Consider the following 83,113-nt stretch of genomic DNA (forward strand, 5'->3'; position numbering starts at 1 on the left):
ACACCTGGTCCAACTACTAGTGGTTTTTTGTGAAAATACTTTTGACACATAGATTCTAATGAAAACATAATTGGTGGTACAACCGAGGATATAATAATGCCAGTAATTTGTTCAAATGAAATGCCTGCATGATTAAAAAAAGCTAATACTTGCATTGCATATTCGTCTTCTGTTTTGTGAAGATCTGTTACCATTCGCCAATGGAAAGCTAGCTGGTCATTGGTATCATAGACTCCCAATACTATATTTGAATTTCCTGCATCCAAAACTAAAATCATGGACGATGCCTCCATATCAAATTCACCTTTATGCCATATGCTAATTTGCATTATTTGTGCAAACCTACCTACAATGACTAGTCGCCCCTACTTTATATTAAAAAGGCTCAGTAATGAACACTAAATAAAGTTTGAACACTTTAGAAAATGATACCACACTTTTAAGACAATGAAACAGCATTCCTACTCACGATAAAAGGAGCTACTCAACATTTTAGCAAGTAGCTCCTTAAACATTATTTAAAATTAAATTTTTCAGGATCTGGACCGCAACGCAAGCCGTCGTTCATAGCATCTAACTGTGCCATTTCCTCATCTGTTAAAGCAAAATCAAAAACATGTAAGTTCTCAGTCATACGTGCTGGAGTCATTGTTTTTGGTATTGTGACAACATCATGCTGAACATCATATCGCAAAACGATTTGCGCTGGTGTTTTACTGTATTTACTTGCTAACTGTTGAATCAACTCTTCCTCTAACAAAGAACCATTCATTAACGGAGACCATGCTTCCACTTGAATACCGTGCTCTTTACAGAAGTGGCGCACTTCTTCTTGCGTTAAATGGGGATGGAACTCAATTTGATTAATAACTGGAATAACCGTCGTTTCTTTTAACAAAAGTTCTAAGTGATGCACATGGAAATTACTTACGCCTATTGAACGAACTCGTCCGTCCTGATAGATTTTTTCAAGCGCTTTATATGAATCGATATAATTCGTATCTAAACCTGGCCAATGAATTAAATATAAATCTAAATAATCTAAACCTAATTTTTCTAAACTACTATCATATGCAGCAAGTGTCTCTTCATAAGAAAGTCCGTCATTCCAAACTTTAGAAGTGATGAAAAGCTCATCGCGGGAAACTAGCCCTTCTTCAATTGCGGCACGGATTCCTCGCCCGACACTTTCCTCATTACGGTACACTTGCGCAGTATCTATACTACGATAGCCTTTTGCAATAGCTGTTTTAACAGCCTCAGCCAAATCATCTCCATCTGGCACACGGAATACGCCATAACCTACTAAAGGCATTTCTAGACCATTGTTCAATGTTACATTACCCATATCCAACACTCCTATCCATTACGCAAATGCATAATATACTATTTATATCCTAATGCTTCAGGCCAAAAAAAGGCAAAGAAAAAGACTGCTTATGAAATTCATAAGCAGTCTTTAACGTGATTACTCACGCTTTTCGTCGATTCCTTTTGGCGCATCATTTTGTTCCGAACCTTCTTTTGGTAGATCCGCTGTTGTTGGTGTTGGCGCATCACTTAGCAATTCTTTTTCAAGAACTGGCTTCCCGACTTTTTCTAATGACGGTTGTGCTTCAGCTTTTGGCGCTTCGTCTTCAACATTTTCCACCGCTTCTGGTTCTGGTAGGACACCATGATCACGTAAATGCTCAATTTCTTGCGCATTTAATGTTTCTTTCTCCATTAATGTATTCGCAATTAAATCAAGTAAATGACGTTTTTCTGTAAGGATTCGTTTAGTACGTTCGTATTGCGTATCGATAATTTTTTGCATTTCTTTATCGATTTCATAAGCAACTGAATCAGAGTAGTTTTGATCTGAATTGAAGTCACGACCAAGGAATACATTGCCACCTTGACTTGACCCAAATTGCATTGCTCCAAGATTTTCACTCATGCCATATTCTGTAACCATAGCACGTGCAATACTTGTTACCTTTTGGAAGTCATTATGAGCTCCAGTCGATACTTCGCCTAACACAATTTCCTCTGCCACACGACCACCAAGTAGTCCTGCGATACGGTCTAAAAGCTCTTGTTTCGTAGTGAAGAAACGTTCTTCCTTCGGCAACATAATTGCATAACCGCCCGCTTGACCGCGTGGGACAATCGTTACTTTATGAACTGTATCCGCTTCATCAAGTTCAAGACCTACTACAACGTGACCAGCTTCATGGAAGGATACAAGCTTTTTCTCTTTTGCTGAGTAAACACGGCTAGCTTTTGCTGGACCTGCGATTACACGGTCAGACGCCTCATCGATATCTGCCATATTAATCGAACGTTTACTTTTACGAGCTGCTACAAGTGCTGCCTCGTTTAATAAGTTTTCTAAATCGGCACCAGAGAAGCCTGGTGTACGTTGTGCTACAGCTGCTAAATCGACTGAATCCGATAAAGGCTTATTGCGTGCATGCACTTTTAGAATTGCTTCACGTCCTTTTACATCAGGATGTCCTACTGTAATTTGACGGTCAAAACGACCTGGACGTAATAACGCTTTATCTAAGATGTCTGGACGGTTTGTTGCTGCGATAATAATAATACCTTCGTTTGCACCGAAGCCATCCATTTCAACTAATAATTGGTTCAATGTTTGCTCACGTTCATCGTGACCACCGCCAAGACCAGCGCCACGTTGACGACCAACAGCATCAATTTCATCAATGAAAATGATACATGGAGCATTTTTCTTCGCATTTTCAAATAAATCACGTACACGTGAAGCCCCTACGCCGACAAACATTTCTACGAAGTCAGAACCTGAAATCGAGAAGAATGGTACGCCAGCTTCACCAGCAACTGCACGAGCAAGCAATGTTTTACCTGTACCTGGAGGACCTACAAGTAAGATACCTTTTGGAATACGAGCGCCAATTTCAGTGAATTTACGGTGATCTTTTAAGAAATCTACGACCTCTACAAGCTCAGCCTTCTCTTCATCTGCACCCGCTACATCAGTAAAACGGACTTTTTTCTTTTGGTCATCATAAAGCTTAGCTTTACTTTTACCAAAGCTCATTACTTTATTGCCGCCACCTTGAGATTGACTCATTAGGAAGAAGAATAAGAAGATAATAATGATGAATGGAATAATACCTGTAAAGAACTGTACCCATCCACTCGTTTCTGGTGCTTTCAAGAAATCTATATTGCTATTCTTATCCTTAGCAGCTGCATCGATTCGATCCATCAATGATTGGTTATCGCGGGGAAGGTTTACTGTGAAACTTTCGCCTTTTTCATAACCTTTCATCGTACCTTCAACAATATATACTGATTTATCAGGTTGAATTTTTGCTTCTGTAATTTCATTCTTATCAAGAGCTTCTAAAAACTCTGGGTAAGTAATTTCTTTCGTCGGCGAATTACCACCGTTGAAAGTACCAAATATACCAATGATCACTAGGAAAATCAGTAAATAGAATATGGTATATCGAAATATTCGATTCATCTCCAGCCTCCTCATTACAAACAGAAAAATTATAAGTAAAATCTTAACATATCATGATTTCATCATACAACGAAAAGCCTTACTTAAAAAAAGTTTCGTTAGAATTTTGTCGAAATCTAAACATATTTATTCCTACTAATTACAATCCCAGCGTATTTACACTTGGTGATTCCTTTTGGGCACAGCCTTTTATGTGTCCGAATTGAATAGTATTTTAACAATTCATCACCTGTGCATCCACTGGAGGCTTAACGCTGTTTTCACTCGGAAAACCAAGTGGATATTTAAGCATTAAAACGAATAAACTTCCGGTTTTAAAATACCGATGTATGGTAAGTTGCGGTATTTTTCCGCGTAGTCTAAACCATATCCAACTACAAAGCCATCTGGAACTTTGAAGCCAACATAATCAGCAGCAAGATTTACTTTTCGTCCTGACGGTTTGTCTAAAAGCGTAACAATTTTAATTGATTTTGCTTTACGATACTTAAATAAATCTACTAGGTAGCTAAGCGTTAATCCGCTATCGATGATGTCCTCGATAATTAATACGTCACGCCCTTCCACACTTGTATTTAAATCCTTTAAAATCTTTACTTCCCCAGATGAAACAGTAGCATTACCATAGCTAGAAACATCCATAAAATCTAGCTCAATGAAAGAATCGAAACGTTTCATTAAGTCTGTCATGAATGGCATCGCACCTTTAAGTACGCCAACAGCCAATGGGAATGAATCTTTATATTCCTCTGTTAATTGGGCACCTAGCACGGCGATTCTTTCTTGCAGTTGTTCTTCTGTAATCATAATTTTTTCGATGTCATTTTGTAACATATCGATTCCTCCTCGTGTTGTTTCAAAAATTTTCAACCTGTATGTAGGTGAAATATTTTACAAAGACCATTAGTCTACGATGAGCACTGTATCATCGCTTGGCTGCGGGGTTGTTGAAAAGTAAATCCCCATACGCACACCAATTACCGCTACGACCTCGTCAGATTGAGAAATCAGTAACGGCCAGCTATTTCGCTCATTTAAAGGAATCTTTTCATCTATAAAAAGGCGAGATAAACGTTTCGGCTTATCCATTCCTTTTAACAGCATTCGGTCTCCTTCCTTACGTGCCCTAATATAGAGTGGAAGTGTAAGTTTGTTAGCGTTAAAGTAAAAAAGTTGTGCAGAATCCGTAAGCAAATCAGGTGCCAATTCAGACAGACGAACGACAGATAGACGAATACCATTTATCATTATCGCCTCTCCATTAGCAGTTAAAACAAATCCTTTTTCTGGATAAATCTCACTTTCTAATGAATTGCTTTTTTGAATCGTCAATTTGCCATAACGGCGAACTGCTATAAAACCTTCTGGCAAGTGAATTTCAGCATACCCAGATGTTGTTTCACAAAGCTTTGAAAGCGAAGTTAAAATAGCATAACTTTGTATCGTATTTGAATCTTTGTAAAGATAGTTTAATAGTATTAAAATGAGCCTCCTTTGTAAAGCAGGTGCTACCATTTCAAACGCTTCTATCTCCATACTATACATATTTCCATTGTATATTTTTACTGTTTTTGAAAATATGTCTTGTGCAAGGGTCATTAAGTACGCATCATCCTCTTGCAAATGCTTTGTAAAACGACTCGTCTGCTCAGCTACACGTGGGTTTTCCGCCTCCAATAGTGGTACTACGTGGTGTCTAAAGCGATTTCTTACGTAGGAATCTTTCGTATTGCTCGCGTCTTCACGATAATTCAAGCCTTGCTTCTGTAAATATTCCCTTATTTCAGACTTTGTAACCGTTAAAAACGGACGAATTAATGATTTTCCTTCAAAAAAACGCTGTGAGCGAATACCTTGCATACTATTCATCGTGGCATTTTTCGTCAAGGCCATTAATACTGACTCCAGTTGGTCGTCCGCATGATGTGCAGTTACAAGCTTGGTTGCCATCGTTGTATGTATGATTTCACCAAAATAACGATAACGTTCTCTACGGCAAATTAGCTGCGAGTTGCCATTTTCTGATGCTAAAATTTCTGGAATTGGAATCGCTGTTGAATGCAATGTAATGCCGTATTTATCACAATAATTTTGCACAAAAGCTCGATCCTCTGCTGAAGCCTCACCTCTTAACATATGATCGACATGCACTGCCTCGATTTCAATCCCCCATTGTTCTTTTGTTTTAATAAAGTAATGGAGTAGCGCCATAGAATCTACACCACCCGAAACGGCGATGAGAAGATGATCGTCTTGCTGTAGTAGTTGCTCTTCATCAATAAATTGTTTGACCTTTAATTCAAATGACAAACGCTTCTCCTCCCCTTTTCGTTCTCTTTTATGAAGACTGGCTCATGGAATATTGGACTGGTTTAAATACCGCCCATGTTGGTACGACGTGGGTAACTTCTAACATTAACACTGTACAGTCATCTTCTATTTCATAATACGATTGGAAGGACTGCATAATCGTTGTTAATTTATCTTGAATTGTTTTATTTGTGCTTGCTACCTGTTGTGCGAACGCTAAAAACGCTTCTTCCTGTTCATCCCAGTCGGCGACACTTGAAAACAGACCGTCTGAATGCATAAGAATGACATCGCCTGCCTTAAGCTTTCTTTTTTCAGCTTCTACTGCTGAGATCGACAAAAAGCCAACTGGTGCTGCGTTACTTTCTACTTTCAATACCTCTTTACCACGTAAAATATAGGTGGACATGCCTCCCGCCTTCCACGACCATAAGTCACCATGTTGTAAATCCACAAGAGCAAAATCAAGCGTTGCGTACATATCGTCTTGTTGCTTTAGTGACATCACATAATGCAAAGTATGCATAGCCGTCTCAGGATTCATATTGAAATTCAAGCATTCCCGCATTAAATGAATCAATTTTCTACTTTCATGCTGTGCTTCTTTACTCTGTCCCATACCATCGGACAATAATATCGCAAATAGCCCTGGATGCAATTGGAACAGTGCGTGTGAGTCACCAGAATACAATGTTGCATCTTTTGACATGCTATATATATCATACTCTACTTCAAAGCTAATAGCTGACCTAAAGCTTACTTGTATGTGACGAAATGGTACATCGCACTCGACTACCTTTTCAATTTCGAATGGCTCATCAAAAGTATCATATAAAATCGGTAAAATCATACGCTCCGCCAGTGTCGTGTCCTCTTCCCAGTCGACACGTGCAGGTGCTAATGCACATACGATTTTTCGTGCTCCCGCCTTATTGCTTAGCACATCAAGTTGAAAACATTCTATATGGGCATCTTTTAATCGTTGAACAATATCCTTCTCCACACTAACAAATGAAATTGTTTCTTCTTTCATCTCAGCGATAAGCTGATTAAGATGATTACTCATATCACGTAGTTGTAATGCAATCATTTTTTTACCGTGAAAATACTGGCCATTTATTCGTTCTCTATAAAGCTCCGTATCCAGCTCCTCGAATATTTTCGTTGATTTAACGCATTTATAACGTATTTGTTCTTCCACTCGATGGATAGCAGACTCTTTCCCTACGCCTTTCATATGAAACCAATCCGTCATTAGCTTGTCCATGCCGTTATTTTGTGCTCCCCAGCATCGATCATGACGGAAACAGCTTAAACAAGTATTCATAGGGGAAACTTCTTCCTTCACCGCTACAGGAGCCGTCATAAAGCGTTCAAAGACTAATTCTTTCATGAAATGAACGAAGTGTTGAAAGTGCTCTAGCTTAAATGTAACATGCTCTGTCAACCAATGCTGCCTTGCTAATAAAACTTCTTCTCGTTGTGGAAAAAGCTTATGCCGTACTTTATCTGAATAGCTTTTAGGAATAACTAAAAAAGCAATACTGCCTAAAGCTATGGAAGTGAAATACACACTATCTAAAGGTAATGTTGCATCATAAAATAGAAAAAACACACTTGGCAAAATACTACCAATCGCCACGCCAAATCTTCCTGCACGTGCTGCCATACCTGCACAAAGACCTGTTAAGGTAATGACCGATAGCATGCCTGTAAATGATAGCTTAGCCACTCCGATAAGCGTTCCAAGTATCGCTCCTATAACTGTTGCTAGTGGCACACTTCCTACAAATGCACCGAAGCAAATTAGAACTTGCAATAAAAAAATCGGCAACGAGAAATAGCTAATGACGACCGCTTGCATCCCCGTTAGCATGGCAGCAAATACAACTAACGCCGAACCTAGCCGCTCATATGTCCAATTACTTGTAAACCATTCATAAGAGTTGATGAAGAGCACTTGCATAAATAACGTCATAATAAGCGCTAAAGCTACCTCACAACCTACATAAAATTGTACAAGCACTGGCGGAAGACCTTGATACATTATGCCCTGCCACAGCACTTGTACGCTTAGTACAGCAAGGGATACGGCAATGCTTTGGGGGAGTCGCCAATATCGGAAACGCATTATACACTCGTACATGCCTATTTGTAATGCTAGAATGAGGACTTGTCCAAAACCTAGGAAATAGCAGCCTATTAAACCGCCAAATAATACGAATTTCGCATACTCTTTATATTTACTGCGAATAATCGCCCAAAAAGGGACAGAGAAAGGTACAGCTGCTTCAAACACAACAGATTGAGCTAAAAAAAAGGCTGTTAAAAAAAATAGGGAACCTATAAACAATTGCCTTTTTCTCGCCCCCGATTTTTGGTCGTCTACATTCACTGTTTCATACCATTCAACACTCGTCATTTCATAATCCCCTTTCTACACTTTTTCGTTATTATAAGAAATTATGTGTGGAAAGATTGTCTGACGATGGCAAAAAAAAATATAAACATTTCGACGAATACATATGCATAAATACGATAATTGTCAGTAACTACTAAAAAAATGGGTAGCTGCGCATATTTGCAGTAAATATTTTTCGCAATATTCCAACATTAACTGTATTTATGGTACTAATGTCAATATTCGCGTACAAATAATTCCTTTCTTTGTCTATTCATTAAGCTAATACACGTTTTTTCAACTTTATTAGATTTTTATTAAACTTTTTTCATAAAGATATTGACACTTTGTTTAATGGATTGTATTATTTAACTTGTCCTTTAAAAAGACATGCGGAAGTAGTTCAGTGGTAGAACACCACCTTGCCAAGGTGGGGGTCGCGAGTTCGAACCTCGTCTTCCGCTCCAATAAAGTTTGGCGGCCTAGCTCAGCTGGCTAGAGCGTACGGTTCATACCCGTAAGGTCGGGGGTTCGATCCCCTCGGCCGCCACCATATTTGGCCCCTTGGTCAAGCGGTTAAGACACCGCCCTTTCACGGCGGTAACACGGGTTCGAATCCCGTAGGGGTCATACATATAAAAACGTCTCAGAAGCACTTCTGAGACGTTTTTTCTTGTTTTAAACCTAATACGTCAGCATTTTAGTATGCCTACCTTCTCATCTTATGGCATACTAATTATAAAATGCACGTGTTACTAGGAGGTTCACTTTCTTTGGGTTCATTAACTAAAGCTGCTTTAACATGCGGGAGTGGCTCAATGATCATTCTCGTATCAATACTTATTAACTTACCCTTCGTCATTCAAATTTTCTTACTTTTTGCAGGCCTCATTATAAGCGTATATGGTGTGTACTTACTCGTAAAAATGGTCACTAATCCTGTGGAGAAGACGCCTGAAACACCACCAGAGAAGCCTGTATCAGCTCCGAAAAAGAAAAAAGGGCCCACTTCAACTTTATAGGTATACTCTCTCCATTCTCGGACTTTGTAGAGTGTAAACACCCCGTCGATTAGCGTTCCATTCGCTCCATTTGTACAGGTACGGCACTTTTCTGGTGACTACTAGACAAAGCCATTTGCTGCTTGCGCTATTCTCGCAGAAATGTCGCACCTACCCAAAGGAAGAGGAAAGACATATTTGGCGTCGCGCGTCGCCAATTAAATACTTTAGGTCAATCACACGTAATTTCTACTACATGAAATTACGTTTTTTAATGTCATAATACTTATGCCCTCAGCAACCGTATACCATTTTTGCTTCCAAATAAAAAAAGATTAGCCTTTGTCATAAACAAAAGCTAATCCCCGTTCTATTTAATACACTTTTTCTACGATTAAAACAGTCAGCAAACTACCCTCTTCTAGCCCCGCGACCACCACGTTTTGACTCTGTAGCACGTTTTAATGTTGCTAGACGTTCATCACTATCTTTTAAGAAACGTGCCATTTTTTGCTCAAAGTTTTCCTTCGGCTGATGGCGTTCGTTACGATCATTAGAACGATTGTCACGACGCGGACGTTGAGGACGCTCTGGTCTCTCAGCTTGAGGCTTTGCTTTACGAATCGAAAGACCAATCTTTCCATCCGCTTCAACATTCATCACTTTTACTTCAACTTCATCTCCAACTTTTAGATGCTCATTGATATCTTTTACATAATTGTCAGCAACTTCACTGATGTGTACTAAGCCTGTTTTGCCGTCTGGCAGCTCAACGAATGCTCCAAAATTTGTGATTCCTGTTACTTTACCTTGTACCTTGCTGCCTACTTCAATTGACATAAAAAAAATGCTCCTCCTTAAAAATTAAGCGACTCTTTTGAGCCATGTAATCAATTTAATCAAACTTTTTACTTCAATAAGTTTCTCTTTTCATTATATATAACTAAAAAAGAGTGTCAACAATACATAGCTTATCAGTCGTCTTTTTTATCTTCCTTCTCAGGAATAATGAAAATAATTTCACCTTCCTCAGATAAGAAGTACTCTTTGCGTAATAACTTTGCAATATACTCATCATCTTCTAATTGTTTGATTTTAAGATTTAGTGAATCCTGCTCATCTTTTACCTTTACCAAATGCTGAGTTGCCTCTTGTTTTTTCTGTTCTTTTTCAGCTAGCGTCTCCGATTGATGGACTAGAACATTTATGAGGAAGGCGATAATGACGACCGGCACAACCGCAAAAAAGACAATTCGGCGCAATTTTCGTTTACGCGATTGCATTTTACGATTCATAGCTTTATCCGTGTTACGGACATAGTCATTATCAAGCTTGGTGTAGTTTTGTTGTTCATTTTTTGATGAATGACGTTTAGTCATGCCCGCACCTCCGAAGTTATTGTTGTCTTTTATTATACTTGATATATCGAAATTTTTTAAATAAAGTGTAGGACAAATACGAATAAATTTTGACAAAAGGTCTTAAGACGAATGCACCAATTTTCATAAATATGTGTAGGATTTGTCGAATAATAGCGATTATTAAACGTACGATAAACCAAAATGGTTTCCATGTTATATTCACTATTATACGCGCAACGAAACGTAAGAAGCTTTGAAAAAAGGTCTGATATAAAAATATACCCGCAATCTGCGCAAGCGGGTCGTATGCCCGCCATGCGCCATCTTTTAGCCAAAATAATAAATAATACGTTAACCCTCCTAGTAGAATCCAAGTCAATAATTCTAAAACCATCATCCACTTTCGGAGGCTTGACCTTTTGGGAGTTGAAAAAACAATGAGCCTTACACTATCAATAATAAATCCAACTGCGATACCGCTCACAACCATGACTAATAGCTGAACGAATTGCTGGCTAACAATCATCCAAACAATTTATGAAGGAAACCTTTCGAGAAGCCACTTTCCTCCTCGTCATACTGCAAGGTTTTTACAGTTCCTTCAAGTGTCAATAACCCTTTGTCAACATCTAAGTGAACGATATGCAGTTCCTCTCCACGAATCAATAAATGCCCTTGGGACGTCTTAATAAAAAACTCTTCCTGATCAAAGCGTTCAATTGATTTTACAGAAGTCATGTCCATTCTTTTACGATTACGAATCGTTAAAATATGTTCTCCAGATGGAATTGTGTAACGATTACTTTCTTGATGTAGCGTCATTTTTTTCCTCCTTTAGTCGTCCTAGCTTCTGTTCACTTTATGCGGACAACCTTAAAAGCATGACAAACTTTATGAAAGTTGCCTTACTTTTATTAGGAAAAATTTATAACATTACTATCGAGCACGCTTAAATTCAGAGACCTCTAAATTAATCCTCGTCATCAATAAATTCAGGCTCCACCTTTTCAAGACGCTCTTCTTTTAAAATTGTGAACATCTTTGCTGCATCTTCTTTTTTAACAGTGTCACGTAATTCTTCTACACGAGCTGTTACAATTTTTTGGCCAAAACGAATAGCTAGCTCGTCACCAGCCTTTACACTACTACTAGCCTTTGCTACTTTGCTATTAATTGTGATACGTCCTTGGTCAGCGACTTCTTTTGCTAACGTACGTCGTTTTATTAATCTTGAAACTTTTAAATATTTATCTAATCGCATTTTATTACTCCTTCTCAAGTTGCTTTGCTTCAAGCCAAAAAGCATCTAATTGTTCTAGTGTATAATCTGAAAATGGCTTACCGCTAGCCTTTACTTTCGCTTCTACATAGCCAAAGCGTCTTGCAAATTTCTCATTTGCATGTAACATGGCCTCTTCTGGTGATAGCTTATAAAAACGAGCTAAATTCACGAGTGTAAATAACACATCTCCAAATTCATCGAGGCGCGTCATATTAGACCCTTTCGCCACTTCATGTCGGAATTCCTGCCACTCTTCTGCGAACTTATCCCATGCACCATCTACATCAGGCCAATCAAAACCAACTTTAGCCGCCCTTTTTTGATAATTGTACGCTGTTTGCAATGCAGATGAAGCACGGTATTCCTCTTTTAATAACGGCTTGTCACTAATACCTTTTTCTTCAGCCTTTATCGCTTCCCAATTAGCAACAACACCGTCTGCATCTTCAACTGACACATCTCCAAATACATGTGGATGACGACGAATCATCTTTTCACTAACGGAAGCCAACACGTCCTCTAACGTGAAATAGCCTTGATCTTCTCCGATTTGCGCATGTAGAAATACTTGTAATAACACATCCCCAAGCTCTTCAATCATTGCAAAATCATCCTCTGCATCTACAGCGGCTAAATATTCATGTGCTTCCTCTAGTAAATATTTCTTTAATGATTCATGTGTTTGCTTTTGATCCCAAGGACAGCCATTTGGTCCACGCAAAGTAGCAATAATTTGACGGAAAGTTGTCCAATCACGTAACGCTTCCTCCTGTGAAGTCACTGGTGGCACATATACTGTTGTTAAATTATTTACTTCAACGCTTTGGTCAAGCTCATATAGCGGAACTGTCACTAGCTTCTCTTGTGAGGAACCTGCTGCTGTAACGACCGTTACTGGATATTCATCATCATATTTCTCCATTAATGTCAGCTTCACTTCCGACGCACTGAATGTATCATATACTTGCGCAATTAAAATGTGCTGGCGCATATTAATGTCATGCATAGAAAAGCTCGTACCATCCAGTAATTGAAAGCCCTCAATTGGATCAATTTTTAATGCACCAAAAATCGGGTCTAAGAAGCTCTGACCACCTTCTATTACTACATTGACCTGACCTTCTTCCGCCGCTTGAATAAGTAGCTGCACAGTTTGCTCTGCAACTAGCGGATGACCAGGTACAGCATACATTACATCGCCCATTGAAGTGGCCTCGATTAATCTTTGTGCAATTTCTTCATATACTGGCTGGAATGTACCATGCTTTTCATATACAGCATCAAAGCTTTCAAATTGTAAGCCTTCGTTCGCTAACTCCTCTAGTACAGGGTGATCGACCGTCCGAACAAACAATTTATTTGCCGCTTTTAATTTTTTATAAACACCCATTTGCAGTTGATTGAAATCACCCGCACCAAGGCCAATTATCGTTAATGTATTCAATAACTCCACCTACTTCTTTCTATTTAACCATAGTTGATAAACAGCCATTCTACGACCAAAAGGCAGTAGATACCATTCCTTTTCAACAAGTACTCGTAGCTTTGCGATGCAAGTAATCATCACAACGGCGCCAATACAAACCGCACTAAAGCCAGCTCCCACTGCGACAAGGCGTTCAGATAAAAAGCCTTGTAACAAAGTAGGGACAAATCGTAGCCACACTATTACGACCACTGCCATACATAATGAGGCAACACTAATTTTTTGATAAAAGCTTGCTGGTGCCAATTGAATACCTGTTATTTTCTTTAAATACAGTACGAGCGCTAATGCTGTCAACAAAAGACCCACATTATTAGCAACAGCAGCTCCGAGAACACCCATCGGTTCAATTGTAAACACATTTAGCACTACTTTTAATAAAAAGCCTATTAATAAAAATACAGCTGGTATTTTTAATTTTCCATAACCTTGCAAAATCGCTGTAAATGTCAAAATAATTGACAATGGTACAATTTGTAGGACATATAGCATGAGTACTTCTGACAGTGCATCTGTTTTAAATAGCATGGCATTAATATAAGGCATAACAAGTATTAGCCCTAGGGAAGCTGCCCAGCCAAACAATACCGATGCTCTATACGTAAGCTGTATAAACGGCATTGCGCTTCGGCCATTTTGCTTGTTAGACATATGTGCAACAAGGGGCACAATGGCAAGCGATAACGAGGAAGCAATAACAACCCCTAGCTGTACCAATGGTTGTCCTCGATCATAAATGCCTTTTGTTTCCTTTGCTATTGTCTCATCCATCCCACTATCTATTAGTAGTGAAAAAATAGTAAATGAATCGACAAGCTGATAGCCTAGCAATAATAAACTACTCATACTTACACTTAAACTAAGTAATGTTACTTCTTTTAACACAGGCAAGCTTGCAAGTCGTTGTTGTTGTTTGCCAATAAATGAACCAAAGCGTTTTCTAAAAAGAAACGCAATTAATAATAAGCCAACTACTTCTCCAACGACGGTTCCAATAATAGCCATTTGCCCTGCCCCATAAAGGGATTTTGTTGTTGACATTATGATAAACGTTCCAGCTAAAATGACAGAAACTCTTACCGTTTGCTCCAATACTTGTGCATAAGCAATAGGCTCCATAATTCCTCTCGATTGGAAGCCCCCCTTAAAAACAGCAAGTGCTGGCATTACTAATACAATAAAAGATCCTGTTCGTAGTAATGGCGCAAGGCTGGTATCACCCATCATTGTTGCTAAAACATCTGCTCCAACAAATAAAATACCAAAAAATATAAAAGATAAAACTGTTAAATAGCGGAAAATAATCCGCATTATACTTCGTCTTTTCTGTGTACGTTCTTCCTCATTTACTATACAATCATTATCTGCAAGCATTTTTGAAATGGCTACAGCAAAACCACTTGACGTCCATACTACAAAGATAGATATGACAGGATACACTTGTTGGTAAATGTAAAATCCCTCGTCACCAACTAGATTTTGAAAAGGTACACGATAAATTGCGCTTAACACTTTCACAATAAGGGCAGCAATGGTTAATAATGCCGCTCCCTTCATGTAACTTTTCATACCAAATCGTTCCGACATAAATTGTCCTCTTTCCTTCATTTAACAATGCCAATAGTATAGCATACCTCAAAAGTATGACGCTCACGTTAACACTGTTTCCGCTATCGGCACAGTATTATGTATACAAAAAAAGTTATTGTTCACCCTAAAAGAGTCATGACAATAACTTTCGATGTTCATCAATTATTCATTTGTTTAGATAAGAAATTAGCAGCTGTTTCCACTACTTTTACTTCTACTTCGCCTACAAAATGGACTTTAGATAAAACAATGATACAACCAATTGGATCACCATTTACCATGATTGGTGTTGCACAATATGATTTTACTTGCTCATATTGTCCAGGAACAATCTCAATAGTTGTTTCCATTTTCTCAATTTTTGTTGAACGCTCGTCCATAAAACCTTCTGCAAAAGAGGTAATACGGCGATTAATATATTCTTTCTTGCCAATCCCTGCAACAGCGATTACTTCGTCTCTGTCTGTTACAAACGCTGGAGTGCCTAGCGTTTCATACAATGTTTCTACATACTCACGTGCGAATTCTCCTAAATCATTAATTGGAGAATACTTTTTCAAAATGATTTCACCTTCACGGTCCGTATAAATTTCTAACGGGTCACCTTCACGAATACGTAGCGTTCTACGAATTTCCTTCGGTATTACCACACGTCCTAAATCATCTATACGACGAACAATTCCTGTTGCTTTCATGCTAAACTGCCTCGCTTTCGTATTCATTAAAATTTTTCTACAACAATAGTATGGTTTTTCTTAAGACAATCTATGCAAAAAATGAACGAAAAGGATTTTGAATCCAACATTATTTTTTTTAATAAAAATTTGTCTTTTCATACAATAAGGCTGAACTTGCCAATTTGTCAACAAGTTCAGCCTTTTTTCACATATTTTTTTTCGAATTTGCAATAATCTGCATTATTTCTTCTAATATATCAAAATGATGGTATTTATTGCATTTACGCTCATCAATTGTCAATATCAATTGCATACTATCCATTCCGAAGCCAACAGCTCGCTCAAATTTCATCGTTTCCGTTACAATTTTACTGCCATCTATTTTTGCAGAGCCTTCTTCAGAGATCAAAATAGAAATAATCTTTTGCTTTTCTTTAATAGATGTAACGCCCATTTCTAGTCCCCAAATTTTCATCCGAGCAATACGAAGTAACCGTTCTGTTTCAATCGGTAAATCACCGAAACGGTCTTGTAATTCTTCAACAATCTCTTCGTATTCATCGACTTGGTCCATCGCTTTAATGCGCTTATACATTTGAATTTTTTGATAACCATCTGGAATATACGCATCTGGAATATATGCATCAATATTGAGTAAAATTTCTATCTCTGGCTTCTCCTCTTTTTTCACGCCAGTTTGTCGCTCCGCAATGGCCTCTTCGAGCATTTGTGAATACAAGTCAAAGCCGACAGAATCAATAAAGCCATGTTGCTGGGCACCCAATAAATTACCAGCTCCACGAATAGATAAATCTCGCATCGCAATTTTAAAACCAGATCCGAGCTCCGTAAACTCTTTAATAGCCTGTAGACGTTGCTCTGCCACATCTGTAAGTACTTTATCACGCTGATACATAAAATAGGCATATGCTACACGGTTTGATCGACCTACGCGACCTCGTAACTGATACAATTGTGCTAAACCCATTCGATCTGCGTCATGAACAATAAGTGTGTTGACATTAGGAATATCAACACCAGTCTCGATAATAGTAGTCGTTACTAGGACATCATAATCCCCTTCAATAAAGGCTAAGATGACAGATTCTAATTGTGATTCAGTCATTTTACCGTGTGCATGTCCAATACGTGCCTCAGGGACAAGCATCTGAATCTCGTCCACCTTCCGTGCCATATCCTCTACTCGATTGTATAAGTAAAATACTTGGCCACCACGTGCCATTTCTCGCTCAATGGCTTCTCGTACAAGTGCGCCACTATGCTCCATCACATAAGTTTGCACGGGGAAACGGTTAGCAGGGGGCGTTTCAATAACCGATAAATCTCGCACACCTACCATAGACATATGCAACGTTCTTGGAATAGGCGTTGCAGTTAAAGTTAATACGTCCACATTCGTCTTCAGTTGTTTAATTTTTTCCTTATGTGTAACACCAAAGCGTTGTTCCTCATCTACAATGAGTAGGCCAAGATCTTGGAATGTTAAATCTTTAGATAATATTCGATGAGTTCCTATTACAATATCAACTTGCCCATCTTTTAATCCCTTTAATGTCGCTGCTTGCTCTTTTTTCGTACGGAAACGAGATAAGAGTCCAACATTAATGGCAAAGTCCTGGAATCGATCACGGATTGTCTCGTAGTGCTGCTGCGCTAAAATCGTCGTAGGCACTAGGAAAGCAACTTGTTTTCCGTCTTGAATGGCTTTAAATGCCGCACGAATGGCTACCTCTGTTTTGCCATACCCCACATCACCACATACAAGTCGATCCATTGGACGTTCACGTTCCATATCACGTTTTACTTCAATAATTGAACGCAGTTGGTCTTCTGTTTCTTCATAAGGGAATGATGTCTCAAAATTTCGCTGATCATCATTATCAGGCGCAAAAGCATGCCCTTTTTCTGCTTCTCGCTTGGCGTAGAGCTTAATTAAATCATCTGCAATATCTTGAACAGCAGAGGAAACCTTCGCTTTGGCTTTTTTCCACTCCGCTCCACCTAATTTATGTAGCTTCGGCTCTCGATCTTCAGATGCCACATATTTTTGAATTAAATCGATTTGCTCCACAGGCACATATAACTTATCATCTGCGCGATATCGTATATGCAAATAATCTTTATGTGTACCATTGACTACTAGCGTTTCTACACCGATATATTTCCCTATCCCATGATGTACGTGCACAACATAGTCGCCAGGCTTAATTTCTGTATAGCTTTTAATACGTTCTGCATTGGTCATTTTTTGAGGTCGTGATTTTTTCTTCGCCTGCTGTTTAAATAATTCATCCTCTGTTACAACAGCCAAACGCTGCAAAGGCAGTTCAAATCCGCTTGATAATCCACCTTCTATAATATACAGGCCAGCATCATTCGGCTCCCCAATTGTTGCATGAATGTCATATTCCTCAAGCATTTGCTGTACACGTTTCACACGGCTTTTATCCCTAGCTACGATAAGCACCGTGAATTTACCGAGCTGCCATCGCTCAATTTCACTTTGTAATAATGCCATTTGTCCGTGGAATTGCTGCATCGGCTTGCATGAAAAATTAGTTGTCTTATTGAACGTAATGCCAGCAAACGTACGTGAAAATAATGAGAAATATAGCTTCTGCTGTGTTAGCATTGCTAAAATCTCCTTCAAAGAAAAGGCTGGCTTTACCTCATGTACCATTTTCCCTTCTTCAATCAATGATAAAAACCACTCTTCTTCTTCACGCTCCCACGCATCCATTACTTCTTGAATACGACCAAGCTCGTCAAATAATACGATGCCATCCTGTGCAAAATAATCACCTAAATAAGCCGTTTTATCATATAACAAGGAGCCGTATTTATTAACGAAATCTGGTAGGTTTCCTTGTTGCAACAGTTCAATATCGTATTGAATATGTTGATAAAGAAGCTCTTTCGTCTCCTGTTTTTTCACCTTTTTCAAGCTTGTCGCCAAAGCACTTTCTAAGCGCCCTGCTAAAGCTATTCGCTCTTCCTTTGTCAAAATGACTTCTGACGCAGGTAAAATACGAACTTTTTGTAATTTATCTATTGAACGCTGATCATCTGCAGAAAATGTACGAATCGAGTCTACTTCCGTATCAAATAACTCTATTCGAATAGGCGCTTCTAAATATGGAGGATAAATATCTAAAATGCCTCCACGCAACGCAAATTCACCAGGCGTAGTTACCATTGAATTGCGGACGTACCCCATCGCCACAAGCGTTTGGAGCCATTCCTCAATTTGTACTTCCTCGCCTACCGTCGTCTGTAAAAAATAATGTATCCAATGCTCTTTCGGAGGCATCATTTTTCGCAAGCCAGCAATAGGTATAATGTAAATGGCTTTTTCACCTCTCGCTAGACAGTCAAGCGTTGCGATACGCTCTGCTCGAAGCTCTGGAGAGGCTACTGATAAGTCTGCAGCAATAAACTCATCTGCTGGATAATAGTGGACATATTCCTCCCCTAATAAACCAACAAGCTCATCCGCCATTTTTTGTGCCTGCAATAAATTTGGCGACACTATATAAATAGGTTTTTGTACATGGTCAAATAACGCATCGACCATAATTGGCCGTGCGCTTCCTGTTAAACCTGTGATGAGCTGAGATGCTGTATTGCCGCTCTGAATCTCCTGTAAAAATGATGTGATATGTTTGTCCTGCGACACAATCTGTCGTAAAACTTCCACAGTCAAAAGCCCCTTTCAGCGCGAAAATTCTAATTATTTAATGTGTTTCATACTACCAATCTAGTACAATATTACACATTTCATTTGTCTAATTATCAAGTTCACCTTTGTGTAATTGTCCTAGCATTAAACTCTCGGTTTAGAATACATGATGTATTGATATTCATCATGTGAATTATCATCGCATTACTATTGTCAGTAATATCATATGCTACTTCAAAAATAAAAACGGAAAAAGCTTTGAACGCACGCAATGTGCGCCAAAGCATCCTTCCATTATTGAATCCATTTATTGAGTGCGTGATAATCTGGATATTGTCTAAGCGAATCCTCACATTGCTCACAAATGCAGTGTACAGTCGTTTGCCCATGTTGATCCTTCTCAACATAATCGTCTGCCTCACCTAATTCAAAAATATGCAACTTTCGAATTGTATCATCTGCATCAAATGGTAGTGTTCCTATTTCTACTTCACAATGCCTACAACGGTAGCGAATTGCCATCTCCAAATCATCCTCCTTTAAGCAACTTACTACTTAAAGTATAGACATTTTGGAAAAGGATTATGCACCGTTAAATTGGCTCATCACATCAAGAAATGGTTTTGAAAGAGACGCTTCTATTGCATTCACACTATTATTAATAGCATCTGCCATAACAATATTGTCTTCTTTAGAAAACTTCGATAGCACATAATCCGCTACCTTCATGCCTGTCGGTGGACGACTCACACCAATTCGAATTCGGTTAAATTCCTGTGTTCCTAAATGTTGAATCAAAGATTTAATGCCATTATGTCCACCCGCACTACCTTTTTGACGCAAACGTAATTTTCCTGTTTCTAAATCTAAATCATCATAGATAACAATTAAATCTTTTACATCAATATCAAAATAGTCCATAAGAGGTCTAACACATTCACCTGATAAGTTCATATATGTTAACGGCTTAACAAGTAGAACCTTTCCTTCAGGACGATGTACTGTTGCATACATGCCATTGAACTTTGAAGTAGCTAATGGCGCATCCCACTTTTTAGCTAATGCATCAATTACATCAAACCCAATATTATGTCTTGTATGCTCATACGGTTTACCTGGATTCCCTAAACCAACGATAATTTTCATAAGTACCTCACTTCTTTCAATCTAATAGTCATTATTTTACCATACTGAGCTATAAGAAAACATTTCGTTCAACCCAGTTATGAACAAATATACGAATGATAAAATTTTATTCCTAACTTATAAAATTTCATTTTTATTACAATAAAAAAAGCTATCAAGTCCGTCTTTTACGACTTCCTCGATAGCCTTCCCTTTAAGTAAACATTTAACCTTCTGACTCAACGCTTTCTTCAACTTCAGTTTCGTCGTCTGCAGAAGCTGTTGGCGCCATAACGGTTACTAAAATATGATCATCTTCATTCACAATTTCAAAATCCACATGATCGCGAATATCCGCTACCATAATCGTTTCACCAATTGCTAGTTTTGTAATATCAAGCTCTAATGTTTCTGGAATATCAGTAGGTTTTACTTTTATTTTAACTTCTAAGTTAGGCTGCATTAAAATGCCACCTTCACTTACACCAACTGATTCTCCAACAAGTGTTACCGCTACGTCTACTTCTAATTCTTCAGACATATTAATTGCTAAAAAATCAACATGATTCACTTCATCTTTCAGAGTACATTTTTGTACTTCTGATACAACGACATTTACCCTTTCACCATCTAACTCCACGGGAATAACACCATTACGTCCATTTTTTTGAACGAACTGTCTAAATTCTTTCGCTGAAATAGAAATTGGGGTTGAATCTAGTTTGTAGCCATAAATAACTGCAGGAATGGCTCCCCCTTTTCTAAGTTGGGTTAATGTTGAACGATGCCCAGCTTCGCGTTTATTTACACTTAAGACTGTACTCATACTTTCCTTCCCCTTCCAAGAAAATTATTTATGCCTTATCACGGATGCCGCATACTAATTACAGAATTCAATATGAAAATTGCTTTCTTCTGTTAAATGTCTATGACAATCACGAAAGGCTTTATAATATTTACATCTATTTTTCAAGAACGTAAATATTACACCGTAACAATTACTATTATACCCTTTAATTTGCACATTCACACATAACAGCTATGCAAAAAGGACAAATCTACTCATAAATGTAGATTTGTCCTTTTTTTGTCACACAATATGCTGTATCAATTATTTCTTTATTCTATATAAAATTAATCGAATAAAGTACTTACTGATTTATTTTCATATACACGAGAAATTGCATCTGCCATCAATTTAGCTACTGAAAGCTCTGTAATTTTTGGTGATTTTTTCTCATCAGAAAGTTGAATTGTATTTGTTACGACTAATTCTTTAATTGCAGAATTTTCAATACGCTCGATTGCTGGGCCAGATAGTACTGGGTGTGAGCAGCAAGCATACACTTCTTTTGCACCAGCAGCACGTAATGCGTCAGCGCCAATTGTAATTGTACCTGCAGTATCGATAATATCATCAATCAAGATTGCCACTTTACCATCAACATTACCAACGATATTCATTACTTCTGCAACATTTGGTTTTGGACGACGTTTGTCAATAATTGCAATCGGTGCTTTTAAACGTTCTGCCATTTTACGCGCACGAGTTACTCCACCGTGGTCAGGTGAAACAATTACGATTTCCTCAGAAGGAATACCTTTAGATTTGAAGTAATCAGAAAGTAAAGGTACTGCCATTAAGTGGTCAATTAAAATATCGAAGAAACCTTGGATTTGCGGTGCGTGTAAGTCTAATACGATAACACGTGTTGCCCCAGCCGTTTCAAGTAAGTTTGCCACTAATTTAGCTGTAATTGGCTCACGCGCTTTTGCTTTACGGTCTTGACGAGCATAACCATAATAAGGCATTACAACGTTAACTGTACGAGCAGATGCGCGTTTCACAGCATCTACCATAATTAAAAGCTCCATTAAATGTTCGTTTACAGGTGCAGAAGTTGACTGCACGATAAACACATCACAACCACGAATACTTTCTTCAATACTAATTTGAATCTCTCCATCGCTAAAGTGCTTAACTGAAGATTTCCCTAATTCAACTCCCATTTCTTGCGCAATTTCTTGGGCTAGTGGGTTATTAGAATTGAGTGAAAATATTTTTAATTGTGAGTTTGCATATTGATACGGCATGATGGCCTCCTGTTTATTTGATAATTATTTTGAATTTAATTTGCTTACATAATTCGGTTTGTTTTCTTGTCTTGCACGAGCAATTGCTAGTGCATCCTCAGGAACTTCTTTTGTAATTGTAGATCCTGCTGCAATAAATGAACCTTTTCCAACTTTCACTGGCGCTACCAAGTTAGTATTACATCCTACAAATACATCATCTTCAATAATTGTTTGGAACTTGTTTTTCCCATCATAGTTTACTGTAATTGAACCACAGCCAACATTGACGTTATTGCCTATTTCAGCATCTCCAATATAGCTTAAATGGGATACTTTCGTGTCGTTACCTAGTTTACTTTTCTTCACTTCTACAAAGTTACCGATTTTAACATGGCTACCGATATCAGAAAGTGGGCGAATATGTGCAAACGGTCCAATTGCTGTATCTTCCGCGACAGTGCTTTCGCGTACAACTGATGAATGCACAGAAGTACGGTCATCAATACGGCTATCGATAATTTGTGTATTTGGACCAATAATACAGTCTTCACCAATTACAGTTGCTCCTTCAATCATAGAGCCTGGTTGAATCACTGTATCACGACCAATTACTGCATCTGTGCTAATGTACGTAGCATTTGGATTAATAATCGTTACGCCATTACGCATATGATGTTCATTAATACGCGCACGCATTAACTCTTCTGCCTGTGACAAAGCCACACGGTCATTCACACCAAGTGTTTCTTCAAAATCATCCGTTACATACGCTTCAACGATATCGCCTTGCTTTTGTAAAATTTCAATGACATCAGGTAAATAATACTCACCCTGTGCATTATCATTTTTCACAAGTTTTAACGTTTCAAATAAAACTTTGTTATCGAAGCAATATGTCCCAGTATTAATTTCTTTTACTCGTTGCTGCTCTTCGTTTGCATCTTTTTGCTCAACAATTTGCTCCACCTGTCCACCATCGCCACGTAAAATACGACCATAGCCAGTTGGATTTTCAGCAACTGCTGTTAAAATTGTTGCTTTTGCACCTTTTGCTTGATGATGCTCAAATAAAGCTTTCATCGTTTCAGGGCGAATAAGAGGCGTATCACCGCAAACAACTAATGTTGTTCCTTCTTCACTACCTAAAATTGACTCTGCTTGTTGTACTGCATGTGCTGTACCTAATTGTTCAGCTTGTAAAACATACTCGCTCTTATCTCCAAGTTGTTGTTTTACTTTTTCTGCGCCATGTCCTACAACCGTTACGATGCGATTGACATCTAACGTTTGAATGTGATCCACTACATGTTGTACCATGGGTTTCCCACATACTGGATGGAGCACTTTATATAATTTGGACTTCATACGTGTACCTTGACCTGCAGCCAAAATGACAGCAAAAATATTGCTCATCAGTAAGTCCTCCAATACGCTCATTTTCTCTTATGACTATATAGCAAAATTCATCTATTTTCAAGGCATGTAGAATTGACTAAACGGTGAATTCCTAAATCAAACACACCTTATGCTCGAATGGTATGAGCTATACACTACAATTTGCTGTTTTTCTCTTTTTTGAAAAATAAAAAGAACTCCTCAATAAATAGAAGAGTTCTTTTTATTTTCTCCCGCCAAAAGGATACTTATTTGTAAATAACCTTTAAACGAGCATTTATTTTCATAAAACTATACGCCAATTCCTTCTAGTTCAGCTGCTTGCTCCGACTCTGGCACTTCGCTAGAGTTATGGTAAGCATTTAAAATAATTTCTTGAATTTTGTTACGTGTCGTTGAGTTGATAGGATGTGCAATATCTCTAAATTCGCCATCTGGTGTACGTTTACTCGGCATAGCGACGAATAAGCCTGTATTCCCATCAATAACGCGGATATCATGTACCACAAACTCATTGTCGAGTGTAATGGAAGCAATCGCACGCATGCGACCATCCGTTTGTACATGACGTAATCTTACATCAGTAACTTCCATTTTCTCACCACCTCTCATCTTAGATGCCTAAATGAAAATATTATATTTATATTGCCGAATATTTCCCTTTTTACAGTCTACCAAATTTTCTAAAAAATTTGAATACTTCATTTTTAATTCGTTCTAATATTTTCTCTAGTTTACGGTAAATTTGACAATTGTTTGTCAAATTTTCAAAAACGAGTTTATAACGATGCGAAATTGCATGGTTTAATCTTTTTAAAAAAGGCCACTCTTTAAATTTTTTTAGCCAGTAGCTTAATCCGTTAAAGCAAATTGATAGAGCTCTTTAAAAGAACTTTCTGACGGTTCCTAAAGCTATTAAGAAGTTCAACTCAATAACTTTTGTCATATGTATAAAATAGAATTCTACTAACGTTTTCGTTGATGGTGTGAGCGAGGCGGCATACGCTCCGAATATAACGTCACAATCTTCGCCTCAGCGAGGATTTGTTGCCCGTGTAAGGCAATCGCCCGCAACGACAAAGCCAGCTATATGTATCTATAATAAAAGCCCTTTAAAAGAGCTTCCGTTCTTTTAAAGGGCTACTAATTTTTATTTTACGATTGCGATAACTTCTATTTCTACTTTCACATCTTTTGGTAAACGTGCTACTTCCACTGCTGAACGAGCTGGTTTATGTTCTCCAAAATGACTAGCATATACATCATTCATTGCAACAAAGTCATTCATATCCTTCATAAAGACTGTTGTTTTGACTACATTGTCTAGTGATGAACCTGCTGCTTCTAACACTGCTTTTAAATTAGCAAATACTTGGTGTGTTTGAGCAACAATATCGCCCTCTACTAATTCGCCTGCTGCTGTTAAAGGAATTTGACCTGAACTATAAAACATCCCATTTACGATCATTCCTTGTGCATATGGTCCAATTGCTGCTGGTGCATTCGTTGTAGATACTACATTCATTTGTCATTTCTCCCTTTTTGTAAAATAATTGCCTTCACTTAATGCAATCGTACGATCTTTTTCATTGACCTCATGAAGCTTTACAAGTGAATAGTAATCATCTACTAAAGTTTCGTCTGCATGCTCTGCCTCAACTAGCACAGCGATGCCTGCTAATTGACAGTCGAACTCTTCTAATAGATTTTTCATGCCGTTCATCGTACCACCGACCTTCATAAAGTCATCGGTAATCAGTACACGCTGTCCACTCTTCATGCTTCTTTTAGATAATACCATTGTCTGAATTCTTCGAGAAGAACCAGATACATAGTTTATGCTGACTGTAGAGCCTTCTGTTACTTTACTATCTCTACGCACGACAACAACTGGAACATTTAAATGTCTTGCAATGGCATGGGCAATAGATATTCCCTTTGTTGCTACTGTCATAATAACATCAATTTGCTGGTCAGCAAATGCAGATGCAAAAACCTTTCCAACTCGATTAATTAAATCTGGATTGCCCAATAAATCCGTCATAAATAAATAGCCACCAGGTAACAAACGATCTGAATGTTCGAGCTCTGCTTTTAAATCCTGTATGACTAAACGAACTTCCTCTTGGGACATTTTAGGAATATACTTCACACCACCTGCAGCTCCTGGCACTGTTATCAATAACCCGATTCCTTTTTCTTCGAAAGTTTCTTTAACAATCGTTAAATCTTCACTAATCGAAGACTTTGCGGATTGATATAATTCTGAAAAATAAGTTAGCGGGATCAGCTGATGTGGATGTTCTAGTAAATAGTACGTCATATCAACTAGTCGTTCACTACGCTTCCATTTCATGCGACCCTCTCCTAAACACGAATATTTATAGGTAAAATTAACACAATTATGCGTTTTTAAGCAAGCGTATTTCGCTCCCCTAGTATGCGCACAGCATATACTTCCTCACAAAAACCTCGTAAGCCATTGTAAATTCGGCTCACACGGGCCTCACTATCCACAAGGCCAAAGACTGTTGGACCGCTTCCACTCATTAAAGTAGCATCAGCTCCAAAACGTTTCATCTGCTCTTTTAACATAATTACTTCTGGATGCAACTTAAATGTTACAGTTTCCAAAACATTACCTAACGATGCACATAGTAGCTCATAGTTATCCGTTTCAATTGCCTTAATCATTTGCTTTGTATTAGGATGCTCAAGTCCATCAACCTTTAAGCCACCATATACTTCTGCTGTTGACACCCCAATTTTAGGCTTAGCTAACACGACCCAACAGCTTGGCGGTGCAGGTAATTCCTGAATTTTCTCCCCTCGCCCTGTTGCTAATGCAGTACCTCCGTATACACAAAAAGAAACATCTGAACCGATTTTAGCACCAAGCTCCGCTAGCTCGTCTATTGAAAGCTTTAAATCCCATAGTTCATTTAAACCTTTGAGCGTCGCCGCAGCATCGCTACTGCCTCCTGCAAGCCCTGCTGCAATCGGTATTTCTTTTTCAATTGTAATGGATACACCTTGTCTAATGCCGTATGTATCTTTTATAAGACGCGCTGCTTGATAAGCAAAATTGCGGTGATCATTTGGTACGAAATTATCCGTTGAAATAATTTCAATTACTCCATCTTCACGAGATTCTAAGCTTATGCGATCTGCCAAATCGACAGTCGTCATGACCATCTCCACTTCGTGATAATTATCTGGTCGTTTATAAAGAACATCTAATGTTAAATTAATTTTTGCAGGCGCCTTTACATAAAGCATCTTACTTCCTCCCTCATAACTACACGCATAAACAGCCGTTCATTTTTCGCGCAAGATAATTCATTTTATTTTACCATAATGAGAAAGCAAACTGAAAAAAGAACCGTTTTAAAAACGGTTCTCTCTCGTCAGTTGTTTTGTTGTGTTCAGCATCGGTTCATTCCCTAGCTGATTGAAGTAAAAATGTCAGCAAGCAATTTTGTGCGAAGTATACTACTTACGCTCTTGCTCGCTGAGTTCTCTTTCCGCCATTTCAATGGCACGTTTCACCATATTACCAGCATCTCGAGCTTTAATTCCGCCCCAACCTTCTTTTTGCACAACATCATAAAATCCAAGCTCTTTGGCGATCTCTTCTTTTAAACGAGGTGACATGATTCCCTTTCTAGGCATGCAAACTCCTCCTTTAACAACTGACGATATTAGTATGTGCGATAAAACGAAAAACACTCATGTAGTTTTTAACATACATGAGTGCTTCAAAATATAGAAATAAGTACTAGAAACTATTTCGCGACAGCAGCCTGTGCTTCGTCTAAAAATGTAATCTCTACTGCCTCAGTTAAAATATCTGTGTAGCTATACGATACGCGCTTGCACGTATTGTCTTCTTGATCAAGTTCAACTACAAAAATTGCACGATATGTTTCACGCAATATCCCTGCACACTCGACCGTTTTCTTGCGACCTCCGTTTGCTTTTAACTGCAAACGTTTACCCAAATGACAATCCAACGACTTTTTAATGTCCGCTAAAGTTTTTGGCATTTTCGCTTACACCTCACTAATAACTAGTATAAGGGATACGCCCAAAAATGTCAACAAAATATAATATTTTATCAGCCCTCTATAAATGTTGTCAACTTATTTTTTTTGAAAAAATACGTTTTTTTTTCATTTCGAATGAAAATGTAACATATTTTTTACTTTGCAAACGTTGGATATAAGGCATCCGCTAACTTTCCAAACTCTTGAATGGAAAGTGTCTCACCTCGACGAGTTGGTTCTATATTTGCCGATTGTAAAGCTTCGATTATTTTTTCTTTATTCGCCTTACCGTTTGGTAGACCTGATTGTAAATTATTTAAAATTGTTTTACGACGCTGTACAAACGAAGCGCGCGTTACGACGAAAAGGAAATCCTCGTCTATAACTTTCACTGGCGGCTCATCATGTTTAATAAGGCGTATAACTGCTGAATCTACGTTTGGTTGTGGCATAAAAACCGTTTTCGGCACGGTCATAGCTATTTCAGCCTTCACATAATACTGAATGGCAATAGATAGCGAGCCATATTCTTTTGTTCCTGGTTTTGCTGTAATACGATCAGCAACCTCTTTCTGCATCATGACAACGAATCCGCGAATTGGTAAACGATCATTTAACAATTTCATCAAAATAGGCGTCGTAACATAATAAGGCAAATTAGCAACAACCATAATATCTTCAATGCCTGGCATTTCTTCTTCAATTACCTTCTCCACATCTGCCTTTAAAATATCAGAATGTACGATAGACACATTATTATATGGACTTAGTGTATCTGCTAGTACTGGTAATAAGCGCTGATCAATTTCAAACGATACGACCTTTTTCGCGCTGCGTGCTAAATGCTCTGTTAATGCACCAATTCCTGGACCTACTTCAATCGCGCCACTATTTTCGGTTAAATTCGCATGACTAACAATATTTCTTAAAATATTAGGATCAATTAAAAAATTTTGGCCTAAACTTTTTTTAAACGAAAAGCCATATTTTTTTAAAATTTCTTGTGTTCGAATCGGTGTTGCAATATCCTTATGCATTATTTTCCTCCTGATCTACCTGTGCGACAGCTGCGCCAAATTGCTGTTCTGTTATTTGAAACATTTTCAATCTTTTATGAAGTTGTTTACCATTTGTTGCACCAATATTTAAAATTTCTCCTAGACGATCTCTGCGTCTTTTCGCCGCTGGATGCCCAATTAAGCGAGCGGTCATTAAATCTTCTAGCGTAATATCATCAGCAATGGGCTCCGTACTATTTGGTGTATACACAAGACTCAATGCCTCACGAATATCCTCATCTGCCGCATGCTCAATACCTAATCCTTTACCATTTTTCGCAATTGTTTTGGATTTTGGTAAAAAGGCATGTTTCACACCTTGCACGTGCTGTTCAATAATTGCTCGAATTCGTCGTCCTGGATAATCGGGATCTGTAAAGACGATGACACCTCGTTTATCCTGTGCATGCTGAATACGTTTAAGCGTCTCTTCCGAAATAGCCGATCCATTTGTTTCTATAGTATCTGCCTGAACAGCTCGCTTAATTGCGGTTGTATCATCTTTTCCTTCAACGACAATCACTTCTTGTATTTGCAAAAAGGCTCCTCTTTTCTACCATATCTTCAGACCATTTTACAACTGCCCTGTATGATTGTACAGAAATACAAAGCTTATGTGTTGTTTACGTGAAAAAAGCTTTCCTGCCAGTCAATACAGGAAAGCCAATGCTTAGTGAAAACATTTTGTTATATTTTACAATTTTTTTAATTTAATACTTTAATGCGCACTTTCTTGCGTCCCCAATTACGAGCTTGTGCATCTGATTGTACTAGTATGTCGATCTTATTACCCTTAATTGAACCACCAGTATCCCCAGCAATCGCTGTTCCATAGCCTTCAACCCAAACTTTTGAGCCAAGTTTAATAACAGATGGATCTACTGCGATTACTTTTAAGCCTGAATCTGAACGTAAGTTAATACCAGTAGCTGATGTTCCTGAACAACCTTTACAGTAAGGTGTGTACGCTGTTGCAGTAACATAAAACTCTTTTCCACTAGATGGCTCCGCTGAACCACGAGACACAGTTGTAGTGCTGGCTACTAAATTTTTAGTACCAACAGCCACTACTTGTTTCTTTGGCTCATTTATGACTTTTTCAGATTGTAAATTTTTCGCGACAATTTTGCCGTTTTCTTTAACGACTTCATACGTTCGAGAAATTTTGCCCTTCTCGCCCGTAGTTACTACTTTTTGTTTTCCCTTTAGCAAAGAAGCATCCTGCTTCTTTTCAATTGCGAAATCTAATGAGTCTTCCACTACATCGATAACCTTTTCTACGCGAACTACTGCGATTTTACTCTCTGGAGTGATAACGTCCTCCAGGTTATTCTCGACACGATCGAATTCATTTAGCTGAATTCCCTGTTGTTTTAAAAAGTTAGCGACCGTAGTCGAAGTGGACCAAACTTGTCTATTTTCTAAGCCATCGACAAGCGTCACCTGAAACGCTTTTTGAATATCGATTTTGTTATCTGCTCCTACTTCTGTATCCAAGCTTTGCTTTAATGTATCATGCTCTGATACTTCAATATTTGCTTCCTTCAAAATGTTCTTCACTAGTTTTTCAGTTGTCCAAACTTTTGACTGATTTCCATCAACTGAAATTGTTACTTCTTTTGCCTGTTCCCAAGTAATTGCTAATCCATTAACAATTTTGGCATTCAGAGAGGGTGATATTTTATCATGCGCTGCTACGTCTATATTTTCATTTTGTAATAGTTCTTCTACAGTTTTTGCATGTGTTGCTACTTCATTTGCTTCCCCGTTAGCGCTAAGCGTTACGGTTTTTTTAGTACCTTGGTAAAGTACGAAAGAAATTACTGATACAAACAGGACAATTGAAACAATTCTTATCACTGTTTGCTTACTCCTCAATGATCCTAAGAACAAGTTTTTCATGGAATTATTTGACATGAAAAAACGCCTCCTTAATACAAAGTTGGATTATACGGACTAGAATTAGCACTGTCAACCCGATTGTATTTCAAAAAAATTTGACCATGCTATATTAGCCAACCGCAAACACTGTATTGGAGGCACTTTAGCTAGTTAAACGTCAATCCTAAAAAATTTTTTTGCATTCGCAGTCGTTACTTGTGCAACTTCTTCAATTGGTTTTTCTTTTAAACGTGCTATTTCCTCTGCAACTAATGGCACCCACGCTGGTTCGTTACGTTTACCGCGATATGGATGTGGCGCTAAATATGGGGCATCTGTTTCAATCATCAAGTGCTCTAAAGGTATCTCCGTCGCCACTTCTTTCGGCATACGGGCATTTTTAAACGTCACTGGTCCACCAAGACTAATCATGAAATTCATCTCAATGCATTGGCGGGCAGTTTCTACACTTCCGCTATAACAATGCATTACGCCTCCAACAGAAGCTGCGTTTTCTTCACGCAAAATGTTGACAACATCTGCGGTTGCCTCTCTGTTATGAATAATAATTGGTAAATTTACTTTTTGTGCTAAATGAATTTGCTTGCGAAATAGCGCTTGTTGAACATCTTTTGGGGATTTATCCCAATAGTAGTCTAAACCTGTTTCACCAATTCCAACAATTTTAGGATGTGATGCCAATTCTTCAATCCAGTGTAAATCCTCTTCTGTACAATCAATGGCATCTACTGGATGCCAACCAATAACACCATAAATAAAATCATATTGCTCTACTAATTCCATTGTTTTTTCAATCGTTTTACGATCAAATCCTACAACTACCATAGTTTCAACTTTTGCTTCAAGAGCTCGATCTATGACTTCTTGTAAGTCTTCTTGATACTGCTCCGCATTCAAATGTACATGTGTATCGATAAACATTGTCATTCTCCTAACATTGATTTTATTAAAAATTATTATTTCATATTTTGCATCTGTATTACAAATTTGTTACAAACAATTTAGTATTGTGACAATACACTTATATATATTCGTCATAACTATTACCATATACCTAAAATTCGTCAATTTACGCATTGCATAAATTATCTCAAAATAATAAAATAGCCATTTTAAGGCTAAATTTACAATGGCCCGCTGAATATTTTCTACTCAGCAGGCCATTCTTAGTTTTTTATTTTACCTTTGCACCATTTTCCAATTTTGGATCAACAGTTGCTAGCTTTAAAATTCCATCTTTTTCACCTGCTAAAATCATTCCTTGTGATAATTCACCGCGTAACTTAACAGGTTTTAAGTTCGCAACTACGATTACTTTTTGTCCGACTAATTCTTCCGCAGAATAGTACTTAGCAATTCCCGAAACTACTTGTCGTTGCTCGTAACCAAGGTCTACCTGAAGCTTTAATAATTTATCTGCCTTCGGTACTTGCTCACATGCTGTAACCGTTGCCACACGCAAGTCAACTTTCATAAAATCATCAATTGAAATTTCAGGAATTTCTGGAACCTCCACAGCTTTTGATGCTACGCTTGCTTCTTCTTCCTGAGAAGTTTTAACTGAGCCACGCATTTCCTCACGAATATAAGTAATTTCAATTTCGCTATCTAAACGTGGGAAAATCGGTGTTCCTTTTTCTACCACTTTAATGTTTGCTGGAATAGTATTGCCGAATGTTTCAATTGTTTCCCATGTTAAGAATTTGTCATCTAGACCTAATTGGTTGATAATACGTGTCGGAGTAGATGTCATAAATGGTTGTAACATGACAGCAATATGATGTAAGCTTTCTGCCAAATTTCGCATAACAGAACCTAATTTTGGTTTATCCGCATCATCTTTAGCAAGAACCCAAGGTTGCGTTTCATCAATGTATTTATTTGTGCGTGAAACAAGCGTCCATAGGTCGGCTAATACGACACTAAATTGCATTTTTTCCATACTTTCTTCATATTTAATACGTACTGCTTCTGCATGCACTTTCAATGCCTCGTCAAATTCAGTAGATTGAAGATTTTCTGTAGGGATATTACCATCAAAATATTTGTTAATCATGGAAATCGTACGGTTTAATAAATTGCCTAAATCATTTGCTAAGTCAAAATTTGTTCGCTCAACAAACGACTCTGGAGAAAATACACCATCAGAGCCAAATGGAAGCTCTCTTAATAGGAAGTAACGCGTTGCATCTAATCCATAACGCTCGATAAGCATTTCTGGATACACAACATTTCCTTTTGATTTAGACATTTTACCGTCCTTCATCATAATAAATCCGTGTGCAAAAACTTTTTTAGGTAATGGTAAATCAAGAGCCATTAAGAATATTGGCCAATAGATTGTATGGAAACGTACAATATCTTTTCCAACTACATGCACATCCGCTGGCCAATAACTGTTAAATAACGTTTCATCATCCGATAAGTATCCTAAAGAAGTAATATAATTTGTTAACGCATCTACCCAAACATATATTACGTGTTTTGGGTCTCCAGGTACTTTAATACCCCAGTCGAATGAAGTACGCGATACCGATAAGTCTTCCAGTCCTGGTTTAATAAAGTTGTTAATCATTTCGTTTTTACGTGATTCTGGTTCAATGAAATCAGGGTTCTCTTCATAATAAGCTAATAGGCGATCAGCGTATTTCTTCATATTAAAGAAGTAAGATTCCTCTTTCACTTTGTGTACAGCCCGTCCACAGTCTGGACACTTCCCATCTTCTAGTTGCGTCTCTGTAAAGAATGACTCACAAGGCGTGCAGTACCAGCCTTCATACTCACCTTTATAAATATCGCCGTTATCTAAAAACTTTTGGAAAATCTTTTCGACAGTTTTTGTATGACGTTCCTCTGTTGTTTGAATGAAATCATCATATGAAATGTCCATTAATGTCCAAAGTTTTTTTGCTGCCTCGGCAATCTCATTTACATATTCTTGAGGATGCTTGCCAGCTTCTGCTGCTTTTTCTTGAATTTTTTGCCCATGCTCATCCATTCCTGTTAAGAAACGCACATCATATCCACGTAAACGTTTATAACGTGCTATCGTATCGGACGCCACTGTCGTGTACGCCGTACCAATATGAAATTTTCCACTTGGATAATAAATCGGGGTTGTTATATAGAATGTTTTGTTTTGTTCGCTCACGAGAACTGCCTCCAATGTTTCACAGTATAATATCTATTCTATCGAAGTACGAAATTCGTTTCAATGAAAGTTTATTGAATGCGAAAATTGTCGAATATTATACTAATCCATTTAATGTATTTTATAAGAAGCTTTTTTACTATAAAATAAAATCTATAATAAAAACCTTTTAAAAAATTGAATATAACTGTTTTCTTCTCAAAAATTTTTACAAATAAGAGATTATTACTGTATTAATTAATTGACGTTTATGGCATTACTTGGTATGATAACTATCAGACAAAGAAATAATGTCGAAATTTGACGAAATACAATATAACTTTTACTTTTAGGAGGAAAAATAATTATGAAATCAACAGGAATTGTTCGTAAAGTCGATGAATTAGGTCGTGTGGTAATTCCAATCGAACTTCGCCGTACATTAGGTATCGCTGAAAAAGACGCTTTAGAAATCTACGTAGATGACGACAAAATCATCCTTAAAAAATATATGCCTAATATGACATGTGCTGTTACTGGTGAAGTATCTGATGATAACTTCCGTCTAGTTGGAGGAAAATTAATTTTAAGTCCTGAAGGCGCAGAAATGTTAATGAAAGAAATCCAATCTAGCTTAAAAAAATAATTTCTTTCTAGCACCTAAATCGAAAACAGCGATTTAGGTGTTTTTATTATTTGATAAAAATTTCTTCCTATCACGAAAAGTAATATATATGATTCCCTTATAATGTCCATGTCAGACATCTTTTATTAAGATTACTCTTTTTTACAATTATTATCAATTTTAAATCTTTTATTTTAACAAATAAAACGACAACATTTGGAAAATTTTGTATTAATCAATCAAAAAAGGTTGCCTCTTTTGAGACAACCCCACTGTTATTGACACTTACTCACTATGATAAGCATTATAAATATCTCGTTTAGCTACTTGTCGAAGTTTTGCTACTTCTTTAATAGCTTCTTTAGAAGTTACACCTGTTTCAGCAATAATATAATCGACATGTTCTACCTCGTTCATATCTTTCCAATATGCCTCTTCTTGATTGTCTTGTTCTGCATGTTGATTTCCTTCTAAAACAATGCAAAATTCCCCTCGAATTTCTTCGGTCTGTGCCCATTCAACCGCTTCTGTTATCGTGCCACGAAGAAATTCTTCAAATTTCTTTGTGAGCTCACGCGCTAGCACAATACGTCGATTGCCAAGAACTAATTCCATATCCTTCAACGTTTCCTTTAAGCGATGTGGCGCCTCATAAAATAAGATTGTTTCTTGTCGGTTTTTTAATTGCTCTAATTGTTGGCGTCTCTCTTTTTTTCCACGGTTTAAAAAGCCATAGAAGAAAAATGGCTGAGGCGTTAAACCTGATGCAATTAAAGCAGATATTGCCGCATTGGCACCTGGTATGGGCACTACTGCAATTCCTTCCTCAATTGCCTTCACGACAATATCTGCCCCAGGATCCGAAATACAAGGTAGACCCGCATCACTAACTAATGCCACCGTTTTCCCTTCTCGTAAAAAGGCTAATAGCTTTTCTCCCCCAGCTTCGATATTATGTTCGTGGTAACTAACAAGTGGTGTATCAATTTCAAAATAGTTACAAAGCTTTTTTGTATTTCGTGTATCTTCAGCAGCAATCACATCCGCTTCTTTTAATATACGCAGTGCACGCACACTCATGTCCTCTAAATTCCCAATTGGTGTTGCCACAAGATATAAGTATCCTTGCTGATTGTGCACCGTACTTTTTTGTGATTTCACGATTGATCCCTCCCCATATATTTTGTTTTTTGCGTCCGTGTTAACTGCTTAAAAGCATATTCTGCTCGCATCGCTTCTTGTTTTGTGTCGAAAGCTTCGACATAGATACATGTCACAGGTCCTCTTGCCTTAGTATATTTAGCACCTTTACCTGCATTATGTGCGGCAACACGCTTGTCTACATTATTTGTATAGCCTGCATAGTACGACTTGTCTGCACATTCTAATACATAGAAGAAATGACTATTGGTTTTTTCCATAGAGCATTTCTCTCACTTCTGCTGTATATTCATTGTTTTCGTCATAAACATAAAGCGGCGGTAATATTTTTAAATCAGGTTTACCATCCTTTATTCCTTCTATTAATAAGGTATTGGCTTCTTTCCCCGCTTTCGGATAAATCAGTTGCATTCGTTTTGGTTCCAATCGATTTGCCCGCATCGCAGTGACAATATCTAATAAGCGGCCTGGGCGATGAACAAATGCTGCCTTGCCACCTTGTTTTAATAATTTACTTGCAGACTGTACCGCTTCATCGAGTGTTAAATGTAGCTCATGTCGCGCAATCGCGTGATGTTCACTTATATTTTTATCACTCGCTTCATGAGCTAAAAAATACGGCGGGTTACATGTTACCACATCATATTTTTCAATTCCTAATTGAGTTGGAATTTCCTTTACATCACCAAGAACTATTTGGATTTGTTCTTCTAAGTTATTATAACGAATACTTCGCTCAGCCATATCAAATAGACGTGGTTGTATTTCTACACCTGTAATTTGTCCTTTCGTTCTGGCACTTAAAAATAATGGTATGACACCGTTACCAGAACATAAATCAACAATTTTTCCTTTATAATAAGGTACATTGACAAATTTCGAAAGCAACACCGCATCCAATGAAAAAGAAAAGACAGATGGGCTTTGAATAATACGTAAATCCTCTGCCAGCAAATAGTCTAGCCTTTCATCATCCTTTAACCAATTTTCCACGAACCTTCCTCCTACTATACAAAACAAAAGACTGACACCACCGAAGCGGGAATCAGCCTTCTATTACACATTTTGCTTATTTAAAAATGATAGACAAAACAGACAGTCTTCACCTTTACGTGAACTCCCAAAATGAACATGACAAACGTGGAAGCCCTCCTGGTAAAGGCGTGCTAAGTTATCATATCCCTCGCCAATATCTAATGGAATCTCTTTCTTCTCATCTGCAGCCTGTACGGTGTTCTCTTTAGAAAGTAGTTCTTCTAGACGTGTACGAAGGTGATGATTTTCTGTTTCGAGTGCCTTATGTTCTTCCATCATTAACGCTACAAATTGCTTCAATGCACCAAATTGCTCCTGCATTGCTTCGAGCTGTTGTTCGAACTCCATAACGGTATCTAAGAAATTACGGTCCTTCACCCAAGCCACCTCGTTAAATTCTCTATCTTATATAAGATTTTTTTCGCATGCTAGCAGTTCTTCTAGTGTATACTCAGCTGTTCGTTCCTGCTCTTGTAAATATACTTGAATAAGTCTTTCCAGCACATTTAAACCTACAACTCTTCCGCGGCCATCTGGTGTCATTGTCATTTCACCAACATCTGGCATGCCTTCTTTTGCTTCTTCATATTCATCGTTTTCATACTTTAAACAGCACATTAAACGACCACATAACCCTGATATTTTTGATGGGTTTAAAGATAAATTCTGATCTTTTGCCATTTTAATAGATACTGGGTCAAAATCACCTAAAAATGTTGAACAGCATAGCATTCGACCACATGGACCGATACCACCTAATAATTTTGCTTCATCTCGAACACCTATTTGGCGTAGCTCGATACGCGTTCTAAAAACAGAGGCTAAATCTTTTACTAAATCCCTAAAATCGACCCGACCTTCTGCTGTAAAATAAAAAATTATTTTATTACGATCAAATGTATATTCAACATCAACAAGTTTCATCTCTAGTTTGTGTTCTATGATTTTGGCACTTGCTAGCTCAAATGCCCGCTTTGACTCAATTGCATTTTCTTCAACTTGAATCCGATCTCGTTCATCTGCTGGTCGTAGTACTTGCTTAAGTGGCAATACGACATCATTTTCCCCTACTACTTTTTGAGGGACAACTACTTTACCGTATTCTACACCACGAGCTGTTTCTACAATGACATATTGACTGTCTTCTAGTAGAAACGATGCTGGATCGAAATAATATATTTTACCCGCTTTTTTAAAGCGAATTCCTACTACATTATACAAATGTATATCCCTCCTGCAGATTAAGCATTAGCTGCTCCATCATTAACGTCCTATTCATGTTACGCTGTAAAGATGCGCGCGCCTGTAAAATGGCTTCCATTTGACTAGATAGGCGTTCGAAAGTCGAATGTAACGCAGCTTCTTTGAAAGGCTGTAACATGTCTGGATAAGTACAAGCTGCTTCGGGATTAGCTTTTATTGACACTATATCACGGTAAGCAAATAGTAGTAAATCCAATGCTTGCTCCATTTCGCTTTTTTCCTTAAATAGTGGCAACCATTCCTCATGCACAACAATCATAGCTTCATGTACATTTTGGCGAATTGCCTCTACTAATTTTAACACTGTTTTTCGAGCCTGTGCAAACTGCTCATCTTTTGCTAAAAAAATAGCTGTTTCGAGCTCGTTCGTCATCATGCTAACAGTAGAAGCCATAGAGTGGGAAATTTCATTTTCTTGCAAATGCTTTAACAACACTTGTCTTGGCATTTTTTGAAACTTAACATGCTGACAGCGCGAACGAATCGTTGGTAATATCGATTGCATCTGTTCTGTTAACAAAATAGCCGTAACTTCCCCTTCTGGTTCCTCTAAAAACTTCAAGATCATATTAGCGGATGCAATATTAAGGCGGTCTGCATGATGGAGTACGTAAATTTTCCGTCCTTGCTCTACACCCATCATCTTCATCTCTGCAATAAGATCCCGTATTTGATCAATTTTAATAAATTGACCTTCAGGATAAATTTGATGAATATTCGGATGATTTCCCGAATCGACCCGTCTGCAATTTCGACATGTTTCACATGGAACATTTTTAAGTGGTTGTTCACATAGCATTAATTTTACAAAAAAATGCATAATATCCACTTTGCCTGTCCCTTTTTCGCCATCAAAAATGTATGCATGGGCTAATCTATTTTTATCAAATATCGTTTGAAGCTGCTTCATTACGACTGGCTGTAGTGTGAAAAGCTCTTCAACATTCTTCGCCATTTTTTATTAAATTCCTTCCTATATCAATAAAGCCTTTTAGACTTGTACAAGTAAATGTATTTCAGTAGAGATACATTCCTAATTTTACTATTTAAAATCCTACTGAACCAATTTGAAAAAAGCCCGCGCCTACAAGTGAACAAGACACGGGTTTTACATATATAAATTAATTAATAGACCTTTTATCTCTCCAATTTTATCGAGAAGGTCAATCGCTTCTTTTTCTTCATCTAAAATATCTTGTGCTAGTTCCACAAGACGACTATCAATTGTTTCAATAATCTTTAATCGTCTTCCTTCACCAAAGCGATTCCATGTATGTGATTGCTTTAATTCCATTCCATGCTCTACAGTTTCCTGTAAAAATCGCTTGACGAGCATTTTAAAACGAGCAAGTTCTCGCAAATTACGGGATCTTGCAACACGGTCACCAGCAGTAGAAATATCCCCCAACAATCGTGTTAATTGTTCGGTTTGCAATTTTGAACCTTGCTTTACGACCATATCACCAAATCGGTTGTTTTGATTAGTATTTTGCAGAGGCTCTTTACGATTAGTATTTAACCCGACACGGATATCTTGATTGATCTTCAAGCTTCTTTCGCCCCCAATTGCTTTCTTCTCAAATTCATCTTCGTAAGTGAATTTGTACTGCCTTGATTATGTTAAATTTTTATTCAATAGCGTTAAAAATGGTGAAATTGTTCAATCGGTAAAACAAATACAGTAGCGCCTCCTACCTCTACCTCCACTGGATATGGTATATAGGAATCAGCATTTCCACCTAATGGTGACACAGGTGCAACTAACTGTTCACGCGCACGACAATTATCACGGATAATATCTAAAACTTTGGGTATGAGAGAGTCTTCTGTTCCAATTAAGAACGTCGTATTACCAGAGCGTAAAAAACCCCCTGTACTCGCTAATTTTGTTGCGCGAAACTGATTTTTCGTTAAAGCATTTGATAAGCGGCTACTATCCTGATCCTGTACCACAGCTACGACTAACTTCATTCGCACTCACCCCTTTTATATAATTGGCCTTGATAGAATTTATTCAAAAACAGCAACATCTACCATCGTTACTAACTTCATTTTATACAAAAGCACAAAATTAATTAGGCTTTCGAATGACTACCTCGAAGGAAAGATTGCGCTAAAAAAAGTTCACTTCTTTATTTTATCACGTTTTGCGTAACCAATGATAAATTGCATTCTTCTTAGCACCTATAAGGAAAGTTGTTCTTCTATTCGATGCAGTTCATCTGTCACCGTATGTTACCATTATATCACAATATGGTGGTTGACTTCATGTTTTTACTGTATTGCTTCATTCAATATTGCCCATACATCTTCAACTACACGCTCAATACTTTGGTCTGCATTGATGACATTTATACGTTCTGGATAACGTTTTACTAATTGTAAATATCCTTCACGCACCTTTTGGTGAAAAGCCAGACTTTCCACATCAAGGCGGTTTACTTCGCGGTCTCCATGTGCATGAATACGGGCTAAACCAACCTCTGGAGAAATATCAAATAAGATTGTTAAATCAGGTAGTTTTTTTCCTATCGCAAACTCATTAATGGATAGTACTTCATCTACACCAATGCCACGTGCATATCCTTGGTAAGCTAAAGATGAATCGATAAATCGATCACAAATCACCATTTTTCCAGCATCTAAAGCAGGTCGCACTTTTTCAAAATAATGCTGGCTTCTAGCTGCGGCATATAACAATGCTTCTGTTCGCTCATCCATTGCTGTATGCTCAGGATTTAAAATGATTGTACGAATTTTTTCAGCGATCTCAATGCCGCCAGGTTCTCTTGTTGCTAATACATCTATATTTTCTTGTGCTAACCGTTCAGCAATTTTCTTAATAACGGTTGTTTTACCAGCACCTTCTGGACCTTCAAATGTAATAAATAAATTGCGCTTCATGCTGTTATTGCCTCCAACTATTTAATGACCTCAATCATTTTTTCTTCTAATCGGTGTTTTCCTTGGAAGGTTGCACCTGTTGCAAGTAATTCCTCTAGTTGACTTAGTTTAGCCACTGTAATTTTTTCACCTGGCACAAGTAATGGTATGCCAGGGGGGTATGGAATAATCATACTTGCAGCCGTACGTCCCATTGTTCGCATATATGGTAGCCATTCTTTTTTCATATTCCCTATTTCATCGAACGAATACACTGGTTCAGTAATAGCGACAAAATTGTAAGCAGTTTGTGAAACAGCTTGTATATCTGTTTTTTCAGTGTTTAATAATGCTGTTACAGCTTCTTTAATGCGAACACGTATATCTGCAAACGGGTAACTATACCCTTGTTTTAAAAGTGGTAACACAAATAATACTTGATGTGCATCTGCAAGCTCTGCATAAACATGCTTAGCTTCTAATGCTTCTTGTAATTGAAAGCCACTATAACCGTTAACTCGAAGCAATACTTTTATAGGATCATCTACTTCAATAACTTCAAGTGAGCCAATCGCACGTAATGCTTCAACCCATTGATTTTTTTTCTCTATTATATATGCACCATCACTCTCCATATATGTCTGTATATAATAGCGTGCATCATCTAAAGAAGCTAACAATACATACGATGGACTACTGGATTGTAACATGCGTAAATAGTGATGGATGCGATCTACATCCACTAATTGTGAGTTTACATGCATAAAAGAAGCCATTGTCATAGCGGGCAACGTTTTGTGAGCTGACTGTACAACAACATCAGCACCAAAGGTCAAAGCAGATGGCTGAAATAAAGCACAGGCACTAAAATGAGCGCCATGAGCCTCATCTACCAAAACGGGTATTTTTTTTTCATGACAATAAGCGACTTGCTGTGACATTTCTTTCGAAGTCATACCGTAATATGTAGGGTATGTTAAGACAACCGCCTTTGCCTCTGGATAACAATCGACTGCCTGTTTTAGATCATGATAAGAGACATGTGTTGCTGTTAATGTTCGATCATCCCACAGTGGAGAAACATATACCGCCTTTGCTCCAACAAGCTCGATTACGTGAAAAATAGACTTATGCGCATTGCGTTGTACAATAATCGTCTCGCCTCTTTTACATGTAGCATAAATCATAGCTAAATTTCCTACCGTAGAGCCACCTACTAAAAAAAAGCTTTTTCTCGCGCCATATGTATCAGCTAGTAAACTTTCTGCCTCTAAAATCATCTCTTCTGGATAATGTAAGTCATCTAGCCCTGTTAATTCTGTCACATCGTAACGCATGACATCTTTAAAAGCTTGTGGAAGTTGTGACAATTCACCATGTTTATGTCCTGGTACATGGAAGGATATATTTTGTTGTTGTCGAAAACGCTCTAAACCTTCTACAATTGGCTTTTTCTTTTGCAAAACAAGACACCCTTTTCCGTTTATTATCCTTTAATTATACGGGATTATTGCAGGATAAAAAAGCTATCCTACTAAATAGGATAGCTTAAGATTTAAAGGGTAGAAAATCACAATAAATAGCCTACATACTACTACACTAAGAATGTTTACTGTATTGGCATAAAGGCCACTTGCCAAATACCGTTTTCATTCCTTACCATTTGATAGCCCATGTCACTTCCATTTTGTGTAAAAAGGATGACTCCTCCATGATCAGGTAGTTCTTTAAAAGTCCCATTCTCCATCGCTTTCGCCATTTCAAATGCCCACGACCTATTACTTTCTGCCTCTACTTGTGTATGCTGACGCATATGCTCTGCTTCGCTCCACTTCGAATAGTTTTCCCGAGTTGTATACAGTCGATACACCGTTTGTTCATCAGCTAAAAATTTCGCGTATAGCTGAACACGGGCTATCGTCAATGGATCTACATCGCGGAATATGTCCATATTATTTTGTTCTCTAAAAGCATCGTATAATGACCTTTCTGTTTCCGTCCATTCATTCGCCATCTCCCCCGCTTCATAACCTAGCACTTTCCCAATAATTTGAGCATCTGTGATTTTCGACAGCATACCGTGTCCCCAATTATCTGCTGCTACAAAATATTCGTCTGCATTAACGGTCAATTCATCCATATTCCAGAAAAAATATTTACGAATTTCATTTTCATCAAAAGTCGCACCATCTTCTTTCAGCTTGTCGATATATACTTCAAACACATCGAAGCCCATTTGTGTGGCAAAACCATAGTATATATCTAGGGGTATTGTATTTACTATAATCGTGCCATCATGAATGGCAACCTTTTCTCCAGGCAATCCTACAATACGTGCTATCGTCTTTGTTCCATCCTCGGCATTTACATAAACAACGTCGCCACTATTTAGTTTTTCAATATTTGGCTCAACTACAATCGGATAAGAAGTATATTCGTTGTTACCCCGATCCATTGCATTACCTGTATACTGGACCTTATATTGTTGTCCCGACATATTACCTAGCACAGGGACCCTATCATCAATGTCCGTGTACGACCATTCTATGGAATTCATACGTTGCATTGATCCATCCATATATTCGTAAACAACACGAGCTCCTGGTTGCTTGCTAAAAGCAAACCAAAACATGCCCTCATTGGCTACCTCCAGTAGCTTTGCTTTCTGTTGTCCAACTATAACTTTCTTTAAACTATTGCTTCGTACAGCACCACAATATAAATTAGATGACTGTCTATAATGGACAATTACATCTTCTGTACCAAATCCATTCGTACAATTGTCTTGGAAAACCCACTCGCTATTTTGATAAATTAAATATGTAGCATGGACTAGCAAACCCGAATCTGTCTGTACTTTGTAAATAATAAAGGCATCTTCCTTTTGTAACACATTCATTTCTTCATAAAGAATTTCATCTGCACCACTTTTTTGCAACCATAATGCCAGTGACTCTTCTTTGGATATATTTGATTCAAACGACACAATCACGGCGAGCAAAACTATAAGAACTATTGAGCCACATATTATAAGAGGATACTGCCACGAACGTTTACGACTAGTATTTTTTCTAGCTGTTATTTCTTGCATAATTCGTGCCTCATTAGCCTCCGAAAATCTAGATTCTTCACTAAATAACTTATCAAATTCATGCTTTATTTTATTCATGACGTAACACCTCCCATTCAGCTTCAACTAGCCTCAGTTTTAGCATTTCCCGCGCGCGTCGCAATCTCGTTTTAATTGTATTCTCAGAAAGATTGAGTAACTCTCCAATCGCCGCAGTGGTCAGTTCTTCATAATAAAACAATATAATTACTTCACGGTACTTTACAGATAATTGTAGAACATTTTTAGCGATATCCAGCTTCTCTAAACGTTGTAACATCTCGCTATCTATCGATGGCTTTTCAGCATGGATTTGTTTTAACAAGTAGTTCGAAATTAATTGTCTTCTACTTTTCCAGCTACGCAAATAATCATGACATCGATTGATTGTTATTTTAGCCAAATATGTTTTTAACGTAGCACGTTCCTCAAATTGGTGTTGCGTTTCAAAAAACTTGATAAAGACGTCCTGCACAATATCTTCAGCCGTAACCCAATCCTTAACATATAAATACGATAATCTCAGCATATAGTCACCATATGTATGCATAATTTCCTTCATATTTTGTGCTTCGTACTGCTCCATAAAATCCCCCCTTCTCTTGTGTTTGAATAATTAATATATGATTTTTACTCAATAGACGGATGCAAATTAGGTATAGTTTCATTTTCTTTTATATGTATTGTTCATGAATAGATTATTATTTTAGTAGAAATAAAAAAAGACCGAAGATTTCTCTTCGATCTTTTAAATGTGCCTAGCGACGTCCTACTCTCACAGGGGGAAGCCCCCAACTACCATCGGCGCTAAAGAGCTTAACTTCCGTGTTCGGTATGGGAACGGGTGTGACCTCTTTGCCATCATCACTAGACTATTTACGGCTTTCAATATACATCGTATTTCTTTGTCAGCTTCATTCGTTCAGTCAGTCACGTACACAAGTACGCTCCTTCCTTCTCTCAATCGCTTCCGCGAACTACTCGTATCTTGAAACCCTCTTAATTGAAAGTGTTGTTCTTTCAAAACTGGATAAACGGTTCATTGAATGTTTCAAACTTTTTTGGTTAAGTCCTCGATCGATTAGTATTCGTCAGCTCCATGTGTCACCACACTTCCACCTCGAACCTATCTACCTCATCGTCTTTGAGGGATCTTACTTACTTGCGTAATGGGAAATCTCATCTTGAGGGGGGCTTCATGCTTAGATGCTTTCAGCACTTATCCCGTCCACACATAGCTACCCAGCGATGCCTTTGGCAAGACAACTGGTACACCAGCGGTGTGTCCATCCCGGTCCTCTCGTACTAAGGACAGCTCCTCTCAAATTTCCTACGCCCACGACGGATAGGGACCGAACTGTCTCACGACGTTCTGAACCCAGCTCGCGTACCGCTTTAATGGGCGAACAGCCCAACCCTTGGGACCGACTACAGCCCCAGGATGCGATGAGCCGACATCGAGGTGCCAAACCTCCCCGTCGATGTGGACTCTTGGGGGAGATAAGCCTGTTATCCCCGGGGTAGCTTTTATCCGTTGAGCGATGGCCCTTCCATGCGGAACCACCGGATCACTAAGCCCGTCTTTCGACCCTGCTCGACTTGTAGGTCTCGCAGTCAAGCTCCCTTGTGCCTTTACACTCTACGAATGATTTCCAACCATTCTGAGGGAACCTTTGGGCGCCTCCGTTACCTTTTAGGAGGCGACCGCCCCAGTCAAACTGTCCGCCTGACACTGTCTCCTGCCCCGCTAAGGGGCATGGGTTAGAATTTCAATACAACCAGGGTAGTATCCCACCGACGCCTCCTTCGAAGCTGGCGCTCCGAGATCTCTGGCTCCTACCTATCCTGTACAAGTTGTACCAAAATTCAATATCAGGCTACAGTAAAGCTCCACGGGGTCTTTCCGTCCTGTCGCGGGTAACCTGCATCTTCACAGGTACTATAATTTCACCGAGTCTCTCGTTGAGACAGTGCCCAGATCGTTACGCCTTTCGTGCGGGTCGGAACTTACCCGACAAGGAATTTCGCTACCTTAGGACCGTTATAGTTACGGCCGCCGTTTACTGGGGCTTCAATTCGCAGCTTCGCTTGCGCTAACCACTCCTCTTAACCTTCCAGCACCGGGCAGGCGTCAGCCCCTATACGTCACCTTACGGTTTTGCAGAGACCTGTGTTTTTGCTAAACAGTCGCCTGGGCCTATTCACTGCGGCTCTCGTGCGCTTGCACGCTCAAGAGCACCCCTTCTCCCGAAGTTACGGGGTCATTTTGCCGAGTTCCTTAACGAGAGTTCTCTCGCACACCTTAGGATTCTCTCCTCGACTACCTGTGTCGGTTTGCGGTACGGGCACCTCTCACCTCGATAGAGGCTTTTCTTGGCAGTGTGAAATCAGGAACTTCGTCCATACGGACTCGCCATCACAGCTCAACGTTACAGTGTGCGGATTTGCCTACACACACGCCTTACTGCTTGGACGCGCACAACCAACGGCGCGCTTACCCTATCCTACTGCGTCCCCCCATTTCTCAAACGGTGAGGAGGTGGTACAGGAATATCAACCTGTTGTCCATCGCCTACGCCTATCGGCCTCGGCTTAGGTCCCGACTAACCCTGAGCGGACGAGCCTTCCTCAGGAAACCTTAGTCATACGGTGGACGGGATTCTCACCCGTCTTTCGCTACTCATACCGGCATTCTCACTTCTAAGCGCTCCACCAGTCCTTCCGGTCTGACTTCAACGCACTTAGAACGCTCTCCTACCACTGACATCGTAGATGTCAATCCACAGCTTCGGTGAATCGTTTAGCCCCGATACATTTTCGGCGCAGCGTCACTCGACCAGTGAGCTATTACGCACTCTTTAAATGATGGCTGCTTCTAAGCCAACATCCTGGTTGTCTGTGCAACGCCACATCCTTTTCCACTTAACGATTACTTTGGGACCTTAGCTGGTGGTCTGGGCTGTTTCCCTTTTGACTACGGATCTTATCACTCGCAGTCTGACTCCCGTGTATAAATATCTGGCATTCGGAGTTTGTCTGAATTCGGTAAACCGGGATGGCCCCCTAGTCCAAACAGTGCTCTACCTCCAGTATTCTCATCACGAGGCTAGCCCTAAAGCTATTTCGGAGAGAACCAGCTATCTCCAAGTTCGATTGGAATTTCTCCGCTACCCACACCTCATCCCCGCACTTTTCAACGTGCGTGGGTTCGGGCCTCCAGTAAGTGTTACCTCACCTTCACCCTGGACATGGGTAGATCACCTGGTTTCGGGTCTACGACCACGTACTAATTCGCCCTATTCAGACTCGCTTTCGCTGCGGCTCCGCCTTCTAAAGCTTAACCTCGCACGTAATCGTAACTCGCCGGTTCATTCTACAAAAGGCACGCTATCACCCATTAACGGGCTCTAACTACTTGTAGGCACACGGTTTCAGGATCTCTTTCACTCCCCTTCCGGGGTGCTTTTCACCTTTCCCTCACGGTACTGGTTCACTATCGGTCACTAGGTAGTATTTAGCCTTGGGAGATGGTCCTCCCGGATTCCGACGGAATTTCACGTGTTCCGCCGTACTCAGGATCCACTCTGGAGGGAATAAACTTTCGACTACAGGGCTTTTACCTGCTCTGGCGGACCTTTCCAAGTCGCTTCATCTAACTCATTCCTTTGTAACTCCGTATAGAGTGTCCTACAACCCCAAGAGGCAAGCCTCTTGGTTTGGGCTCTTCCCGTTTCGCTCGCCGCTACTCAGGGAATCGATTTTTCTTTCTCTTCCTCCAGGTACTTAGATGTTTCAGTTCCCTGGGTCTGCCTTCAAGACGCTATGTATTCACGTCAAGATACTACGCGATTAAACGTAGTGGGTTCCCCCATTCGGAAATCTCCGGATCAAAGCTCACTTACAGCTCCCCGAAGCATATCGGTGTTAGTGCCGTCCTTCTTCGGCTCCTAGTGCCAAGGCATTCGCCGTGCGCCCTTAATAACTTAACCTAGTTATTAAGCCTATAAAAAAACTTAAAAAATAAATGTGTTTGTTACAATTTCAATGTCGTTTTATCCAGTTTTCAAAGAACAAGTTTTGAAGTATTTCATCTAATTGATGAACCTTCAAAACTGAACGCAAAACGTAATCTTACAAACCCAAGGTTTGTATTCCGAAAATATCCTTAGAAAGGAGGTGATCCAGCCGCACCTTCCGATACGGCTACCTTGTTACGACTTCACCCCAATCATCTATCCCACCTTCGGCGGCTGGCTCCAAAAGGTTACCTCACCGACTTCGGGTGTTACAAACTCTCGTGGTGTGACGGGCGGTGTGTACAAGGCCCGGGAACGTATTCACCGCGGCATGCTGATCCGCGATTACTAGCGATTCCGGCTTCATGTAGGCGAGTTGCAGCCTACAATCCGAACTGAGAACGACTTTATCGGATTAGCTCCCTCTCGCGAGTTGGCAACCGTTTGTATCGTCCATTGTAGCACGTGTGTAGCCCAGGTCATAAGGGGCATGATGATTTGACGTCATCCCCACCTTCCTCCGGTTTGTCACCGGCAGTCACCTTAGAGTGCCCAACTAAATGATGGCAACTAAGATCAAGGGTTGCGCTCGTTGCGGGACTTAACCCAACATCTCACGACACGAGCTGACGACAACCATGCACCACCTGTCACCGTTGTCCCCGAAGGGAAAACCATATCTCTACAGTGGTCAACGGGATGTCAAGACCTGGTAAGGTTCTTCGCGTTGCTTCGAATTAAACCACATGCTCCACCGCTTGTGCGGGCCCCCGTCAATTCCTTTGAGTTTCAGTCTTGCGACCGTACTCCCCAGGCGGAGTGCTTAATGCGTTAGCTGCAGCACTAAGGGGCGGAAACCCCCTAACACTTAGCACTCATCGTTTACGGCGTGGACTACCAGGGTATCTAATCCTGTTTGCTCCCCACGCTTTCGCGCCTCAGTGTCAGTTACAGACCAGATAGTCGCCTTCGCCACTGGTGTTCCTCCAAATCTCTACGCATTTCACCGCTACACTTGGAATTCCACTATCCTCTTCTGCACTCAAGTCTCCCAGTTTCCAATGACCCTCCACGGTTGAGCCGTGGGCTTTCACATCAGACTTAAGAAACCACCTGCGCGCGCTTTACGCCCAATAATTCCGGACAACGCTTGCCACCTACGTATTACCGCGGCTGCTGGCACGTAGTTAGCCGTGGCTTTCTAATAAGGTACCGTCAAGGTACAGCCAGTTACTACTGTACTTGTTCTTCCCTTACAACAGAGTTTTACGAACCGAAATCCTTCTTCACTCACGCGGCGTTGCTCCATCAGGCTTTCACCCATTGTGGAAGATTCCCTACTGCTGCCTCCCGTAGGAGTCTGGGCCGTGTCTCAGTCCCAGTGTGGCCGATCACCCTCTCAGGTCGGCTACGCATCGTTGCCTTGGTGAGCCGTTACCTCACCAACTAGCTAATGCGCCGCGGGCCCATCCTATAGCGACAGCCGAAACCGTCTTTCAGAATTGTCTCATGAGAGACAAAAGATTATTCGGTATTAGCCCCGGTTTCCCGGAGTTATCCCAAACTATAGGGTAGGTTGCCCACGTGTTACTCACCCGTCCGCCGCTAACGTCAAAGGAGCAAGCTCCTTATCCGTCCGCTCGACTTGCATGTATTAGGCACGCCGCCAGCGTTCGTCCTGAGCCAGGATCAAACTCTCCATAAAAGAAATTTGATTAGCTCAAATTGTTTTGCTGGCATCAATTTTGATGTCCAAAATTTTGTTTTGTTCACTAACGAAGTTAGCTACTAAAAACTATATTGATTACGTTTTGCTTGTTCAGTTTTCAAGGTTCATCGTGTCGCTTCTTGTTTCAGCAACTCTTATATAATACCATTTTTTCAAATCGATGTCAACAATTTATTTTAATTGTTTTTGTTTTATATAAGTTGTTTCAGTTGTTGTCTTAACGACTCTTATTACTATATCACAATAAATATAGTTTGCAAGTCTTTTATAAAAAAAATATTAAAAAAGTGATTCCTAGCACACCAGGAATTCCTAATATTGCAATTGTGAAAACTGAAAACAGGTTGATAGGCACATTATAGCCGCCATACCCAACACCTAAATGGATAATGAATAGTAATAAAAATGCAAATGCAAATCGGAACCAAAATACAGAAATCCCTTCTAATACTTTTCCTAATTTAACATGCTTTCCTACTATATAAAGAAAAAGAAGCGCTACAGGAACACAAATACTTACAATTACAATCCACGGCATCCAATTGCCTCCTTCGATAATAATTATGTAAGTTTATGATTCCCATGTCGCTTCTATAACTCTCAACTATTATTTAATTAGCACTCGTCGAATTCTAGCTTCCTTAAACAAATAGAAATGTATACTCTCAGCAGCTTTTCGTTGAGCTATAATTTCTAAATCATAATCATTTAATAATTCTTCAATCACTTTCGCTTGCTGTAAATCTTCTTTTGTTTCTTTAATGAGATTAACAAGCTTTTCATCAAATTCTCTTTTTAATTTCCCTTTATTGCGGAAGAACATCTCAATCCCTCACTATAACTCTCGACGGCCTTCCATTGCCTTCGATAATGTTACTTCATCAGCATATTCTAAATCTCCACCCACAGGTAATCCATGTGCAATACGTGTTGTTCGGATACCCGATGGTTTCACAAGACGAGAGATATACATAGCTGTCGCTTCACCTTCAATAGTAGAATTTGTTGCTAAAATAAGCTCCTGTACAGTTTCATCTTGTAGTCGTACTAAAAGGGAGGCTACATTAATATCCTCTGGACCGATACCATCCATCGGTGAAATAGCTCCTTGTAGCACATGATATTTCCCATGATAATCACGCATTTTTTCCATTGCGATAACATCTTTTGTATCTTGAACAACACAAATTACAGAAGCATCTCGTTGTTTATCAGTACAAATATGGCATGGGTCTATATCAGTAATATTGCCACAAACAGAGCAATAGCTTAAATTACGCTTCGCTTCAATTAAAGCTTTTGAAAAGGAAAGAACGTCATCCTCTTTCATCGTTAACACAAAAAACGCCAGTCGGGCCGCGGTTTTAGGCCCGATACCTGGCAATTTCATAAAACTATCGATTAGTTTAGATATTGGTTCTGGGTAATACATATTGTTACCTCCTAGAATGGAAGGTTCATGCCTTGTGTGAATTTACCCATTGTTGCATTTGTTTTTTCTTCCACTTTTTTAAGTGCTTCATTCGTTGCAACAACAATTAAATCCTGTAGCATTTCGATATCGTCTGGATCCACTACTGAAGTATCAAGATTCACTTCTACAACTTCGCGTTGACCTGTAACTGTTACTTTGACCATACCGCCGCCAGCAACACCTTCAAATTGTTCTACATTTAAAGCTTCTTGAGCTTCCATCATTTCTTTTTGCATTTTTTGCATTTTCTTCATCATGCCTTGCATATTTCCCATTCCACGCATAACCTATTCCTCCTAAGTAATCAGTCTTCAACAATTTCAATAAAATCCTTACCGAATAGCTTTTCCGCTTCCGTCACAAGTGGATCTTGTGACGCCAGTGGTTGCGCATCATCGATAAACGGTTCTTCCGACATTTCTGCCGGTGGTGGTTCTAACAATTCAACATTCGGATCATCGTTAACAGACTGTGCTTTCTTTTGCTGTAATCCGTGATCACGAATAAACTCTTCACGCAACTTTAACCATGTTTCTTCTGGTGTACAAAGCATTTCATACATCGTGCCCGTTTGAGCTGCAATTAATTGTGTGAATTGCGCTTTTAGCATTTGATTGTCTGCAACCATTTGACAATGAATATCATACTTGAATTTTAACACAAAAGCACTTGAAGATGCCGCAACAGGTTCAGCTTCTGCCAAAAGAGCGGATTGAGACTTTTGCATTTGATTTAATGCTTGCGCCCATACAGCTTTTAAACTTTGCACATCTTGCTTTGTCGCATCCTTAAGCACTTCTTGAATACGACCAGTAGGCGCTTTGTAGCCGTTTGCACTTTTTGCGCGAGGACGTTGTTCTTTTGCAGCTTGACCAGCTTGTGATGGTGCACCACTTTGTAATTGCGCTGACAATTGTTGTACCATCTGCTCTAGTGCGACTATTTTTTGCGCAAGCTCTGGACTCATTGCCGTTTCGCTTGATGTAACGTTGTGATTTACAACCCCACCTGAAAACTGCGTCATTTTCAGCAATGCCGTTTCCAAATAAATTTTTGTATGATGAGAGAAACGCATTTCTTGTTGCGTTTTCGCTAAAATATCAATGTATCCATAGAGCATATCTGGAGCAAAATCATGCGCCAGAGCAAACACACGCTCTTCTGGTGATACTAACTCTAATAGTTCAGCTAGATTTTCACTCGTTTGCAAAAGAAGTAAATCACGGAAAAATGTAATTAAGTCCTCCGACAGGCGCAATGGGTCTTTTCCATCTGCAATTAGCTGTTCTAAAAGCGCTAGCATTTGTGCTACATCTTTCACCTTTAAAGCTTCTGCTAAATCATAGAAAACATCTTGACTGATTGAGCCAGTAACTAGCAGCGCATCTTCAAGTTTCAGCATTTCACCGCTGAACGATACAACTTGATCTAACAAACTCAATGCATCACGCATACCACCTGCTGCTGATTGCGCAATTACTTTGAGTCCTTGTTCTTCAAACGGTAGCTCAATGTCTTCTAATACAACCTTCATGCGCTCAATAATATCGTTCGTTGAAAGTCGTTTAAAATCGAAACGTTGGCAACGAGAAATAATCGTCGCTGGTAATTTATGAGGTTCTGTAGTTGCTAAAATAAATACAGCATGTGGTGGTGGTTCTTCTAATGTTTTTAACAGCGCATTGAAGGCACTTGTAGACAGCATATGCACTTCGTCAATGATATACACTTTAAACCTGCTACTTGCAGGTGCAAAACGGACTTTTTCAATAATGTCACGTATTTCTTCTACACGTGAATTAGAAGCTGCATCAAATTCAATTACGTCTGGATGTGAACCATCAGTAATGCTTATACAAGTTGCACACTCATTACATGGTTCGCTTGCTGGAGCATGCTCACAGTTTAAAGCCTTGGCAAAAATTTTGGCTGTACTTGTTTTCCCTGTTCCACGAGGCCCTGAAAACAAATATGCATGAGTTGTTTTATTCGCTAGGAGAGCATTTTGCAGCGTTCTTTTGACATGTGCTTGACCTGACATTTCTCGGAATGATTGTGGTCTATACACACGATAAAATGCTTGATACGTCAATAATTTCCTCTCCCCTTCTTTTTAAATATGATTAAAACCATTATAGCATCGGCTACGTTGTTAATAAAACAGTGGCCTTTATTAGAATATAAAAAAACGCATTCGCCTATAATAGACGAATGCGTTCGAATTGGCAATTTAATGCCGTGCACCTTTCTTCGACAGCCGCACATAAGCGTTACTCTTGTCGTTAGCTCAGATTAGGCAACCCCGCGGCACATGAATAAGACCACTTAATGCTGCTTCCTTCCGGACCTGACATGGTTCATGGGTATCCATTGCGCAGGACCCAATCGTCAACACTACGTGCAAAAGGCAGACCAAACAATACGGACAGCCTCGAAAAAGGAATTCAGTCTCGCTAGAGCGGATTGCGAGTTACAGGACACCGCTACCTTCCCACCTAGCACGGCAATAACTAGTATACTTTCAGTTTTCATAAATTGCAACGAATTGCACAAATTATTTATATTCGTTATTACAAAATAATAAGAAGAAATATAAACAAAATTATTTTTTAAAAAAAGATGTTGACGTGAAAATCAAAACATGATAAATTAGTTCTTGTCGATAAGACAACACAGCAATATAGTATGGAGGTATACCCAAGTCTGGCTGAAGGGATCGGTCTTGAAAACCGACAGGCGGGTAACACCGCGCGGGGGTTCGAATCCCTCTACCTCCTCCATTTTTAAAATACCGACTACATAATGTAGCCGTTTTTTTTTGCTCAAAATTGTATGTCATACTTATTAAATACCACTTCCTTTTAGGTTGTGGTATTTTTTTATTAGCTATTTTGCTTCTACTAAAAATTTAGGGAGGATATAAAATATGTACTCAAAGGTTTTTTTATCTCGTACTTCCCTCACATGGATTTTATTAATTGCCATATTAACTGCTCTCGGTAGTGAAATTAAAATTATCCCATTCGCTAATACGTCTTTTCGATTTGGCTTAGGAACGATTATTTTCTTTTTATGCACATTACTTAAACCAACACCTATTATTTTTGCTGGCGTCGCAACAAGTATTGTAACAACTGCATTACGAACGGCTATTAGTTTCTATACACAAAACATATCCATATTAGAAGGTATCTATATTCATTTACCTGCAGCTACATTTTATTTATTATTTGCAATATGTCTGCAATATTTAAATATTCATCAATATCGCGAAAAGCCACTTAAGTTAGGGTTACTTGTTGCCCTAAGTGAGGTCATTAGCAATTTAGCAGAACAGTTGCTACGTTTCTTTGTACAATCTTATACAATTTTATTCATTCATGACTTACTGATTTTATTCGCTGTTGCCTTGTTACGAAGCTTTTTTGTTGTCGGAATTTATAGCTCTATTTTAATTGCTGAGCAAAAAAAGCGTGTACAAGAAATACTAACGATTGGCTCAGACTTATATGTAGAGACACTTTATTTAAAAAAGTCTATGAATCATATTGAGGCAATTACCGCCAATGGATTTGATTTATATCGCCAATTAAAAGCTCAAGGCAATCGCTCTGAAAGTTTACAGGCGCTTCATATTGCCCAGGAAATTCATGAGGTTAAAAAAGATTCCCAACGTATTTATGCAGGGATATCTAAAATCGTCGGCGATAAGAGCTTTGGTTCATTACGATTATCAGAATTATTACATTATATAGAAGACGGTAATAGTAAATATAGTGAATTACTCGGTAAAGAAATTCAATTTAACATTACTTTAAAGACCGATTTTGTAACGAATGAGCATATTGCCCTTCTAGCCCTTTTAAACAATTTAACTGCCAACGCCATTGAAGCAATAGAAGGACAAGGTGTCATATCTATTGATATTCAGCAACAAGAGGTTGATACTGTAATAACAGTTAGTGATGATGGAAAGGGAATCTCCGAAAGTGATCTTTCTATTATTTTTGAACCTGGCTATACGACAAAATATAATGTCGAAGGTGTAGCAGCTACAGGAATTGGACTTTCACATGTTGCCGAATTAATTTCTAAATTAAACGGCTCTATTTCAGTTGAATCAAATAACTTCAAAACGGTGTTTAAAATTATAATTCCTACGCAAACTATTCAAACGGGAGAGACTTAAATGAGGTATTTTATTGTAGATGATGATCGTGCTAGCCGCGTGATGCTAAAACAAATTATTGAAGATAGTGGTTTAGGCACAGTCATCGGCGAAGCACGTAATGGAGTGGACGCCATTCCTCAAATATTAATGACACAGCCAGAGTTTGTGCTAATCGATTTACTTATGCCTAAGCTTGATGGTATAGCTACAGTGGAGCATCTTCTCCAAAATCGATTTGAAGGACAGTTTATTATGATTTCTCAGGTTGTAAATAAAGAAATGGTTGGCGAGGCGTATGAACAAGGTATTGACTTCTTTATCCATAAACCGATTAACCGTATCGAAGTGGAGAATGTTTTACGCAAAACAACAGAACAGTTTCGCCTTAAAAACTCTCTATTAGTTATACGACAATCGTTGACTAACATCGACCTAAGTGAGCAGATAAACAATAAGGCCACTTCACGAGATCATATTCAATCCATTTTAAATGATATGGGTATTGTCGGTGAGATAGGCAGTGAGGATATTATAGCAATTATCGAAACATTGCTAGCACATCAGCATAAAATTGCACCTCTTCCTCCTTTAAAAGAGCTTTATGAGGAAATAGCAGCTGTCACAAAGTCCACTCCAGATGAAATTTTAAAAGAGAGTAAGGCTATTGAACAGCGTGTGCGTCGAACAATTTTAGCTGCGATGATTAACCTCGCCAATTTAGGGGTAGTCGATTATACAAACTCAGAATTTGAATACTATGCACCTCGATACTTTGACTTTAAAGAGATTCGTCAGCTTATGACACAGATTGAAGACCACGGAAATCGCAAAGCAAAGGTCAATATAAAGAAGTTTATACAGGTGTTATATTCAGACATTTTAACAAAAGTAAATTAATTTTCTCGGATTTTGTCGGATTTTATAAGTCCTCCGTATTATTAAAGTAAGGCATGTCCTAAAAATTTTAATATAGGGGAGGAATTAAGATTTTGAAAAAGAAATTTAAACTCAGTTTAGCCGCTCAGATTCTAATCGGTTTAATTTTAGGGATTATTGTTGGTGGTATCTTTTATGGAAACCCCAAAATTGAGACATATTTACAACCACTAGGAGATATTTTTCTACATCTAATTAAGATGATTGTGGTACCTATTATCATTTCGACATTAATTGTTGGTGTTGCTGGAACTGGAGACATTAAACAGCTCGGAAGATTAGGCGGAAAAACGCTTATTTACTTTGAAATTATTACAACAGTTGCAATTGTTGTTGGTTTACTTTCAGCTAACCTGTTTCACCCAGGTGCTGGCATAAATATGAACGAACTTTCGCAAGGGGATATTTCGAAATACGTTACAACAACTGAAGAAGTACAACATGAAGGACCATTCGATATTATTGTAGGTATTGTACCAACAAATATTATTCAATCAATGGCTGAAGGCAATATGCTTGCTATCATTTTCTTCTCTGTTATTTTCGGTTTAGGGGTAGCTGCAATTGGAGAACGAGGAAAACCAGTATTAGACTTCTTCCAAGGTGTAGCAGACGCGATGTTCTGGGTAACGAACCTTGTAATGAAATTCGCTCCAATTGGGGTATTTGGTTTAATTGGTGTAACCGTTTCCAAATATGGGTTTGCTTCCCTCATTCCACTTGGTAAGCTTGCAATACTTGTTTATGCAACGATGATATTCTTCATCTTCATCGTACTAGGTCTTGTAGCAAAATTTGCTGGAGTCAACATTTTCTACTTGATAAGAGTATTAAAAGACGAATTAATTTTAGCGTTCTCCACTGCTAGTTCGGAAGCCGTATTACCACGTGTAATGCAGAAGATGGAGAAACTAGGTGCACCGAAAGATATTGTATCCTTTGTTATCCCTACAGGTTATTCATTTAACTTAGATGGTTCAACATTGTATCAAGCAATCGCTGCATTATTCATTGCTCAAATGTACGGTATTCATTTAAGCATCGGAGAACAAATTACGTTAATGCTTGTATTGATGGTTACTTCTAAAGGTATTGCGGGTGTACCAGGCGTATCATTCGTAGTATTACTTGCAACTTTAGGTACTGTTGGTATTCCTATTGAAGGTTTAGCATTCATTGCAGGTATCGACCGTATTCTTGATATGGGACGTACAGTAGTAAACGTAATCGGTAACTCTTTAGCGTCATTAGTAATGGCGAAATGGGAAGGCCGCTTCGATAAAGAAAAGATGAAAAACTACTTTAAAAACAACGAAAATTTAGCTTAATACAAAAAAATCCTCACGATGGACGAATGCATCGTGAGGATTTTTTTATTTTGCTAGTACTTTATCTAAATAAGCAATAATAGACTCTTTGCCGTTTGCATGTGCTTCTTGTGCGCGTACTTCATCCTTTTCCACTTTAAGCTCCGCGGCTGCTACAATGCGCTCCGCATCCTCCTGTGGAACAACAATAACACCATCAACATCTCCGATAATATAATCGCCAGGCTGCACGGTTACACCGCCAATAGCAATTGGTACATTAACTTTGCCACCGCCATTTTTATTGCCAGCAGCTACAGTCGTACCAAGAGCAAATACAGGGAAATCCAGCTCGCGAATGGCAGCAATATCTCGAATAACACCATCCACTACGAAGCCCTGTACACCAATACCCTTTGCTAAAGAAATAACAAAATCCCCTGCAACTGCTCGATTTGTATTCCCCTTTGCATCAATTACTAAAATATCGCCCTCATTAGCAGCTCGAATCGCTTCTAGTACCGCTCCATTTTCTCCGTCTGGTAAACGTACAGTAACCGCTCGTCCCGCTATTTTAAAATGCTCGGCTAACGCTTTAATATTACTACGTAAATTTGTATGGCCCCCAGTTGCATCGGAAATTGCTGTCGTTGGTAAATGTTTAAAACTTACTTCCACCTTTGTCATACACAACACCCCTATTTATAATTTATGAAGCCCTTTCACAATTATTGTAAATAAAATGCAGCTACTATTTCAATATATTTAGAAAACTTATAGTGTTATTTATAAATGAACATACAAGAGTGGCTAATTTACTGGCATCCGTCTGTGCTAGCCTTTATAAGAAAATAAAAAAGCCTGTGGCAGTTTAGGCTTAATCGCCACTTGCCGCACGCTCGTTTTAAATTATTTCGATAAATTGTTTTGATCGTTCATCTAATGCTTCAGCAGCAGAAGCAATTTCAGCAAAATCACTTGTTGTGACATTTATTTGCCCATTAGACTTTTCAACTTCCTCAGAAATCCGTGTAATGCTTTCGGTAACTTGCCCAATCTCACGAACAATGCCTTCCACATTTTCTTTTACTTCTGAAATCGATTGCTCAACTCTAACTGAAAGTTTCCGAACCTCTTTTGCTACAACATCAAAGCCTCTTCCATACTCACCAGCTCTTGCAGCTTCAATTGCTGCATTTAAAGCGAGTAAGTTTGTTTGAGAAGCAATCCCTTGAATGGTTTTGACAATACCTTTAATCGATTCAGCTTGATTTTGTAAATGGGCAAGATTTTTTACATTCTCCGTAGATTCTTTTGATACTTGTTGAATAGTTTCAAGTAAACGCTCACTATTTTTTATACCTGCCTCTGAACGACTATAAAGCTCGGTGGACATTTGTTTCAACTGATCTGCTACATTGACTATCGTTTTTTGACGATCAGTTACATTTGTTGCGATTTTAGATACGCCGATGACTCTGCTGGAGTTATTCTCAAATACAGGCATATAGGTCGCCTCAAGCCAAATGCTATTGCCTTGGGCATCCATCCGCTCAATTTTATCCTGATAACTATTACCTGCTGTCAGGTTGCGCCAAAATTTTTCATAGTCAGGGCTTTTTAAGAAGTTAGGAAAACAAAATTCTCTATGGTCTTTTCCGATCATTTCCTCAACTGTATAGCCCATTGTTTTCGCAAAAAGTTCATTTACATACGCCACTTTACGATGCATATTAAAACGAATAATCGCTATATTGCGTTCTATTGCTTGCACGACTAAATCATCTGTGACTTGTGTATCAATTTTATTCATAAAATCCACCTCCGTCGTCCTAATTTACTAGTGTGAGTCATCCTGTATTTTCTTTTATAATAAATTAGATTGTTATATATTATAATATAACTAATTGTATATTAAAAATACTATAAATTTTCATTTTTGGTACTTTATTCTCATTATTGTTATTCTATTAATGCTAAAACTTCTTCCGCTGTTGTGGCTACCCTAATTAATGCTTTGTGTTCTGCACGGATAAAACCTTCCTCTAACATTCGATTAAAATGTTGCAGTAGTGCATCATAAAACCCATTCACATTAAATAAAATAACGGGCTTCTCATGCAATCCAATCTGAGCCCATGTAAATACCTCAAAATATTCATCCAATGTACCGCCACCACCTGGCAACGCAATAAAGGCATCCGCTAAATCCACCATTTTTGCCTTGCGTACATGCATTGACTCTACGAAATGAATTTCTGTCAATGACGCGTGGACGATTTCTTGTTTTTGTAAATGAGTTGGCATGACACCAATTACTTCTCCCCCTGCTGTTAAAGTAGCATCTGCAACTTTCCCCATTAATCCTATTTTAGAGCCTCCATATATAACACCATGACCGTGTTTCGCTAATACTGTTCCTAACTCAGTTGCTTTTTCAGCATAGATGGGATTAACGCCTAATCCTGAACCACAATATACCGCAATCTTCATCCTTATTCCTCCTATTACAAAAGACGTGATTACAATAAGCTTCGTATTGTCTCACGTCTTTTGGTCTTTTTATTTTTATTTAGCCTTGCGATTTTATTCTTTACGTATAAATCATAACTTGTTTAGGCCTGCCGCTTCGCTTTCGGCCAGAACGCGTGGATTTCCTTTACTTCAACGCATTTACGTTTGCATAGGGCTTCTCCTATTTCCGTAAATGACTTGTTTGTGCCTGCCGCTTCGCTTTCGGCCAGAACGCGTGGATTTCCTTTACTTTAAAGTCTTTACGTTTGCATAGGGCTTCTCCTATTTCCGTAAATGACTTGTTTGTGCCTGCCGCTTTGCTTTCGGCCAGAACGCATGGATTTCCTTTACTTTAAAGTCTTTACGATTGCATAGGACTTCTCCTATTTTCGTAAATGACTTGTTTGTTTTAGCATATGACTGATACGGCTCACAATTGATTCAATTGCGTCTGGATTTTTCATTAAATCATAATCATTAATATCTAAACGTAGTACTGGACATGAATTAAAATTATTAATCCAATCTTCGTAGCGCTCATGCATTTCAATCCAATAATCATTTGGTGTTTGCTGCTCCATCTCACGACCACGCTCTTGGATACGGCCAATGACGTCATCGATCGGCCCCTCTAAATAAACGACTAAGTCTGGGTGTGGGAAATAAGGGGTCATTACCATGGCATCAAATAAATTACGATATGTCTCGTAATCTATCGGACTCATTGTCCCTTTATCAAAGTGCATTTTTGCAAAAATCCCTGTATCTTCATAAATAGAGCGATCTTGAACAAAGCCACCACCATATTCAAAAATACGCTTTTGCTCTTTAAAACGTTCAGCTAAGAAATACACTTGTAAGTGGAAGCTCCATTTTTCAAAGTCATCATAAAATTTATCTAAATACGGATTGGTGTCTACTTTTTCAAATGATGTACGGAACTTTAACGCTTCTGCTAGCGCCCTTGTCATCGTTGACTTTCCTACACCTACAGTCCCAGCAATTGTAATGACAGTTTGTGGGGGAATATCATATTTCTCTCTCAAATTCATTATTGCAAGCTCCTTTGTTGTAACGTTTCTTCAATTGTTTTTAAAACATATTGTAAATCTTGCGGGTTTTTTACAAAATCAAGCTGATCTCCGTTAAATCGTATAACAGGAATTTCAGGATGCAACTTCTCAAAATGTTCAGTAAAGGTATGATAATCTGCTACCAGTTGCTCCATGTATTCACGAGAAATCATTTTCTCAAATTCACGCCCTCGTTTAGCAATGCGTTGCATTAATGTATCTACACTGGCATGTAAATAAACGACTACATTTGGCACAGGCATATCCTTCGTTAAAATCTGATAGATTTCTTCATACTTATCATACTCGGCAGGTGCCAACGTACGTTTCGCGAAAATTAAATTTTTAAAAATATGATAGTCCGATACAACAGAGTTTTTTTGTGCCAACCGCATTTTTTTGATATCTGTTAATTGCTTATAGCGATTACATAGGAAGAACATTTCGGTTTGGAAACTCCATTCCTCAATATCTTCATAAAACTTATTTAAAAACGGATTCTCGTCTACTATTTCTTTTAATAGATGGTAATTAAATGTCGCTGATACCTCTTTTGCCAAAGAAGTTTTGCCTACACCAATCGGACCTTCTACCGCAACAAATGGAACTGTCACCAGAAGTTCCTCCTTTATGTTTAGAATTCTATGAGTCAATTATGTCCTTATTTTAAGGCTGTATTGTTTAAAACTAAAAATGAATCAGTGCTTTTCATTGTATCATAGTGAGAAAATGAAAAACAGAATCAACATGAATCTCAATTTTTAACATTTTTAGTCCAGCATTCTTGATAGATACGCCAATAAAAAAAGACCCACCGTAGTGGGTCCAAATATTGCGATTGATTTCTGCTACGGTTGACGCTTTCCTCAAACAAACTATCAATAAACTACCTCTTCGTAATTCCCACTTTTAGTTTAGAAATTGTTTGAGAATTGTTTGAGTGCCTGTCACTATAATTTCACTCGTTGTAGACGTAGGGCATTTAAGACAACAGATACGGAGCTGAATGCCATCGCTGCGCCTGCTACCCATGGTGCAAGTAGACCCATTGCTGCAATAGGAATACCTAATGTATTATAAGCAAATGCCCAAAATAGATTTTGTTTAATATTGCGCATTGTTTTACGACTCATAATAATTGCTTCCGCAATGCTATTTAAATCTCCACGAATTAACGTAATATCAGCGGCTTCCATTGCGACATCTGTACCTGTACCAATGGCCATCCCAATATTTGCTGTTGCTAATGCAGGTGCATCATTTATGCCATCTCCTACCATCGCAACGTTTTTGCCTGCTGCTTGAAGTTTTTTCACTTCATCTGCTTTTCCTTCTGGAAGTACTTCCGCGATAACGTCATTAACACCAACTTCATCTCCAATTGCCTGTGCAGTGCGTTTGTTATCGCCTGTCATCATAATGACTGTAATGCCCATTGCCTGCAAACGATGAATTGCTTCTTTGGAAGTATCTTTTACTGTATCTGCTACAGCAACGAGACCAGCGAATTGACCATTAATAGCAGCCAACATTGCCGTTTTACCACTCTCTTCGAATTGCTCCATCGTTGGCAATATATGCTCAATATCAATATCGTATTGTTGCATTAATTTACGTGTTCCAATGACAACACCTTGACCAGAAACAGTTGCTTGCACACCATAACCAGGTATTGCCTCAAAAAATTGAACATTGCCAAGCTCGATACCTTTATCCTCAATTCCTTGAACAATTGCTTGTGCTAACGGATGCTCCGATTGTTTCTCCGCTGCACCAATTAATGAAAGAACATGTGCCTCCTCTTGATTGGCACCCAGTACGACATCCGTTAACACTGGTTTTCCGTGTGTAACCGTCCCTGTTTTATCGACAACAACGGTATCAATGCGTTGCGTTTGTTCTAAATGTTCGCCACCTTTAAATAAAATACCAAATTCAGCAGCTCGACCAGAACCTGCCATAATAGAAGTTGGGGTCGCTAATCCTAGTGCACATGGACAAGCAATGACAAGAACGGCAATTAAAACTTCAAGTGCTGGTGTAAATTCCCCTGGTTTTACCCATATGATCCAAATAAGGAATGTCACAATAGCAATACCAACAACGATTGGTACAAATATGCCAGAAATTTGGTCTGCTAGACGTTGAATAGGTGCTTTTGAGCCCTGTGCATCTTCAACGACTTTGATTATTTGTGCTAATGCTGTATCACGACCAACTTTGGTAGCCGACATTTTCACAAAACCATTTTTATTAATTGTTGAACCGTATAATACATCACCTTGCTTTTTATCTACTGGAAGACTTTCCCCCGTTAGCATGGATTCGTCAACAGCCGTTGTGCCCTCTAATACGGCACCATCAACTGGAATTTTCTCACCTGGTTTCACTAATAAAATATCACCTATTACAACTTCCTCTAACGGTACTTCTTTTTCTACGCCGTCACGCACAACGATAGCGGTTTTAGCTTGAAGGCCCATTAGCTTTTTAATAGCCTCCGATGAGCGACCTTTAGCTTTTGCCTCGAATAATTTACCTAATAATATTAACGTAATTAAAACGGCACTCGTTTCAAAATAGAGATGTGGGCCGTGGTGCGAATTGATTGTGACAATTGCTTGATAAACACTGTAGAAATACGCCGCAGAGGTCCCCATAACGACAAGAACATCCATATTGGCACTGCCATTTCGAAGTGCTTTATATGCTCCTACGTAAAATTGTCTCCCTATAATAAATTGAACTGGTGTAGCTAACACTAATTGCACCCATGGATTCATTAAAAAATCAGGGACATATAAAAATGAGGTAAAAGAAAAATGGCCAACCATCGTCCACAATAGTGGTAGCGAAAGAATAGCAGACAAAATGAGTTTTTGTTGCTGTTGTTTTATAGCCTTTTCTCGATAATCTTCGGTTGCTTGCTCATCCGCTTTTTGGTGAGCTCCATAACCTAATTTCTCTACCTTTCCGATTATGTCCGATACAGAAACTTCTGTTGGATTAAATTCAATTGTTGCTTTTTCAAGAGCCAAGTTAACAGAAGCTGTTGATACGCCTGACAGTTTATTTAACCCTTTTTCTATGCGTGTCGCACAGGCAGCGCATGTCATACCAGTAATATCTAGTTCCGTTTTTTGTTTCACCACGCCATATCCTAATGCTTCAATCTTTTTTTCAAAATCTGCCTCATTCAATTTTGCTGGATCATATTTTATCGAGGATTTTTCAAGCGCTAAGTTTACAGTTGCTTGCTCGACACCCTCCATTTTGTTCAACCCTTTTTCTATTCGAGTTGCACAGGCTGCACAAGTCATACCAGTAATTTGTAAATTCGTTTCCTTGAACTCAGAACTCATTACCTTTCCTCCTTCTATCATACCGACAGGGGGTATATAGATTTGAAAATAATAGAGTGCTTTTTGAGCACCCTACTTATCTTATTCTACCTCATAACCTTGATCGTCAATCGTTTCTTTAATTTGCGCAAGTGAGACTTGTGCATCGTCAAACGCTACATCTACCAAACCATCAGCTAAATTTACTTTTACTTGTTCTACACCAGCGAGTGCACCGACACTTTTCTCCACTGAATTAACACAATGTCCACATGACATTCCTTGTACATTTAAAGTTACATTTTGCATAAAAATCTCTCCTTTAAGTTTAAAATGTTATATAAGAGTATATACCCTAAAAAATCATTATTTTTTCATTAATTTCTGAATGGTCACTACTAATTCATCTAGGACCGCTTCATCGCCCTCAGAGAGACGATCAACGACACAGCCTTTTAAATGACCTTCTAATAAAATTTTCGCTACGCTATTTAAAGCGGATTGCGTGGCAGACAACTGCGTAATTACATCATCACAGTAAACGTCCTTTTCAATCATTCCCTTAATGCCTCGGATTTGACCTTCGATTCGATTTAAACGAGTCGTTAAATCCTTTTTTACGCGCTCAGGGTGGTGACTTTTACGACATGACGCAGTTTCTTCTGTTTGACAAGCATCATCTTTCACTGTGTCCTCCAACTACTTCACCTCCTATTTGATTATTATCATACTATACCCACGAAGGGTATGTAAAGTAGGCAATTTATTTTTTTCTAACTTTTTAATCATGATTGTGCTGATGGGCCTGCTCACTTTTAATATTACATAAAATTGATGCATCATGAAGATTCCCCACTGTTTCCAGTTGAATCGTTACATGCTTTATGCCCTTATGTTCAAGATTATGTTCAATTTCACGTAATATATGCTCGCTATCTCCAATACTGAGCTTACTATCGACTACTGCATGACACGAAAGAGCATTTGTACCACTTGTAATCGTCCAAATATGAAGGTCATGAATACTTTGCACACCTTCAGTTTGCTCGATTATTTGAATAATTTCCTGTGCATCTACATTTGACGGTGTTCCTTCCATAAGAACATGGATAGACGCCTTTGTGACAAAATATCCACTACGTAGTACTAACACTGCGACAATGACACTTGCAAGTGGATCTGCCCAACCCCAGCCGAAAAACATAATAACTAATGCAGCAATGATGGCGCCTACAGAGCCAAGCATATCGCTAAGAACATGTAAAAATGCACCGCGCATATTCAAATTGTCTTGTGTATCGCCACCACGCATCATAATCCAAGCAACTAAAATATTTACTAAAAGGCCAATAACACTAATAATAAGCATTCCTGACGTTGCCACTTCTGGAGGATTTGCAAAACGCTCAATTGCTTCATAGAAAATAAATAGTGCTATTAATATTAATGTCACACCGTTTAATACAGCAGCTAATATTTCAAACCTTTTATAGCCATAAGTTTTACTTAAACTAGCTGCCTTTTCTCCAAACATAAAAGCAAGTAGTGCAATTGCTAATGAAATCGAATCACTTAACATATGTCCAGCATCTGATAAAAGCGCCAAACTATTTGTTAAAACCCCGCCAACCGCTTCAACAACCATATAGCTCGTAATGATTATAAAGGATAGTAAAAGTACCTTTTTATTTGCGCCATGTGTATGATCATGGCTGTGATCGTGATGATGCCCCATCGTTTTCCCCTCCAAAAATTTATTCATCCTAAACGTTTAATTGTGTGTAGCATGTTCTATTGCTTGCTTTAATAAATTCATGATATGATCATCATCTTTTGAATAATATAAGCTTGTTCCTTCTCTCCTAAATTTCACCAATCTCAAATTTTTTAAAAATCGTAATTGATGGGATACTGTTGATTGACTTAAGTTTAATATTTCAGCAATGTCGTTAACAGAGTGCTCATCAGAGCATAATAAATTTAAAATCCGTATTCTTGTCGGATCACTCAGTGCTTTGAACGTTTGAGATACAACAAATAGTGTTTCTTCGTCTAAGTGCTGTCCCTTGCCACTCTCTACTTCTACTTGTTTAACTTGTTCATCCATTTTCCATTCCCCCAATGTTTATTTATATATGAGTATGTGTTCATATATAAATATATATGGTTATTTTAGGAATGTCAATTCAAAGCAAAGCACAAAACTCCACCCGCGTGATACACTATTTATAAGGAGAGATACTAGTGGACATTTTTAAAACAGACCGTATGTTTATGGGCCAAGCTTTAGAAGAAGCGAAAAAAGCTGCCTTGCTTGGCGAGGTGCCAATAGGAGCCGTTCTTGTATACGAAGGGGAAGTCATTGCGCGAGCCCATAATCTACGTGAAACAACCCAAAATGCAACAACGCATGCTGAATTAATGGTTATTCAGGAGGCATGTAAAAAAATAGGTAGTTGGCGTCTTGAACAAACAACGCTTTATGTAACGCTGGAACCTTGCCCTATGTGTGCTGGGGCCATTTTGCAATCACGAGTACCACGTGTCGTCTATGGTGCGCGAGATATGAAAGCAGGTTGTGTTGATTCACTCTATCACTTATTAAATGATGCTCGCTTTAACCATGAATGTGAAGTTACAGAGGGCATTATGGCGGAAGATTGTGGTCAAATTTTAACGGATTTTTTCCGTGCATTGCGTGAACGAAAAAAGGCGGAGAAAAAGGCGCGTAAAATGGCGGAAGGCACAGAATCTTATAAATCACTGTAGCTTAAATTTTCTTTGCTCTCATATGAAAAAGGTACCTCCAAATTGTGAGGTACCTTTTTCTTTTCTATGATTATGGGGATGGCGATATATATGAAATGTGTCGTAGCAGCGACAACATCTTCATAACAAAATATAATTAAGCTTAAAAATTACTGTTTAAAAACACACTCACCTTCAATATACGTTGCAAGTGGCTTCACATTCATAATTTGGTCTTGTGATATGTCGCGAAGGTCTTCTGCTAATATAACGAAGTTCGCTTCATATCCCTCTTTCAACTGACCGACATTTTCCATACGTATCATCTTTTTCGCATCCGCAGTATAAAGCTGCAATGCTTCTTCTACTGAAATACGCTCTGCGGCGCCTAAATTTGTTCCATCATATGCAGTACGTGTAACAGCTGCCTGAATCGTTACGAATGGATTAGATGCTTCAGCCCAAGATGTCGCTGGTGCGTCTGATGATAAAGCTGTTGCAATACCTTGCTGTAAAAATGTTTGCACTCCATATAATGTTTGCGTTTTCTCTAGGCCGAGATTTTGTAGGTAGCTTTCAATTTCACAAAATAGGAAGATTGGTTGTGGCACAAACCCAATACCCCAATCAGCAGCCTTTTTCAAAGCGCTTTCTGATGGCATCGCTGCATGCTCAATACGAACAGATGGTGCATCTGTTAACCATGCTTCTTCTTCATAAAAAGTATCAACGATTAAGTCTATCGCTTTGTCGCCCATTCCATGAACGACTAATTGAATACCATACTTCCTTGCTACAGTAGACGCTGCTAAAAGTTCCTCTTTTGTCGTCATAGCAATACCTGTTTCAGTACTGTTTAAAAATGGCTCAGAAACAAGCGCTGTACGTCCCGATACACTACCATCCGAAAATAACTTAATGCCACCTATATATGCACCCGCTTGGCGATCTAAATTATCTTCTACTAATAAGTCATGCTTTTGTATATCATCCCATACATAATTAACCGCGACACGTTGCTTCAAACCTTTACTACGTGCCTTACGATATAAAGTTAAATAATCAAGAGGACTTACCGTTGCCATCATTTCTGTAATACTTGTTACGCCATAGGAAGCTAAAATATGAGAAAGCTTTACGAGTCTTGCCACAATTTCATCCTCAGAAGGTGACGGTAAATGTTGTAGCACTAAATTGCGCGCATTTTCACGCAGCACACCTGTCGGCTCTCCATTTTGATCTCGGTCAATTTGTCCCCCTTGCGGATTTGGAGTATCCTTTGTAATGCCCGCAATTTCTAGTGCTTTACTATTAACAGAAATAATATGTCCGCACGTACGCATGACGATAACAGGTAAGGCTGTCGATGCACGATCTAAATCTTCTTTTAGTGGTGCACGTTTTTCAGCAAGCTTCCCTTCATCGTAGCCCCATCCTAAAATCCAGCCACGTTGACTAGCGTCGTATTTTTGCAAAGCTACAATCATTTCTTCAATAGAAAAAATTTGAGGTGGTAGACAAGCCACTTGCTCTAGCACATCTGCTAACATTATTGGATGCATATGCGCGTCGATAATACCTGGAATAATTACTTTTCCCTGTAGATCAACAATTTCGCCCTCATATAAAGGCATATCTTCTTCTAAACCGAGCCATTGAATCTTGCCATCAGCAACAACCATTGCTGTAGCAGAGTGACTGTCGGTATTTGCTGTATAAATTTTTGCATTGCGAAAAATTTTCATTATTTTTCAACTCCTATTTCTTCAACACCAAGGTCGTTTTCGTTAGGTCGTTTGCTTTCATTACATGTCAAATCCTACTCAAAAGCCGATGGAATGGCATATAGTGTCGGGAAATACAAAGTAGTGAAAACTAGCATGTTTATAATAAACTGTTCCTTTAAACATCAATAAACTTACATAAGATTTATCTAAATAATAAAAAACTTTTAGCAATGAAAAAAGGAGATAAATTTTTATCTCCTTTTTGTAAAAAAAATTTTACAACAACTCGTATTTTAAACATTTATATTTTAGTAACTGACGTGAGATGCCTAAACGGCGCGCTGTTTCCGCTAAACGCCCTTCCGTTTCCCGCAATTTCTCCGCAATAATCAGTCGTTCATAAGCTTCTGTTAAATCTCGTAAATGCCCTGAGTGAATATTAGGCATCGACGGTTGAGCTTTTTGTTGTACCGTTCTTACAATGCGCTCTGGAATATGCTCTAGTAAAATTTCTTGCCCTGTTAAGTTGTTATAGGCTGTTTCTAGCGCATTTTTTAATTCACGCACATTGCCTGGCCAATGATATTCATAAAATAATTGAAGTACTTCATCACTATAACGAACATCCTTTTGAATTGTATGCTCATTATAAAATTGAATATAAAAATCAAGAATCGCAGGTATATCTTCTTTGCGCATATGAAGCGGTGGCAAATCTATTTGCATAACGTTCAGCCGATAAAACAAATCTTCACGTAATCTTTTTTCTGCTAAAAGTTTATCTATATCTTCATTGACCGTTGTAATATACCTAATATCTAACGGCTCCCCATGCAGTATTTTCAAATCTACTGCATGCAATAATTTCGCCTGTAATGATAGGTCCAGCATATTTAACTGATCAATTAGTAATGTGCCCCCATTCGCCTCCTGCAGTTTTCCTTGATTCCCCTCAGCATCAACACCATAAAGCTGAGAAAAAATATTATCCTCTGTCAATATTGAACAATTGAGTACAATGTACGGCTTCGTAAAACGCTCGCTTTCATTATGAATGCCTTGCGCTATTATATCCTTTCCTGTACCAGTTTCCCCTGTAATCAGAATCGGAGAGTTTTTCTTTGCCCCCCGACGTGCCTTCTCAGTTTGAGCTTTCATTTCTGCATTAACAGAAATTAAATCTTCTAAACGGTAATTTGTATAGTTATCTCGATACAATTTATGTCCGAGGAAATGATCTAAATATTTTATTTGTTTACTCTCATAAAAATGCTTTGAAAACTCAATAGCGCCAATAATTGCTCCTTCTTCGATAATCGGATAGGTTGAGCTTAGCGATGTATAACTAAAGCCATTTAACGTCGTCAAAACCTGTTCAAAGTAAATGATTGGTTGCCCTGTTTGTAGTACTTTAAAAATTGTACTTGTTTCAGTAGATAAATTTTGATAGCTATCAGTCACGGTTTTTTGGAAAAATTCATCTGGTGTTAAGCCAATCTCTAACAATATATTTAAATCTGCTAAATCATAAAAAATAGCGCAGCCTTTTTCATCGGTAATTAAAACATTATCAAACTCTCGTAATGCTTGTGTAAATTGATGTAGAACCATGAATTTTCTCCCCCCTTGTCCCCATGAATTATACTCATTATAACGAATTTTCTAAAATAATGAGAGATTCGAGTGCTAATAAAGCAAAAAAAAGCTATTTTAGAAAATCTAAAACACGATTAACTAAAATAGCTTATAGTATTGTCTTTATTTTTCTATGTGGAATTATTGCATTTCTGTCTGTTGTAGCTTGTTATTACAGATTTGCGACCACAATGGACTTTTATTTTGGTGCAATTACTGTTTTTCCGCCCATATAAGGAACTAATACTTCTGGGATTACTACGCTTCCATCCGCTTGCTGATAGTTTTCAAGGATAGCGGCTACTGTTCGACCAATCGCAAGACCTGAGCCGTTTAATGTGTGCACGTATTCTGGTTTTGCATTTGCTTCACGGCGGAAACGGATATTCGCACGGCGCGCTTGGAAATCCTCAAAGTTTGAGCAAGAAGAAATTTCACGGTACATATTTTGTGCAGGAATCCAAACTTCTAAATCATATTTTTTAGCAGCTGTAAAACCTAAATCGGCTGTACACATTTTTAATTTACGGTAAGGTAAGCCTAATAATTGCAGTACTTTTTCAGCGTGACCAGTTAATAACTCTAATTGCTCGTAAGATTCTTCAGGTTTAACAAATCGTACTAATTCTACTTTATTGAATTGGTGCTGACGAATTAAGCCACGTGTATCACGACCTGCAGAGCCCGCTTCTGAGCGGAAGCAAGCACTATATGCTGCAAAGCCCTGTGGTAAAGCTTCAATAGGCAAAATTTCATCGCGGTAGAAATTCGTAACGGGTACTTCTGCTGTTGGAATCATAAAGTAGTCTGTATCGTCTACTTTAAATACATCTTCCTCAAACTTAGGTAGCTGACCTGTACCCGTTAAGCTGTCTCGATTCACAATAACAGGTGGTAACATTTCCTCGTAGCCATGCTCTTCTGCATGTAAATCCATCATAAAGCTCATTAATGCACGTTCTAAACGAGCACCTAAGCCACGATAGAATAAGAAACGGCTTCCAGTTACTTTTGCACCGCGTTCAAAATCAACAATTTGTAAATCTGTTGCGATATCCCAGTGTGCTTTAATATCGAAATCAAATGTTGGCACTTCACCCCACGTATATTCCTCTACATTATCGTCTTCAGTAGTACCAACTGGCACAGACTCATGTGGAACGTTTGGTAAACGCATCATCATATCTTTAAATCGATCTTCTACTTCATTTAGCTGTGTATCTAACTCTTTAATCTCATCACCAACTTGACGCATACGTGCGATGACTTCATCAGCATTTTCTTTATTGCGTTTCATAACAGAGATTTGCTCAGACACTTTATTTCGTTCAGCTTTAAGCTCTTCTGCCTTTGCGATTAATTCGCGACGTTTTGTATCTAAAGCTTCAAAATCGTCTAAGTTTCCTAAATCCTCGTTACGTGTTAATAGCATTTCTTTAATTTCCGCAAAGTTTTCACGGACGCGTTTAATATCTAACATCGTTCATACCTCCAGTAATAGAATTCATAATGATGGGCATTTTATTTATGAGAGAACACAAAAAAGCCCTCATCCCATGAAAGGGACGAGAGCTACCCGCGTTGCCACCCTAATTGACCAGACATTTTGCCTAGTCCACTTATCTCATAACGGCATTTCAGCCGGCGACAGCCTACTTCATTTACTTCGACTGCGCAACTCCAGGACGGATTCACAAGTGCCTTTATCAGCTTCCACCACCCGCTGACTCTCTAAAAAAAACGTGCTTGTTACTACTTCCCATCATCGTGTTTACTTATTTAAATTTATCCATACTGTACTATATGATACGAGATTTTGCAAGTCACACCATAGTCGTCACAAAATATTCGAGAATGCGCGAATCTGTCGTTAATTCAGGATGAAATGAACATCCAAGGTAATGTCTATCACGTGCTAGCACGATTTTTCCTTCATGCTCAGCTAATACTTCCACACCTGCACCGACTGATACAATATGCGGTGCTCGAATAAAGACAGCACGTATCGCTTCACCGATAGCTGGCACATCCAATGCCACTTCAAAGCTATCTACTTGACGTCCAAATGAATTTCGAGCAACGACAACATCCATAACAGCTAAATGTGGTTCATGATTGACCAGCTCTTTAGCAAGTAAAATAAGACCTGCACAAGTGCCAAACATAGGTAATCCTTGTTGCGCAAATGTCCGTATTGGTTCCAGCAACTCATAGCGATTTAGCAACTTGCGCATCGTCGTACTTTCGCCACCTGGTAAGACAAGGCCATCGAGCCCTACTAAGTGCTCCTTGTGCTTTACTAAAACCGTTTGACACCCGAGTGCTTCTATCATTTGAACATGCTCTCGAACAGCACCCTGTAATGCTAACACTCCGATTTTTTTCATGTTACCAGCCTCGTTCTTGCATGCGTTCATTTTGACTTAGCTGTGCAATATCAATGCCTTTCATCGGTACACCAAGCTCTTTTGAAATTTCGGCAATCAATTGATAGTCTTTATAATGTGTCGTTGCTTCGACAATGGCACGTGCAAATTTCTCTGGATTTTCTGATTTAAAAATACCCGACCCAACAAATACACCATCAGCACCTAATTCCATCATCAATGCTGCATCCGCTGGCGTCGCTACACCACCAGCAGCAAAGTTTACAACTGGCAAGCGACCAAGTCTTTTAATTTCTCGTAATAATTCAAAAGGAGCACCGAGCAATTTTGCTTCTGTCATTAACTCATCCTCAGTCATTCCGACCACTTTTCGCACTTGCGCATTCACCTTACGAATATGGCGTACAGCCTCTACAATGTTACCTGTCCCTGGCTCACCTTTCGTTCGTAGCATCGATGCACCTTCACCGATTCGACGAGCTGCCTCCCCTAAATCACGACAGCCGCATACGAATGGTACTGTATAATCACTCTTTAATAAATGATACTCCTCATCCGCAGGCGTTAGGACCTCACTCTCATCGATATAATCAACGCCCATCGCTTCTAAAACTCGCGCTTCAACAATATGACCAATACGCGCCTTCGCCATTACTGGAATAGTAACAGCTCCCATAACCTCTTCCACAATACGAGGATCTGCCATGCGTGCAACACCCCCTGCCTTTCGAATATCTGAAGGTACACGCTCTAACGCCATAACAGCTACAGCCCCTGACGCTTCCGCAATTTTTGCCTGTTCTGCATTTATGACATCCATAATTACGCCACCCTTTTGCATTTCAGCCATCCCACGCTTTACTAATTCAGTTCCTGTTTGCTTCATTATTTTCTACCTCCACCTTTGTGATGAAATTTAGTATAATAGAAATTGACCATATCAAAATATTCAGTTTGTAAAATAATTATAAGGTCAGGAGAATAATTACTCATGGATATGCTCTTATTTCAGCTTGAAAAAGATGGTGGAAAACCGCTATATGATCAGCTTTACAGCGGGATTAAAGAAGCTATTATTACTAAGAAGATTACAGTTGGAGAAAAATTACCTTCAAAGCGGAAATTAGCCGATTTTTTAAATATTTCTCAAACGACTATTGAAATCGCCTATGCGCAGTTACTTGCAGAAGGGTATATTATGTCAAAATCAAGGGTCGGCTATTTTGTTGAGGACATTGATGAACTTCCCTATATTCAGCAAGACACAACCAACTTCCTAACAGAGCAGCCTCGAAAAAAATCATACACGATTGATTTTAACCCTGGTTCCATTGATATTGATGCCTTCCCATTTCAAACGTGGCGAAAATATGCAAAAGAGCTATTTGATGATGCCTCGAAGGAATTATTATTGACGGGTGAGCCACAGGGGGAATTAGCCTTACGTACGGAGATTGCGAATTATTTATATCAATCACGTGGTGTTATTTGTAGCCCTGAGCAAATTGTTATTGGCTCTGGTACTGAACAATTACTTCCGATGATACTACGTCTCTTCAGTGAAGATACTTGCTTTGCGCTCGAAAACCCTGGCTATCCCACAGTGCATCGGATGTTTTTGCAACACAAGCGAAAGGTTTGCCCAATATCTGTAGACGAAGAAGGAATACTTATTCAAGAACTAGAAAAAACAAATGCCAATGTTGTTTATATAACGCCATCACATCAATTCCCTACTGGCGCTGTATTATCTGCTACAAGACGTGCACAGGCATTAAATTGGGCGGCTCAAAGCACCTCAAGATATATCATTGAGGATGATTACGATTCTGAATTTCGTTATACTGGAAAACCAATCCCTGCTCTTCAAGCACTAGATCGCAATGACAAGGTCATCTATATGAGTACCTTTACAAAATCTTTAATGCCCTCTTTGCGAGTTGCTTATTTTGTGCTTCCACCAAAGCTGCTGGCGACTTATAATGATGTCTTTAATTATTACTCATCCACAGTACCTAGGTTTGATCAGCATATTGTAGCCAATTTTATGCGAGACGGTCACTTTTCTAAGCATTTAAATCGAATGCGAAAAGTATATAGAAAAAAGCATGAGAAGCTAACTACAATTTTAGAACATTATTCTACTCAAATTAAAATAACAGGAGAGCAAGCAGGCATGCACATTTTGCTCAATGTCCAACATGACTTATCCGAGAAGCAACTACAGCAAAGTGCTAATACTGCTGGAATAGGGATCTATCCATTATCTGATTATCGCCTTGATGAAAATACAACCTCACAAGCTCAATTTTTACTTGGCTTTGGCGGAATACCAGTGCAGGAAATTGAAACATCCGTTGAGAAATTAATGAATTGCTGGGCAATACAACACAAACAACCATCTACATCACGATTAAAGTGATAAGATGGTTGTTTATTTTTATCCATTTTCTTTAAGTTGAATATTATAATGCGTAAACCATGTATGAATTTGCCCTAAATAAGCTAACAGTTGCGGACCAGCCATTAATTGTCCATACCAAGGCACTTTAAATGAACTTCCTCCAGACTCAATTAACGTCACTAGTTTTTCTCTGTCGAAAAATTCATGAAGAACTGAATTTTTATCTTTTAATATGTCTTTTAACCATTTTTGAACACCTGCTGTATAAACAGGATGATACGTTTTCGGATATGGATTCTTTTTGCGGTATAACACTTCCTCTGGCAATAAATGCGACATCGCCTTTCGAAGTAAGCCTTTCTCCATACCGTCTAAATTTTTCATTTCCCAAGGAATATTCCACGCATATTCTACAAGCCGATGATCTGCAAATGGGACGCGCACCTCTAGACTTGCACCCATACTCATCCGATCTTTTCTTTCTAGCAATGTTTGCATAAACCACACCATGTTTAAATAAAACATTTTACGATGCTGTGCTGCCTCTGAGCTTTCCCCCTCTAGATAAGGAACTTCGCCAATCGTTTGATCATATACTTGCTGTGCATAATGTTCTACGTCTAGCTTGTTGTGCCATTCCTCTCGCAACATAGCTGTTCTTTCGGGAAGTGATCGAATCCATGGAAAGCCTGTAGTTTTTTCTTTGAACCATGGATAGCCACCGAATATTTCATCTGCACATTCCCCAGATAAAGCGACCGTAAAATCTTTTTTTATTTCTCTGCAAAACCATAATAATGAGGAGTCAACGTCCGCCATTCCAGGACTATCTCTGACAATGACAGCTTCTATTAACAAATCAATTAATTGTTGTTGTGAAATTTGTTCAGCATGATGTGTTGTATTAAAGGAGTCGTTCATTTTTTTAATCCAATACGTGTCAGTTGAAGTTTGAAAAGCGTGAGGGTTAAAGAAACGTTCGTTATCCTCATAATCGATTGAGTACGTATGAAGCTTACCTTTATTTTGTTGCTGGAAGCTATTTGCCGCAATACCTGTAATAATACTAGAATCTAAACCTCCAGACAGAAATGTGCAAATCGGTACATCTGATACAAGTTGTCGTTCGATAGCATCTGTCAGTAAATAGCGTACATGATCAATTGTCTCTTCCAATGACTCTTCATGTTTTTTGCTTTGAAGCTGCCAATATTGCCATATACGTATGCCATCTCTCGAATACCTCATTGCGTATCCTGGCCGTAATTCATTAATATTATGAAATAGCGACTTACCAGGTGTTTTAGATGGTCCTACAGCCATTATTGTAGCAAGCCCTTCTGTATTAACGAGTGGATGTACTGCTGGATGAGCAAACAGCGCCTTGACCTCTGATGCAAAAAGTAACCCCTCTTGCTGCTCCGTATAAAATAGAGGCTTTACTCCAAGACGGTCACGGCACAGGAAAAGCGATTCTGTTTGTTCCTCCCACACACCAAAGGCGAATATGCCGTTTAAATAGTTCACACATTGTTCTTTCCACTCGATATAAGCAGTTATTAATACTTCCGTATCTGACTGTGTTGTAAAAACATGCCCTCTTGTTTGCAGCTCTTTACGTAATTCTTCTGTATTATACAGCTCGCCATTGTATGTAATGGCATAGTTTACGCCATCATGTTTTTTCATCATCGGTTGCTTGCCACCTACTAAATCAATAACCGCTAACCGTCGATGGCCAAATGCGATATGTTCGTTACACCAAGTATTTTCATCATCAGGGCCTCGTTTACTTAAAGCTTGCGCCATAGACTTTATGATTTTATCACTTGAACGTAAATCCTTTTTAAAGCTAGACCACCCTGTAATACCACACATTTAGCCACATCCTTTCGCCTATTAGCGTATGCGCTTAGGCTGAAAAATGTGAAAAAAAAACACGTTATGCTTTTTCAAACATAAACGTGTTCTTTATACTTAGCGATTAAAATAAGCCACCAACAAAGTCAGTAATACCGCCCCATAAGTTGCCGAAGAAGTTACCGATACCTTGGAAGAATAGAGCAAAGCCACTTGCGCGTTCAACAGATGCTGTTGTCACAACGTCAGATGCAAATTCCTTGCCATCGATAAAGCCGTAGTCTGTGCCTTCTGTGCGCTCAATCACGACTTTCCCTACAACCGTATCTTTCTTAACTTTAGCTTCAAGGCTTTTTTTATCTAATATTAATTTAGGTTGATATAAATCTTTTTCAGAAGACTTCACCATAAATGAAATTGGTTCTTTCACAGCGATCGCTACTTTATCTTCTTTCCCTTTTGTAACTTTTACTGTCTTTTGATCTTTAAACGTATAGTTCGCTGGGATTACTTCATGCTTTGTAAATTGTGAAAAGCCGTAGTTAAATAATTTTGCTGTAGCATCAAAACGTGCTTTATACGAGCCTTGTCCATTGGCATCTACAGCTTTCATTACAACTGCGATTAAACGTGTGCCATTGCGTTCTGCAGTACCTGTGAAGCAATGCCCTGCAAAGTTTGTAGTACCTGTTTTTAGGCCGTCTACGCCTTCATATTGGAATACTAGTCCTGGTAACATAAAGTTCCAGTTTGACATTTCAATTGCATCATCTGTCCCTGCACGGAATGTCTTTTTTGTAATCTTCGATGTTTCTAAAACTTTTGGATGATCTTTTAATAAATGATACGCTAATTTTGCTACAGACTTAGCTGGCATTACATTCTCATCTTCTGGACCTGTCCCTGCAGGGTGCATACCAAATAAATCTGCATTGTTAAGACCAGTAGCATTAACGAACTTATAGCCTTCAAGTCCAAGCTCTTCTGCCTTTTTGTTCATAAGCTTTAAGAACTCAGTTTCAGTACCAGCAATTGTTTCTGCAATAGCTACTGTCGCTGCATTAGCAGAATAGATAGCCATCGCCTCATAAAGTTCACGAATTGTATATGATCCGTCTCTTCGTAATGGTACATTACTTAAAGCACGATTTTGAGACATACGATACGTATAATCTGTAACATGATATTCCTGATCCCATTTCACCGTACCTGCATCGATTGCGTCCAGTAGTAGGTACTCTGTCATCATCTTCGTCATACTAGCGATACCTAGTGAAGTATCTGCATTTTGTTCATATAAAATTTTTCCTGAATCTGCGTCGATTAGAATCGCAGCATCTACTGTAAGCCCTAAATCTGTTTCTGCATTTGCTTTCGCAGGCATACCCGCGAATAGACTAAATAATAAAACAGGAATTAGGAGCAAACGTAATACGGTGTTCATTGATTTTTTCACCTTCATTGCCCTCCAAAAAATAATCTTGTCCTCGACATTTTATCATAGATATCATCCTACGTGCGCAATCTGTATCATAAAAAAATGCCCTCGTGCCATCTTTGTAGACGATACGAGAGCATAAAAGTTGCTAGAAATTTATTACATTGAATAGTTTGGTGATTCTTTAGTAATTTGAACATCATGAGGATGTGACTCACGAAGACCTGCACCTGTCATACGAACAAACTGAGCTTTGTCACGTAAGTACTCCAGGTTAGGAGCTCCACAATAACCCATACCTGCTCGAATACCACCGATCAATTGGTAAACTGTATCTGCTAGAGGTCCTTTATAAGGAAGTCGACCTTCAATACCTTCAGGCACTAATTTTTTCGCATCTTCTTGGAAATAACGATCTTTTGAACCTTTTTCCATTGCACCAATTGAACCCATACCGCGATAAACTTTAAAGCGACGACCTTGGAAAATTTCAGTATCCCCAGGAGATTCAGATGTACCTGCAAGAAGTGAACCAAGCATTACGATGTTACCACCTGCTGCAAGGGCTTTTACGATATCTCCAGAGTATTTAATACCACCATCAGCAATAATTGTTTTACCAAGCTCACGAGCTACTGTAGCGCAATCATAAATAGCTGTAATTTGAGGTACACCTACACCTGCAACAACACGAGTTGTACAAATTGATCCTGGTCCAATACCAACTTTCACTACATCTGCACCAGCCTCAAATAGTGCACGAGCGCCGTCTCCAGTTGCTACGTTACCAGCAATGATTTCTAGTTCAGGGTATGTTTCACGGATAGAACGAATTGTTTGTAGTACGCCCTCTGAGTGGCCATGTGCTGTATCGATTACTACGATATCTACTTGTGCTTCCACCAGCTTCTCAATGCGAACCATTGTATCTTTAGAAACACCTACTGCTGCACCTACTAATAAACGACCATGTACATCTTTCGCAGCTTTCGGGAATTCAATTACCTTTTCAATATCCTTAATTGTAATTAAGCCAGTTAATTTACCATCTTCATCTACAATAGGAAGTTTTTCAATTTTATATTGTTGAAGAATTTTTTCAGCATCCTCTAAAGTCGTTCCAACAGGCGCTGTAATCAAATCTTCTTTTGTCATTACATCTTCAATTTTTAAAGAGTAGTCAGAAATAAATCGTAAATCGCGGTTTGTTATAATACCTACTAGTTTTTGGTTTTCCATACTATCAACAATCGGTACACCTGAAATTCGGTATTTCCCCATTAAATGTTCAGCATCAAAAACTTGGTGGGTTGGAGTTAAGAAGAATGGGTTTGTAATAACGCCATTTTCAGATCGTTTTACTTTTTCAACTTGTTCTGCTTGCTCATCGATTCCCATATTTTTATGGATAATACCGATACCACCTTGACGTGCCATAGCAATTGCCATCTTAGATTCTGTTACTGTATCCATGCCTGCACTGACCATCGGAATATTTAATTTAATCTTTGGTGTTAGTTGAACTGATAAATCAACATCTTTCGGTAATACTTCTGAATGAGCTGGTACTAATAATACATCATCAAAAGTTAAACCTTCTTTGGCAAATTTAGATTCCCACATTTTCGTAACTTCCTCCTATAGTTAAAAGAATATTAATTGTAAGATTAACAACGAGTCATGCTACTGTCAAGAAACTTCTAAAAGAAAGACAATTCAGATATTTCATCCTAGTAAAATTTATACCCATTTCTCTATTTTTAAGACCGTATTTCTATATTTAATGTATAGTTTTTTCTATTTTATCTGTTTTTCTTGTATTAGACTAACTAACTAAAAAAGACTCATATCTTGAAATATCAAATTTAAGATTAGAAATCTTGTATTCTTTCATATGTATTTTTTTCACAAATTTTAACAAAGAAAATAGTGATATAAGCCATATTAGCATTCTAACAAAACCTAAATAAAAAAACAGCCAGCTATTGCTGACTGCTTTGTGTGCCTAGCGACGTCCTACTCTCACAGGGGGAAGCCCCCAACTACCATCGGCGCTAAAGAGCTTAACTTCCGTGTTCGGTATGGGAACGGGTGTGACCTCTTTGCCATCATCACTAGACTATGTTCGGCTTTCAATATACATCGTATCTTGAAACCCTCTTAATTGAAAGTGTTGTTCTTTCAAAACTGGATAAACGGTTCATTGAATGTTTCAAACTTTTTTGGTTAAGTCCTCGATCGATTAGTATTCGTCAGCTCCATGTGTCACCACACTTCCACCTCGAACCTATCTACCTCATCGTCTTTGAGGGATCTTACTTACTTGCGTAATGGGAAATCTCATCTTGAGGGGGGCTTCATGCTTAGATGCTTTCAGCACTTATCCCGTCCACACATAGCTACCCAGCGATGCCTTTGGCAAGACAACTGGTACACCAGCGGTGTGTCCATCCCGGTCCTCTCGTACTAAGGACAGCTCCTCTCAAATTTCCTACGCCCACGACGGATAGGGACCGAACTGTCTCACGACGTTCTGAACCCAGCTCGCGTACCGCTTTAATGGGCGAACAGCCCAACCCTTGGGACCGACTACAGCCCCAGGATGCGATGAGCCGACATCGAGGTGCCAAACCTCCCCGTCGATGTGGACTCTTGGGGGAGATAAGCCTGTTATCCCCGGGGTAGCTTTTATCCGTTGAGCGATGGCCCTTCCATGCGGAACCACCGGATCACTAAGCCCGTCTTTCGACCCTGCTCGACTTGTAGGTCTCGCAGTCAAGCTCCCTTGTGCCTTTACACTCTACGAATGATTTCCAACCATTCTGAGGGAACCTTTGGGCGCCTCCGTTACCTTTTAGGAGGCGACCGCCCCAGTCAAACTGTCCGCCTGACACTGTCTCCTGCCCCGCTAAGGGGCATGGGTTAGAATTTCAATACAACCAGGGTAGTATCCCACCGACGCCTCCTTCGAAGCTGGCGCTCCGAGATCTCTGGCTCCTACCTATCCTGTACAAGTTGTACCAAAATTCAATATCAGGCTACAGTAAAGCTCCACGGGGTCTTTCCGTCCTGTCGCGGGTAACCTGCATCTTCACAGGTACTATAATTTCACCGAGTCTCTCGTTGAGACAGTGCCCAGATCGTTACGCCTTTCGTGCGGGTCGGAACTTACCCGACAAGGAATTTCGCTACCTTAGGACCGTTATAGTTACGGCCGCCGTTTACTGGGGCTTCAATTCGCAGCTTCGCTTGCGCTAACCACTCCTCTTAACCTTCCAGCACCGGGCAGGCGTCAGCCCCTATACGTCACCTTACGGTTTTGCAGAGACCTGTGTTTTTGCTAAACAGTCGCCTGGGCCTATTCACTGCGGCTCTCGTGCGCTTGCACGCTCAAGAGCACCCCTTCTCCCGAAGTTACGGGGTCATTTTGCCGAGTTCCTTAACGAGAGTTCTCTCGCACACCTTAGGATTCTCTCCTCGACTACCTGTGTCGGTTTGCGGTACGGGCACCTCTCACCTCGATAGAGGCTTTTCTTGGCAGTGTGAAATCAGGAACTTCGTCCATACGGACTCGCCATCACAGCTCAACGTTACAGTGTGCGGATTTGCCTACACACACGCCTTACTGCTTGGACGCGCACAACCAACGGCGCGCTTACCCTATCCTACTGCGTCCCCCCATTTCTCAAACGGTGAGGAGGTGGTACAGGAATATCAACCTGTTGTCCATCGCCTACGCCTATCGGCCTCGGCTTAGGTCCCGACTAACCCTGAGCGGACGAGCCTTCCTCAGGAAACCTTAGTCATACGGTGGACGGGATTCTCACCCGTCTTTCGCTACTCATACCGGCATTCTCACTTCTAAGCGCTCCACCAGTCCTTCCGGTCTGACTTCAACGCACTTAGAACGCTCTCCTACCACTGACATCGTAGATGTCAATCCACAGCTTCGGTGAATCGTTTAGCCCCGATACATTTTCGGCGCAGCGTCACTCGACCAGTGAGCTATTACGCACTCTTTAAATGATGGCTGCTTCTAAGCCAACATCCTGGTTGTCTGTGCAACGCCACATCCTTTTCCACTTAACGATTACTTTGGGACCTTAGCTGGTGGTCTGGGCTGTTTCCCTTTTGACTACGGATCTTATCACTCGCAGTCTGACTCCCGTGTATAAATATCTGGCATTCGGAGTTTGTCTGAATTCGGTAAACCGGGATGGCCCCCTAGTCCAAACAGTGCT

73 protein-coding genes, 4 tRNA genes, 5 rRNA genes, 1 other RNA gene, 1 pseudogene and 1 other annotated feature (2 of these 85 running past the window's edge) are annotated in these 83,113 nt (G+C 39.0%); of the genes and pseudogenes, 11 read left to right on the forward strand and 73 right to left on the reverse strand.

The features are described 5' to 3' along the window. From JNUCC52_RS13175 to JNUCC52_RS13200, 6 genes are all read right to left on the reverse strand, one after another. A protein-coding gene (locus tag JNUCC52_RS13175) for a type III pantothenate kinase (protein WP_337980133.1) crosses the window boundary here: on the reverse strand, positions 1-278 show its start. It extends 490 nt beyond the left edge of the window; 278 of the gene's 768 nt are visible here — the first part of the coding sequence; the start codon lies at positions 276-278; the stop codon falls past the left edge of the window. Between the two features lie 236 nt (positions 279-514). Next, a complete protein-coding gene (locus tag JNUCC52_RS13180; RefSeq protein WP_337980134.1) occupies positions 515-1,348 on the reverse strand; it encodes an aldo/keto reductase in 834 nt (277 codons plus the stop codon). A gap of 120 nt (positions 1,349-1,468) precedes the next feature. Next, positions 1,469-3,496 (reverse strand): ATP-dependent zinc metalloprotease FtsH, encoded by a 2,028-nt coding sequence (gene ftsH / locus JNUCC52_RS13185; RefSeq protein ID WP_228134268.1) that lies wholly within the window; start codon positions 3,494-3,496, stop codon positions 1,469-1,471. Positions 3,497-3,787: 291 nt separating this feature from the next. Beyond that, positions 3,788-4,330 carry a hypoxanthine phosphoribosyltransferase gene (gene hpt, locus JNUCC52_RS13190; RefSeq protein ID WP_228134267.1) on the reverse strand — a complete coding sequence of 181 codons (543 nt, stop codon included), beginning with the start codon at positions 4,328-4,330 and terminating at the stop codon, positions 3,788-3,790. 69 nt (positions 4,331-4,399) lie between these two features. Then, the gene (gene tilS / locus JNUCC52_RS13195; protein WP_228134266.1) at positions 4,400-5,806 is read right to left on the reverse strand and encodes a tRNA lysidine(34) synthetase TilS; all 1,407 of its coding nucleotides are present in this window, start codon (positions 5,804-5,806) and stop codon (positions 4,400-4,402) included. A gap of 28 nt (positions 5,807-5,834) precedes the next feature. Further along, on the reverse strand, positions 5,835-8,228 hold the full coding sequence (locus tag JNUCC52_RS13200; RefSeq protein ID WP_228134265.1) for a SpoIIE family protein phosphatase: 2,394 nt from the start codon (positions 8,226-8,228) through the stop codon (positions 5,835-5,837). A 371-nt stretch (positions 8,229-8,599) separates the two neighbouring features. Here JNUCC52_RS13200 and JNUCC52_RS13205 point away from each other — a divergent pair. The 4 genes from JNUCC52_RS13205 (at position 8,600) to JNUCC52_RS13220 (ending at position 9,229) form a co-directional block, all read left to right on the forward strand. Beyond that, positions 8,600-8,674: transfer RNA gene (locus tag JNUCC52_RS13205), tRNA-Gly, on the forward strand. A 9-nt stretch (positions 8,675-8,683) separates the two neighbouring features. Next, positions 8,684-8,760: transfer RNA gene (locus JNUCC52_RS13210), tRNA-Met, on the forward strand. Between the two features lie 5 nt (positions 8,761-8,765). Then, positions 8,766-8,837 (forward strand) — tRNA-Glu (locus tag JNUCC52_RS13215). Between the two features lie 143 nt (positions 8,838-8,980). Next, positions 8,981-9,229, forward strand: a complete 249-nt coding sequence (locus tag JNUCC52_RS13220) for a hypothetical protein (protein ID WP_228134264.1) — start codon at positions 8,981-8,983, stop codon at positions 9,227-9,229. Between the two features lie 390 nt (positions 9,230-9,619). On the opposite strand, the gene JNUCC52_RS13225 is transcribed toward JNUCC52_RS13220, so the two are convergent. The 25 genes from JNUCC52_RS13225 to metG all read right to left on the reverse strand — a co-directional run bounded on the left by JNUCC52_RS13225 (position 9,620) and on the right by metG (position 34,057). Then, on the reverse strand, positions 9,620-10,048 hold the full coding sequence (locus tag JNUCC52_RS13225) for a S1 domain-containing RNA-binding protein (RefSeq protein ID WP_024362602.1): 429 nt from the start codon (positions 10,046-10,048) through the stop codon (positions 9,620-9,622). 134 nt (positions 10,049-10,182) lie between these two features. Next, positions 10,183-10,587, reverse strand: coding sequence for an FtsB family cell division protein (locus JNUCC52_RS13230; protein ID WP_228134263.1), 405 nt, complete (start codon positions 10,585-10,587; stop codon positions 10,183-10,185). Positions 10,588-10,603: 16 nt separating this feature from the next. Next, a complete protein-coding gene (gene yabQ / locus JNUCC52_RS13235; RefSeq protein ID WP_337980135.1) occupies positions 10,604-11,095 on the reverse strand; it encodes a spore cortex biosynthesis protein YabQ in 492 nt (163 codons plus the stop codon). After that, entirely contained in the window at positions 11,092-11,391 is a 300-nt protein-coding gene (gene yabP / locus JNUCC52_RS13240; RefSeq protein ID WP_004229167.1) for a sporulation protein YabP, read from the reverse strand. Before yabP ends, yabQ begins: the two co-directional genes overlap by 4 nt. 148 nt (positions 11,392-11,539) lie before the next feature. Further along, positions 11,540-11,830 carry an RNA-binding S4 domain-containing protein gene (locus JNUCC52_RS13245; protein ID WP_228134262.1) on the reverse strand — a complete coding sequence of 97 codons (291 nt, stop codon included), beginning with the start codon at positions 11,828-11,830 and terminating at the stop codon, positions 11,540-11,542. 4 nt (positions 11,831-11,834) lie between these two features. Further along, positions 11,835-13,295, reverse strand: coding sequence for a bifunctional methyltransferase/pyrophosphohydrolase YabN (yabN, locus tag JNUCC52_RS13250; RefSeq protein WP_337980136.1), 1,461 nt, complete (start codon positions 13,293-13,295; stop codon positions 11,835-11,837). A 9-nt stretch (positions 13,296-13,304) separates the two neighbouring features. Beyond that, on the reverse strand, positions 13,305-14,924 hold the full coding sequence (locus JNUCC52_RS13255) for a putative polysaccharide biosynthesis protein (RefSeq protein ID WP_337980137.1): 1,620 nt from the start codon (positions 14,922-14,924) through the stop codon (positions 13,305-13,307). Between the two features lie 161 nt (positions 14,925-15,085). Further along, positions 15,086-15,622 carry a stage V sporulation protein T gene (spoVT, locus tag JNUCC52_RS13260; protein ID WP_024362596.1) on the reverse strand — a complete coding sequence of 179 codons (537 nt, stop codon included), beginning with the start codon at positions 15,620-15,622 and terminating at the stop codon, positions 15,086-15,088. Between the two features lie 187 nt (positions 15,623-15,809). Then, on the reverse strand, positions 15,810-19,322 hold the full coding sequence (gene mfd, locus JNUCC52_RS13265) for a transcription-repair coupling factor (RefSeq protein ID WP_337980138.1): 3,513 nt from the start codon (positions 19,320-19,322) through the stop codon (positions 15,810-15,812). Positions 19,323-19,598: 276 nt separating this feature from the next. Beyond that, positions 19,599-19,826 (reverse strand): anti-sigma-F factor Fin, encoded by a 228-nt coding sequence (locus tag JNUCC52_RS13270; protein WP_228134495.1) that lies wholly within the window; start codon positions 19,824-19,826, stop codon positions 19,599-19,601. Between the two features lie 60 nt (positions 19,827-19,886). Continuing rightward, entirely contained in the window at positions 19,887-20,450 is a 564-nt protein-coding gene (gene pth / locus JNUCC52_RS13275) for an aminoacyl-tRNA hydrolase (RefSeq protein ID WP_228134258.1), read from the reverse strand. 205 nt (positions 20,451-20,655) lie between these two features. After that, positions 20,656-21,255 carry a 50S ribosomal protein L25/general stress protein Ctc gene (locus JNUCC52_RS13280; RefSeq protein ID WP_228134257.1) on the reverse strand — a complete coding sequence of 200 codons (600 nt, stop codon included), beginning with the start codon at positions 21,253-21,255 and terminating at the stop codon, positions 20,656-20,658. 308 nt (positions 21,256-21,563) lie between these two features. Further along, a complete protein-coding gene (locus JNUCC52_RS13285; protein WP_228134256.1) occupies positions 21,564-22,523 on the reverse strand; it encodes a ribose-phosphate diphosphokinase in 960 nt (319 codons plus the stop codon). Between the two features lie 24 nt (positions 22,524-22,547). Further along, on the reverse strand, positions 22,548-23,918 hold the full coding sequence (gene glmU / locus JNUCC52_RS13290) for a bifunctional UDP-N-acetylglucosamine diphosphorylase/glucosamine-1-phosphate N-acetyltransferase GlmU (RefSeq protein WP_337980139.1): 1,371 nt from the start codon (positions 23,916-23,918) through the stop codon (positions 22,548-22,550). 273 nt (positions 23,919-24,191) lie between these two features. Further along, complete coding sequence (gene spoVG / locus JNUCC52_RS13295; protein WP_228134254.1) at positions 24,192-24,494, reverse strand: septation regulator SpoVG; 303 nt, start codon at positions 24,492-24,494, stop codon at positions 24,192-24,194. Between the two features lie 556 nt (positions 24,495-25,050). Continuing rightward, on the reverse strand, positions 25,051-25,425 hold the full coding sequence (locus tag JNUCC52_RS13300; RefSeq protein WP_228134253.1) for a RidA family protein: 375 nt from the start codon (positions 25,423-25,425) through the stop codon (positions 25,051-25,053). A gap of 3 nt (positions 25,426-25,428) precedes the next feature. Next, positions 25,429-26,256, reverse strand: coding sequence for a pur operon repressor (gene purR, locus JNUCC52_RS13305; RefSeq protein ID WP_228134252.1), 828 nt, complete (start codon positions 26,254-26,256; stop codon positions 25,429-25,431). A gap of 56 nt (positions 26,257-26,312) precedes the next feature. Then, a complete protein-coding gene (gene ispE, locus JNUCC52_RS13310) occupies positions 26,313-27,179 on the reverse strand; it encodes a 4-(cytidine 5'-diphospho)-2-C-methyl-D-erythritol kinase (RefSeq protein ID WP_228134251.1) in 867 nt (288 codons plus the stop codon). A gap of 213 nt (positions 27,180-27,392) precedes the next feature. Next, positions 27,393-27,572: a small, acid-soluble spore protein, alpha/beta type gene (locus JNUCC52_RS13315; protein ID WP_228134250.1), complete on the reverse strand. Its 180-nt coding sequence runs from the start codon at positions 27,570-27,572 to the stop codon at positions 27,393-27,395. Positions 27,573-27,685: 113 nt separating this feature from the next. Beyond that, a complete protein-coding gene (veg, locus tag JNUCC52_RS13320) occupies positions 27,686-27,946 on the reverse strand; it encodes a biofilm formation stimulator Veg (protein ID WP_010857021.1) in 261 nt (86 codons plus the stop codon). A gap of 155 nt (positions 27,947-28,101) precedes the next feature. After that, positions 28,102-28,983 (reverse strand): 16S rRNA (adenine(1518)-N(6)/adenine(1519)-N(6))-dimethyltransferase RsmA, encoded by an 882-nt coding sequence (rsmA, locus tag JNUCC52_RS13325; RefSeq protein WP_139860055.1) that lies wholly within the window; start codon positions 28,981-28,983, stop codon positions 28,102-28,104. Further along, positions 28,976-29,542 carry a ribonuclease M5 gene (rnmV, locus tag JNUCC52_RS13330; RefSeq protein WP_139860054.1) on the reverse strand — a complete coding sequence of 189 codons (567 nt, stop codon included), beginning with the start codon at positions 29,540-29,542 and terminating at the stop codon, positions 28,976-28,978. The genes rsmA and rnmV overlap by 8 nt, the downstream gene beginning before the upstream one ends. Before the next feature lie 167 nt (positions 29,543-29,709). Then, a complete protein-coding gene (locus tag JNUCC52_RS13335) occupies positions 29,710-30,921 on the reverse strand; it encodes a resuscitation-promoting factor (protein ID WP_139860053.1) in 1,212 nt (403 codons plus the stop codon). Positions 30,922-31,056: 135 nt separating this feature from the next. Continuing rightward, positions 31,057-31,827 carry a TatD family hydrolase gene (locus JNUCC52_RS13340; RefSeq protein ID WP_139860051.1) on the reverse strand — a complete coding sequence of 257 codons (771 nt, stop codon included), beginning with the start codon at positions 31,825-31,827 and terminating at the stop codon, positions 31,057-31,059. Positions 31,828-32,080: 253 nt separating this feature from the next. After that, positions 32,081-34,057 carry a methionine--tRNA ligase gene (gene metG / locus JNUCC52_RS13345; protein WP_337980140.1) on the reverse strand — a complete coding sequence of 659 codons (1,977 nt, stop codon included), beginning with the start codon at positions 34,055-34,057 and terminating at the stop codon, positions 32,081-32,083. Between the two features lie 346 nt (positions 34,058-34,403). On the opposite strand from metG, the gene abrB reads away from it, so the two are divergent. Further along, complete coding sequence (gene abrB / locus JNUCC52_RS13350) at positions 34,404-34,682, forward strand: transition state genes transcriptional regulator AbrB (protein WP_024362580.1); 279 nt, start codon at positions 34,404-34,406, stop codon at positions 34,680-34,682. Positions 34,683-34,946: 264 nt separating this feature from the next. Here abrB and rsmI read toward each other — a convergent pair whose 3' ends face one another. The 21 genes from rsmI to ffs all read right to left on the reverse strand — a co-directional run bounded on the left by rsmI (position 34,947) and on the right by ffs (position 53,835). Beyond that, positions 34,947-35,822 carry a 16S rRNA (cytidine(1402)-2'-O)-methyltransferase gene (rsmI, locus tag JNUCC52_RS13355; RefSeq protein WP_228134248.1) on the reverse strand — a complete coding sequence of 292 codons (876 nt, stop codon included), beginning with the start codon at positions 35,820-35,822 and terminating at the stop codon, positions 34,947-34,949. Beyond that, entirely contained in the window at positions 35,819-36,082 is a 264-nt protein-coding gene (locus tag JNUCC52_RS13360) for a GIY-YIG nuclease family protein (protein ID WP_228134247.1), read from the reverse strand. The genes rsmI and JNUCC52_RS13360 overlap by 4 nt, the downstream gene beginning before the upstream one ends. Continuing rightward, positions 36,066-36,815, reverse strand: a complete 750-nt coding sequence (locus JNUCC52_RS13365) for a tRNA1(Val) (adenine(37)-N6)-methyltransferase (RefSeq protein ID WP_337980141.1) — start codon at positions 36,813-36,815, stop codon at positions 36,066-36,068. Before JNUCC52_RS13365 ends, JNUCC52_RS13360 begins: the two co-directional genes overlap by 17 nt. Positions 36,816-36,878: 63 nt before the next feature. Continuing rightward, positions 36,879-37,235: a DNA replication initiation control protein YabA gene (gene yabA / locus JNUCC52_RS13370; protein ID WP_228134245.1), complete on the reverse strand. Its 357-nt coding sequence runs from the start codon at positions 37,233-37,235 to the stop codon at positions 36,879-36,881. Positions 37,236-37,262: 27 nt separating this feature from the next. Then, the gene (locus tag JNUCC52_RS13375) at positions 37,263-38,078 is read right to left on the reverse strand and encodes a PSP1 domain-containing protein (RefSeq protein WP_228134244.1); all 816 of its coding nucleotides are present in this window, start codon (positions 38,076-38,078) and stop codon (positions 37,263-37,265) included. Further along, positions 38,071-39,075 (reverse strand): DNA polymerase III subunit delta', encoded by a 1,005-nt coding sequence (gene holB, locus JNUCC52_RS13380; protein WP_228134243.1) that lies wholly within the window; start codon positions 39,073-39,075, stop codon positions 38,071-38,073. Before holB ends, JNUCC52_RS13375 begins: the two co-directional genes overlap by 8 nt. Before the next feature lie 153 nt (positions 39,076-39,228). Further along, positions 39,229-39,669 carry a YaaR family protein gene (locus JNUCC52_RS13385; RefSeq protein WP_228134242.1) on the reverse strand — a complete coding sequence of 147 codons (441 nt, stop codon included), beginning with the start codon at positions 39,667-39,669 and terminating at the stop codon, positions 39,229-39,231. Between the two features lie 92 nt (positions 39,670-39,761). Then, entirely contained in the window at positions 39,762-40,091 is a 330-nt protein-coding gene (gene darA / locus JNUCC52_RS13390) for a cyclic di-AMP receptor DarA (protein WP_024362572.1), read from the reverse strand. Positions 40,092-40,394: 303 nt separating this feature from the next. Further along, a complete protein-coding gene (tmk, locus tag JNUCC52_RS13395) occupies positions 40,395-41,024 on the reverse strand; it encodes a dTMP kinase (protein ID WP_228134241.1) in 630 nt (209 codons plus the stop codon). 17 nt (positions 41,025-41,041) lie between these two features. Continuing rightward, a complete protein-coding gene (locus JNUCC52_RS13400; protein WP_337980142.1) occupies positions 41,042-42,466 on the reverse strand; it encodes an aminotransferase class I/II-fold pyridoxal phosphate-dependent enzyme in 1,425 nt (474 codons plus the stop codon). 146 nt (positions 42,467-42,612) lie between these two features. Beyond that, the gene (locus JNUCC52_RS13405; RefSeq protein WP_337980143.1) at positions 42,613-44,172 is read right to left on the reverse strand and encodes a S26 family signal peptidase; all 1,560 of its coding nucleotides are present in this window, start codon (positions 44,170-44,172) and stop codon (positions 42,613-42,615) included. Beyond that, a complete protein-coding gene (locus tag JNUCC52_RS13410; protein ID WP_337980144.1) occupies positions 44,165-44,698 on the reverse strand; it encodes a sigma-70 family RNA polymerase sigma factor in 534 nt (177 codons plus the stop codon). Before JNUCC52_RS13410 ends, JNUCC52_RS13405 begins: the two co-directional genes overlap by 8 nt. Positions 44,699-44,868: 170 nt before the next feature. Continuing rightward, a 5S ribosomal RNA gene (rrf, locus tag JNUCC52_RS13415) occupies positions 44,869-44,984 on the reverse strand. Positions 44,985-45,173: 189 nt separating this feature from the next. After that, a 23S ribosomal RNA gene (locus JNUCC52_RS13420) occupies positions 45,174-48,101 on the reverse strand. 180 nt (positions 48,102-48,281) lie between these two features. Beyond that, positions 48,282-49,833: ribosomal RNA gene (locus JNUCC52_RS13425) — 16S ribosomal RNA — on the reverse strand. The 16S, 23S and 5S rRNA genes sit together here, the layout of an rRNA operon. A 289-nt stretch (positions 49,834-50,122) precedes the next feature. After that, on the reverse strand, positions 50,123-50,395 hold the full coding sequence (locus JNUCC52_RS13430) for a pro-sigmaK processing inhibitor BofA family protein (RefSeq protein ID WP_228134237.1): 273 nt from the start codon (positions 50,393-50,395) through the stop codon (positions 50,123-50,125). 69 nt (positions 50,396-50,464) lie between these two features. Next, positions 50,465-50,680, reverse strand: a complete 216-nt coding sequence (locus tag JNUCC52_RS13435; RefSeq protein WP_228134236.1) for a YaaL family protein — start codon at positions 50,678-50,680, stop codon at positions 50,465-50,467. Positions 50,681-50,692: 12 nt separating this feature from the next. Then, positions 50,693-51,289, reverse strand: coding sequence for a recombination mediator RecR (gene recR / locus JNUCC52_RS13440; RefSeq protein ID WP_228134235.1), 597 nt, complete (start codon positions 51,287-51,289; stop codon positions 50,693-50,695). 11 nt (positions 51,290-51,300) lie between these two features. Then, on the reverse strand, positions 51,301-51,615 hold the full coding sequence (locus tag JNUCC52_RS13445; RefSeq protein WP_228134234.1) for a YbaB/EbfC family nucleoid-associated protein: 315 nt from the start codon (positions 51,613-51,615) through the stop codon (positions 51,301-51,303). 20 nt (positions 51,616-51,635) lie between these two features. Next, complete coding sequence (gene dnaX / locus JNUCC52_RS13450; RefSeq protein WP_228134233.1) at positions 51,636-53,423, reverse strand: DNA polymerase III subunit gamma/tau; 1,788 nt, start codon at positions 53,421-53,423, stop codon at positions 51,636-51,638. Between the two features lie 144 nt (positions 53,424-53,567). Further along, positions 53,568-53,835: signal recognition particle sRNA large type (ffs, locus tag JNUCC52_RS13455), an RNA gene on the reverse strand. A gap of 183 nt (positions 53,836-54,018) precedes the next feature. Between ffs and JNUCC52_RS13460 the strand changes: the two genes are divergently transcribed. The 4 genes from JNUCC52_RS13460 to JNUCC52_RS13475 all read left to right on the forward strand — a co-directional run bounded on the left by JNUCC52_RS13460 (position 54,019) and on the right by JNUCC52_RS13475 (position 57,766). Next, positions 54,019-54,111, forward strand: a tRNA-Ser gene (locus JNUCC52_RS13460). Between the two features lie 146 nt (positions 54,112-54,257). Continuing rightward, the gene (locus tag JNUCC52_RS13465; RefSeq protein WP_228134232.1) at positions 54,258-55,520 is read left to right on the forward strand and encodes an ATP-binding protein; all 1,263 of its coding nucleotides are present in this window, start codon (positions 54,258-54,260) and stop codon (positions 55,518-55,520) included. Next, entirely contained in the window at positions 55,521-56,399 is an 879-nt protein-coding gene (locus tag JNUCC52_RS13470) for a response regulator (RefSeq protein WP_024362951.1), read from the forward strand. A gap of 92 nt (positions 56,400-56,491) precedes the next feature. Then, a complete protein-coding gene (locus tag JNUCC52_RS13475) occupies positions 56,492-57,766 on the forward strand; it encodes a cation:dicarboxylate symporter family transporter (RefSeq protein WP_228134231.1) in 1,275 nt (424 codons plus the stop codon). Positions 57,767-57,811: 45 nt separating this feature from the next. Here the strand turns inward: JNUCC52_RS13475 and JNUCC52_RS13480 are convergent, their stop codons facing one another. The 11 genes and pseudogenes from JNUCC52_RS13480 to JNUCC52_RS13525 form a co-directional block, all read right to left on the reverse strand. Beyond that, on the reverse strand, positions 57,812-58,432 hold the full coding sequence (locus JNUCC52_RS13480; protein ID WP_337980145.1) for an RraA family protein: 621 nt from the start codon (positions 58,430-58,432) through the stop codon (positions 57,812-57,814). A gap of 217 nt (positions 58,433-58,649) precedes the next feature. Then, positions 58,650-59,252 carry a methyl-accepting chemotaxis protein gene (locus JNUCC52_RS13485; protein WP_443136922.1) on the reverse strand — a complete coding sequence of 201 codons (603 nt, stop codon included), beginning with the start codon at positions 59,250-59,252 and terminating at the stop codon, positions 58,650-58,652. After that, positions 59,232-59,558 (reverse strand): annotated as a pseudogene (locus tag JNUCC52_RS23195) (PAS domain-containing protein); the annotation flags it as partial. The gene JNUCC52_RS13485 and the pseudogene JNUCC52_RS23195, both read right to left, overlap by 21 nt. 149 nt (positions 59,559-59,707) lie before the next feature. Then, positions 59,708-60,238 carry an LOG family protein gene (locus JNUCC52_RS13490; RefSeq protein WP_228134228.1) on the reverse strand — a complete coding sequence of 177 codons (531 nt, stop codon included), beginning with the start codon at positions 60,236-60,238 and terminating at the stop codon, positions 59,708-59,710. Positions 60,239-60,642: 404 nt separating this feature from the next. Further along, positions 60,643-61,311: a deoxynucleoside kinase gene (locus tag JNUCC52_RS13495; RefSeq protein ID WP_228134227.1), complete on the reverse strand. Its 669-nt coding sequence runs from the start codon at positions 61,309-61,311 to the stop codon at positions 60,643-60,645. Further along, positions 61,311-61,946 (reverse strand): deoxynucleoside kinase, encoded by a 636-nt coding sequence (locus tag JNUCC52_RS13500; protein WP_305068704.1) that lies wholly within the window; start codon positions 61,944-61,946, stop codon positions 61,311-61,313. The genes JNUCC52_RS13495 and JNUCC52_RS13500 overlap by 1 nt, the downstream gene beginning before the upstream one ends. A 336-nt stretch (positions 61,947-62,282) precedes the next feature. Further along, positions 62,283-64,694, reverse strand: coding sequence for a heavy metal translocating P-type ATPase (locus JNUCC52_RS13505; protein ID WP_337980146.1), 2,412 nt, complete (start codon positions 64,692-64,694; stop codon positions 62,283-62,285). An 81-nt stretch (positions 64,695-64,775) separates the two neighbouring features. Continuing rightward, positions 64,776-64,982 (reverse strand): copper chaperone CopZ, encoded by a 207-nt coding sequence (copZ, locus tag JNUCC52_RS13510; RefSeq protein WP_228134225.1) that lies wholly within the window; start codon positions 64,980-64,982, stop codon positions 64,776-64,778. A gap of 57 nt (positions 64,983-65,039) precedes the next feature. Beyond that, complete coding sequence (locus tag JNUCC52_RS13515) at positions 65,040-65,372, reverse strand: metal-sensitive transcriptional regulator (protein WP_228134224.1); 333 nt, start codon at positions 65,370-65,372, stop codon at positions 65,040-65,042. 82 nt (positions 65,373-65,454) lie between these two features. Further along, a complete protein-coding gene (locus JNUCC52_RS13520) occupies positions 65,455-66,408 on the reverse strand; it encodes a cation diffusion facilitator family transporter (protein ID WP_337980147.1) in 954 nt (317 codons plus the stop codon). A gap of 36 nt (positions 66,409-66,444) precedes the next feature. Beyond that, positions 66,445-66,780: an ArsR/SmtB family transcription factor gene (locus tag JNUCC52_RS13525; protein WP_228134223.1), complete on the reverse strand. Its 336-nt coding sequence runs from the start codon at positions 66,778-66,780 to the stop codon at positions 66,445-66,447. A 137-nt stretch (positions 66,781-66,917) separates the two neighbouring features. Here JNUCC52_RS13525 and tadA point away from each other — a divergent pair, with 137 nt between their 5' ends. Further along, a complete protein-coding gene (gene tadA / locus JNUCC52_RS13530) occupies positions 66,918-67,442 on the forward strand; it encodes a tRNA adenosine(34) deaminase TadA (RefSeq protein WP_228134222.1) in 525 nt (174 codons plus the stop codon). 149 nt (positions 67,443-67,591) lie between these two features. Here the strand turns inward: tadA and JNUCC52_RS13535 are convergent, their stop codons facing one another. The 5 genes from JNUCC52_RS13535 to pdxS form a co-directional block, all read right to left on the reverse strand. Further along, positions 67,592-69,166, reverse strand: a complete 1,575-nt coding sequence (locus tag JNUCC52_RS13535; protein ID WP_337980148.1) for an amidohydrolase — start codon at positions 69,164-69,166, stop codon at positions 67,592-67,594. 258 nt (positions 69,167-69,424) lie between these two features. Further along, positions 69,425-70,759 carry a sigma 54-interacting transcriptional regulator gene (locus JNUCC52_RS13540; protein WP_228134220.1) on the reverse strand — a complete coding sequence of 445 codons (1,335 nt, stop codon included), beginning with the start codon at positions 70,757-70,759 and terminating at the stop codon, positions 69,425-69,427. 223 nt (positions 70,760-70,982) lie between these two features. After that, the gene (serS, locus tag JNUCC52_RS13545) at positions 70,983-72,263 is read right to left on the reverse strand and encodes a serine--tRNA ligase (RefSeq protein WP_228134219.1); all 1,281 of its coding nucleotides are present in this window, start codon (positions 72,261-72,263) and stop codon (positions 70,983-70,985) included. Positions 72,264-72,341: 78 nt separating this feature from the next. Next, positions 72,342-72,558, reverse strand: a binding site (T-box leader). Between the two features lie 48 nt (positions 72,559-72,606). Further along, entirely contained in the window at positions 72,607-73,170 is a 564-nt protein-coding gene (pdxT, locus tag JNUCC52_RS13550; RefSeq protein ID WP_228134218.1) for a pyridoxal 5'-phosphate synthase glutaminase subunit PdxT, read from the reverse strand. A 1-nt stretch (position 73,171) separates the two neighbouring features. Continuing rightward, on the reverse strand, positions 73,172-74,056 hold the full coding sequence (pdxS, locus tag JNUCC52_RS13555; protein WP_139860494.1) for a pyridoxal 5'-phosphate synthase lyase subunit PdxS: 885 nt from the start codon (positions 74,054-74,056) through the stop codon (positions 73,172-73,174). A gap of 105 nt (positions 74,057-74,161) precedes the next feature. Between pdxS and pdxR the strand changes: the two genes are divergently transcribed. Beyond that, positions 74,162-75,592, forward strand: coding sequence for a MocR-like pyridoxine biosynthesis transcription factor PdxR (pdxR, locus tag JNUCC52_RS13560; RefSeq protein ID WP_337980149.1), 1,431 nt, complete (start codon positions 74,162-74,164; stop codon positions 75,590-75,592). An 18-nt stretch (positions 75,593-75,610) separates the two neighbouring features. Here the strand turns inward: pdxR and asnB are convergent, their stop codons facing one another. From asnB to JNUCC52_RS13585, 5 genes are all read right to left on the reverse strand, one after another. Beyond that, positions 75,611-77,452: an asparagine synthase (glutamine-hydrolyzing) gene (asnB, locus tag JNUCC52_RS13565; RefSeq protein ID WP_337980150.1), complete on the reverse strand. Its 1,842-nt coding sequence runs from the start codon at positions 77,450-77,452 to the stop codon at positions 75,611-75,613. 106 nt (positions 77,453-77,558) lie between these two features. Next, entirely contained in the window at positions 77,559-78,896 is a 1,338-nt protein-coding gene (locus JNUCC52_RS13570; protein WP_228134215.1) for a D-alanyl-D-alanine carboxypeptidase family protein, read from the reverse strand. Positions 78,897-79,031: 135 nt separating this feature from the next. Next, positions 79,032-80,495, reverse strand: coding sequence for an IMP dehydrogenase (gene guaB, locus JNUCC52_RS13575; RefSeq protein ID WP_228134214.1), 1,464 nt, complete (start codon positions 80,493-80,495; stop codon positions 79,032-79,034). Between the two features lie 380 nt (positions 80,496-80,875). Continuing rightward, positions 80,876-80,991 (reverse strand): 5S ribosomal RNA (gene rrf / locus JNUCC52_RS13580). 103 nt (positions 80,992-81,094) lie between these two features. After that, positions 81,095-83,113, reverse strand: a 23S ribosomal RNA gene (locus tag JNUCC52_RS13585) (it continues 909 nt past the right edge of the window).

Origin of the sequence: Lysinibacillus sp. JNUCC-52, from assembly GCF_015999545.1 — a bacterium.
Lineage (GTDB): Bacteria > Bacillota > Bacilli > Bacillales_A > Planococcaceae > Lysinibacillus.

Coding starts and splice junctions, on each gene's coding strand:
- JNUCC52_RS13535 (WP_337980148.1), bottom strand. CDS start 69,166: ATGAAAATTTTTCGCAATGCAAAAATTTATACAGCAAATACCGACAGT.
- JNUCC52_RS13245 (WP_228134262.1), bottom strand. CDS start 11,830: ATGCGATTAGATAAATATTTAAAAGTTTCAAGATTAATAAAACGACGT.
- spoVT (WP_024362596.1), bottom strand. CDS start 15,622: ATGAAAGCAACAGGAATTGTTCGTCGTATAGATGATTTAGGACGTGTG.
- hpt (WP_228134267.1), bottom strand. CDS start 4,330: ATGTTACAAAATGACATCGAAAAAATTATGATTACAGAAGAACAACTG.
- holB (WP_228134243.1), bottom strand. CDS start 39,075: ATGGCGAAGAATGTTGAAGAGCTTTTCACACTACAGCCAGTCGTAATG.
- JNUCC52_RS13410 (WP_337980144.1), bottom strand. CDS start 44,698: ATGGAGCAGTACGAAGCACAAAATATGAAGGAAATTATGCATACATAT.
- JNUCC52_RS13525 (WP_228134223.1), bottom strand. CDS start 66,780: ATGGATGAACAAGTTAAACAAGTAGAAGTAGAGAGTGGCAAGGGACAG.
- copZ (WP_228134225.1), bottom strand. CDS start 64,982: ATGCAAAATGTAACTTTAAATGTACAAGGAATGTCATGTGGACATTGT.
- JNUCC52_RS13430 (WP_228134237.1), bottom strand. CDS start 50,395: ATGCCGTGGATTGTAATTGTAAGTATTTGTGTTCCTGTAGCGCTTCTT.
- JNUCC52_RS13435 (WP_228134236.1), bottom strand. CDS start 50,680: ATGTTCTTCCGCAATAAAGGGAAATTAAAAAGAGAATTTGATGAAAAG.
- serS (WP_228134219.1), bottom strand. CDS start 72,263: ATGTTAGATATTAAACGCGTCCGTGAAAACTTTGCGGAAATTAAAGAA.
- JNUCC52_RS13470 (WP_024362951.1), top strand. CDS start 55,521: ATGAGGTATTTTATTGTAGATGATGATCGTGCTAGCCGCGTGATGCTA.
- veg (WP_010857021.1), bottom strand. CDS start 27,946: ATGCCAAAAACTTTAGCGGACATTAAAAAGTCGTTGGATTGTCATTTG.
- guaB (WP_228134214.1), bottom strand. CDS start 80,495: ATGTGGGAATCTAAATTTGCCAAAGAAGGTTTAACTTTTGATGATGTA.
- abrB (WP_024362580.1), top strand. CDS start 34,404: ATGAAATCAACAGGAATTGTTCGTAAAGTCGATGAATTAGGTCGTGTG.
- rsmA (WP_139860055.1), bottom strand. CDS start 28,983: ATGCATAAGGATATTGCAACACCGATTCGAACACAAGAAATTTTAAAA.
- darA (WP_024362572.1), bottom strand. CDS start 40,091: ATGAAGTTAGTCGTAGCTGTGGTACAGGATCAGGATAGTAGCCGCTTA.
- JNUCC52_RS13335 (WP_139860053.1), bottom strand. CDS start 30,921: ATGTCAAATAATTCCATGAAAAACTTGTTCTTAGGATCATTGAGGAGT.
- JNUCC52_RS13520 (WP_337980147.1), bottom strand. CDS start 66,408: ATGGGGCATCATCACGATCACAGCCATGATCATACACATGGCGCAAAT.
- pdxS (WP_139860494.1), bottom strand. CDS start 74,056: ATGAAGCAAACAGGAACTGAATTAGTAAAGCGTGGGATGGCTGAAATG.
- JNUCC52_RS13230 (WP_228134263.1), bottom strand. CDS start 10,587: ATGACTAAACGTCATTCATCAAAAAATGAACAACAAAACTACACCAAG.
- recR (WP_228134235.1), bottom strand. CDS start 51,289: ATGTATTACCCAGAACCAATATCTAAACTAATCGATAGTTTTATGAAA.
- JNUCC52_RS13570 (WP_228134215.1), bottom strand. CDS start 78,896: ATGAAGGTGAAAAAATCAATGAACACCGTATTACGTTTGCTCCTAATT.
- JNUCC52_RS13200 (WP_228134265.1), bottom strand. CDS start 8,228: ATGACGAGTGTTGAATGGTATGAAACAGTGAATGTAGACGACCAAAAA.
- ispE (WP_228134251.1), bottom strand. CDS start 27,179: ATGCTTTATGTAAAGGCGCCTGCAAAAATTAATTTAACATTAGATGTT.
- JNUCC52_RS13360 (WP_228134247.1), bottom strand. CDS start 36,082: ATGGAAAAAACCAATAGTCATTTCTTCTATGTATTAGAATGTGCAGAC.
- JNUCC52_RS13225 (WP_024362602.1), bottom strand. CDS start 10,048: ATGTCAATTGAAGTAGGCAGCAAGGTACAAGGTAAAGTAACAGGAATC.
- JNUCC52_RS13480 (WP_337980145.1), bottom strand. CDS start 58,432: ATGACAAAGGTGGAAGTAAGTTTTAAACATTTACCAACGACAGCAATT.
- JNUCC52_RS13180 (WP_337980134.1), bottom strand. CDS start 1,348: ATGGGTAATGTAACATTGAACAATGGTCTAGAAATGCCTTTAGTAGGT.
- JNUCC52_RS13465 (WP_228134232.1), top strand. CDS start 54,258: ATGTACTCAAAGGTTTTTTTATCTCGTACTTCCCTCACATGGATTTTA.
- JNUCC52_RS13490 (WP_228134228.1), bottom strand. CDS start 60,238: ATGAAGATTGCGGTATATTGTGGTTCAGGATTAGGCGTTAATCCCATC.
- JNUCC52_RS13505 (WP_337980146.1), bottom strand. CDS start 64,694: ATGAGTTCTGAGTTCAAGGAAACGAATTTACAAATTACTGGTATGACT.
- spoVG (WP_228134254.1), bottom strand. CDS start 24,494: ATGGAAGTTACTGATGTAAGATTACGTCATGTACAAACGGATGGTCGC.
- JNUCC52_RS13315 (WP_228134250.1), bottom strand. CDS start 27,572: ATGCCTAGAAAGGGAATCATGTCACCTCGTTTAAAAGAAGAGATCGCC.
- yabQ (WP_337980135.1), bottom strand. CDS start 11,095: ATGATTGTTAGCCAGCAATTCGTTCAGCTATTAGTCATGGTTGTGAGC.
- purR (WP_228134252.1), bottom strand. CDS start 26,256: ATGAAATGGAAGCGTAGTGAACGACTAGTTGATATGACGTACTATTTA.
- pdxT (WP_228134218.1), bottom strand. CDS start 73,170: ATGAAAAAAATCGGAGTGTTAGCATTACAGGGTGCTGTTCGAGAGCAT.
- ftsH (WP_228134268.1), bottom strand. CDS start 3,496: ATGAATCGAATATTTCGATATACCATATTCTATTTACTGATTTTCCTA.
- JNUCC52_RS13540 (WP_228134220.1), bottom strand. CDS start 70,759: ATGGTTCTACATCAATTTACACAAGCATTACGAGAGTTTGATAATGTT.
- yabP (WP_004229167.1), bottom strand. CDS start 11,391: ATGACGCTACATCAAGAAAGTAATCGTTACACAATTCCATCTGGAGAA.
- tmk (WP_228134241.1), bottom strand. CDS start 41,024: ATGAAGCGCAATTTATTTATTACATTTGAAGGTCCAGAAGGTGCTGGT.
- JNUCC52_RS13340 (WP_139860051.1), bottom strand. CDS start 31,827: ATGTTTATCGATACACATGTACATTTGAATGCGGAGCAGTATCAAGAA.
- pth (WP_228134258.1), bottom strand. CDS start 20,450: ATGAAAATTATCGTTGGTTTAGGGAATCCAGGTAAACCGTATGAGCAT.
- JNUCC52_RS13445 (WP_228134234.1), bottom strand. CDS start 51,615: ATGCGTGGAATGGGAAATATGCAAGGCATGATGAAGAAAATGCAAAAA.
- glmU (WP_337980139.1), bottom strand. CDS start 23,918: ATGAGCAATATTTTTGCTGTCATTTTGGCTGCAGGTCAAGGTACACGT.
- JNUCC52_RS13485 (WP_443136922.1), bottom strand. CDS start 59,252: ATGCCTGTATTTGAGAATAACTCCAGCAGAGTCATCGGCGTATCTAAA.
- JNUCC52_RS13270 (WP_228134495.1), bottom strand. CDS start 19,826: ATGGCAATTCGCTACCGTTGTAGGCATTGTGAAGTAGAAATAGGAACA.
- asnB (WP_337980150.1), bottom strand. CDS start 77,452: ATGTGTGGTATTACAGGGTGGTCTAGCTTTAAAAAGGATTTACGTTCA.
- JNUCC52_RS13405 (WP_337980143.1), bottom strand. CDS start 44,172: ATGAATAAAATAAAGCATGAATTTGATAAGTTATTTAGTGAAGAATCT.
- JNUCC52_RS13495 (WP_228134227.1), bottom strand. CDS start 61,311: ATGAATTTGAGAGAGAAATATGATATTCCCCCACAAACTGTCATTACA.
- JNUCC52_RS13255 (WP_337980137.1), bottom strand. CDS start 14,924: ATGTCGGAACGATTTGGTATGAAAAGTTACATGAAGGGAGCGGCATTA.
- JNUCC52_RS13300 (WP_228134253.1), bottom strand. CDS start 25,425: ATGAATGTAGTATCTACAACGAATGCACCAGCAGCAATTGGACCATAT.
- JNUCC52_RS13280 (WP_228134257.1), bottom strand. CDS start 21,255: ATGAGTACAGTCTTAAGTGTAAATAAACGCGAAGCTGGGCATCGTTCA.
- JNUCC52_RS13285 (WP_228134256.1), bottom strand. CDS start 22,523: ATGCCGTATCAATATGCAAACTCACAATTAAAAATATTTTCACTCAAT.
- pdxR (WP_337980149.1), top strand. CDS start 74,162: ATGGATATGCTCTTATTTCAGCTTGAAAAAGATGGTGGAAAACCGCTA.